The following is a 115343-nucleotide window of genomic DNA, read 5'->3' on the forward strand; positions in this document are numbered from 1 at the left end:
AGAATTTGTTCGAGCTGCTTTCCGAAATCGAAGAGATCGGCAGGGACGACAACCCGTTCATGATCGAGGCTTATCGGGGCTTTAAGGCGCGGCTGGGGCGGCTGGTAGCACAAGCCGAAAAGGTCGTTCAGGCGCCCGGTGATGGAAACATAAATGAGGCGTTAAACAGTTTTTTCCAGTCAGTGGAAGCGGTGGACAAACGATTCATCGGGTCGTGCGCCAAAGCCGTTTCAGAAGGAACGGTCCGGGAGCACGAAGTGACCCGGTTGTTGATGGCCAACCGGTTTTTCACTCAATCCAACCGGATGGTGACGCTGAGCATGCAGGCGCTGACGCGTGGGGTTTCTTTTTCTGAGGACCGTGAGCATTCTCATGACGATGGCAACCTCTGAGTTGTCTCATCGTTTTCAAAAAGGAGAGAAGCGAGTCGGAATAAAATCGGAAGGGCGGTTTTCCGGCCGCCATGAAGCTGTGCAGGACACGAGAGGTGCGCTATCAAAATTTTCCATAGGGCAAAGGGCTTCAGGGGAAGTATTCCCTCTTTTTTGTTGATTTGGCGTAACTTCCGTCTTGATAAACGCGCAAAAATCCATCAATATGTAGAATACGAACGGTGCCGCTGCTAATGGCATGGCAATGATGTAACTTTTTTGAATCAATCAGACCTTGAGGAGATCCGGATGCGCCGATTTGTACCGTTAAATGTCATGGCCTGGTTCGGTTTGTTTCTCCTGATGAGTGGCTCGGACATCGGTTGGGCTTATAATCCTTTTCCGAAATACGAGAGCATTGTCCCCAATGTGGCGTTCTGGAAGAAGGTCTATTCCCGCTATTCCACCTCTCAAGGGATTATTCACGACAATTTAGACTTGAATATCATTTATGAAGTGGTCGAGTTGGCGCCGTTTGATGCGCCCGGCTCGGACGCGATCAACAGCAAACGGAAAAATAAAGCGATCGAGAAGTATTCGGGCTTATTGCGCCGGTTGGCCCGCAATCCAAAAGCAATGGATGCCGAGTCACGGCGCGTGGCCCGGTTATTCGGGGCCAAGGGGAATTCGAAGACTTACAGACGTGCGGCCGAACGCATTCGCTGTCAATTGGGGCTAAAAGATCGCTTTAGGGCCGGGCTGATTCGCTCCGGCGCGTATCTTGAGGAGATTCGCGCAATTCTCAGGGCAGAAGGCCTTCCCGAGGATCTGTGCTATTTGCCCCATGTCGAATCTTCGTTTAACACGAACGCATACAGCAAGTTCGGCGCTGCCGGCATGTGGCAGTTTATGCCCGCTACCGGCAAGCGCTTCATGCGGGTGGATTATGCGGTCGATGAGAGGCTCGATCCTATTTTATCGTCCCGGGCCGCTGCGAAACTGCTCAAAGAAAATTATGCCGCTCTGGGCTGCTGGGCGCTGGCGCTTACGGCTTATAATCACGGCACGGGGGGAATGGTGCGCGCCAAAGCCATTTACGGCAACTATCCGGCCATTCAAAAATATTATCAAAGTAAAAGCTTCAAGTTCGCTTCCCGCAATTTCTATTCGGAATTTCTGGCTGCCCGCGAAATCGCTTCCAATTATCAAACCTATTTCGGAAAGATCGATTTGGATCGGCCGACACCCACGCGCACCTTTACCGTTAAGCAATACGTCGCGCTGGGGGATCTCTGCCGGCACTATGGCATTGAGAGCCGGCGGATTAAAGAAATGAACCCCGCGTTGCGGCCGCCCGTCATTGCGGGCCGAAAATTGATTCCAAAGGGGTATGCCCTTCGGTTGCCGAGTGGCGGGAAGAACGTTAGCCCCTCTCTGTTGGCTGAGATACCCGCCGACCTATATAAATCCGACCAAAAGCACAGCCGCTTTTATACGGTGCGGGCCGGAGATACCGCTTCAAAAATTGCCAGAGCGCACGGAATCAAGCTCGATGAGCTAAGAGCGGCGAATGAGTTGGACCACCGGGCGACGCTTTACCCGAGACAGGCGTTAAGAATTCCCGGTCCGGGGGAAAAAACGGGTCGCCGGTCGAAGAAGACGACCGGCGGGAAAGAGCCTTCTGTGGCAATGGCAACCGTGGCGCAGGCTGAAAAGGCCGATGCGGTGAAACCCGGGAAATCGAAAGAGCAGCTCGCCTATCCGAAACCGATCTTGGCGTCGGTGATTCCCCTTGGCCGAACGCATGTGGTTGAAAAGGACGCCGCTGCGGTTGCTGGTGCTGAATCGGGAAGCGGCGACCGTCCCAATTTGGAAGTGGTTACCGCCGATGTGCGGATTCAAAAAAAGATGCGCGTCGGTGGCCGCCCGGTGGCCCTTATTCACGTCGAAGTCGAGGAAAATCTGGGCCGTTACGCTGAATGGGCGCGGGTAAGCGTTTCTCAGATTCGGAAACTCAACCGGCTGAGCAACAGCGGGGCGCTGCGTCTGGGGCAACCGCTTAAAATCCCTTTGCAGCATACCTCTGTTGCTGCATTTGAAGAACAGCGTTATGAATACCACAAGCGCCTGCAGGAGGATTTCTTTGCCGTTTATCGTATTACCGGGTTGCAACCCTATCAGGTCGGTCCGGGCGAAACGTATTGGAAGCTTTGCTATGAAAAATTTTCAATTCCCTTCTGGCTCCTAAAACATTGCAATCCCGAGGTCGATCTTTCGGCTTTGGGTATTAAACAGAAACTGATCATTCCCAGCATTGATCGAATCAGCGGCGATGAGCCCGGCGTGGAGGGGAATGCCGAGGTGGATTGGCGCTATTTGCCGGAGGCGGCTAACATGATCGCCTGAATCGGCAAAGCCGGAAGCTGGGATGGTTTGCGGCCAACGACCTTCTCCGGTTATTTCTGATAACGGGTTGAAAGGGCATAACCTTGTGCAGAATGCCGCGCTATTGCGCCCGGTCCTCATGATTGGCAGGTGCGGGAAGGATTTTTAAGTCGTCCACATCCGTGGTGCTGCCTTCTATCAACTGAACATCGTTGCGGGTAAGGATTTTGCCGTCCTTGGTGATCACCATGTTGTCATCCAGAACGAGAAACCCCATTGTTTTCATAACCTCTTTTCGATATTGGTATTCCTGCTCCATATGCTTTTTGCTGAGCATGTAATTGGAGACTACCCAAAACAATCCGAAAAGGATGCCGGCGCCAACGAGTACGGCGGCGGCGATCAAAATGTAGGAAATCGCTTTTTCTCCGGCCTTGAAGATAAAAAGAAAGATATCATCTATCTTGTAAAGCAGCATGGCGCCGAGAACCAACACGAAGAGCGTCGGTACGAAAGGAACATGCCCCAGGCTGTGCAGCATGGAGTTGAACTTGAAGACCCGGGATTTTTGAGCGCCTTCCTCGCCTTTGGGACTAATCGAGTCATCGATCGCAGGGTCTCCGCCGAAAATGTATCGGTTAAACGCGATGATAAACAGTCCCAGCAAAAAGGTAATCGCCACCGGGACGATAAACGCGACGTAAAAATAAAATTTCCAGGGGAAGGGACCCTTACCCGGTCCCAGATGACTCATGAAACTGATCAGAAAGATGAATATCTCGACACCAATGATAAAATAGATATAGTTCAGAAAATAACTGCGCAGCTGTTCCGGTGCGAACAAACCGGCGAGCCCCACATATTTTTCTTTTTGCCCTTTCGTCAACATAACGCATATCCTAATATTACTAATTTGATCTTGATTTAAACCCTATATGGCAACCGCAGATGCGATCATCACTCACTTGTTATAAATTTGCGTTAATATCGGAACATTATCCGCTTGTCAAGCTGCGCGCGCGGGATCTATAACCGGGATGCCCTTCTTATCATCGGCGGATCTGTGGTATTATGGTGCAATCATGATGAAATATGTCAAGTAACTTTTATTTGAAGGGGGCGCTGGCTGTCTGGCTCTCCCCCCTGTTGCCGGTGATAAGCTAATCCGGCAAAGCCGGATGCTGAGATGCTGGAATGCTGGGATGCATAAAAGTCATTTTCACCTTCAGCGAACAACCACGCAAAGGCGTGCATGTTTCTGGTAAAGGGTCTAAAATGATAGGGTGAAAACCGAGCTGGAGTTTACAATGACGGAAAAAATGAAAATAAGTCCTGAAAAACCGTTGCCCAACGTCACCAAGATCATACTGGAAAGTATCTCTGACGGCGTTTTTACGGTGGATCATAATTGGCGAATCATGTCGTTTAACCGGGCAGCCGAGGAAATCACCGGTATTTCACGCAAAGAGGCGGTGGGCCGACATTGCTGGGAGGTGTTTCGTTCCAACATGTGTGAAGGCGATTGCGCCTTGAAGCGCACCATGAAGGAGGGGACCGCGTTAACCAACATTTCCACCTATATCGTCAATAGCGATAAAAAGCGAATTCCGATTGCCGTGTCGACTGCGCTGCTTAAGGATGAAAATGGAGATGTTTTGGGCGGCGTGGAAACATTTCGGGATTTGAGTCTGGTGGAGGAGTTGCGCCGGGAACTCGATGCCCGGTTTGAAATCGGGAATATGACCAGTCGAAGTGCCACCATGCAAAAACTGTTTCATATTTTGCCCCAAGTGGCGGACAGCGACAGCTCGATTCTGATTGAAGGCGAGACGGGCACCGGAAAGGAACTCATGGCAAGGGCCATTCACGATTTGAGCCGGCGCAAGGATAAGCCGTTTGTGGCCGTTAATTGCGGCGCTTTGCCGGATTCGTTACTGGAGTCCGAGCTGTTCGGATATAAGGCCGGTGCGTTCACGCATGCGCTCAAGGACAAGCCCGGCCTTTTTTCACAGGCCGAAGGCGGCACCTTGTTGCTGGACGAAATCGGGGATGTCAGTCCCGCCTTTCAGGTCAGATTGCTGCGGGTTTTGGAAGCAAGGGAATATCAGCCCCTTGGCGCGGTTACGCCCGTGAAGACCAACGTTCGGATTTTGGCGGCCACCAATAAAAACCTTGAAAAAATGGTGGCGGAAGGAACCTTTCGGCAGGATCTTTTTTACCGAATTCATGTGGTGCGGCTGTTGCTGCCGCCTTTGCGCGAGCGCAAGGAGGATATTCCACTTCTGGTGGAACGGTTTATCGCCCGTTTCAATCGGATTCGCGGTCGAACGGTTACCGGCGTGAGCCCGGAGGTGATGGCTATTCTGATGGCGTATCATTATCCCGGCAATATTCGTGAGCTTGAAAATATGATCGAGCATGCCTTTGTTTTATGTCCCGACGGCTTGTTGACCCCGAAACATTTGCCCAGCGGCCTGATGGGCAGCCCTATCGCGCCGCTTGATACCGATAGCCGGGAAGACATATTGAAGACGGCTGAAAAACAGATGATGATGGCGGCACTCGAGCGGAATCATTTTAACCGCCTAGCCGCTGCCCGCGAGCTGGGCATGCACAAAAGCACGTTTTTTAGAAAGGTGAAACGCCTGGGGATTCTTCTGCCCAGGGTAGACGGTCGCACGGAATTGGGATTGAATCCTAAAGAGTAGTCAACCGCCGCAGTGGTATCACTATAATTTTAGGCCCGTTACCAGAAACATGCACGCTTTTGCGTGTATATATGCCGAAGGTGAAAGATGGCTTTTATGCATCCCGGCATCCCAGCATCCGGCTTTGCCGGGTTAGAAAAAGGAATCAAAGAAAGTAGATTGGCTGAAGGTTGAAAAAGAGAATGTCATTGCGGCAAATCGGATCTGAAACCTTCAGCCTTTCCATTTAACAATTGATTCAATCGAAAGCCATGTTGGTTTTCCATACCTCCCATACCTTGCCGACAAGATCCGGTCCGGGTTTCAGCGTGATTTTGCCCGGCCGCCATCCGGATGGCGTGGCTTCTGCTCCCTTACTGTTCCTGACCACCTGAAAGGCCTGAATCTGGCGGAGGGTTTCCAGCATATTTCTGCCCACCGGCGGCGTGAGAACCTCATAGCCCTGTAACACCCCTTCCGGATCGATAATGAACCTGCCGCGATTTTCTACCCCGGCAATTTCATTGAAAACACCGAACACCTTGCCGACGTTTCCACCGGCATCCGAAAGCATGGGAAAGGGAATGCCGCCGGTTACCATTTTGGAAAGCTCATGATCGTCCCACATCTTGTGAACGAAAACCGAATCAATGCTCATGGAAAGAATTTCTGCGCCCAGCTTCTGATATTCAGCGTATTTTTCGGCAACTGCCGAAAGCTCCGTGGCTCAAACAAAGGTAAAATCACCGGGGTAGAAACATAGAACCACCCATTTCCCTAAATATTCGGATAGCTTTACGGATATAAACTTGCCCTGTTGATAGCCTGGTGCTGAGAAATCCGGGGCTTTTTCTCCAACCTGTATCATCGGTGATATCTCCTTTTTGGGTAGGGGTTGATTTTCTTTTTCCGTCTTGACGGTTCCTCCGACCGGCCCGCCTGTGGGGCGGGCGCAGCCGATCTTCATCTCTTCAGGCATTCTAATCTCCTTTCAGTTTCCGGGGATATAACGTTTCCCGCGTTAATGGGTCAGCGGCAGACCAGCGTTGGTCCAGGCCTTGATGCCGCCGGCGACACTGTGAACATGTTGAAATCCATGGTGAGCCAAAAAGCTGGCTGCGATATTGCCCCGGTACCCGACACCGCAGGTGATGATGATTTCTTCTTCCCTTGGAAAATTCGGAATTTCTTTCAGCAAACGGGGCAAGGGAATATGGATGGAATCCTGAATATGACCGGCGGCTCGTTCCGCGTCGGTGCGAACGTCCAGGATGCGCAACGAGTCCTTCCTTTTGATTTTTTCCTGCAAGCGCATGGGCGCGATTTGCCAGAGATGGTCAATGGGCAGACCAGCCTCCTGCCAGGCGGCAATGCCACCATCGAGATATCCCAATATATTGTCATACCCGATGCGGTGCAGTTCCGTGCACATATGGCTATAGGACTGCTCATCGGTAACCACCAGCACCAGATCGGCTTCGGGGTCGATAACCATACCGATCCAGTTGGCGGCTTGGGGTGTGAGGCCGATATTGATGCTGCCGGGAATGTGAACTCCGCCAAATGATGCGGTATCCCGCGTATCCAGCAAAACTGTTTTTTGGGTTAAAAGAGCGGTAACCTGATGGGGTGACAAATCACGTTGGGTGGGGCAACGGTCTAAAAGGGGCGCGCCCTTTTTATTGGTTTCGATAATGTGCGTAAAACTTTTGGGGCGTTCTGGAAATGAAAGGGTGAGGTGCTTTTTAAAATGCTCTTTGGATAAGGTAAATATCGAATTATGTCTCATTTCAAACCCAATTGTCGAGCTGGGTTTGGCGCTCATTCCTTTGCCGCATAAAGACCCCTGGCCGTGGGCGGGGAAAACTTCGGTACTTTCAGGCAGCTTTCCCAGTTTTTGATGGAGCGAGATATAGAGGTTTTCCACCTGCTCATGGATCAATTCCGCTCCGGCCAGATCGGGCCGTCCAATATCCCCCACAAACAGGCAGTCTCCGGTCAACACCAGCCAGGGGTCTTCGCCGCGGCTTTTGTCCGTGATTAAGATTGAAATGCCGTGGGGGGTATGTCCCGGCGTGTTGATGATTTTTAAGGATGCGTTTCCGAATTCAAGAATATCCCCTTCGTCCAAAGGAACAAAATCAAAGCGGACCGGAGAATCCTTCATCATACAAATTTTTGCGCCAGTTCGGGATTTAAGTTCCATGTTGCCGCTGACATGGTCGGCATGAACATGGGTTTCAACAACATGGGTAATTTGCATTCCGTTTTTTCTGGCATCATTGAGATACGTTTGCACATCCCGTTTTGGGTCGACAACGCAAGCCTTTTGGGCCATCGGGCAGCCGATGAGATAGGAAAGGCACCCCATCCCCTCAACAACATATTGTTTAAAAAACATGGCAATACTCCTTGATAAGGTTGATAACGTGCTTTTTGACGAAGAAGTTCTTATTCAATGCTTTTTCTAGGTGAAAGGGTCAATGGTCACCATTTGAAGTTGAAGCATTGCGATATATCGGTGATATGCCAGCGGGTCTTTTCTTCTTTAAAAATATTTGAATCGAAGGCTGGTTGTCAATCATTACGTTGCGCTGGGAAATGTTGTAATCGTATTGATGCAGAATGAGCTTGAGGTCAGAAAGAACGTTTTGGCTATTCGTTAGGATTTCAATCACACTGCCCACCTTCATTTTTTGGAAGAGGCAGCTGATTTCCAATAAGGAAAAAGGAAGAATCGTGTCACGTATGTCTAATGAGAATCGCTGCATGCTTGGAACCTAACGCGGCAAAGCCGGATGCTGGGATGCCGGAATGCTGGAATGCATAAAAGCCATCTGTCACCTTCGGCGAATATACACGTAAACGCGGGCATGTTTCTGATATAGGGTCTAAATTATGACGGTCGAACTTCTGTTGTTATCGATATGTCTAATGCAAGTTGGGTACCAAGGTGTTTTGAAGCATGCGCTCAAAGTGCCCGGTCGGTTTTCCATCGCTTTTTTGATGCAGCTTTGGGAAGGAGTGGTTGGCGGTTGTTATTTGCGTGTTCATATGTTAACTAATGAAACATTTATTGTGTTAAAAAATTAAACAAGGTGAACAAATGAACGCCCATGATTTGAACCAATATTGGAAAACCGTCGTAAACACCATTCAGGACGGCGTGATGATCGTTAACCCGGACGGAACCATTATCAGCATCAACAAGGGGTTTGAGAATATATCGGGCTATACCCACGATGAGATTGTGGGGCAATCTTGTGCGATGTTGCAATGCAGCGCCTGTGAAATTGCACGTCAGGGAGAGAGTTGTCACTGGTGTGTTATGTTCAGGAAAGGTGAATTAAGAAAACAGAAATGTCTGCTAACGAGAAAGGATGGTCGAAACGTTCATATTCTGAAGAATGCTTCCGTTCTAAAAGACAGTCAGGGTAATATCATCGGTGCAGTGGAGACGATCACCGATATAACGGATTTGATGGATAAGGAAATGCAAATTGAAACCATTCGGCGGGAGCTGGAGGCGGAGGATCGGTTTCACGGCATGATCGGCAGCACCCTTTCGATGAAACAGGTGTTTGAATTAATAGAAAATGCTTCCCAGTCCGATGCCCCGGTCATTCTTTATGGAGAAAGCGGCACCGGGAAAGAGCTGATGGCCAGAGCGATTCATGAAGCCGGATGTCGAAGCAACGGCCCGTATATCAAAGTCAACTGCGCGGCCTTGAACGAATCCCTTCTTGAGAGTGAGTTGTTCGGGCATGTAAAAGGCGCTTATACCGGCGCGCATCGTAGCCGGGAAGGCCGCTTTGAGGCGGCCAGCGGAGGGGACATTTTTCTCGATGAAATTGGAGACTTGCCATTGTCCATACAGGTCAAGCTGTTGCGGGTTCTGGAAGAAAACGTCATTGAACGCGTTGGTGACCATTCACCGATAAATGTCGATGTGCGCATTATTTCAGCCACCAACCGGGATTTGCCGCAGTTGATCGCCAGGGGTGATTTCCGGGAGGATCTTTATTATCGAATCAACGTCATTCCCATTCATGTGCCCCCTCTTCGGGAGCGAATGGAGGATATTCCGCTGTTGGCCAGGCTTTTTTTCTCCCGCATTCAGCTTAAAAGCGGCAAGACGATTCACGGGATAAGTGATAAGGCATTGGAGGCTTTGATGAAATATGAATGGCCGGGAAATATTCGGGAACTCAAAAGCGCATTTGAATTTGCCTTTGTCTCTTGTCAGGAAAAAATCATAGAACCACATCATTTGCCGCCTAATATTTTTTACGGGTCACTTACGCAAAAGAAGGATATTCAGAAGAAAGAGACGGGCGACTTGTTAACATTAAATGATATTAAAAAACAACGTCTCACCGAGGCCCTTCGCATCGCCGACGGGAATCAATCCGAAACGGCCCGCCTGCTGGGGATTTCGCGGACCAGTGTGTGGAACCAAATGAAGCGGTTTGGCATCCGCGAGCAGAACACCAGCAGCTAAGCATGGCATGCTTATTGCTTGTTAAAAAGCGTGAGTATGCTTGGCGACTACCTCCAGTAATCAGCAAACTTACTCCATCCCTGAATTCAGCCCGGAAGATGATTCTTCCGGGCTGAATTTTTTTGCAATCGAGAACAGATATTGCGCTGTCCGCAGTCAAACGGGAAACCTGATATGGGAAAACGAAGGGTTCCCTTTTATTGCCGCCATGCGTTCAAAGTCTTTCGGCCGCCGGTAACGGCCGGATCACCCGCATAGCCAAGTGCCTTAAAGTCGATAACGCCGTCTTTCCGGTGACAGTCGGTGCAGGAGAGCGCGTTTTCCTTGGGGGCGATTTCATGATTCAAGCGCCAATACATGTCCGTTTTGACGAAAGCCAGCTTTCCGCTGTATTTCAGGCCGGCTGCTTTCATGCCGTCCTCGGTCGCCTTGTTCCAGTCAAAATGATCCCAATAGCCTTTAAAGAGCTTTGGCACAACCAGATACCCGTATTCGGCATCCGCCGGCTGTACCCCGTGGTGCCGTTTGTACGGGGTGATTTTTGCCTTCGGGTCGTTGATATTTCCGAGCGGCGGGTTGAGGCATGTCGAACCGCTCCTGTTGACCGGATCACCCAGCAGATATCGGCGATGCATGCCGTTATACCAGGCGTAGTCCGGTTTGATGTTTTTTCGGGTGATCATTTCCCCCTTTATTTTGTTATAGGAGACGATGGTGCCGTCGGCTTGAATTTCTTCAGTATTACTTCGTGTGGTATCCCCGGCTTTTGACCAGTCCCAGAAGATCATTGTGGGTTTCGCCTTTGAAACCACCGGAATATGGCAGGTCTGGCAGGCGATGGCGTCCCCGTGATCGTTAAGCGTCTTTAAGACGGGATTGTCATTGTCGTGGGGCCTGGCGGGGTGACAATCTTCACAGCGGACCCGGCCTTCGCTGACGGCGCAGGTGGTGCTGGCGCCGGCGATTTTATGCTCGGTCGTCTTGTGACATTCCTGGCAGGAAAAATCCTTGCCGCCCATATGGACATCGTGGGACCGGTCGGGAGATATCATCGTGGAATCGAGGTCGCCATGTTTGACGCCGTCACAGCCGCCACCACAGAAATGACAGGCTCCGCAGGTTGCGCGCGAGGGTTTACCGACGGTTTGCGCAATGTTTACCAGATTCAGCCCCGGTTTTTCCTTGCCGCAGGCAGTGGGTATCTTTTCATAGGTTCGCGTGGTGTCGTGACAGATCAGACAATCGATTCTGAATGCATTCGTAAAATCAAAGGTGGCGTCTTCCCATCCATAACCCGCATGGCAGCTGGTGCACCTGCACCAGTTTGATGTATTCGCCATTCAATAATTATTGATCAGATTGATTTTGCCCAAGCCCGTTTCTTTTTCATGCCCTGCAACATACGGCGTGGGGCCTTTCCACTGCCAGTGAGCGCTGGCCAGCATTTCTTTTCCCTGCTCCTCGTGGCATTCAAGACACGCAGCGGTAACGCTCGGGCCATCCGGAAAGGGGCCGGTGAGCGCTTCCAGATGATCAGGAATTTTTGGATTGGCTTTGGAAAGGGCTGTGTGCGGAAGGCAAAACAGACAACTGATTGCCACCGCCACCATAAAAACAGTTTGCTTCATCATGTTCCTCCCTGTAGGTTGAGAATCAGGTTGCAATAAAGATCTTTCTGTGATCATTTAAGCAATAAACGTGCCGTGGAATGCTGATAGCCTTCCGGCGCTTCAATAACCGCTTCCACATAAGCTTGTGCGGCATGCAAGATGGATAACAAATTGTTTGGGTATCCATAATGCGACACAAGGTTTCACGTCTGGCGCAAAATAGCGACTCAATATCTTCCTCGTTGCGTCTGTACAATCCGGCCTTTTTAATAATAACATTTCGAAATAATTAAATAAGATTATCGATATGCCCTCATATTTTTATAATGGCATATTCATTGCTTAGGTATTTGTTCCGGAGGGATGGCCGGAATGAAAGTTGCGTTGACAGTTTGGGGAGATCGGATTTCACCGCTGTTTGATGCCGCCCGCGAACTCCTGATCGTAGAGATTCAGGACGCCGTCGTGGTCAGTCGTCGGCATGAACCGATCGTTCTCAATGGCCCGTTGCGTTTGGCTGAACGATTGGCTCAGCAGCAAATCGACGTTTTGATTTGCGGCGCCATTTCGGAGCTGCCGGCGCGTTTGATTGAGGCTGCCGGCGTCAAACTCGTTCCATTTATTGCCGGAGCGGCCAACGATGTGCTTCATTCCTTTGCGAAGGGGGGAGAGATTGTTTCCGCTTTTTCAATGCCGGGGTGTGGTTGCAAGAAAAAGGCTGCTTGCAGAAATCGCCAAAACAGGTCAATATCCCCAAAAATGCCGGTACTTAGCAGAAAGTAGGAGGAATGAATGACTGATTTACTTATTGTTACTAGCACCCCCGACGCCTTTTCAGAATTTACGCAGGCGCTCTCCTCGCGCAGCGATATTCGTCTGGTGCAAGCGGATTCGGGTGCGCACGCGTTAGGGATGATTCCCGAAAAGCGATTTGATCTGGTGGTGATCGATGAAACACTTGGCGATATGACGGGGTTGGCTTTTACGGAAAAACTGGTGAAGCGCAACCCCATGCTCAACCTGGCCCTTGTCAGTGCATTGCCGGAAAAGAAATTTCATGAGGCCAGCGAAGGCTTGGGCGTACTCGCGCAACTTACCCCCCGGCCGAACGGGTCCGAAGCGGATCGGCTGATGGAACAGTTGGACATGATCACCAAGCAACTGGTGAGATAACAATGGAATAATAGTCAACGAACCGGCTTGCGCCTGAGGTCGGTGGGAAATATACAGGGGATTTATGATTATCAGCATTGCGAGTGGAAAAGGCGGCACCGGTAAAACCACTGTCGCCGTCAGTATGGCGCTGGCGCTTGACGCCCCCGTGCGGATTTTGGATTGTGACGTGGAAGAGCCAAATGTCCATCTGTTTTTGCATCCCGAGATTCTGGAAGAAACCACGGTGGCGGTACCCATACCGGAAATCGATGACAAGGCCTGCACGCGGTGCGGCAAATGCGCGGAAATTTGCCGCTTTAACGCCATTGCGGTGATGGGTAAGGTGATTTTGACCTTTCCGGAGCTGTGCCACGGGTGCGGCGGTTGTATGGAGATTTGCCCGGAAAACGCCGTCTCCGAAGGGGCCAGACCCGTTGGTGTGATTCAATCCGGTCATAGCAACGGCATCGAATTTGTTCATGGAAAATTGCGGATCGGTGAGGCCATGTCGCCACCGTTGATCCGGGCCGTTCGGGAGCGGGTGCGGCTCGATATGCCCAATATTATCGATGCGCCGCCCGGTACATCCTGTCCGGTAATCGCCGCGGTGAAGGGGACGGACTTTGTGTTGATGGTTACCGAACCGACGCCATTCGGTCTTCACGATCTGAAATTGGCGGTGGAGGCCGTTAAGTTGTTGGGGCTGCGCCATGGTCTGGTGATCAACCGATCCGATATGGGGGATTCGCAGGTGCATACCTATGCGAAGGAAGAAAATATACCGATTTTGATGGAAATCCCTTTTGATCGGCGAATTGCGGTCGCCTACTCGAAAGGGTTACCGATAGTGGAGGCCCTCCCGGAGTGGAAGGATAAATTTTCAGCATTATTCAAACAGATTGAATCCATCATTCAGGGGAAGGGGGGGGTCTGATGAAAGAACTCGTTGTCATCAGCGGAAAAGGCGGAACCGGAAAAACCAGCCTGACCGCGGCGTTTGCCGCGTTGGCGGATAACGCGGTGCTTTGTGACGCGGATGTGGATGCGGCGGATCTTCACCTGCTGGCCTCACCACGGATACTTGAAAGAAATGACTTTCAAAGCGGCGGGGTGGCAGAGATCACCCCTTCCCTTTGTTCGCAATGCGGCCTTTGCCGCGAAAAATGCCGATTTGATGCGATTCTGGAGACATTTGAAGTCGATGAGATCAGCTGCGAAGGATGCGGGGTGTGTGTGTGGCTTTGCCCGGAAAGCGCGATCGAATTCAAGGAGAAGGTTTGTGGGGAATGGTTTCTTTCGGACACGCGCTTCGGCCCGATGGTGCATGCACGGCTTGGTATTGCCGAGGAAAATTCCGGAAAACTGGTGTCGCTTGTTCGAAAAGAAGCCAAGCAGCTTGCCGAAAAGCAGGATCGGAACCTGATCATTACCGATGGTCCGCCCGGCGTCGGTTGCCCGGTGATTGCGTCCATTGGCGGTGCAACGGCTGTCTTGATTGTTACGGAGCCAACTGTTTCCGGACTGCATGATATGGAGCGGGTGGCTCAGTTGGCGGCGCATTTTAAAGTGCCGGCCCTTTTGTGCGTCAATAAATATGATCTGAATCCGGAGAAGACGCTGGCGATTGAGACCCTGGCGGCTGAGATGGGTATCAAGGTCCTTGAGGCCATTCCGTTTGACCCGGTTATGATTCGCGCCATGGTTCAGGAGCAAACGGTTCTTGAGTACGATGCCGCATCCGAGATCAGCCATGTCATTCGCCGAATATGGGAAGCGATCGGGGTTCACATGGCCGGGATTTTGCGATAACAATTTATCAAACACATGCAGCAAAAAAGAATATATCTAACAATGATAATAATAAATTAGCTATTCAGCACGGCCAATGGCGAGCGGCTGACGGCTACAAGCGACCGGTGAAACCGGCTAAAGGAGAAAAACAAAATGCAAAAAGGAAGAATTGCGGTGCCATCGTTAAACGAAGGCGGGTTGGATGGGCAGCGCGCGGGCCATTTCGGTCACTGTGACGTGTTCACTTTGATCGATGTGGAAAATGGACAGATCAAAGAGGTGACCACCTTGCAGAATCAGGCGCATGTGCAGGGCGGTTGCATGGTTCCGGTGAACTTGCTGGCATCCAACCAGGTAACGGCATTGGTTGTCGGTGGGATCGGGTTGCGGCCGTTGATGGGGTTTCAGCAGGTGGGCATCGATGTCTATCATGACGCGGAGCGTCCGTTGATTCGCCCCGTCGTGGAGGATCTCATTTCGGGTAAACTTCCGTTAATCGCGGAAGATCAAGTCTGCGGCGGCGGGCGAGCTGCCGGCTGATAACGGTTTGAAGGAGAAATTCATGAAAATTGCAGTCACCTCATCAGGCACCGATCTGAATGCCGCGGTGGATCCCCGGTTTGGAAGGGCAGCGTATATTCTGATTGTGGATGCGGATACCCTGGCGTATGAAGTTCTTGATAATAAAGACAATATAAATGCCTTTAAGGGCGCGGGCATTCAGGCGGCCAGCATGGTTTGCGAAAAGGGCGCCACGGTTTTGTTAACCGGTTATTGTGGCCCCAATGCGTTTAAAGCATTGTCGGCTGCTGAGATAAAGGTTGTACAAAATGCAACCGGCACGGTAAAAGAGGCGCTTTCCCAGTTTAAAGCGGGAAAGTTGACAGTTGCCGATGCGCCCAATGCGGAAGGCTACGAGATGTAATGATCCGGCCCATTTAAAATCTGCCGGAAGCCGGGCGGCCAGTCTGCTTGGCGGCAAACACCCCTTTCCAATGATAGATGCTTTTTCGTGCCTGTTTTGGATAAGGGGGTTTGACTGATGGCTGACAGCTTGGCGCTTTTGGCGAAACCGGAAAAAGAAGGTGTTTTATGCCGTTATACGAGTATTTGTGCATGGAATGCGGAAAATCTTTTGAATTACTGGTGCTGGGAAACTCGGAAACACCGCGGTGCAAGGATTGCGGTAGTGATCGACTGCAAAAGCTGCTTTCCGCGCATTCTGGCGCCTCAGGACCCGTGAGCGGCGGTCGGTTGCCGGGCGCCGGTGATACCACCTGTTGCGGCGCTTCGCCGGACCATGCGGGTTGCGCCGGCCCCGGCAGTTGCTGTGGCCGCGGATAACCGATTCATTAATATTGAAATCTGAAAGTCTGAGCTGGAATAAGCATGAACCAAATTTTTGATGTACATGGCCCGAATGAGGGATTGCACTGTGATGAGGATGAGGGGCGGGGCGCTTCAAAAGCCGGTTATTCGGATGTGGCGATAAAGTATTATACGGACAAACCGTATTGGGGCGTGTTGCCCGATGCGGACTTGACGGCGGAATTGACCGGCACCTGCGGCGACAGCATGACCGTTTATCTCAAATTGGCGAATGGGGTTATCACCGATGTGAGATTTCTTGTGCTCGGTTGTGCCGGTGCGATCAGTGCGGCCATGGCCCTGGGCGATATTGTCAGGGGAAAGACCCTGAAACAGGCCCGCTTGATTAACGATGGGGATGTGTTCAAGGTGCTCCAGGAGATCCCCGTTCAAAAGCATCATTGCATTCAATTGGCGGTGAAAACCTTGCATGGCGCGCTGGACAGTGCTTTGAAAACCTGAAGGCCGGTCAGTCCATTTGAAGCGCTTCGATGTTTGCAAAATGGTCAAGAACTTGCGGGTTGCTCAAGGCGGCCTTGTTTTTAACCGGTTGCCCCAGGACGACCTGGCGGACTGCCAGTTCAACCTTTTTCATATTCAGCGTATAAGGAATATCCGGTACCTGAATGATTTTGGATGGCACATGACGCGGAGACACATTATCTCGAATGGTGGCGATGATTTTCTTTTTTAAGGCATCGTCCAGCACGGCATCCGTCGTCAGTTTGACAAAAAGCACCACGCGGACATCGTCTTTCCAGGGTTGTCCGATAACGACGCTGTCTGCGATTTCATCAAGCTGTTCCACCTGCCGGTATATGTCCGCTGTGCCGATTCGAACGCCGCCCGGGTTGAGGGTGGCGTCCGAGCGGCCGTAAATGGTCACCCCCCCGTGGTCATTGATTTCAATATAATCCCCGTGCCGCCAGATACCGGGATAAACATCGAAATACGCGCGATGGTATTTTTCGCCGTCCGGATCATCCCAGAAATAAATCGGCATGGAGGGAAAGGGGGCTGAACAGACCAATTCCCCCTGCCGGTTGGTGACGGGGGTGCCGTCCTCATCAAAGGCTTCTACTTTCATGGCAAGCCCCCGGCATTGCAATTCTCCGGCATAGACCGGTCCCATGGGATTTCCCAAGGCAAAGCAACCGTTTAAATCCGTCCCGCCCGAAATGGAGGCCAGTTGCAAATCCTGCTTGATGTGTTCATAGACAAATTCAAATCCATCCATGGAAAGCGGAGAGCCCGTCGAAAGAATCGCCCGAAGGGGTGAAAGATCATAGGTCTTTCCCGGTAAAACCCCCGTTTTTTTCAGCGCTGAAAGATAACCGGCACTGGTGCCGAATACGGTCACCTTCTCCGTCTGCGCCATTTCCCATAACGCGCCCGAATGGGGGTGAAACGGATTTCCGTCAAAAAGCACGAGCGTCGCGCCCACGGAAAGGGCGCTGGTAAGCCAATTCCACATCATCCAGCCGCAGGTTGTGAAATAGAAAATCGTGTCCCGGCGTTTCAGATCCGTGTGAAGCATCAATTCTTTCATGTGATGAATCAGAATGCCGCCCGCGCATTGAACCATGCATTTGGGTAGCCCCGTCGTTCCGGAGGAATACATGATATAAAGGGGGTGATCGAAGGGAAGCTGGGCAAATGGGATTGCAAGCTCGCTTTGATCGGAAAGAAAGTCGCGATAATGAACCGCATGGGGCACTCGACGGATATCGGCGGACGCTTCCGTGTAGGGTACCACCACCACCTTTTCGATGGAGGGAAGCGCCTTAAGAATGTCGGCAATGCGGCCGAGTGAGTCGATTTTTTTGCCCTTAAAGGAATATCCGTTGGCCGTGAAGAGAATTTTCGGCCGAATCTGACCGAACCGGTCCAGCACGCCTTTAATGCCGAAGTCCGGTGAGCAAGATGACCAAACGGCGCCCATGCTCGTGGCCGCCAGCATGGCAATGATGGCCTGGGGCATGTTCGGCAGGAATCCCACCACCCGATCTCCGGCGACGACGCCGCAGTCCTTCATGGCCTTTGCCAGGCGCGCCACCTCATCATACAAGGCCGCATAGCTCATTCGTGTCGCGGGTTGGTCCTCACCCTTAAAAATAAGGGCGGTTTGATCATCCCGATACCGCAGCAGGTTTTCCGCAAAATTCAACCGGGCTCCCGAAAACCATTTGGCTCCCGGCATTTTCTTGACATCATCGATCACCTGCGTGTAGGGGGTGGAGAAATTGATGGGCGCAAACTCCCAAAAAGTTGCCCAGAAATCGGATATATTCCGTATGGACCAGTCGTAAAGGCCGCTATAATCGGTAAAATGCCGACCGTATTTTTCATTAACGAGGGTCATGAAACGAAACATATTGGTTTGTTTAATTTGATCGGCCGATGGTTGCCATAACAGGGTGTCCATGATCTTTCTCCCTTTTTGATTTTTTCCGTTTGATCTGATGTCCGGGGAAACCCTCATTGTTTATAGCCGATGGTGCGCAGCAGTTGTTTGCGTTTGCCGATATCTTCATCGGTTTCAATACCGGCGGCGGAAAATCCGTCAATGACGCCCATAATGCCGCGCCCCTGTGCGGTTTGCGCAATGATAACTTCCAGCGGGTTTGCCGTGGCGCAGAAGATACGGCACACTTCGGGAACGGCTTTCACGGCGTTGAGCACGTTAATGGGGAAAATATCTTTCATGAACACGATAAAACTGTGACCGGCCGACAGGCTGAACGCATTTTCCCGCGCCAGCGCCACCAGTTCGTCATCGGTTCCCGCGTATCTTACAAGTCGCGCGTCGGAGGCTTCACAAAAGGCGATGCCGAATTTGACACCGGGCACCGCATTGACCATGGCTTCATAAATATCTTCCACTGTCTTGATAAAATGTGATTGACCTAAAATCAGGTTCAATCCTTTCGGGTTGTTGATTGTTACGGTTTTAAGTTCCATGGTGTTTGTCTCCTTTATCCGTTATCCGTTGGCCGCAGGCCATCCCCTGCCGCCCATCTTCAACGCTTATCTTATGCCATATGCCCTTCTTTGGGGACGATACAGATAAAACGAAAGACCCCCTCGCCGATATTCTTGTACTGGTGCAGGCTATCCGCCGGCACATAGGCATAGGCGCCCGCTTCCACCGGCGTGTCCGTACCGTCCATGTGCAGCACCCCTTTGCCTTCTATCACATAATTGATATGCGGCCAGGCATGAACGTGCTTGGGGGTATACCCGTCTTTTCCCAATTCAAGGACGCGCATGACATAATCCCCCCAGCCTTCCTTGGGTCCGATCAGCACTTTCATGACGGCATTTTTTACTTCCGGGTTGTTCATGATGATGGGGATCACCTCTTTTTCTGTTCCGATAACCATTTAATTTCTCCTTATTTATTGGAAACGGTCGATTTTGACCGGCTAGGCGTGATGAACCTCGATGTCATTCATCGCCTGATCCATGTAGACGCCGATGTCCTCTTCGCTGCCCATTTGCAGAACGGTTGAGAGCACGACCTGCGCATTTGAATAATCCATCTCGCGAATCAGCTTCTTGATCATCGGGATGGCCGAAGGGCTCATGCTCAGCCGATTGGCCCCCATTGCGGCAAAGAGAAACGCGCATTTCGGATTGGCGGCCGCTTCCCCGCAAATGCTGATTTCCTTGCCGGCATCCGTGCATGCCTGAATGACCGTGTTGATTAAGGAAAGCACCGCCGGATGAAGTGGATTATAAAGATGAGCGACCTTGGGGTTGTTGCGGTCGACCGCGAGTGTGTACTGAATGAGGTCATTGGTTCCGATGCTGGCAAAATCGAACCGGGTCAGAAGATGCTTGATAATGACCGCGGCGGCCGGCACTTCAATCATGGTGCCGATGGGAATGCGCGGGTCAAAAGGGACATTCATCGCCGCCAGTGTGTTTTTTTCCGCTTCCACGATTTGCAGAATTTGGTCCGCCTCTTTAAGGGAACAAACCATTGGAAAAAGCAGTTTAACGGGGCCGTGGGCGGAGGTGCGCAAAATGGCGCGTATCTGGGGCCTGAATATTTCTTCCATCTCTAGGCACACGCGGATTGAGCGCCATCCGAGATAGGGGTTTTGCTCTTTCGGATAGTCGAGATAAGAAAGAAATTTATCGCCCCCCACATCCAGGGTGCGAATGGTCAGGGATTTTCCGTTTACCTGAGTCAATACCCGTGCATAGAGTTCGGCCTGCTCCATTTCTGTCGGAAAGCTTTTGCGGGCTAGAAAGGGAAATTCCGTTCGATACAGACCGATATGATCCCCTCCGTATTTTTTAACCAGTTCCGTATCCGAGAGCAACCCGATATTGACGTCCAGAGGAACCGTTCTGCCGTCGCGGGTGATGGCCGGAAGTTCGCGTAGCGAGTCCAGTTGGCGGTTATCCTGCTCTTTTTCCGCTTTGAGACGCTGATATTCTTTTACGATTTCTTCCGTGGGTTCCTTGAACAGCAGACCGGAAGTGCCGTCGAGAATCAGAAAGTCATTTTCCTTGATGGTTTCAAGAATCTCTGAAAGGCCGATGACCATGGGGATTTCAAATGATTTTGAGAGAATGGCGGCATGCGAGGTTCGCCCGCCCCTGGATAGAGCAATGCCCTTTAATTTGGGTTGCAATAACGTGATCAGATCCACCGCCGAAATATCGGAGGCAACCAGAATGGTGTCTTCCGAGAGGGCGCCGATACGGAGAGTTTCAGCGCCAATCAGGTTTCGAAGCACCCGCTTGCCGATGTCCTCGATATCCGCGCTTCTTTCTTTAAGATAAGGGTCCTCGATGCTCATAAATTGAGCCATTAACTTTTCAACTACCTGTTTTAACGCATATTCGGCGCAAGAACCGGTTTCAATTTCGTGGGCGATCCTTTTCTTGAAGCTCGGGTCGTTGATCACCATTAAGTGGCTTTCGAAAATAGCGGTTTCTTCCGGTGGCAGTTGGTCCAGTTGCGCGATTAAGGTTTTCATCTCCTCCAGGGTTCGGCTAAGCGCGATCTCCAATCGCTTCTTCTCCGACTTGATGCCGCCGCCCCGCGTGCAGGCGACTTGATCAAACCCGATCCCCTCCGGCAGATAGTGAGCATGGCCCTCGGCAAAGCCGGCGCAGACCGGAATACCGCGAAGGATTGTTTTTTTGGCACGGGAAACGGGGGGCAGCGGGTCGGCGACTTTCAGCTTGTTCTCCAAATTTTCGCGTTGCGTGCGCTCCTTGGCAAGATTTTCCAAAAGACCGGTGTAGGCGACCGTGGCGGCGATTTGACTGGCGATGGACGTGAAAAGGGGAATATCGGTTTCGGATATGGCGGTTTCATTGAGCGACTGAAAAACAATCACCCCCAGGGATTGTTGATGATATACCAGCGGGAGTCCAAAAAAAATCTTATATACTTCCTCCCCGCTGTTTTCAAAAAATTTAAACCGAGGATGTGTCTGGGGGTTCACAACCAGCACCGGTTCCTGATGCTCCACCACCAGGCCGGTCAACCCTTCTTGGGGACTCATTCGAATGGTTTCCACGGCAGCGGCGTTCAGCCCGTAGGTGGCCCTTAACACCAGATGCTTCCGATGTTCATCAAACAGATAAACGGAACAGACATCGATTCCGAGCCGGCCGGCAACCAGCATGACGATGGTTTCTAGTGTTTTTTGGGGGCTTTTGGAATCCGTCATCAACCGGCAGATGTCTGCAAAGAGGTTCAATTTTTTCGGCATTAAAAAAGCTCCTGCCCGGGGGGTTAAACCACTTGTGACGCTGCGGGTGCTCATCCGCAAGATCGTTATATCAAGTCTTTACTCTAGTGTTGTTCACGTATTTTTACAAGGGGTAAGCCGAATATTTCTGTAAAGAAAAGGCCCATGAAAGCGTTTGCCCGGGCGGTTTGTTACGATAACCCGATGAGAATCAGGGTGGCTTGGCCTCGCTTTGAGTCGAATTCGTTGATAACACACATAATTTCTTGACAACAAGCGGGTATTGGCATAACGTCCCGAAGAAAATAGCCCCTTTTATGAACTTTTTCCCAATAATAAGGAGTAGTTCGGATATGACCCTGACAAAAGCCAACATCATTGATGTGATTCCGGAAGAGCTGGGAATGACGAGGAAAAAGAGTTCGGAAGCGGTTGAAACGCTTCTTGAGATCATCAAACGGACATTGGGCCGGGGAGAGGATGTGCTGATCAGTGGTTTCGGTAAATTTTGTGTCAATCAGAAAAAGTCGCGCAGGGGACGAAATCCGGCTACTGGGGACGAAATGATGCTGGCGCCGCGAAAAGTGGTTACCTTTAAATGCTCCGGAAAACTGCGGGAAAAGCTGAATGGGAACGATTAACCTTCCGGATACCTGGGACGAATCAACCTTCCAATTCTTCAATACGTTGTTTGACGTTGCGTCAGGCAACGTCTCATCTAAAGTCTCCATGTTCGAAATCGGTGAGCGAATCGGTTTGGATCGAAACGTTGCGACGCGCGCGGCGGAGAACATCATGGCCGAAGGGTGGGCGGAAGTGCGAACCCTTGCCGGCGACATCGGGTTGACGCAGAGTGGTATTGATGCGTTTCGGGCCATGGGGGCCGACGAAAAGGCGGGTGCCGCGGTTGTTTCAGGGCTTGGGTCCGGTGCGCTCCTTGAAGCCGATGCCCGCTTGAGCGTCGAGTTTGTCGTCGCCGGTATCAAGCAACAGATGGAAAAGGGCGGGTTTGGCTTTGATGCCTTATCTGAGCTGATCGCGGATATCAGGACCATTGAGGCGCAACTATCGTCTCCGAGGCCGAAAACGGCCATTCTCCGGGCCTCTTTTAAGTCGATCCTCGGACTGCTTTCTTCCACCGGAAGGGCGGAAACGATAGATGCGGTGAAGCGCTTGCTGGCTTGAGTGCGAATGGCCTGCTATAAGGAGCAGGCCGCGCTGGCAGGTGTAAAAACCGTCCACAGTCCCACGATAATGAAAAATACGCCTGCGCCGATTTTAATCATCTGTGGCGATACATAACGGGCGACAATGTCTCCTAGAAGCACGGCCAGCAAAGAGGTTACCACCAGCGCCGTTGCCGATCCCAAAAAAACGGATACTTTTGAATCACAATGGGCGGAGAGGCAAAATGCGGCCAACTGTGTTTTATCCCCCAATTCGGCCAGAAAGACGAGGCCGAAGGTCGTGAGCATCAGTTTAAAATCCATGGTATCACTCCTGTTTTTGCTGGGCGGCTTGGCAGCTGAACGGCGGTTGCTGCAATCGTTTTGCTGCCCAGCCGCCCAGCCGCCAAGCTGCCCAGCCGTATTATCTTTTTATTAAATTCAGCGCATTTTGGACAACATGGTCCACGGTAAAGCCGAATTTCGCAAGAACGGTGCTGCCCGGTGCCGATGCGCCGAAGCCGTTCATGGTCACCATTCCGCCATGAGTACCGATGTAACGTTCCCAGCCCATGGGAGAGCCGGCTTCCACCACCAGCCGGGGCTTTCCGTCAGATGGAAACACGCTGCCCTTATAGTCTTCCGGCATTTTTTCAAATAATTCCCAACTGGGCATGTTCACCACGCGCGCGGGGATGTTTCGATCGGCCAGCACCTTTTGAGCACCTAATGCCAAATGAACTTCCGCGCCGGTGCCGATGAGAATCATATCGGGAGTCCCCTGGCAATCGGATAAAATATAAGCGCCGTTGCCCAGGCAGTTTTTACCGCAGGCCATCGCCGGGAGCACCGGCAATTTCTGGCGGCTCAGAATCAGCGCCACCGGGCCGTCCTTATGTTGAATTGCTTGCCGCCAGGCGGCCGCAGTTTCATTGGCGTCCGCGGGCCGAATTACGGTGAGTCCCGGAATGCATCGCAGAGAGGCCAGATGTTCCACCGGCTGGTGCGTCGGTCCGTCTTCGCCGACGGCAATGGAATCATGCGTGAAGATATAGAGCGTCGGCAGTTTCATTAATGCCGCCATGCGAATGGCCGGCCGCATATAATCGGCAAAAACGAGGAAGGTTGCGCCATAGGGCCGAATGCCCTTGTGAAGGGCCATGCCGGAAAGAATGGCGCCCATGGCATGCTCCCGAACCCCGAAGCGAATATTGCGGCCGTCATAGCGGCCTTTTTGAAAATCATGAGAGGCTGCGATTTCCGTTTTGTTGGACGGGGCCAGATCCGCGGAGCCGCCCATCAGCGTCGCCACCTTGCCCGCGACCGCGTTCAGCACCTTTCCCGATGCGCCGCGCGTGGCGACCGGGTCTCCCGAAAAAACGGGAATATCGGCATCCCATTCAGCCGGCAGAACGCCGCTCATGCTGTTGGTCAATTCAGCGGCCTGCGCCGGATACTCTTTTTTAAATGAAGCAAGCTTTTCCATCCAGGCCGCTTCCGCCGCTTGTCCGGCTTCAATCGCTTTTTGAAATACCCCGATCGCCATGTCCGGAACGCAGAAAGACTCATTTTCAGGGCATCCCAGATTTTTTTTGGTCAGGCAAATCTCTTCAGCACCCAGCGGGGCGCCGTGCGCATCGGCCGTATCCTGCTTGTTGGGGCTGCCGAATGCGATGTGGGTGTGCGCCACAATGAGGGAGGGTCGGTCCCCATCGGCACGCGCCGCTTGAATCGCGGCCGAAATTGCGGCCACATCATTTCCATCCGCCACGTCGATGACCTGCCACTGATAGGCGCTAAACCGCGCGCCCACATTTTCGGTAAACGCGATATCCGTGCTGCCTTCAATGGAAATTTCATTGTCATCATAAATACAGATCAGTTTTCCCAGCCCCAGGTGTCCTGCCAGGGAAGCGGCTTCCGCGGACACCCCTTCCATCAGATCGCCGTCGCCGCACATGACATAGGTAAAATGATCCACGATGTCATAACCGGGCCGGTTGAACCGTGCGGCCAGATGGCGTTCGGCCATGGCCATGCCCACGGCGTTGGCAAAGCCCTGTCCCAGAGGACCCGTCGTGGTTTCAACGCCCGGTGTATGCCCGTATTCCGGATGTCCGGGGGTTTTACTGCCCCACTGGCGGAAATTTTTAATGTCATCGAGGCTCAGGTCATATCCGGTCAGATGCAGCAGGCTGTACAGCAGCATGGACGCATGCCCGCCGGACAAGACAAACCGGTCCCGATCCTGCCATTGGGGATTTTTCGGGTTATGTTTCAAGAACCGGGTCCACAGGGTGTACGCAGCAGCCGCCATCCCCATGGGAGCGCCCGGGTGGCCGGAATTGGCCGCCTGAACCGCATCCATGGATAGGGTCCGGATGGTGTTGATACATATATCGTCCAAACTGCACTGCGAACCTTGCGTCATGATTTGTCTCTCCTTTGTTGGGAATTGAATTCGGGTTTTCAGGTCGGGTTGATACACTTGTTTAAATCGATTTGCAAGTCTGTAAGGATTGTAAGCAGGGTCCCGTCAAAGTTAATCCGGAACGCCGATGAGGCGTAGGCCGCCTTGGCCAAGTCTTGCGCAAGTAGCAGGGCGGGCGCAATGTAGCGGACACCCGCCATACGCAGCAACGAGATGGCTATATTGCGCAAACTGGCCATAATTGGTTTCGGTGTGGTGTTTGCCGTTGACCAATTTTGTGATGTCGCGTTGGATGCAAAAACATTGTGCGACATGCGGGAAAGCAAGATAATTATTAAGTTCAGTGCTGGTCCAAACATGGCGCAGTTCCAAGCGGCCATGGGCTTTATCGGTGGTGGTGTGTGCAGGGGGGAAAAGCGCTGAGATTCAGCGTCGCGATGTCATTGCGCAGAGTGGGTTGATTCTCTTTGACAATAAACAGGTAACCGGCCTGCTTTTTTTCTACGATATAACGGGCCGTATCGTGCTGAGTGTGCAGCGCATCGGCGGTTACGACCGCACCTTGCAGGGGCAGAGGCGCAAGAAGTTCGGGCAATTTGGGGGATTTCGTTGGTTTTTTCTTTGACAGCCATTTGGCCGATTACCAGGGCCTCTTGGTGCAAAATGGCGCTGAGCAGGTGGACAGGTCGCTGGCCCGCATCATGGGCTCCGCGCAGTGTTTTGCCATCAGCGGCCACCGCACGTCCGGCCAAAGGGCAGTGTTGCACTATCCAATTGCCGATTTGGGAGTCCCACAGATCAGCATTCAGAGACTGTAAAACGCGCCGGATGGTGGGTTCCGAGGGTGGTTTGGGCCGTTTGGAGCCAAGCTTACGCAGCGCCTCACGGCTCAACGTTTCGGCCCATTCAGCGATGGCGGTAAAACTGCGTGCTCCGGACAGCGAGGCGCAGATGGCAATTGCCACGACAGTGACTACCGGATGGCGCACTCCGCGTGGCTTTCGGGGGTCGGCCACAGTTTTTAGCAGATCCATCAGTCCACCATGACCTTGCAGGGGCAGTTGATTGATGTCGATCATCGCGGTGCACTCCTTTCCAGGTGCGCCAACAGAAGTCAAAAACGGGGCGCGTAAATGCCGGGAGGCATCGGCCACCAAAGGGCGCACCAATAAAAGCTTTGGTTGGCCGTTATGCCAGTAGCCCTTGTTGCTTTTGGAATAGCCTTGCGTTGAACCGAGCACTTGCCAACCGGCGGCCCGGTAGCACGTACCGGCAAAGCGGGCACTATCGACAAAGGTTTCTGCCAGCAAAAGGGGATGCCCATGGTAAAGCTGCCAGTCTTGGCTCAGGCGCTTGAGGTTCAATGCCAATAGGTGTGAGGCCAAATTGGGGATGCGCCAATCGGGCAGGATCAAAAAACGAACATTGTTGGCAATCAAATGCAACCGTTTGAACTGCAACGCCCGGTCCCATCCAATCCATTGATCCCGGGCAGCACACTTAAGTGCCGCAGAGCCCCAGCCAAGAAGGGCTACCCATTGGGTTTCATTAGTGGTGGCAACATAGCAAAGGGATTTTCCTACGATCCGCTCAAAGCCGAGATAGTGGTACTGGCGCATCAAGGTACGCCAACGATCCATCTCGTCGCGTCGGACGGGACGTAAAACAAAGCGGGGTGGGCTGGTTGAAGGCGAAATTTTTAAGTTGCTCATAAAGGCAACTTAACAAATTCGAACTCAAAAAGTCAGCGCTATTTCGTGGCCTTCTGATTTCTTACACTTGCGCGACTTTGACGGAGTCCTGCATCCCGCAAGGACGATAGCGTGGCGATACCAATACTCGCTGCCTGTGAACTGCTTCAACCCGGATTCGGCGAGTGTTTTTGTTGGCAAAGTTTGCCATTCATGTTATATTGGGAACAAAATCAGCCAATAAGGAGGTTTCACCATGGCAACGCTGAACGTCTCGATGCCCGACGAACTTCGGGCCTTTGTCGAAGCCCGCGTCAACACAGGGGAGTATCAAAGCGCCAGCGATTATTTGCGCGACCTCATAAGACATGACTGTGAAGAAATAGACCGGCTCTTGATGGAAGGGATTGAAAGTGGCAAATCCTCGCCCCTTGACCTGTCGTCTTTGCAAAAAAAGGCGCGGGCCTTACTCAAAAAAGAACAGGGTTAACAAATGCCCAAAATCCTGATAACGCCCGCAGCGGAAAACGATTTGATTAACATATGGGTCTATATTGCGCGGGACAACCCTGAGGCAGCGGATCGGACTTAACAAGCTGCTGAAAAAACCTTTGAAGCCATCGCCTCCATGCCAAGTATCGGCACAGCGTATTGGACAACGAAAACTAAATTAAAAGACCTGCGGTTCTTTCCCGTTAAACAGTTTCATAACTACGTCATTTATTACCGAGAAACACCGGAAGGCATTGAAATTGTCCGCGTCTTACATGCTCGCATGGAAAAAAACAGACGGCTGGAAAACAAAAACTGACTTCAACGCCACAACTTTTCAAACCGTGCCGGATTAGTGGCCGCATATCTAACAGTGTGCTGGATGTTCCGGTGTCCAAGGTAGTCCTGAATAAGCCGCGTGTCTGCCCCATGGTCGGCCAAGGCAAAGCCGCAAGCATGGCGGAGCATGTGGTGGGGATGAGCGGGCCGGGCAAGCCTCGCTTTTGTGATAACTCAATCAGATCATAGCAGCACCTGAACCTGTGAGGAGAATACTATATTGACGTTTGATACAGTTTTGACGCCGGCGCAGAAACCTTGAAATGCACGGGCAAGCGTCAGAACAAACCTACAAGGCTCTGAGATACTCGGGTCGCAACTGAATTTTTCCGGCCAGCGCGGCATCGATCAGTTGCAGCGTTTCCGGCTTGTCCTTGGGCAGTCTGGCCTTGATGGGCAGGTAGTTAGAGGCATGGTTGGCATGAAATTGCCCCCGGGTCATATTCGTATGGGCGATCATGGTGCGAAGCTCCCGAAGCATCTCGTCTGGCTCGATCAGGGGGAATCGGCCTTCTTCGTGATCCCGGTAAAGCGCTGTGCCCGGAATCAGCATGAGGCTCAGCGCGCCCACATACTCAGGATCTATAGCGGACAGCGCCCGCCCGGTTTCAACCGCATGAATTTCAGAGCGTTCGCGGCCGGCAACGCCCAACAATACGGTGACGGATAATTTAATGCCTGCGGCCCGAACTTTTTGTCCCATGGCAATGGCGGTATCAACGGTGACGCCTTTGCGGACAGTTTTCATCGTGACCTCATCGCCGGTTTCAAGTCCCATGTACGCGATACGCAGTCCGTGCGCCTTAAGTTCGGATAGCTCAGACGGTGTTTTCATCTTGATGCTCTTGGGGTTGGCGTATACGCCCACGCGGGTGACCCAGGGAAGACGGGTTTCTATTCTTTTTAGAATGGCAAGAAGGCGTTGTTGCGGAAGAATCAGCGCGTCGCCGTCACAGATAAAGACGCGGCGCTGGCGGTGGCAATATTGGGCGGCAAATTCAATATCCGAAAAAATAATCTCATCCGGTTTGATGCGAAACCGCTCTCCAGTGAAAGCGCCGCAAAAGGTGCATTTATTGTGAGAGCATCCCACAGTGGCTTGCAGCAAAATGCTATGGGCCTCACTGGGCGGCCGGATCATGTTCCCTTCGTAGTGCATGCTAAAAACGGCTCCTTGGGTGGTGACAAGATGTTTCTATGCAGGAAAGTAACCCAAAAACCGCTGTTTCGCAACACCGATTCAACACCGCTGATAGCGTTCGAGACGGAATGATCATCAGGATGGCGGCCGAATTGAAGAGAACCTTAAGCAGCGGCGGTTTTTCTTTCCTGATAAAAATCGGTGATTTTGCGGACATAGTGTTTTGTTTCAGCCGGCAGCCTGTCCCCGCGGCTTTCCAGGTTGCCCATTCCCCAGTTGTACGCCGCGAGCGCCAATGACATATCCCCTTGGTAGCGATCCATCAGGCGCTTTAAATAGCGTGTGCCCCCCATGATGTTCTCAACCGGATCAAAGGGGTCTGCCACGCCGAGCTCATTTGCCGTCTGCGGCATCAGCTGCATAAGTCCCATGGCGCCTTTCGGCGACAGGGCGTTGGGATCAAAACCGCTTTCCGCGTGAATCACGCCCGTGATCAAATCGGGGTCCATATTATAAGCGGCGGCTGCCCGGTCGATGATACCGGATAGATCATGAGGGGCGGGCGTATGGTTTTCTGACGGCTCCTGTCGAATCGTTGACGGCGATATCGGCCCGGTCATGGTTTGGGGGAACATATCGTAAGGGTTGCTCATCATGGGAGATGAATCCGAATTGTCCGATTCATCCTCGGCAAATGCTCTGAGCAAGCTGTCAGTCAGTTGCAGCTTGATCCTTTGGGAAAGCGCGAATAATTCAGGCCCGCTGAGCCGGGATGGGGTGGTATGTTGGTTGATGGTCCGCAGGGTTTGGCTATTGAGCCTTTCTTCCAGAAGCTGATGAAACGGCCCGGGGCTGCCGGCAGCACTGGAAGGAGAAGAAAGGGTCGCTGCGCTGTTTCGCTCATACCCGGTTGCCGGGAAAACGGATTTATTGGTATACAATCCGGGTTGACCGCCAATGATGCCGTATAAATCAATGCCCATGGTAACCGCCCTTTGCTCTTTTACATCGGTGCTTTTTTCCCGACTGTTTATACTCGTCAGTAACGATTCAGCTTTTAAACAAAGCAAGAAGCGCGCCAACTGCGACAGGTTGTCGGCCATTGTCTGTTTTTGCAGTTAAGGCCTTAGGCCCTTTACCAGAAACATGCACGCTTTTGCGTGTATATTTGCCGAAGCTGAAAGATGGCTTCTATGCATCCCAGCATCCCAGCATCCGGCTTTGCCGGATTGAGTTTTATTATGTTGCACGGGATTGACAAGGGGGTCCGGATATGATCATTCATCCGCGGGTTTGGCATGTTGCCGGCCTGTATGCCTTTTATGATGATCGAAAATCTGCGTTTGGCCGGTTTGATTTCAGGGTGTGGGAGGATGTGAGGGTGAGTCTTATCAGAGGGGAAAGCATGCGATGGCGGGGGATCGCGAGCGTGGTGGTATCCGCGCTGTTACTCTGTTCGGGATGTTCGGGAAAAAGCGCCAGAACAGACGCGTCGGGCAGTGGTGAGGCGGAATGGATTCCAGCGGTATGGCGGGAATATGAATCCAACGGGCCTACCGGCGATCGGTTGCCCGATTTTTCCCGCGCCGGATATGCAGAGGGAGACACCCCCATTCCGAATGTTCAGGCACCCGTGTTTGACGTCACGGTCCATCCATTCGGCGCGGTGCCGAATGACGATAGAGATGATACGGCAGCGATTCAGGCCGCCATTGATGCGGCGGGATCAGCTGGCGGCGGGGTTGTATTCTTGCCGGCGGGTCGATATGCCGTTCATCAAAGCGCGGACATGCCGTTTCTGAGAATTATGCGTGACCATGTGATTCTTCGCGGGGCGGGCAGCGGGGAGTCCGGAACCATTCTCCGGCTCGGCGCGCCCGGGCCGCAGAAATCCGTGCGCCGGCTGGGCACCGTGCCGGCCATTGAAGAGGCGCGCTGCTATACGATTGTGGCGGTGATGGGCACGGAGGAAAAGCGCGAATTGGCCACTTACACCGATAGCGCCTTAAGAGGGCAAACCGTGGTGCATGTTTCGAATAGCTCACGACTGGCTAAGGGGCAACTTGTTCGGGTGGAATTCCATGATCCCATGATCGACAGCCTGCACCCTGATCCGGAAAAAGTGGATATCGCGGCCCAATTGACGCATCCGTTCAACCTCCTGAATCATCAGACGGACAATTTCGGCGCCATGGCCCGCACCCTTTCCAAAATCGTAAAGATTGAAGAAATTCTCGATAATCAAAGGATTCGCTTTACCACACCCGCACGATTTAACGAACACTTACGCTACCATCCGCGTATTTTCTCTTTCGACGGGGTGAGGGGGGTCGGTATCGAGCACCTGCGTCTGGAAAGTGATTGGCCCGGAGAATACCGTCATCATAAAGCGCTTTTGGATGAGAGGGGAGCGGTGGTGAGAACCGCCAAAGAACAGGATTATCTCTGGGGCGGGTTGTGGTTCAGTTATGCCTATGACGGATGGGTTCAGGATGTTGTTGTTAAGGATTTGACACAAGGGATTATTTTTAGTCATTGCGCGGATTTTACGGTCCGGGAGGTACAGTTTCAGGGGGTTAGCGGGCACGCCGGCATCACGATCGGCCAGAGCCACGGTGTTTTGGTGGAGCGGGTGGATTTTTTTTCAAGGCTGGTTCATCCGGTCACTTTGAAAATGTGGGCTTCCGGCAATGTGATCACTGATAGCGAGGTGCACTACGAAGGATGGGATAAGGTCAACGGCATGGACGCCGTCATTGATTTTCATGGCCTTTTCCCCTACGAGAACTTGTTCGATAATTTGAGGGGCTTTTACGTTTGCCCCGGCGGTGACCTGAGCGTGCTGCCGCATGCCGGCGTTCGAAATGTTTTTTGGAACATACGGGCACCCCGGCGCATGGAATGCTATGTATGCGACAAGCCGAACGAGTTTGCCCGCAGCTATGATTATAAAAGTACCTCTTCGGAAACACCCGGGACCATGCATGAACATTTTCCACAAGCCTTTTTCATCGGATTGTACCGAAATGGGGATCAGCCTGTCGAGGTGGGCGGCAGCGCCCGGGACCGGCACAATGCCTGGATGACATGCGAGGGGTTGAACCGGCCCGGTTTGAGCGTTCCGTCGCTTTATAAGGCACAGCTTACCCGCCGGACCGGTGGGGACGGGCACTAACTATGGGTTTATTTTCAGTGTAAAATATGACAATAGACCACAGGCAATCGGAGATAAAAGAAATCGCCGGCCGAAAAACCATTGCGGCATGCCTCAAAATGGCGGCTTATGGCAGTTATGGGTCGGGTCGGCGCCCAAATTTAAAGCAAGACAGACATAAGATTCATGGCGTACAGAATTGCAATCAACGGATATGGCAGAATCGGCCGGTCCATTCTTCGGGCACTTGATGAATCCCGCCACTGCGGGGAAATTGAGATTGTTGCCATCAATGAACTTTCCGACATCACAACCATCGCTCACCTGACCAAATATGATACAACCCATGGCCGGTTTTCGGGACAGGTTGAAATTCTCGAGAATGCGTTATGCGTGAACCATCATTCCATTCGGGTATTTCATGAACGGGATATCGACCGGCTGCCGTGGCGGGCACTGAACATTGATGTCGTGCTGGAGTGCACCGGTTCTTTTGTGAAAAGAAAGCAGGCGGAAGCGCACCTTGAAAGCGGCGCCAAAAAGGTGATTTTTTCCCAGCCGGCGGAAGAGGATGTGGATGCCACCATTGTTTACGGCGTCAACGAAGATATCCTTACAAGCCGGCATACCATTATATCCAACGCGTCCTGCACCACGAACTGCAGCATACCGGTGCTCAAGGTGCTTCAGGACGCACTTGGCATAGAGTTCGGTATTATCACCACCATTCATTCTATCATGAATGACCAGCCCGTGATCGATGCCTATCATCATCAGGACTTAAGGCGCACCCGATGCGCTGGCCAGTCTATTATTCCCGTGAATACGGAACTTGCCAAGGGAATCGAGCGAATCCTTCCCGAGCTGGCCGGACGGTTTCAGGCGGTATCCATGCGGGTGCCGACCATCAATGTGTCCGCCCTGGATATTACGGTGGTGGTTTCAGCTCCCACCCGGGTTTCGCAGGTGAACGGAATTTTAAAAGAAGCCGGCACGGGCAGGCTTTCCGGAATTCTTGGCTATACCGAAGAGCCCCTTGCTTCATGTGATTTCAACCATGATTCAAGATCCGCGGTGGTGGATGGCGGACAAACGCGGGTCAGTGGCGGTACCCTGGTTAAACTCCTGGCATGGTTTGACAATGAATGGTCCTATGCCCACCGAATGCTGGATACCACGATCGCGTTGATGAACACGGCCGGCTGATGAAGGGAAAAGCTTTGTATTTGTGAGGAACTTTGGGGTAGAAAGGAGGGCAAGGCTCGCGCAAACGATTAGCCGATGAACATCGTTTTGAAGAAGGTCTATTTAGCCGAAGCCGAAGGGTTTATAAAACGGTTATGACACATTCAAATGAGGAGAGGTTATGAAATTCGAGGCCATTAAAAAAGAGACGGTTGTACTGAACCCCCAGGAGGATAGGGCTGTTCGGCGGATACCCAGCGAGATTCGTATCGACCCCCTGACGGGCCGGACCGCAAGGATCTGCCATTTTATGAAGCTGCAATGGGAAAAGCCGGATTTCGAGGCGCTTGTTGCGGGAACAGAAGCCTGGTGCCCGTTTTGCCCGGACAAGGTGCTGAAGGTGACGCCTTTTTTCCCAGAAGCGCTTATTCCGGAAGGCCGCATGCAAAAAGACGATATGGTGATTTTCCCGAATATCGCCCCCTATGACAGCCTGGGCGCGGTGGCCACTTTCGGTGCCCGCCATTATATTCCCATGACGGCCTTTGAGCCCGAACTGATGGCGGGCGCGTTCGGCTTCGCCCTGGACTTTTTCAGGCGCATCGAAGCCACCGGCCATCCGGAAGCCGTGTATCACATCATTAACTGGAATTACATGCCACCGTCCGGCAGCTCGATTATCCATCCCCACTTGCAGATATTTTCAACCCAGTCGGCGCCCTATCTGATGCGTCAGGAGCTGGAAGCCTCCGAACGCTATTTACGTCAGCACGGTTCCAATTTTTGGGAGGATCTGATAGCGGCCGAGAAGAGATCGGGTGAACGCTATCTGGGCCAAATCGGACGCAGCCACTGGATGAGTACCTTTGCCCCGATGGGCGTTGCCGGCGATGTGCTGGCGGTTGTGGAAGAGGCTCGGTGCACACTGGATCTTAAGGAACGGGATCTTCTGGACATTGCCACCGGCCTTGGGAAAGTGATTGCCGAATACGATAAAATGGGGGTTTACAGCTTCAATATGAACTTTTTCACCGGTGCGAAGGCCGATGATCATTATCGATTCCACCTACTGTTTTCCCCCCGCACTTTTTTCAATCAGAAGCTCGGCACGCCGGATGTCGGGGCCATTCGCAACCTGTACAATGAAACGGTGTGCATGGCCTATCCGGAGGAGATCAACGCGTTGTTAAAGAAAGGCTTTCAGGTCTGATCGAACGGGGACGCCGCGGTGTAACGGTTTATGGATAACCTGACATGAAGAAGGGGACAAGATGCCACAAAAATCCGCAACCGTCGCGGGTGAGGAAAAAACAGAGAGCCCGGGGGAAAAAAATCGCCGAAAATCGCCACTCGTCATACCCTTGTTAAGACCTTTATTTCTTGGAATGTTAATGGAATTCGCGCGATCGAGCAGAAGGGATTCGTTGATATTGTCAAAACACTATCCCCGGACATTTTCGCGGTTCAGGAGACCCGGGTTCAACCGGATCAGTTGTCAGAAGCGCTCTTGAATATCGACGGCTATCATTCCTATTGGCACAGTGCCGTTCGTAAGGGATATTCCGGTGTGGCCGTTTATACGAAGTCTACACCGCTCAAAGTGATTTACGGGCTATATGGCGAGGGTGCTGATGACGAAGGCAGGGTTATCACCTTGGAATATGATGATTTTTATTTCATCAATGCCTATTTTCCCAATGCCCAGCACGGCCTGACGAGAATCGATTACAAAATAGCGTTTAATTCGGCATTGCATCGGTTTGCCGCTGAGCGCGCAAAAGAAAAATCCACAGTGATCTGCGGCGATTTCAATGTCGCTCACAAGGCCATTGATCTGACCAATCCCAAGGAAAACGAAAAAAATCCGGGGTATTCCCCGCAAGAGCGTGCCTGGATGGATGACTTTATCGGCGCCGGTTTCATCGATAGCTTTCGTAAATTCAACTCGGAACCCGACAACTATACCTGGTGGAGCTACCGGTTTAATGCGCGTGCCAAGAATATCGGGTGGCGTATTGACTATTTTTGCGTGGACCCGAACAGCGATGAGCGTGTTGTGGGGGCTTCGATTCTAAAGGATATTATGGGGTCGGACCACTGCCCGGTGCAACTCGATTTCAAGTGATGCCGGTTGGCCGGCCCGATCCCGGGTAACATAAACGAGAGAAGGCCGTTCACCGATCGGCCGACCGAAAGCAAAGCGTTGCCTTGAAAAAAATTAATTATAACAATTATAAGGTGTTGATCGTCGGAAACGACGGTGATGTGCTGGAAGACATTCGGAAAAAGCTGGGCCATGCCGGCTATGAGGGGGTGGTTTGCGCCGGCGTGGAAAAGGCGATCAGCGCGCTTGAGTTCGGCACCTTTGACCTGGTGATATCGGAGCTGGACATGCCGGTCATCAGCGGCATCGACCTGCTGCGCTACGTCAAGGAAAACTTCCAGGACATGGAAATGATGCTCACGGGGTTTTCGAGTGTCGAGGCGGCGGTTCAAGCCATCAAAGACGGCGCCGAAGACTATCTGGTCAAACCGTTTACTGAAACGGAGCTGTTGTCCTCGGTGCAGCGAATGCGCGAAAAGCTTGATCGCCGCCGCAAATCACAACGAGAACCCGCTGTTGAAACCACCCATGGCATTATCGGCGAGAGTGAGGGCATTCAAAACGTATTCCGGCTGATTGAAAAAGCGGCGAAAACGACGGTCAACGTGATGATATCCGGGGAAAGCGGTACCGGAAAAGAGCTGGTCGCTCACGCGATTCATTATAACAGCGACAGATCCCGGGCGCCGTTTGTTTCGGTGAACTGTACGGCCATTCCCGATACGCTGCTGGAGAGTGAATTGTTCGGCCATGTCAAAGGCGCTTTTACGGGTGCCAAGGAAACCAGAGCCGGATTTTTTCAGATAGCCGACAGCGGCACCATCTTTTTGGATGAAATCGGGGATGCGAGCCTGAGCATGCAGGGGAAACTGTTGCGGGTGCTTCAGTTCAAGGAGATCCGGCTGGTTGGCGATAGTCATGTTCGAAAGGTGGACACCCGCATTATTGCGGCCTCACACAAAGACTTAAAGACCATGGTTGAAAAGGGGCTTTTCAGGGAAGATCTGTATTATCGGTTGAACGTGATCGACATTCCGGTGCCAGCGCTCAGAGAACGGGGAGATGACATATTGCTTCTGGTCAACCACCTGGTGAATAAATTTGCCAGGGAGATGAATCGGCCGCCGCATGTATTTTCGGATCAAGCTCTGCAACTATTAAAAACCTACGATTGGCCGGGCAATGTTCGGGAGCTTGAAAACCTGATTCAGCGGCTGGTGGTGATTGTTGATGGCCGTGAACTGACCGTGGCCGATTTGCCGCCGAACATGCGCCACAGTTTCCGAACCGGGTATAGAAGCGCCGATCATCGAACCCTTGCAGAGGTGGAGGCTGATCACATCTTAAGCGTTTTAACCTCCGTGAACGGGAACAAAACCAAGGCAGCCGGGATTTTGGGAATCGATCGAAAAACGTTGAGAAGCAAATGCCAAAACCTTCGGTTGCTTCCAGCTGTCGAAACGGGGCAAAATTACCCTACGGGGTAAAATTACCCGGTCTAAAACGCCTCGCCATTCATCGCGTTATGAGTGTTCTCGCCAAGATCGACCCATGCGCCTAATTGCATATCATTTATTGCCCTTCATTCACATAACCAACAGAATTTAAATGATATCAATAGAAGATGGGTGGCCATCAGGCAACGCGGCGGAACCAGATTTCCCGCCCTGTTTCCCTGATGGAGCCCCCATCTGCCGGTTGCTGAGGCATACCGGTCGCGTGCGTCGATTTCTTTGGCAACCCGCGTTTCTGTCCGTTTTATTCAAATTTTTAAATAATTTTTACAATATGTTAACTGTTACAACAAAAAATAACAGGGCGTATTTAGCCGATATGGCCCGGTATTTGCTTCTGTATAAAGCACGACAGCACAAACAGGCCATGCCGGTTTCAATGCAGTTTGACGATAGGGTAAGGATGCTCGTTTATGAAGACAGTAAATGCCGACAACCAACCTCATTATGCGCCGGTATCCAGGAAAATTCTGTATACGTTTTTGATTGTCTCTTTTCTTCCGCTGCTGTTTCTGACCGGCAGCGTGCTTTACCAGTCTCATGTCTTTTATCATGAAAAAGTCAGGAATCAGTTGGAAAACCTGGCCAAGATTCACACGCTGAATATCGATACCTTTTTAAGAGAGCGACTGAGTAATATTCGCTTCTTTACGGTCAACCGGAGCTTCGAGGAGTTGAGCGATGAGGTGTATTTACAGTTGATGCTTCAACGACTGCAGGATGAGTATGGTCCCGTTTTTTCGGATCTGGGCGTTGTAGATGAAAACGGCATTCAAATCGCCTATGCCGGTCCATTTCGGCTGGACAGGGCCGATTATTCAGAGGCTCAATGGTTTAAAAACGCGATCTCCAGTCCATCCTATGTCAGCGATGTGTTTTTGGGCTTGCGGGGGTTACCCCATTTCATCGTGACCGTGAGAAAGGAGCGGCGGGGAAAGCCTTGGATTTTGCGGAGCACCATTGATTTCAGATCATTTAATACGGTGGTGGAAAACCTTCGCATCGGCAAGACGGGGTTTGCGTTTATCCTGAACAAGGAGGGCGAGTTTCAGACCGAAACACTGGCGGATGTGAAGGTCGGAAAGGCTTCCTACATGGCCTTGCTCGAGGGAGACGGGCATACGGTCAAAGACCGGATTCACTTTTATGAGCGATCGGATTTGACCGGGACTAAAACCATCTATGTTACGGCGCCGCTTAAAAACGGGGATTGGTTTTTGATCCTGCAACAACTTTCCGGCGATGCCTTCAGTGATTTGAGGAAAGCGCAGCTTTTCGCCTTTCTGAATCTGATTCTCGGCAGCTTTGCCATTATTGCATCCGGCATCGTCTTATCCCGGGTCGTCAGGCGACGCCTGATTCGGGAAGATAAGGAAAAGGAACTGATGAATCAGCAGATCGTCGAGAGCGGAAAGCTGGCCTCTCTGGGCGAACTGGCGGCCGGTATCGCTCATGAGATCAATAACCCCGTGGCGATTATGGTGGAAGAAGCCGGCTGGATCGGCGATCTTCTGGCGGAAGAGACCTTTCAGGAGAGCGAGAACCTTGACGAATTCAAGCGGGCCTTGAAACAGATCAACACGCAAGGCATTCGGTGCCGTGATATTACGCAAAAACTTCTGAGCTTTGCCAGAAAAAGCGAAAATCGAACGGCCGTTGTGCAGATCAATAGCCTGATCGACGAAGTGGTTGGTATTTCGAGTCAGCATGCCAAATACAATAACGTCGTCATTGAAACGCAATATACCGACGGGTTGCCGCTGATCGATGTATCCCAAACCGAAATTCAGCAAGTGATGCTCAACCTGATTAATAATGCCTTGGACGCCATGGAAAAGTCGGGCGGTCGTATCCAAATCGGCACACGGTTGGAAGATGGTCATGTGGTGATCGAGGTGGCAGATAACGGCCCCGGCATTCCGGAAACCAATCTTGCCAGAATCTTTGACCCATTTTTTACCACCAAAGCGGTGGGAAGAGGCACCGGGTTGGGGCTTTCCATCTGTTACGGCATTGTCAATCGAATGGGTGGCCAGATAAAAGTGAAAAGCGCCGTGGGTGACGGCACCAGCTTTTATATCTATTTGCCATGCGGCGACACCAAAAAAGAACTATATGCGGATGATAGTCAAACCCAACCCCCCTCAACAAAGGAGTAAAACATGTCAAAAGCCAATATTTTGTTAATAGACGACGAAACGGCTTTTCTGGATGCCATGAAACGGCGGCTCGGCAAAAGGGATTTCAGTGTTGAAACAGCCACCGGCGGCATGCAGGGGCTGGAAATTTTGGAAGCGTCGTCCAACAGCATCGAAGTGGTGGTGCTGGATGTCAAGATGCCCGGAATGGACGGCATTGAAACCCTGGGTGAAATCAAGCGGAAATTCCCCCTGGTAGAAGTAATTATGCTGACGGGCCACGCTACGGTGAGCTCCGCCATAGAGGGGATGAAACGAGGCGCCTTTGATTACCTGATGAAACCGGCGGACATTGACAGTTTCACGGAAAAGATCGTTGAAGCCGCTGAAAAAAGACGCCAGCAGGAGCAAAAAATTATCGAAGCGCGCATGAAAGCGATTACGACACGTCATGCGTAGGTCCTATATCGGAAACATGCACGAAAAAGCGTGGATCATTGGAGAAGGTCGTTGGCGGCCAAGCAGTTCAGCCGCCCAGCTTCCGGCTTTGCCGGATTAGGAGTATCGCATGAGCGCAGGCAACAATAATCAGAGTCGTCCTGTCAAAATTCTTCTGGTGGATGATGAGGAAGGGTTCGTGCAAGTGCTTGCCAAGCGCCTGCGCAAAAGACAATTTGATGTGATGACGGCCGGCAACGGGCCCGAGGCGATTAAAATTCTTCGGCAGCAGGATGTGGATATCGCGGTGGTGGATTTCAAGATGGAAGGCCTCGACGGCATTGAAGTGCTTAAGGTTTTTAAAATGATGGTTCCGGAGTTGCCCGTGATGATTCTGACCGGCCACGGATGCCAGGCCGCCGCAGCGGACGGGCAGCGTTACGGCGCCGCGGATTATCTGTCAAAGCCGTATAATTTTGAGGATCTGGTCGGCAAAATTCAATCCATCATTGGAAGGCGGAAGCAATGAAGACAGAAGGGTTTAATGTTTTGCTGGTCGACGATGAACCGGATTTTCTTTATCCGCTGGTGAAACGCCTGGTCAAACGCCAGTTGAATGTCGAGACCGCCGGTTCCGGCCGGGAGGCGATTCAACTGATTGCCGAAAAACCGTTTGATGTGGTGGTTGTGGATGTCAAAATGCCGGGAATGAGCGGTCTTGAGGTGTTGCGCACCATCAAAGCTGCGAAGGCCCTGACCGAAGTCATTATTCTCAGCGGCCATGCCAGCATGGATGCCGCCATTGAAGGCATGGAACAGGGAGCTTTTGACTACCTGATGAAGCCGGTGGATTTTGATGAACTTTTTTTCAAACTTCAGGACGCTTATAAAAAAAAAATGATTCAGGAACAGAAGATTTTGCAGATGAAGGAACGAAGGGACCAGGGATAGGCCGCCCTTCATGGAATATGAACCATTAATGATTGCAAAGGAGTATCAGAACAATGAATTTCTTTAAAGAGTGGGGCCGATTCATGATGATGGGTGCTAGAGCCCATGCCAAATGGGAGTTGGATGTATCGAACACGATTTTGCATGATAAACGCCGCTTGGTGATTCTCGGGTTGTTGACGCTTCCGATCCTTTTGGGCGGTATTGCCTTTGCCGACCAGATCACTGCCGGCCTGCCGGATTTTATCGGGGGCAAAACAGCTTACAGCCCGGCCTTTTATACCAATACGATTTTCTTTGTCTCCATCCTGGTCGGCGTTTGTGCGGGACTCATTACCGGGTGTATCGGTGCGGGCGGCGGCTTTATTATTGCCCCGGCGTTGATGAGCGCGGGCGTCAAGGGTATTCTGGCCGTCGGCACCGATTTGTTCCATATCTTCGCCAAGGCCATCATGGGCAGCGTGTTGCACCGGAAGCTCGGGAACATCTCCGTTGCACTGGCCTTTGTCTTCCTGATCGGCTCGGGCATCGGCGCGACCCTGGGCGGTGTGATCAACCGGGTGATCTATGAGTTCAACCCCATGATGAGCGATGCCTTCATTACAACGATTTATGCGTTGATGCTGGGGTTTTTAGGTTTTTACGCCCTGATTGATTTTTTGAAGGTTCGGAAACAGGGCATCGTGGACGCCGGTCAAGGCAAAAAGAGCGAAGGCGCCGAGCTGGGCAACCTGCCCAAAAAGCTTCAGGCCATCAACATTCCGCCGATGATTAAATTCGATTATGATCTTTCACCGCACGGACGTCAGATTTCCTGGGTGTTTTTGGTTCTCTCCGGTGTGCTGGTCGGTCTTGCGGCCGGTATCATGGGGGTTGGCGGCGGGTTTTTAACCTTTCCGATCTTTGTGTACGTGCTGGGCGTTTCGTCCATGACCACAGTGGGAACGGATATCTTTCAGATCGTTTTCACGGCCGGTTATGCCGGAATCGCACAGTACGCGGTCTACGGCTTCATTTTTTACACCCTTGCCATCGGCATGCTGCTCGGCTCCCTGGTCGGTATTCAGGTCGGTTCCATGGCGACCAAGGTGGTTTCCGGTGTTACGATTCGGGGGTTCTATGCGATGGCGGTGCTTTCCGGTTTTATGAACCGGTTTTTCGCGCTTCCGACCAAACTGGCGGACTTAGAATATCTTCCGCTATCTCAAGAGGTTTGTAAGATCTTGGAACGAATCGGATTTTACGCCTTTTTTATTGTCATCATTTTGTTCGCCGTATGGGTCTTTGGCGTCTTTTTCAAAAATATTAATGTATTGAAAGGAGAGGGGGCGCACTCATGATTGCACATAAGCAGAAATTTTTCACGGGGGTTGTGATGCTGATCGGGTTCGCGGTTGTGCTGGGTCTTTTGTTTGCATCCATCTATCCTGGTCCGAACAACACCAAGCAAAACGGGTTGAATTATCTGGACTCCTTATATAACTCCATATCCAAGGATTCGGCCAATTATATTCCCATGGTTCGGGAAAAAGCCGCCGAGTATGCCGCCACACCGGTAACCGCCACGCTGACAATGACCAATGAGAAGAGTGCATCGGAAACGGCCCTGCTGTTTGAAAAGGCCGGCGTCGAAGTCAAGACAACCGGAAACGAGGTTGCCGTGAACGGCACCATGGGGCAGATTCTGGATAATTGCCTTGCAGACGCGCAAAGCATGTATAACAATGACGGCAAGACCATCCGCGCCAAATACGGCATGGATGAGCGGGTGGTGGTGTACGGCTGGTATAAGGCGCTGAAAGTTCTGGCCAAGGACTTGAATCATCAGAAGAAATTCAAGGATGCCAAGATGGTGGATCTGACCATCAAAAAGGCGGTCGAACTGGCCTACAACTATTATCATATCGAACCGGTTAAAATCTCCAACTGTGTGGGCTTGGTGACGTTTTCACTGGTTTTTTATGTTATTTACACCCTTTGGTTCGGATTTAGCGTGTTGTTTATGTTTGAAGGCTGGGGCTTAAAACTGGAGCATTGATCCGATGAGGTCAACCTGTTGAGCAAAAGGCTGAAGGGTGGGCGTGATTCCCTTCAGCCTTTTTTGCCTCGATACTGAACTATGTACATTGAATCACAAATGTCTTGATGGGGCTATGAACCGATTTCGAGCCTATTTGTCCCGTTTGTTTCACTCCGGCCCGTCGCCCCAAGATGAGCAGGCGGCGGAGGCGCTTCGTATCGCGTTTAAGGATCGCTATCATCATTTCAAGCTTCTGCTTAATGCCAACAACGATGCGTTGCAGAAGATGGCCGACATCGAACAGGCGCTTCACCGGCAGCAAAATTTCGGCATGGCTTTTGTTCGAGATCGCTGCACGAGCGTGTCGGTGAACGTGTTGCGCATGATTCAGAGCCTTGATCGTTTGGCGTCCGCCAAATATCCGGCCCTTCTTTCCCGATTTAAAGAAATCAATGAAAAGATCGCTTGCATTCTGGCGGTCAAAAAAATACCCACGGAACCGATGCTCGTGGTGCCGGTCAGTGCGATGGATAGACATTCGGTCGATTTGGTTGGCAACAAGATGGCGATGCTCGGAGAGATAAAAAACAAGCTTCGGCTCAATGTGCCGGACAGCTTTGCCATCACGACCTATGCGTATGAGTACTTTATTCGGGCAACCGGCCTTCGGGACGAAATCAACCGGTTGGTGCAATCTGCGAATGTGGAAGATGTGGAAGGGCTGTACACCTTGAGTGTTCGCATTCGGCAATTGATTCGTCAAGCCGAACTGCCTTCGGATTTTCTGAAAGCAATTCAAGAGGCATGGGAAGTATTTTCCGCAGGCGGCCGAAAAGATAAGGCGGTTGCAGTCAGAAGCAGTGCGCTGGGTGAAGATTCCGAGGGAAGTTCCTATGCCGGCCAGTATCATTCCGCGCTGAATGTCGGCGGCGAAGATATTCCGGAGACCTATAAGGAGGTTGTCGCCAGCAAGTACAACCTTCATGCCATTATTTACCGGTTACACAAAGGGGTCAGGGATGAAGACGTTCCCATGGCCGTGGGATGTATGGAAATGATCGATGCGGTGGCCGGCGGTGTTCTGTATAGCCAAAACCCCGTGGGAGGCGCCCATGGGGATGCGGTCGTGATCAATTCCGTTTGGGGATTGCCCAAGACGGTGGTGGATGGCACCGCCCCCAGCGATTCGTTTATCGTTTCCAGAACCTCGCCCCATGCCATTTTACAGCGGGAAATAGGGTCCAAGGACATTAAATACGTCTGTTGCGATACCGATTCCGGGCTTTGCCGGGAAATGGTGTCGGCATCGGCGGCAACCAGCCCGTCTCTTGACGATACGCAGGTGGTAGCCCTGGCTAGAATGGCCCTGATGCTCGAATCCTATCACAACCATCCCCAGGATATCGAATGGGCGATTGACGCCAGGGGGGAGATCTTTGTGCTGCAATGCCGTCCGCTTCAGCAGATGAAGCGGACGGAACAAAAGCCTTTTGTACAGACGGTGCCGGCGGATGTGTATCCGATTCTGGCCGAGGGCGGCGTGACGGTTAGCCCCGGCGCAGCTTGTGGTACGGTGTTCCCGGTTGAAAAACAGGCCGATGCCTTAAGCTTTCCGAAAGGGGCGGTTCTTGTTGCGCGACAAGCGCTGCCTGCATGGGCCTCGTTGTTGAATCGGGCCGCCGCGGTGGTAACGGCCCAGGGCGGCGTGGCCGGCCATTTGGCCAGCGTTGCCCGGGAATTTGGAATCCCGGCCCTTTTTGCGCTTGAAGATGTCATGAGCCGGTTGCACCCGGGGGATCAGGTGACGGTGGATGCGGACAACCAAAAAATCTACCGGGGATGTGTTCAGTCGCTCTTAACGGAGGACAAAACGGCAGCCCCCGATATTACCGGAAGTCCGGTCTATAATATTCTCAAAAAGGCTTCCGAATGGATTGTGCCGCTGAACCTGCTGGATCCGGACGCCAGGGAATTTGCGGCCGAAAACTGCCAAACCTTTCATGATATTACCCGCTTTATTCATGAAAAATCTGTGATGGAGATGTTCAGCTTCGGGAAAAACCACAGCTTTCCGGAAAGATCCGGCAAGCAACTCTATTATCGCGTTCCCATGCAATGGTGGGTGTTGAATTTGGATGACGGCTTTACCACGGAAGTGACCGGAAAATACGTGAAGCTTGAGAACATCGCTTCTGTGCCGATGCTTGCCTTCTGGGACGGGTTTGCCGCGGTTCCCTGGGACGGCCCGCCCGCTATCGATGGAAAGGGCCTGATGGCGGTCATGTTTCAATCCACGACCAACCCGTCTCTCGTGACCGGCGTTCGAACGAAGTACGCCGAGCAGAACTTCTTTATGATCTCAAAGAATTTTTGCAGCCTCAATTCCAGGCTAGGGTATCATTTTTCCACGCTTGAGACCCTTGTCAGCGACCGAAAAAGAGAAAACTACATCAGTTTTCAGTTCAAAGGGGGCGCCGCTGATTTTCACCGAAGAATCTGCCGCACGGTTTTTATCGGCGAAATATTGGAAAAATACGGGTTTTGGGTGAAAATCCGTGAAGATCATCTAAGCGCCCGCATTCAGGAAGAGTCGCAGGCGTACATAAAGGCTCGACTTGCTATTTTAGGATATTTAACCCTTCATACTCGGCAACTTGATATGATCATGGGCAACGGGGGCCAGGTCGCTTATTATCAGTCCAAGCTACAGCGGGACATTGAGTCCCATATCTTAACGGCATTTTGACCACCCTGAAGGGGTGTGCGATTTGCCTTCGATTTACTGTCTTTCGACGTGACGTCTTTCAGCGCCTGTTTTTTTCCGCGCTCATAGCGGCTATTTCGGGTCTTATTTAAGCCATGGTTGAAAAACGCCTTGACGGCTTGTAAATCGCTATGTTACAAGGCTTCCCACGCTTTGGCCGGCGTAGCTCAGGTGGTAGAGCAGCTGATTCGTAATCAGCAGGTAGGCGGTTCAAATCCGCCCGCCGGCTCCATAAGAACCGAAGGGCTATGGGGTTTCCCATAGCCCTTTTTTTGATATTATTCTCAATTCAATTTTAAATATTATTCATTATAGGGCGATTTTGCTTTTTCTTTATAGCGGTCTGGGAAGTTTATTTCATATTATTGTTACATTTATTACATGTTTTCACGAGATGTTTAGGTCAATATGTGCACATCATACTGATAAAATTATAATTTTATTTTAGAGTTTGTTGGTACATTTTTTGCTTTTTCCACAACCAAGCAGGATGCAATACATAGTTTAATCGAATCTAATTTCGCTTTTTACGGGTAAATCAGCCTTAGAAGAGAAAAGGAGGGGTATTATGTGCTGTGAGGCGTATCTTAGAAAAGCCAACAAACTGGGTGTTGTCCTTGTTCTTCTCCTATCCTTGTGGTTGCCTTATGATGTAAGTGCCGCTCTTATTGAGAAAGATTTTCTTGTAAATAATGATAAGCTTCTGACGTTAGACCAGGGAACTAATCTTGAATGGCTTGATCTCACCCAGACTGCCGGATTATCCTATAGCAGTGTCCAAGGACTCTTGGTTCCCGGGGCTGCTTTGCATGGGTTTCGCTATGCATCGCTTGCCGAAGTTGAAACCCTCTTTTTTCACTCGGGTATAAATAGCCCATATCCTAATACAACAGACGTTGATGGAATACTTAACTTACTCAGCCTTATGGGATCTCCATTGACCCAATATCAAGACTTGGGCGGTTTCCCGCCTACGGCTACAATACAAACTAATATAGCCGATGTTCTTACAGGTGATTGGCATTGGTTTATTATACCAGACCCGATTTACAATCCAACAGGCGTTGGAGGTTATAAAGCAAGTTATCTTTTCTCTTCTACTTTATATAATAATAATACGGGCGACTCAGCTTCCAGTGCTGAAGCAAATCCATGGGAAAATGTTTTTTTTCCCGGTGATCAAGGTGATTCCTATGCGAGTTGGCTGGTACGGGCATCCGAAGATGGACAAGGCTCGAACGGACCCGTTGTTCCAGAGCCTTCTACCCTGCTTCTTTTTTGGTTCGGTTCAGTCGGCATTATTGGTGCCAGCATAAAGAGAATAAAAAAATAATTCGACAAACTATTCGGGTACAATAAGGCAGGGTCGTTAAAAACCCTGCCTTTTTTTATTTGTGCGCCAGGCATGGCGCGTAGCGCCTTGGTTGGCGCAGCAGGGAGAGACGGATTCCGCATCACCGCGTTCTGCCGGACAACTATATTACCGGCAACCTTGTGGATTTCGGTCGAGGAATAGGCTATCTTCACTGATTTCTGACCGGCGAAGAGCTGACACCACCAGAAGTGACTGCCCGGCTTACCACCCCCTGCATCGGAAACCCTGGCATGGGTGGCAATGTTCTATGGCAGGGCTTGTCGGGATTACGAACTTGAGGTATTGGCCTATGGCAGGTTTTATATTGTCTGCGGGGTGCGGCATTTTATAGGAGACAAATTTTACAAAAGGGATAAAAAGCAATGACACAGGACAAAAAGAGGACGCTGATCAGCAAGGTTGTCGTGGTCGGGCTCGTTGCGCTTGGCATTGCCGCCTTCCGATATTTTGACATCGGGCAATACCTTTCCCTCGACTACATTAAGATGTCGCAGGAAAAATTTCACACGCTCTACCTGTCGCATCGGTTTATGGTCATTGCCGCTTACATGGGAATCTACATCGCGGTCGCCGCCCTGTCGCTGCCCGGCGCCGTGGTGCTTACGCTGGCAGGCGGCGGGCTGTTCGGTCTAATTGTCGGAACTGTGGTCGTCTCCTTTGCCAGCACCATCGGGGCCACCCTGGCCTGTTTTGTCTCCCGCTTTCTCTTGCGGGAATGGATTCAGAACAAATTCAGCGATAAACTTACGACCATTAATGACGGCATCGAAAAGGAAGGAGCATTTTATCTTTTTTCCCTTCGTCTGGTGCCGATTTTTCCGTTTTTTGTCATCAACCTGCTCATGGGGCTTACCCGCATGCGGCTGTTCACCTTTTTCTGGGTGTCGCAGCTCGGCATGCTTGCCGGGACCGTTGTTTATGTGAATGCCGGCAAAGAACTGGCCAAGATTGAGTCCTTGTCCGGCATCCTGTCACCAGGGGTTCTGATTTCATTCGTGGTGCTCGGTCTTTTTCCGATCACCATGAAAAAGCTGCTGGCCTTTTATAACCGGAAATTCAGGCCGGAGGTGGCGAGTATCCGCGACAAATAGCATAAATAAATCCCGTGGTGGACAGGAATATGCCCAATCCGGCAAAGCCGGATGCTGGGATGCTGGGATGCTGGGATGCTGGGATGCGTAAAAGCCATTTTTCACCTTAGGCGAATATACACGCAAAAGCGTGCATGTTTCTGGTAGTGGGTCTGACAGGCTCAACATATCCACGACTTGAAGCGGAACATCGACGATTGGAAGGAAGATAACCATGACACAAAAACCGAATATCGATCAGTTATGTATCGCTACAATTCGGACTCCGGCAATGGGTGCAGTCCAGGCGGTCAACTTGGGTTATCCCGGCACCCCCATGAAAACAGTTGTACACGCGATTTTTCTCACTGGCATGGCGGCGTTTCTTTTGGCCGCGGTGTTGGCTATTTCGACGAATGTTGTATCGGCGCAGGTGTTTGACCAGACGTATGATCGCTATGATAAGGTCTTGAAGGCATATGTCACGGATGGCCGCGTGAACTATAGCGGCCTTAAAAATGCCCCCAAGGTACTGGACCCTTATCTGGAAAGCGCCGCCGGGGTTCCGGAAGAAGAATTCAACTCATGGACGGAATCTCAGCGACTGGCGTTCTTGATCAACCTCTACAACGCGGCCACCCTGAAGCTGATTATTGACCACTATCCGGTCAAGAGCATCAAGGATATCGGCAGCTTCTTGAAGGGACCCTGGGATCAGCCGGTTGTAAGACTGTTCGGCAGGACCCTCACCTTGAATCATCTGGAACACGACATTCTGCGCAAGCTGTATAGCGAGCCCCGTATCCACATGGTTCTGGTCTGTGCCGCCAAGGGATGCCCCCCCCTTCGCAGCGAGGCTTACCTTGCCGACAAACTGGATGCACAGCTTGACGACCAATCCTGGCGGTATCTGGTTAGCCCGGCCGGTCTTCGCATTGACCGCGAAAAAAAGGTTGTCTATTTCTCATCCATCTTTAAGTGGTACGGAGAAGACTTTATCGCCAGGTACGCACCGGCCACCGGATTTACCGGACTCGACAAAACCGAGCGTGCCGTTGCAAACTTTTACAGCCAATACCTTGCCGCCGCTGATAGTCACTTTCTCTCGGTGGGCGGGTATTCGGTCAAGTACCTGAATTATGACTGGTCATTGAATGAGTAGATGGGCTATGGGTGATGGGCTATGGGTTTCCAGCGTTCCTCTATCGCCTATTGCCTATAGCCTATTTCCCCCGGCGCAGCCGGTTAAGGAGGATGCCAATGTTAAAAGATGAAAGTGATCAACCTATATTAACCCCGTGGGACAAGCATAACCAACAGCTGGCATCGCATGTTCATCCGGCTGATTGGCAGAACCCCACCCCCGCGTCCCGCTACAACTTGGTTGTCATCGGTGCTGGAACGGCAGGACTTGTCTGTGCGGCCGGGGCTGCCGGCATGGGGGCAAAGGTTGCCCTGGTTGAACGTCACCTGATGGGCGGTGATTGCCTGAATGTCGGCTGCGTGCCGTCCAAGGCCATAATCAGTGCGGCCCGCGTAGCCGCCGCTGTGCGGGATGCCGCGGCGTTCGGCGTGCAGGTTCCAGGCGGCGTGAAGGTTGATTTCAGCCAGGTCATGGAACGTATGCGTCGCCTGAGAACGTCCATCGCCCCCAACGATTCCGTCCAGCGCTTCAGCGACATGGGGATCGATGTGTTTATAGGAAACGGGCGGTTTGTCGATGCCGAAACCATAGATGTCCATGGCCGTCAGCTGAAGTTTAAAAAAGCGGTTATTGCCACCGGCGCACGGGCAGCGGCGCCCCCCATTGAGGGGTTGGATGAGGTAGCGTATCTGACCAATGAAACCGTTTTTTCCCTGACTGAACTGCCTAAAAAGATGGCCATCATCGGCGCTGGGCCTATCGGCTGTGAAATGGCCCAGGCTTTTGCACGATTCGGTTCGGAAGTGTTTCTAATCGAAACCATGCACGGCATTTTGCCCAGGGAAGACAAGGACGCATCCGGCATCGTCTTGGAATCCATGCGCAAGGATGGTGTCAAGCTGCTTTGCTGTGGCAAAGGGTTGAAACTGGCCAGGGTCGATGGGGGCAAAATCCGTCTGACTGTGGATTCCCACGGAAAGATCTATGATGAAGTCGTAGATCAACTCCTGGTTGCTGTGGGACGCGCACCCAACGTAGAGAACATGGGGCTGGAAGACGCTCGCGTGACGTTCACAAAAAAAGGCGTACAGGTCAATGATCGGCTTCAAACGAGCAACCCCGACATTTATGCGGCCGGGGACATTTGTTCGCCCTATCAATTCACCCATGCGGCCGATTTCATGGCGCGCATTGTCATTCGCAATGCCCTGTTCCTTGGCCGCGCCAAGGTTAGTGCGCTGACCATTCCGTGGTGCACTTACACGGAGCCGGAAATTGCGCATGTCGGTCTGTACGAGAAAGAGGCCCGGGAACAAGGGATCGCTGTCGAAACCTTCACAAGGCAATTACAGGAAGTCGATCGATCGATTCTTGAAGGTCATACCAACGGACTGGTCCGCGTGCACATCCGCAAAGGCACGGATAAAATCATTGGCGCCACCATCGTGGCATTTGACGCGGGCGATATGATTTCTGAATTGACGCTTGCCATGAGCCATGGGTTAGGGCTCAAACACCTTTCGGCTATCATTCACCCTTACCCGACCCGGGCGGAAGCGATCCGGCAGGTGGCCGACGCTTACAATCGCACTCGGCTGACACCACGGGTCGCAGCGCTGTTGAAATGGTGGCTGAAATGAAGAGTGCTACACGCCAATCTTCAGAATTTTGGCTGCGTTTTCGCCCAAGATTTTCTTTTTGGCGTCCGCTCCTATCGGAAGATTTTCGATGGCCTGCGCATTATCGATCAGGCTGGACACGCCGGGCCAGTCCGAACCATAGACGACCCTATCGGAAAGGCGTTCAAACCCGGGGAAATACTCGAGCAATTTTTTCGGCGGAAGGCCCGATATTTCCATATGAATGTTGGGATGCAGCCGGGTAACGGCAAGGGCCTTTTCATACCAGATCGGCCGGCCGCAGTGGCATTGAAGAAGGACGAGGTCCGGAAAATCGACGGCCACATCATCAAGGAAGAGCGGATCCCCGTACTTGAGTTTTGCCCCGGCAAAGGTCGATGAACCGGTATGAAATGAGATGGGAAGCCCCAGCTCCTGAGCCTTTGCATAGAGCGGATAGACAATCGCGTCATTGGGATAAAAATACTGATAGGTGGGATACATTTTAATTCCCCGGAACCCGTATTTTTCAGTAAGCCGCTGAAGTTCCCCAGCCATATTCGAACAGGTATAAGGGTTTAAATTGGCAAAGGGAATCAGCCGGTCACTGGCCGAGCAGAACTTGGCCGTGGCTTCGTTGGTGGCGATGCCGGTAACGGCCGGAGAGATATCCGCCAGAATGACGGCATAATCAATTTGCGCTTCATCCATTAATGCAAGGAATTTTTCCGGGGAAGCATAGGTTTTAATCATCCATTCCAGCCGGTTGCCCCAGGACAGGCGTAAAAAATCCGCCAGGGATTGAGTCATGGGCTGGTAGTCGGTCAGATGAATGTGAAAGTCTATTTTCATACGGTACTCCTTTTAAAACGGCTTGGTTCTTATTCGGCCGGATGATACGCCGTGTTGTTATCGCCCGGTTTTCCGGCGGATGATATTGGCCGCGAAAGACCCCGACATGGCGCTGCCGACAATGCCGTGAGAGGGTCTGGTATAATGCCCCACCCACAACAGATTGCTTAGACGGGTCCGGTTGGGGGGGCGCTGCGGGCCGACCTGGCCGCATGCCGCATCCAGGCCGTACATCGCCCCGTTTTCGTTTCCGGTTCGGGTCATCAGGGTCAACGGAGTGGCGGTTTCCACAAAAAGGGCCGCGGACTCGATATCTATTCCCGTGTGTTTTCGAATCATCGAAAAGACATGGCGTCTCAAGCCGGTAATGGCTTCAGGCCCGGCGTATTGATTGATGAAGTTGCGGTATCCCGGTGCGTGGACCAAAATCTTAAGGCTGTGCGCGCCTTTGGTGCCAAGGGAGTCATCCAGAACCGTCGGTGTGGTAATGACCAGGTGCAGTCCCTTGGTCATATCCCCTGCCTGAAGGGCGGTGTACATGGCTTCACAATTCCAGGTGGTGTGAATGGAGATGAAATAGGGCCAGTCGTCCGGCAGGGCTTTTTTGGGCAGCCCGACATAAAACAGAACCGCCGACAGGGAGGGTTTATAGCGATCGAATCGATACATGCCGCGATACGGGCGATATTTGCCCTGAAAGAGATGATCCGCGTGAAAGGGGTTGGTGTTGGAAATCACCCATCTGGAAGAAATAACGCCGCCGTCCGAGAGCTTCAGCCCGGTTATTTTGTTGCGCCGGGTGATAAATTTTTTAACCGGGCAATTGCATACGATTTGTCCGCCGTTTTGTTTGATAACACCTGCCAGGGCGGTGCTGAGCGCCTGCATGCCGCCTTTGGGATAAAAAACGCCGCTGCCGAGCACCTTTGCCCATAATACCGCCACAAAGGCGTAAGACAAGAGACTGGGCGGAAGGGTGGTGGGCAGTGTGGACAAGGCGAGGTGAATGCGGGCGTCCTCCCCGAAAAACTTGGTCAGAATGTGCTGATGGGATTTTCGAGCATACCGCATCAACGTCGGAAAATAGAACGGGAAAAAAAAGCGTTTCCAGACACCGGCCGTTTCAAATGCCAGAAATTCCGCTCCCATTTTCCGGGTTTGCCTGGCATAAGCTTCCATAGCGGTTATTTTTTCCGGAAACTCTCTGCGCAGCACATCAATGTAGGCCTCGGGGGTGCTGTAATTGAACCGGACATTCATATCCGGAAAGATATTCCAGACCGAGCCGATGGGCAAAAATGAAAGCGTCTCTTCAAGTCCCAGTTCACTTAACAGAGAATGAAATTCCCCGCCCGGCAGGCAAGCGGCAACAAAGGCGCCCGTGGCATCGAAATAGACGCCGTGTTGCCGAAATCCGGTGACATAGCCGCCGACCTTGTCTTCCTTTTCCAGCAACAACACCTTCAATCCGCGACGCACCAGAAGGCCGGCCGAGACCAATCCGCCGATGCCGCCGCCGACGACAATCACATCCGGATTTTCCATCAGCTCAACGGTCAGGTTGTCGTTTTCCAATGTGGTTTTCAAAGTTTCTTTCTCTCCTCCGGCTCGGTCATGCGGCCCAGCAGTCCGGTGCGGTAAAGGATTTTCTGGCTTTTCGAATGGCCGGCACATGCCCGAAACAAAGCGGCATGAAAATGATGTTGCTGCGCCGTTTCAGAGAACGCGGCCGGAAAAGGCGCCAAAGGGTCGAACCGATGGAATAAAACCCCTCGTTGACCTGCCAGAAGCCTTTTTGAAGCCGGGCCGGACTCATGCCCTTGGGTCGATATACCACCGTGGCCATATCGTAAAGCCGCCAGTCCTCGCTTAAAATTCGGCCCTCTGCTTTTAACCGTTGATAAATGCGGGTGCCGGGAAAGGGCGTCAATACCGGCAAAAAGGCGCCGTCCAAGGCGGTCTTGTCGGCAAATTTGAGAAACTCATCGAATACGGCCGGCGTGTCATGGTCGTATCCGAAGACAAAAGAACCATGAACGCCGATACCATGATCGTGAATGCGATGAATGCACTCTTCATAGAATTCGACCCGGTTCTGGCGTTTTCCCATGACCGCGAGATTGTCCTTGTTCAGACTTTCAAACCCGATAAAAATGCCGTGGCATCCCGCTTCGGCAAATTTTTGCAGCATGGTTTCGTCCCTGGCGATGGTGATCGGCGCCTGGCAGACCCAGCGGCGGCGGTAGGCTTTAAACCGATTCAGGAGCGCTTCGGTATGATCCGGTCTGGCGATGAAATTGTCGTCCGCGAAAAAGATATATCCCGGGGTGTTTTGAAGGCTTTCGACCTCTTTGAGAACCCCCTCGATGGGGCGCGTCCGGTAGGTTCCGCCGAAAAAGGCGGTTACCGAACAAAACTCGCATCGGTAGGGGCATCCCCTTGTGGTTTGAATCATGTTTTCAAAAAAATACCCTTTTTTCGGGTAAATCGTTCGGTTGGCCGGTGCGATTTTGCTCAGAAGCGTATAGGCGGTTTGGCGGTAAAAAGGCTGTAACCTGCCTTTTTCCGCATCCTGAAGGATTTTCCCCCATAAATGATCCGCCTCGCCGATGACCACGGCATCGGCGTGAAGGGCCGCCTCCTCGGGCATATTGGATGCGTGAATGCCGCCGATGACCACTGAAACGCCCATTTGGCGAAACCGGTCCGCAATCTCGTACCCCCTGGGTGCCAGCGGTGTCATGAGGGTGATGGCCACCAGATCCGGCTTGATGGAAAAATCAATCTCACCGACGCTCTCATCGACAAAGCGGATGCGATGGGGCGATGCGGTCAGGCCGGCCAATGTCGCCAGGGAAAGCGGCGGAAATTTAAAAAAGAGAACATCCCAAAAACTCTTTTTCGGCCAGCCGGGAACGACGAACAAAATATGCATAAGCCATGCACCTGTTTTATGTTGCGATTTCCCCGGTGGTGAGAATCTCGATCGCCCGGTCGAATTTTCGAATCATCTCGGTTCGCCATGCCTCATCCACGGTAATGGCCTTCTCGGCCATGCGATGGCAATAACCGCAGGTTCTGCAATCGGTTCGATTGCAGTCGACGTTCTCGTAATGGGCGAGAAACCCGTCCAATTTTTGGCTGTCAATATGCAGTTTATCCGTAAACGGCTCGCGCAGCACGTCCAGAAGAATCTTCATTTTATCGGTGGCGATCAGATCGGGCCGCTCCATCGTTTCTATGTTCGGTACCCGGTAAACCCCTGCTTTCGGCAGGGACAATAGCTCGGCGAAGTTTGCCGGTGAGTGGCGCTCCTCGTAGGCCCTTAGAATTTCCGCCAGGCTTCGGGTTTCCCGAAACCGTTCAATCAGTTTCAGGCAATCGATGCCGATGCCCGCATAATAGTCCACGTCTTCGGGCCGAATCCATCGGGAGCGGATCATTTCCTCCGGGTGCTTGAGCTTTTCCCGCTGGCAGGAGAGGCGGCAGTAATCCGGTGCAAACCCGCCGCAGGCATGTGCCGCCTGCGAGCCGTGGGAGACCATGTTGCGATGATGCAGATCCAACGGGCAGTGAAACAGGCAGGTATGGTTGGCGATCAACTCCAGTTCACAGGAAACACTTTCCCGAATACGCCTTAACAGCTTGAAATCCCGCGCTGTCGGTTCCGGTAAAATGAGCTTGTCCGCTCCGGCATTCGCCCAGAAGCGGGCTGCCGAAACCGTTTGAATGCGGGCAAAGGAGGAGATGCTCACCTTCATTTCCGGAAAATGCGTTTTTACCAGCGCGAGCATAAAGGGCAGGCTCACCGTGATCATATCCGCGCCGGTGCTTGCGATCCATTCCAGGTGTGAGAGAATTTTTCGATACCCGGCTCGGGTAAATTCGGCATTGTCAAAGCAGGTGGCGTTGGCAAGGTAGGTGAAGCCGATGCCGCGCTGTTTGGAAAGCGCAATAAATTCGGTGGCCTGTGATTTATCGATTTTCGGCAGAAACACGGACATGCGCCCGCCGCCGAGCGGATCATTCCAGATCTGGCCGTACTGACTGGTGACCGGCGAGCCTTCCAAATAATCCAGCAGGCCGGGATCCCAGTTGGTGGCGATGGAAAACTGCATGAGCCCTTTGTCATCCTTCTGCAAACACATCCCCGTTCACGATGGATGTAATAAACGATTCAAATGCGCCGCGGCGACGTTCCGCCTGTTCCTTATCAAATGTGATGGCTTTTTCAACCGCGGCCCGGCAATGGTGGCAAGTGTCGCAATCCCGGTTTCGGCAGGAGCCGCCTTTACGAAAATACTCGATAAACCCGTCGAGCTTTTTGTTGTCGATATAAATAAAATCCCGCAAGGCAAAATCCATCAGGCCGCCGACCTGGGAGATCAGCGGCACATGGACGTGTTCGGGTTTGTTAAAATAAGATACATCCGGCTTCAGATAGATGTCCGGGTTGGTAAGCGTCAGAATGTCGATCAGATTGCCGTCAAAGCTTCGGTTTTGATAAGCCTGAACGGTTTCCAGCAATACCCCCGTTTTTTTAAATCGTTCCACGACCTTGAATTTATGATAGCCGATTTCTTCATAGGCCCATAGATCTTCCGGCCGGATCCACCGGGCGCGAATGATTTCAATGGGGTTTGTGAACTTTTTTAACGTGCAGTTGAAATAGGGGTACTGAAGATAGCAGTAAGTGTCCTTGCTATGCGTCTGAGAGGCGTGCCCGTCATGGGCCACATGCTCCGGCTGGTGCGGACAATCATGCAGACAGCAGGGATTTGCGATCAGCTCCGTCTCGCAGGAAACCGCCTTTCGAATGGCGGCCAGGGTTTCAAATTCCCGGTTGATGTTTTCATCGATGATGATCTCATCCACCCCGAGGTCTTCATACTGCCGGGCCCGGCGCACCGAGTTGATGCGGCACACGCTGGACGCCTTTATTTTCATACCGGGAAGGACTTCCTGAACCAGGCGGATCATGTACGGAAAGCCGACCGTGACGACATCGACGCCGATATTCCCGATCCATTCGAGAAGAGAAACGATGTTCCGGTAGCCCTCCCTGGAGTAGTGAATGTTTCCGAGACACATGGTATTGATCAGATAGTTGAACCGAAGCCCGTTGTCGTGTGCGCAGCGGACATGGTCTTCGGCTTCCCTTAGGCTGATTTGAGGAAGCAGAAAAGAGGGGCGAACGCCGCCGATGGCATCTTCGGCCAGTTTGCCGTATACCTCTTCCGTGCAGGTTTCGGCAAGCCCGGCCAACAGCGCATGATCCCAGTTGGTTGAAACACTGAAGTGCATTTTATTACATCGCTCCTTTTTTTTCGATATCACACCAGCGCAACAGGGCCGACAGCGGGGAGATACCGTCATGACGCCACATCATGGACGGCACGGCCATCTTGCCCGGCGCGGTAATGCGGGTTAAGCCGCATTGGCCCAGCTGCTCGATAAAATCGGCCTCTCTGTCATCCCCGATGGCCACGGCCGCATTTTGCAGAAACGGGCCGAGGGGTTTTAAGGTGGGCAGAATCTGGTGGATATCATGGACGCTGATAATGCGAATAAAGCGGTTTAAAGGCGATGGTTTAAATAAAAAGGGATCCTTTTCACACACCACGGTCCAGTCCGTTCCGCCCGGGGAGGTGAAGAGGGCCACGGCTTCTCCTTTCAACTCCCGCATTTCATATTGGCCCCGAAGCTGATTGATGGCCGCGGCTTCCCCGGTGGAGAGCGCGCCGCGGGGCATTTTTTGATTCATGTCGGCCAGGGCTTCGGCCAGAACCTTTGAAAATTCAATGGCGGACACCTCGCCGCCTTCCTCGATATAATAACAATGAGGAGCCAGGCACGCTTGCTGGTCGAACATGGCAACATCATAAGCAACCGCTGCTGCCAGATCCGTTACGGTGGCGCGGGTCATCTTTTTCTTGCCGATAACACCCAGTCCCATTTTATGGCCGTGGACCAGCACCGGAATTCTGCGGGGCACCCGTTCCAGAAGTGCGTTGCAGGCTTTAAGCCCCCCAAAGAGAATCAGGGCATCGGCCTGATGAAAGGCCGCATTTTCAATGCCTTCATCCCCCCCCTGCCAATACAGGACCGCCATGGATTTTGCCATTTTGGGGTCAATGTCTTCAATGGTCTTCAGGTACAGCGGTGCAAAGGTCGGCTCTCCGGAGGCCATCTTTCCCAGGCAGGCCGATTTGATCAGGGCTGCGCGCATGAACAGCAAATGCGGCAGGGCCGGAATGTTTTCCGAGAAAAACGAAACGATCAATTCGGGCCCGTACGCCCGGCGATGGCCGTTTAATTCTGTTGAATACTGAAATCCGTCCAGGGACAAGGGGTCGATGATCTCCGAGCGAAGCGCTTTCCACATATCCTCGGCCTGCGAACTTTCCATCTCGATGTCGATACTCTCGGCAACGGTTTCCATTGAAAACCCGGTGACGACCGGAATGGTCTTCAGCGCCATGCGCCTGGGGCCGTAATCCGGCGTCATCCATCGCCTGGAGGCCTCATCGAGCACCTCGATGATATGGGCCACGGCAACCCGCTTCAGGTATGACTCCCTGTTTTTTTTCAGATAATCGGCAAGGTCCGCGATGATGCCCCGGCTCAGCTCCGGTACCGTTAACCGCAATTCAATGCCGTTTCGCGCAACGGTGGCTACGGTATAGCGAATCGTCCGGTCATCGAACCCGGGGGGGAAATAATATCCATCTGCCTCAAGTACCGTCATGCGAATTCCCTGATGCGCAATTTATCTATGGCCGTTTTGTGATGAACCGGCGCTTGTGTGAAAAACCTTTTCGCCACGAACCGCTTGTTCCCCTTTTACCGGGTTCAAGTTGAAAGTGCAATGGGTTCGGATTGTCCCGAAGGGGATCAGGCCGCGGTTGCCGTATGGAAAATGATGCACGCTCTTTCGTACATGTTATGATAAAGGGTCAGAGCGTGTCGGCGGGGTTACCCGTCTTGAATTAACCCATTTTTTTGGTATGATTCACAAAAAATCAAACGGCCTTAGCAGAGGTATGGAAACAACCATAAAAAGGGGGAGCCGCCATTGGGTGGAACAAGGGAGAGGGTATCCATGAATATCAGAGAACTCATCGAGAGAAATGCGGAGAGGAATCCGAACAAGATATTTCTCTATTTTGAAGAACAAGAAGTAAGTTATGAAGCATTCAATCATAAGATCAACCGGGCCGCGAATGTCTTTTTGGAGTTGGGAATCAAGAAGGGGGATCGTGTTTGTTTGTTTCTTCCCAATTGCCCGGAATATCTTTATGGCTGGTTCGGCCTGTCAAAAATAGGCGCGGTTCTGGTTCCCATTAATACGAATTATAGAACGGAAGAGACAAAATATATTATCAACCATTCCGAGGCCACCACCATTTTGGTTCATTCTTCGTTGGCCGCAGTCGTTGACAATATCAAATTAGAGACCTCCGGGTTAAAGAATTTTCTGATGATGGGAGGGGCCGTCAAGAACAGTGGCTATATCTCTTTTGAAGGCGCCATGGAAAGCGCTTCGACAAAGCTTAAGCCGATTGATATCCGTGAAGATGATATTTGTGAGATCATGTACACCTCCGGCACGACAGGCCCGTCCAAAGGTGCTGTCATGACGCATAAATATTTAATGTTAGGTGGCTATGGATTCAGATACCCGATGGATGTCACACCGGAGGACAGGCTGTTTACGTGCTTACCTCTTTTTCATGGGAATGCGCAGGCGTACAGCACACTCGGTGCCCTTACCGCCGAAGCCAGTTTGATATTGGTCGACAGATTCAGCGCAAGTAAGTTCTGGAATCAAATACGGCATTATCAGGCAACCGTATTTAATTATATCGGCGCCATGGTGAGCATTCTCAGCAAGCAGCCGGAATCGGACAAGGATAGAGATCATCCTGTCAGAGCGGCATACGGAAGTCCCGCCCTTGACAAACCATTCCAGGATTATTTGGAACAACGATATGGGCTTACATTTGTTACCGGATATGGATTGACGGAGTGTGCCCTTTGTTTGATTCAGCCGCTTCATGGCCTTCGTAAAGAAAAAAGCATCGGGCTGCCGAAACAAATTCCGGGCGCCGGATTTGTTAACGAGGTCAGAATCGTGGATGAAAACGACAAGCCGGTTCCGGCGGGAACCGTTGGAGAAATAGTGGTAAGGAATCCCGTTGTGATGAAGGGGTACTTCAAAGAGCCTGAACTCACCCGAAAAGCCATCAGGGATGGCTGGCTTCATACGGGAGACCAGGGCTGGATGGATGAGGACGGATATTTCTTTTTTGCGGATCGCAAGCGGGATGTCATTCGTCGAAGGGGGGAAAACGTCTCCTCCATTGAAGTGGAAAATGTGATCAATTCCCACCCGAAGATATTGGAATCGGCTGTGATCGGGGTTCCCGCGGAATTATATGATGATGACGTTAAGGCGTATGTGATTCTCAAACCGAACGAAAATCTGGATCCGATCGAGATCATCCAATGGTGTAAAGAGCGATTGGCCTATTTCAAGGTGCCGCGCTACATTGAGTTCCGTGATGAATTCCCCAAAACGCCTACCCACCGGGTGCAAAAATACAAGATGATCCAAGATGAAAAGGCGCTGAAGCGAGACTGTTTCGATCTGGAGAAGACGGATTTCAAGCTCAGGTAGCCGGTTGCTTGCCAGCGGTGTTCGAATCTTTCCGGGCGGGCGGGGCGGACCCCGGCACACTACTGAAACCTTACGGGCAAGTTGACAGGTGAAATTCTGTCTGCCATGAATGACGCGAGAGAGGGTGGTTCTTAGAATGGTTAAAATATCCTTTTATGGTATGGGAGTAAGGGAAATTGTGGATTGAGAAAGTGGAAATGTTGGCGATGGGAGATGCGCTCGGAAATGGCATGCCGTTTCGATTAAGGCTTCCCTCCGGGCTCGAGATCGTTGGGCTTCCAACAAAGAATTCTTATGGCGGCGATTGGGACTTGGGTCCAACATGGAACTATCTGGTGCTGGCTGACAAGCCGTTTCTCGTTGATACCGGCCGAACCGGAACGGGGAAAATGCTTTTGGACATGATGGAACTTGCTGGATTCCGGCCCAAAGACCTTGACCATATTATACTCAGCCACGGCCATGAGGACCATGACGGCGGCCTTGCCGAAATCATGCATCAAACCGGCGCCCGGGCCATGGCCCATCGTTTTTACAGTAAATTGATCCGGTTTTGTCCCGAAAAGGCACCGTCTGGCGTTAGAGCGGATTTCCCCCCATCCTGCTGGCACTGCTTTATGCCGGAAGAATTTACAACACAAACTTGCGTTGACTATCACCGCGCAAGAAATGAGCTTAAAATCAGTGAAATAGGTGATGGCAGGACCCTTCTTCAAAAAGATGTTGCCTGTCTGTTTCTACCGGGGCACAGCCCGGACGCCTTGACCATCATCGTGGGAAACGAAGCCGTTTTTCTAGGGGATACGGTTTTACCGGAAATTACCCCCTCTCCCACGCGAAGGGCGTTCCTGAACCAGGTGAATGCCGTACTTGATATTGACAGCGGTTCTTCTTTTTCCCCGTATGGCCTTATCACCTATATTCGGTCCCTTAAAAGACTGAAAAGGATAGGGCGGAATTTTCCGGAAATGATTCCTCTTCCGGGGCACCGGCTGTTCAGCCACGGCCGGTGGTGTGATTTTGTTCTTGAGAAAAGGGTGAATGAACTGATTGCGCATCATGTGGATAGATGTGCTGACATTATGAAAATCTTGGCGGACGGCCCCAAGACCGCCAGGCAAATTGCCCTGCGTCACTTTGACCCGAATCTTCTGAAGGGATACGGCATCCACATGGCTGAAAACGAGACGCTTAGCCACTGTGAGCTCCTGGCGGCGTCAGGGGATATTGTTGCTGGCGAATCGGGCTTGTTTGAAGCAACTGGATATCAAGGTTTTGAATCGCTCATAGCCTCGATAGCGCCAAATGAATACGAAAATTGACGGTATTTTTAAAGCAGTTATTAGTCCCTTTTCATGGACGCTTAGAGGTGAGCACGGTTCGCTAATACTTCCCCGCAGTTTTCATTATTGATGGTTCAGTGCTTGACATATCCATTCTAACCGTATATTTTTAAAGCTAATCTTTAAGGGCTGGCTTATTTTTCGCCTTTTTTTTGACTATAAGCGGGGCGATATAGGCGGCCCCGAACGGTCGGATGTGCTAAAGTCAGGCTAAAGACGCCCGGGTAATAATTTTTTAACATTATGAAATATATCTAAAAAGGTTATGATCGACGTCAGTGACGCCCAATTGAAAAAGGAGATTGATGACATCATCGGTCGAATTGATGACATCATGAAAAGAGTTGAAAATCTGGATGTCGTGCCATCGGCGGATTGCTCAAAAACGGACGAGGTTTCAAGCCCGACCCATCCGGTTCATCAGATATAATGATACAGGTTACGAGGTGTTAGCCCAACCGCGTCGGGGCATATACGAGGTGGCGGTCTATTCGATATGGATTTGGTGAGGAATTATTTAGGCTACGAGGAGGCAGTATGGCACTGACCAAAAACGATCTTGTCGCAGCAGTGAACGATCTGGGGTTTACGAAAAAAAAGTCCGTCGACATCATTGAAGGCTTGATTGAAATTATTAAATCCACGCTTGCCAACGGCGAAGACGTGCTGGTATCGGGTTTCGGCAAGTTTTCGGTTAAGGGCAAACGATCCCGAAGAGGCCGGAATCCGGCCACAGGGGATGATCTGATCCTGAGAGAGAGAAACGTCGTTACATTTAAATGCTCTGGCAAGCTTCGGGAAAAAATCAACGACGCATCCTAAAGCCATGCTGCACGGGAACGGCGCGATACCGGGCGCTTGTCGACCCGGCGATTCGATATGGGCCGGGCGGCCTGGGGTTGCCCGGTCACGTTTTTCCGGAATCGGTTGCGCGTCCGATGCCGAAATCGAGTTTTCCGCGAAGTCCCTGGTAGTTTTTGCCAATGAACGATAACAACCGCAGCCTGACTCAGGAAAATTATCTCCTAAGACCCGGATATATCTATATCGCGGATGCTCAGACGGTGTTCTCGACGGTTCTGGGCTCTGCCGTTTCGGTTTGCCTGTTTGACCGGGAAAGGGGGATCTGTTTCCCTACGAGAGCGACCGGGAATAAGCCTTACCCCCCGTTAATTCCGAAGAGATTTTTGCGTTTCGCGATGATTGATTAAAAAATACATGCAGGTCCATTCCAGGGCGATCCCCCCTTGTCTTTTTTTGCTCATGCCCATGCAAGGCATCCGGTGACCTGCCGCGGCGTCTTTTGCCATCACCTTTCAAGAAGATGCTTATATCATGACCGAAAAACGAGTCCGGCTTTTTTCCCTTCTGTTATTAGGCACGGCATTGATCTTCTTTGTGCTGTTAACGGCTTTTTATTCCATTTTACCCGGGGTAGTTGAATCCCGGGTGATAGCGGCAATAGAGGCAAAAGCGGGTCTGGGGCACCTGACCCTTCGGGTGCGAAGCATCGGTTTCACGGGAACGGATATTTCGGATGTGCGGTTGGGCGAGAAAAGCGCCAACGGTCCGGTTATTGATTCCATTCGGTTCGAGTACTCGCCGATCGAGCTGGTGCGGGGCCGAATTGCCCGCATCATTGTCAGCGGGGTTTTCCTTTCATTGGATTATCAGTCGTCTGTTGTTACCGTCGATGGGCTGGACTTGCGTGCATTGGCCGCCAGTTCCCCGGACGCAGCGCCCGCTTATACGGCGTTGCCTTTTTCCATCGGCTCTGTTTCGCTTCGCAATTCCGCCGTCAGCCTCCGGTATCAGGATACGCGCATTTATTGCCCATTTGAAATGACGATTCACCCCGATAACGGCATGACGGGGATTGAGCGGTTTTTAATTCAGCTTTCTCCATGGGCGCAACGTTTGCTCATTGCCGGATCCCTGGACGGGTTGCGGAAAGTGGCGCGCATCACGTTATCGGGCGATGCGCTGCGCTTAGAAAGCCTATCGGCTTTTTCACCTTTTTCCCCGGAATTGAGGTTGCGCGGAGAGGCCGATATCGGGGCACAGGCAACCCTGGCGCTGGCGCCGTTTTCCGTCACTTCCGTTTCAGCGGTTTGCCGATTGCGGCCGGAGAACGTCGGTTATCAGGGCATTTCCATCAAAAGCCCGCCTCATGTGGATAATACGCCCGCTGCGATCCATCTGACGCTCTCATCCGATGATTTGAATGGATGGAAAATCGATCTGTCTCCTTTTACGCTTGATTTTCCGGGCGGCAGTGTGTCGGCGGAGGCGGTTTGCAGTGTTCAACCGGCTGCGTCCGGTATGGCGGTAGAGGCTGAGGTGCGCACAAAGGTTTCCGCTGAAGCGAAGGAATCGAGCAACACGTCTGCGCTCAATACCGTCATTCCCCCGATGCGCTGGGCGCTGTCCGCAACGAGTGCAGGCACCACCGGCTGGCAAGCCCGCTTGAACGGGCGAATCGACACACAAGCCTTTGACCGAACGAAGGTGCTTCAAATAGATCGGACAAGTCTTTGGATAGGGCCTCCCGAAATTACTGCTTCCGCGGAGGCAACGGCGACCGAAGTTTCGGCATCCTATCGGCTGCAGGTGCCAGGCGTTTCGGTTCGGCAGGACAAGACGCAGGTGAGTTTTCCCATGATCAACCTTTCCGGAACCGCAACCCATTCATTTGACGGGGCCGGGCAGGATCAACTGAACTTTTCCATCGAGATTCCGCAAACCCGGCTCTCATCCGGTACCATCTCCGGTCAATTACCCGAAGGGATTCGAGTTTCAGGTGACTGGATCAACCCGTTTCAGAGCGGTGCCGGGCTAACGGGTGTTATCGGTTTTTCAGGTGGAAGTTTGGCGTTTCCTCCCCGGTCGCTGGTTTTCGCCGGGGTTGCGGCGAAAATGCCGTTTCAATGGCCCCTAACGGAAAAGGCAACGAGCGGCAGCTTTTCCATCGCATCCATAAAATGGGATAAACGTGCTCTTGGCGGAGTGAAATTGGCGTTGCGTCAGGAAGCCGACGGTGTCAACTTTAGTGGAAAATACGATAGCCTTTTGATGCCAAAGCTTGCCGTCAATGTTCTCGGCTGTGTTGAGCGCCTGGCCGACGACTGGCGCGCAAGCGTTCAGGCCCGGCTTCCCGATTATCATTGCCCTGAAGAAATGGACTTGGGCCGTATTCATTCGGCTGTTGCCGGAATACTCTTTAGCGGTGAAATCAATCTGTCCGCGGATTTGAATTTTTCCGCCGCAGAGCGGCATGCCGCGCTGTCCATGGGAATGAAAAACGCCGCTGTGCGGGTGCCCGAGATGAAAGCGGCATTGAACGGTATATTTGCCGAACTTGATTTTCCGAATATGTTTACCCTGCGCAGTGCACCGAAACAAGCTTTCCGGGTTGCCCGGATGTCTTACGGTGATATCGAGGCGACCGACTTAACTGCCGATTTTCAAATCGAGTCTCCCACCTCCTTATTTATCGAACAAAGCCGGTTCAAATGGTGCCGCGGGAATATCAGCACACAGTCGTTCAGAATATCACCCGGCGTCAACGATTACCGGCTTACGCTTTATTGCGACCGGTTGAACCTGGCGGACATGCTGCGGCAATTCGGTGCGGCCAAAGCAGACGGGGAGGGCGCCGTAAACGGAAAAATCCCACTGAGTTATTCAGACGGCAAGCTTTCGTTTCAGGACGGATTTCTTTATTCCACCCCCGGCGCCGGCGGCAGCATTCATGTCACCGAAACGCAGATGCTCACCAGCGCCATGAGTCCGGATTCGCCGGAATACATACAAATGGACATCGCCAGGGAAGCACTGAAGAATTTTGAATATTCATGGGTCAAAATGAACCTGGGCACCGAAGGCAAGGATCTGTTGATGCGTTTGACCTTTGACGGGAAGCCGGCCGGCGAGCTGCCCTTTACCTTCAAGCGCGAGACGGGAAGCTTCGTTCGCGTGACGACGGAGGCCAAGGGGTCTGTTTTTCAGGGGATTCGCTTGAATGTTAACTTCAGGCTTCCCCTGGATGATATTTTGAAATATAAAGAGATACTAAACCTGACGAAATAAGGAGCAACCGATGCGAAACCATAAGATCATGCTTTTAATTCCCTTGGCGGTAATGGGCGCGATCATCGGCTGCCGGACGCATCACGCGGTGGAGATCGCGCCGGTGGAGGTCAAGCCGATTCATATTACCATTGATGTCAACGTGCGCGTCGACCGGGCATTGGATAATTTTTTCGGTGAGATCGACGATACGAAAAAAGAGATTCAGCAGTCGGTGGAAGAGAAGAAATAGATTTTTTTTGCCGCTGCTTTTGCGGCACGGGAGGGTATAGAATGAAAAAAAATAGTTATGGTATGACCGCAATCGTTGTCGCGATATTTCTTTTGGCCGGCGGCACCGGATGGGCGCAGGATATCAAGGCAAGAATGAAGGAAAGATTGCCGGAGCTGATCATTTTGAAGGCAAGGGGGGTTGTCGGTGAAAACAATCTGGGGTATCTGCAATTTGTTGGCGCCGGCAAGGAAAAGGAAGCGGTTGTCGCGGCTGAAAATACGGACCGGTTGGCAGTCTACCAGGCTATCGCCAAGCAGCAGGGTACCACCGCTGAGCTGGTGGGAAAACGCAGGGCTTTAAAGTTAGCCGAGATGGCAGCCCCTGGCGACTGGCTGCAAAACGAGGCCGGCCAATGGTATAAAAAATAGCCTACTACCGCAATGATAGCCTTGAAAATGCGCGAATACGTTTAAATCATGATTCGGTCTTTACCGGATCAGGCGCGTAGTCTTTTCGGAACGCGCTTTCCCGCCTGCTTGGCTTAAGTGACGCATTTTCTTGCTTCGGACCCATTCAATGATTATATTTTCCGTCAAATGGATCGTAGGGCATCATTTTTTTGCCCACAATTTTGGCCGGGTGTCGAAGCAGCTTTTTCTGTTACCGCTGTTAAACGGTTTGAAAATATGCTGCTTCGGTTCTTGAGGAGTTATTCATGAAGGCAACCACCATATTTTATCTGGTTTTAGGGACGTTCATCTTTCCAATTTTTGTTCCCGGCCCTCTCTTGCCGTTGCCGTTGGCACAGGCGCAGGGCAGTAACTATTCCGAACCGTCTGAAAAATACAGCCGGGAGGAGTTATCCCAAATGTTGGCGCCTATCGCGCTCTATCCTGACGCGCTGCTGGCGCAGGTTCTGATGGCATCGACCTATCCCGTTGAAGTGGTTGAAGCTGACCGATGGGTCAGAAGGAATTCAGGGCTGAAGGGCGAGGACCTTGATGACGTGCTCTTGGACATGAACTGGGATCCGAGCGTTAAGGCTGTCTGTCATTTCCCGCCGATTTTGGCATTGATGAGTGAGCGAATCTCTGAAACCACAGAGCTTGGCAACGCCTTTCTCGCTCAGGAGGACGAGGTCATGGACGTTGTTCAGGAATTACGGGCAAAGGCCTATGAACAGGGAAACCTCACAACCAACGACAAACAGAAAGTCATTGTTGAAAGAGAAACAATTATCATCAAGCAGGCGGATCCCAGGGTTGTATACGTGTCATACTATGACCCCTTCTATGTTTATGGGCCGTGGTGGTATCCCGCTTATCCGCCTTATTACTGGGGGCCTCCGGGGGTAAGAATTGGCGTTGGGATTTCTTACTGGCCGGGCTTTTATTTCGGGTTTGCTTTTGGCAACTGGAGCTATTTCAACTGGCACCGGCACTATATTCATATCGATGTGCGCCATCGGCCGAGATTTGTTAGGCATGACCGGTGGGTAGCTCATCCCCCCGGCCGCTGGCATCACGCCCCTGCGCACCGCCGGGGAGTTGCCTATCGCGATCAGCATACAGCCACAAAATACGGCCAACACCCCCCGCGATCAAGGGACTTTCAACGTGACACCCGTGGGTATTCCGAACACCGTGCTCCTGATCGCAATCGGCGTGTCGGTGACGGGGCTTGGGGGGATCACCATGATCGGCGCAGGGAGGATGCGGTAAGAACTGAACGTAATCGGCGGGCGCCTTCACCTGCCACCCCGGACAACCCGGAGCGTGAACGAACCGATCGAGTTCGTCAGGAACGGGAACGCGTTGAGCGCGGAAAGAGAGAAGGTTTGCAACAGGTGGATCCCAAAAATCAGGAGAGGCAACGGATCGAGCGGACCCGGCAGGCGCCTTTACCTGCCACCCCGGATAATCCGGTGCGTGAACGAACCGATCGAGTTCGTCAGGAACGGGAACGCGTTGAGCGCGGAAAGAGAGAAGGTTCGCAACGGATCGATTCCGAAAACCAGGAAAGGCAACGGATCGAGCGGACCCGGCAGGTCCCTGCACCGGTTGCCCCGGATAACCCGGTGCGTGAACGAACCGATCAAGTTCGTCAGGAACGGAAACGCGTTGAAAGTGAACAGCAATTGAAGAGCCGCGACAATGCGGTGAACCAGGCTGGTGGGGCCGTATTGAAACGTCAACCAGGCGCGCACGGCCGGAGTAATCAGCAAGGCACGGGCGGTCATTCCCGCGGCCGGGAGCGATCAGATGGTAACAGCAGGGGGGGCCGAGGTGACCAGAGCCGCAATAAGTAGTGTCCGGCCATGATCATGGTTTCGGCCACGCCAGGTTATTTTTTCCCGACCGGCAGGAACTCGCTGTCGCTCAAACAGTCTGCCGCTCTTCCAAAAACACCCTGGCGCGGCCTTCCTGCCGTGGGAAATTGGCCGAAACGATGATCAAGCCATACTGTCCTATTGTAAAGGCTGTTGGAATACTTTATATATGGCCCTTTCGTTGCGGAGCCGCTTCGATTTATAATCGTTGGCAATAATATTATAGGCTAAGCAGCAAAGGGCCGGCACGCTGGTCAACCCTTTTTGAATGGGTGCTAACGAATGCATGCCTGAAATCATTTTAACCGGTTTGCATTCGATATGTTATTTAATTCGCTTCAATTTCCTTTTTTCTTTATTCTCCTTGTCAGTCTCTATTTTACGATTCCCTACCGGTTCAGATGGATGTTGCTGCTCGGCGCCAGTTACTTCTTTTATATGTGCTGGAAGGTCGATTATATCCTTCTGATTACCAGTTCCACCCTCATCGCCTACTGGGCCGGGTTACGAATGGCCGCGGCGTCCGACCCGAAAAGAAAGAGAAACTATTTCATTCTGAGCCTAGTGTTTAACCTTGGCGCGCTCTTTTTTTTCAAATATTTCAATTTTTTCAGCAGATCCGTGACCCTCGGCTTGAATGCCTTGAATATCGATTTTTCTGCGCCGGTATTCAATGTGCTGTTGCCGGTGGGAATTTCCTTTTATACATTCCAGATACTCAGTTACACCTTCGATGTCTACAGCGGACGAACGCCTGCTGAAAGGCATTTGGGGTATTTTGCGCTTTACGTGTCTTTCTGGCCGCAACTGGGGGCGGGGCCCATTGAGCGAAGCCATCGCATGTTACCCCAATTCAAGGGGAAACGGGATTTTGATTATCATCGGGTGACCGACGGCCTTCGTCTTATGCTGTGGGGGTTGTTTCAAAAAGTGGTGATTGCCGACCATCTGGCGATTTATGTCAACCGGGTGTTTAATCACGTGGATACGTTTCAGGGGGCACCGCTCATTATCGCCTCGTTTTTTTTCACCTTTCAGATTTACTGCGATTTTTCCGGTTATTCCGATATGGCGGTCGGCGCAGCGCGTGTTTTCGGCTATGAGCTGATTTATAACTTTCACCGGCCGTATTTCGCCAAGTCTTTGGGTGAATTCTGGCAGCGCTGGCATATCTCGTTATCCACCTGGTTCAGGGACTACGTGTATATTCCCATGGGGGGAAACCGGGTTGTGAAATGGCGGCACTATGTTAATCTGTTTATCACCTTTTGGGTGAGCGGGTTATGGCACGGCGCCAATTGGACCTTTGTTGTCTGGGGAGCGCTGCACGGGTTGCTTCTGGTTGTGGAAGTCGCAACCCAGCCCTTCCGGCAACGGGTCATCCATCGATGGTTTTCGAATGCGTCTTCGTTTTTCTGCCGCAGTGTTCTCGTCGGCGTTACCTTTATTCAGGTTTCTTTTGCCTGGATCTTTTTCCGGGCCAATACGGTGGGTGAGGCCTTCACCGTCATAAAAAAGATATGGGCCATCGATTCCTTTGCGGCGGGATTCAAAGTGGTCGGTCCCTATTCATTTTTATTTAGTATTTTGTTGATTCTGATATTGGTGTGGGTGCATTTGAAAGAGCGAAAGGATCGGATTAATCACTATATCGGAAGGTTGTCGGTAGCGGCGCGTTGGTCCGTTTACACGCTGGTGCTTTGGGCGGTCATTATTTCAGGGGTTTTCGGGGTAAGACAAGAATTCATTTACTTTCAATTTTGATTATGCAGATTAAGAAATTCATCATCAACGCATTGATATTTTTCCTGTTGAACGCTTGCATTATGGGGGGTCTTCTCTCTTTTTTTTCGGGGCGTCAGCGGCATATTCGCCTTAAAAACTGGGAAACGGAGTCGAATCTGCTGGTGATGGGCGAAAATGAGCATTACGATGTCGCTATTCTTGGTACATCCAGAGGGCGTATTTTTTCACGGGATGCCAATCATCAGCTTATGGAAGGCATTCTGGGGAAAAAAGTGATCAACCTCTCAAAAGGCGGCGGGGGCGGCCTTATGCCGGCAGAGCTGCACTTGTCGAACTTTTATGATCGGGGAAATACCGTCGAGCACATTATCTATCTGATCGATCCCTGGGTGTTTTTTTGCGCCATCAACAATGAGAACAATAATTTTTTTTTAAGGGATGAGCCTTTTGAGCTCTCTATCCTGTGGAAGCTGATCGCACGGAGGTACCCCCCGGATCGCATTTTCTCCTACCTTCAAATGATCGCAAAGGATGATTGGGAAAACTTTACCCGATACAGCGCACCCGGCTTGTCCGAATTAACCCTGACAGCCATCAATCCCCGCAAACAGGAAGAGGCCCGAAAGCATTATCTGAGCCTGTATGAAGCGGATCGCTTCGAGAGGTACAGCCGGTATTTGCATGTGATCAATGCTCTGGCCAAAGCGAACAACAGCCGCATCACCTATATCATGTTGCCGATTTTAATGGATGACTTTCCCGGCGCCAAAGAGGTGGATGAGAAATTAAAGGCTGTATCCCGGGAGGATCGGGTGGCTTATTATAATTTCGTGGCATCGGTTCGGGATATTCGCTATTTCTATGATCATATGCACTTTAACAAGATCGGGATCGCTCATTTCACACAGGCCTACTTAAAGCCCATTCTCGAGGAAAAGCTTCCTTTAAGCCGCCACCTCACATCCAGTTCTTCAGCAATCGGTGGGGCCGGTAGCGGGCATGAAATCTTTGCCGTCATGCGCTGATAAACCTTCTGTTTTTTCGACGGAAATGAATTGTTAAGGCATTAAAATAATGAGGCGGTGGGATCTTTCCCCCCGCCCATTTTATGCAATTACCCCCGGTGCCATCCATTTGGCTGATTCAGCACCCCTGTTGAAACCTTGAGCGAATCAGCAGCAAGGGACGATCAATACAGTTCAGCACACCGGCAGTCGAACTGCCATAAAATGTCCGTTGCATTCCCCCCATTCCATGACTGGCCATGGCTATCAGGTCCACGGCTTCCTTTGCGGCGCAGTCCATGATGCCGGCGACGACTGATCCGTGAACGATTTGCATGCGCGCGGCAATGCCTTTTTCCCGCCATCTGTCAATAATGGATTGAAGATAAGCTTCTTTGGCGTTTACCTGTTGACGGCGTTTTTCGATGAAGTCCTTAACGTCGGCCACTTCATCTCGTTCAAGCATCAGATCAGCGGTGTCATCGACATATAGCAGAACGACATCGACTTTTGAACCTTGAGCCAGCTTTTCGACATGTGGCAGAATGGCTTCTGCATGTGCTGATCCGTCTAAGGGGACAAGAATTTTTTCGTACATGATCGACCTCCTTTGGAATTACTTTTTCTGGAATTAAACATTGGCTTCCCTTAGCCAGGTATCATCTGTTCAAAACCGGCAAAGCCGGAAGCTGGGCGTCTGGGCTGTCTACATAGTTTTGCGCGCTATAATAAACACGTTGATAAGCATAGAACACGCCAATTCGGCATATATTTCAAATTATAAGGAAATTATTTTTTTCGCAATGTTTTTTATCTAACTTATTGTCAGTATTATTTACATGGTGGAAAGGAATAAAAGGTTACTTATCGTCGGAGGATGAAAGATTGCTTCCGGTTAAGCAAAGGCGATGCGCTTGTCGGGGGGAACCCGGTTCGTCACCGAAGGGACAGCAGGGATTGGGAATATTGAGGGGGTATGACTTTGACAAAAAAGGGTCAAGCCATTCTGCTTAATCTATTGTTATTCTATATTGTTGCTATGGCGCGCCCGGCAGGATTCGAACCTGCGATCTCCAGCTCCGGAGGCTGACGCCCTATCCCCTGGGCTACGGGCGCGAATTTTGAAGGCAAAATAGAGGATTCGGCCGAATAAGTCAAGCGGGAAACGTGATGGCTTGGCTATTCGGTGGATTTAATACCAACGTGCCGGCTTCTATGGCTCCCTTTACTTCGCCTACCAGATATAATGATCCGGCAATACAGATGACCTCATCCTTTTTAGCGGTTTGAACGGCATGGGCGACCGCATCGGGAACGCTCGGGATGACCTCGGGAGAGGGGATAAATTCTTTGGCCACGGTCAGAAAAGTTTCCGGCGGGAGCGCCCGATCGATCTTGGGTTGGGTGAAAACGGCCTTTTTACACAAGGGTAATAATTGCCGAAGCATGGGGGTATATGCCTTATCGTCCAGTATGCCGGTTACCAGCGTGATGTTTCGATCGGCGTAATGAGCAGCCAGATATTGCGATAGAATGCGAACCGCTGATAGGTTGTGGGCGCCGTCCAATATCACCAGGGGTGATTCCGATATGATTTCCAGCCGGCCGGGCCAATGGGTGTTCAGGAGTCCGGCTTGAAGATGATCAAACAGCAGTTTCAGCCCAAGTCGGTTTAATACTTCACAAGCGGCCAGAACCAACGCCGCGTTTTTAGCCTGGTGTTCCCCTTTCAGCCCGGTGCGCAATTTGGCCCATTGTTGGTCCAAACCGTAATAAGTAAAAGTGCCGTCGGGGTGTCTTCGAATTCGAAATGCGTTGCCGAACCGGTAAAGGGGGGCGGATTTTTTTTGTGCGATGCGCGTGAGCACTTCAATGACGGGTTTTTGCCCGGCTCCGGTTATGACGGGTACGCCTTCTTTGATGATGCCGCCTTTCTCGGCGGCAATTGCCGCAAGGGTGTTTCCCAGATAGGATTGATGCTCCAGTGAAATGTTGGTGATGATGGACAGATTTGGGCGCAGAACATTGGTGGCATCCAGCCTGCCGCCCATGCCGGTTTCAATAATAGCCCAGTCGACCTGTTGGCGGCTGAATTCATACAACGCCATGGCGGTGGTAAATTCAAAAAACGTCGGCTCCCGGTTTCCCTGATGGGCTTTTTCAACGGCCAGATAGGAGGCAACAACGCTTTCATTTGAGATGGGTTGGCCATTAGTTTGAATGCGCTCGTTAAAGTGAACCAGATGGGGAGAGGTGTAGAGGCCGACCCGGTAACCGGCGGTTTGCAGAATGGTGGCAAGGGTCGATGCGACGGAGCCTTTGCCGTTGGTGCCCGCGATATGAATGCAGCGAAACTGTTGCTGCGGACTGCCCAGGCCGGTTAACATGCCGGAAATGATATCGAGCCCGAGTTTAATACCAAAGCGCCTGAGACCGAACATTTTCTTCAGGCAATCCGCGTATTCGTTATCGAATGCCATAGGATTTCAACATGCCTTATCATAAAAAAACCCGGCAGATCTTATTCATTCTGCCGGGCTTGTCGGAGATTTTCAGCTCAGGATTATCGACGATATTTTCGGGCAGTGGCGATACGCTGCCTTCTCAAAGCTTCGCGTTGTTTGCGACGTCTGTATTCGCTCGGCTTTTCATAGCTTTTTTTCAGTTTCAAGCGTTTGAAAAGCCCGTCGTTCTGAATCTTCTTTTTCAGAATGCGCATGGCTTTTTCAAGGTCGTTATCTAACACCCTGACTTCAATTTGCTTCAAATTCCTCGCCCCCTTTTTTCCATCGAAATATGTATTTAATAAGATTTTCGATGTTTATTTTTTTTATGCCCAGCGTAACGGGGGTAAATATAATATTTTGAAGGGATTTGCAAGGGAAAATTTTATATCAGGCGGCGGATGATTTTGAAAAAAATAGTTAACCATTCAGATATACAGAATTCAGGAGTCGGAATTTAGAATGGCTTTTGAATAAGCCGCGATCAGCGGCAGGGAGGCCGCGCCAGGGTGTTTTTGGAAGAGCGGCAGGCTGTTTGAGCGACAGCGAGTTCCTGCCGGTCTGGAAAAAATACCCTGGCGGGGCCGAAGCCATGATCATGGCGTGACGTTGAGACGGTGTTGTCTTACTTCAGGTTGTCCAATGCCTTGAAGATCTGGCTTGTGATTTCATCCATTTTGCCCACGCCGTTGACGCGCACATATCGGGGAGCCGCCGCTTCCTTGCTGGCTTCCCAATTTTTATAATAGCCGATCAGTGGCTCGGTCTGGCTATGGTAGACATCCAGGCGTTTTTTAACGGTCTCTTCTTTGTCGTCATCCCGTTGAACCAGGGGCTCGCCGGTCACATCGTCCTTGCCTTCCACCTTGGGCGGATTGTAGAGAATATGATAGGTGCGTCCGCTGGCCAAATGGGCGCGCCGTCCGCTCATTCGTTTAATGATCTCTTCATCCGGCACATCAATATCCACCACCGCATCAATGGGCACGCCGGCTGCTTTCATGGCGTCCGCCTGGGGAATGGTTCTGGGGAAGCCGTCGAACAGAAATCCGTTGGCGCAATCGGCCTCTTTAATTCGTTCTTTGACAAGACCGATGATCACCTCATCAGATACCAGCGCACCGGCATCCATCAATACTTTCGCCTTTTTGCCCAGCTCCGTGCCGGCTTTGACTGCTGCGCGCAGCATGTCGCCGGTGGAAATCTGGGGAATGTTGTATTTTTCTTTGATCAGGTTCGCTTGGGTCCCCTTGCCGGCACCGGGGCCTCCTAACAGAATAAGACGCATATGACCTCCTTCTTTTTTTAAATTCAACAACCTAATTAATGAATCGTGTTGACGGTTAAGTATCCCGATCTCTAATCAATGCTGAATGTCGGGTCGTGAAAACAGTTATGTGCGCATGTTACGCCAAAGCCGAATTATTACCGAATCCCCGCAGGTTATGTCAAGACAATAATCCCCGGGGGGATATAAACATAACTTATTGAATTAAAAAATATTATATTTTGTTTGAGGTTGACTGGGCCGACAAATAGTCCCTGACCAATGAAATAGCCGCATTCCGGGTCGTACAGGTGCCGGAGAGCCGTGCTGTTTCCACCCGGGCAAGGATGTGTTTAAACAGAGCCGAGGGGGGCAGGCCGAATTCCGCAATAAGATCCTTGCCTGTAAGCAGGGGTGGGGAGGAGCTTTTTATTTTAAATTCAGTAAAAAACCGGTTTAAAAGCATGCACAAAAATGCCGTGAAGGGGGCCAGCGTGCTATGGCTTGCGGCGCCTTTCCCGAAAAGATCCGCAGCCACATGCCATAAAAGATAGGGGGTGTCATCTCCGCAGGTCATAAAAAAACAGGTAATCGCCTTGTCCGTGAGGGTTTGTTTCTGAAAGGCCTGATACAGGTGCAACGGCCGGACGTGGCGGGCGATGATGGCGGTGATGAAGTTTTGTGCGGTATTGGCGCAACGCAGCCTTTTGCAGATGCATTGTGCCGCTTTTGCGCCGGCGGTCTCATGGCCGTAAAAGTGAATATCACCGAGGGCATCAACCGACCGGCAGGCGGGTTTGCCGATATCATGAAGCAATAAGGCGAACTTGAGCCAAATGATTCGCATCGGATCGGGTGGCTCCGGAAGCGCCGGCAGGGTTGGAGTGTCCTCGGTTAGCAACGATTCAAGGTGCGCAAGGGCCGCCAGTGTGTGGTCAAGAACATCATGGCTGTGATGACGGTTTTGCGTGCAACCGTCCAGGGGCGACAGTTCGGGAAAAACAGCAAATAGAAGTCCGCTTTCCCGCATCTGTTGAATAATCGGGTGCGCGTGCGTCGCGGACAGAATTTTAAAGATCTCTTCGCGGACCCTTTCACTCGCAGACCGGGTGATCAGGTGAGAAGATTCGGTCAGCAGCGTTCGGGTGGCCGGTACTATTGAAAAACCGAAACTCGCCGCCATTCGGTAGGCGCGCAGCAATCGAATGGGATCATCCTGAAATGCAGTGCGTGAGGCCACTCGAATCTGTTTTTTTTTGATATCCAGCCGGCCGCCCAGCGGGTCGATCAGCCTGCCAAAAGCAAGGTCGAACGCCATGGCGTTCATGGTGAAATCACGGCATTCTAAATCCGCTTCAATGGTGTTGCCGCGAGGCGGGGTGACATCAACGACATGCGCGCCGGAAACCACGCGATAGGTGGTTTTGCCGGGTTTGCCCATGGTTACGAGGCGGCCCTTTGTTTTGCCGGCGAGTTGCCGGGCAAATTCCTCTGGATTTTCGAAAACCGTAATGTCATAATCCGTAGGCTGACGGCCCAGAAAAAGATCCCGGGCCGATCCGCCGACTATATAAGCCGAAGTGCCGGTTAATCCGGTACGGATGGTAAGAGGAAGCAACTTATCATTCAATTTTGTCATGGCGGCGCTCAACCGTTATGAAATGGACGGATGATCATTATGTCATTGGAAGTCAGATCAACCATACCTGATTTAAGTGAAAAAACAAAGCCCGTCACCATTGCCGTTACCGGCAATGCAGGGTCCGGAAAAACGGTGGTTTGCGGCCGGTTTAAGGCATTGGGGGTTCCGGTGATTTTTTCGGATGCGCTGGCCCGGGAAGTGGTCATGCCTGGCTCGGCGGTGCTATCGCGTATATCCGAGCGGTTCGGCGATGAGCTGCTGACGCCGGACGGCTCCCTGGACCGGTCGGCTATGCGGCGGTTGATGCTTCAGGACGACCAGGCGCGCCGGGATCTGGAGGCGCTGCTGCATCCCGAAATCATTTCTCTGATGCGCGCGCGCATTCGGCAGGCTGGAAAAGAAGGGGCTCGCGTGGTGATGGTTGAAGTGCCGCTTTTGTTTGAAGGCAACGCAGCGTCTTTTTTTGACCGGGTGCTGTTGGTGACTGCCGACAATGCGCGCCAAGTGACCCGGTTGGTGGCGCGAGATCGGGTTTCGGACGCGGACGCCCATGCCTTGCTGGGCGCGCAAATGCCGGATGATCAGAAACGTGAACGATCTGATTTCATAATTAATAACAATGGTTCTATTGAGGAGTTGATAAAAACTGTTGACCGATTGTACCAAATGATTTATCAAAAAAATTAAGTGAGCGACAAAAGCGCTTGACATGATATTAACCATGGGATAATGCCTGTCCGTTAAAGGCTCCCGCCTGTTGGAGAGAAATTCCAAACTCTTCATTCTAAGATCACTGAGCACTCTATTGAGCACTCAAATCTCTCCAGAACAACCAACTATGTTCCAATCCTTTTGTTATTAGTATTGGGGCGCGCCTGGAAAATCTGGCTAAAGGGCTGGGGATTGCAGCCGTTTGTTAGCATTTTTTTCATTGAGGATAAATCGCGTGTTTGAAGGTATCATAGGATTCACGAATCCGCCTGTTCGGTAAATCAGTGCCCTGTAAAAAAACCGCATGAAACTATCAAATCAACTTTAATTCATACCAAAAAATAACAGGAAGCGGGGAAAGGGAGTAATGAACATAGTCGAGCTTAAAGACAAAAAAATAAGCGAATTGACCCAAATGGCCAAAAAGTTCAAAATTGAAGGCGCCGCCGGGATGAGAAAGCAGGAACTGATTTTTGCGCTGCTTCAGGCCCAGATCGAAAAAAACGGGCTGATTTTTGGCGAAGGAACACTTGAAATTTTGCCGGATGGCTTTGGGTTTCTCCGTGCGCCGGACTATAATTATCTGCCCGGCCCGGACGATATTTATGTCTCCCCCTCACAAATACGCCGGTTCAACCTAAGAACCGGGGACACCGTTTCCGGTCAGATCAGGCAACCCAAGGAGTCCGAACGCTATTTTGCCCTGCTGAAGGTTGAAGCGGTCAATTATGAAGATCCGGAAGTGGCCCGTGAAAAAATTTTGTTCGACAACCTGACGCCCCTGTATCCGTCCCGCAAGATGACACTGGAGACCAAGTCCGACAACTATTCCACCCGGATTATGGATCTGGTGACGCCCATCGGTTTCGGTCAGCGTGGTCTGATCGTATCTCCGCCGCGGACGGGTAAAACCATGCTGCTTCAGGCCATTGCCAATAGTGTTGTCGCCAACCACAAGGACGTCGTCTTATTTGTGCTGTTGATAGATGAACGGCCCGAGGAGGTAACGGACATGGAGCGCTCCGTGCGCGGCGAAGTGATTAGTTCAACCTTCGACGAGCCGGCCGAACGGCACGTACAGGTGGCTGAAATGGTGATTGAAAAGGCAAAGCGACTCGTAGAGCACAAAAAGGACGTGGTCATTTTGCTGGACAGCATCACGCGGCTTGCCCGGGCTTATAACTCGGTTATGCCGCCCAGCGGCAAAATTTTATCCGGTGGTGTGGATTCCAATGCGCTTCAGCGGCCCAAACGGTTTTTCGGCGCGGCCCGAAACATTGAAGAGGGTGGCAGCCTTACCATTATCGCAACCGCCCTGATTGATACGGGAAGCCGCATGGACGAGGTGATATTCGAGGAGTTCAAAGGCACCGGCAACATGGAAATTCAGTTGGATCGCCGACTGGCGGATAAACGCATATTCCCGGCGATTGACATTAAAAAGTCCGGCACGCGAAAAGAGGAACTCCTGTTGAATGCGGAGGTTCTGAATCGTGTCTGGATTCTCAGAAAACTGCTTTCATCCCTGAACCCGATGGACAGCCTCGAATTTTTACTTGAAAAAATGAATGGAACCGGGGATAATAGCGAATTTCTGAATTCAATGAATACATAAATCACATTTAGGGGGGTTACACAGCGATGAAAAAGGACATTCATCCCAAATACGAAAAAACAACGATTCGGTGTGCCTGCGGCGCTAAAATAGAGGCCGGGTCCACCAAAAAAGACATAGAAACTGAAATTTGTTCTCAGTGCCATCCCTTTTTTACCGGAAAGCAGAAACTGATTGATTCGGCTGGCCGGATTGAGCGGTTCAGGAAAAAATACGAGAAATTTCAGAACAATAATTAAGTCCGACGATTTTCCCGAAGGTAAAAGAGGTCCCTGTCGACCTCCTTTACCTTTTTTTTCCGGCAACAAAGATCCACATTTGATTCTGGATAAATTACCCGGAACGGCCCACTCTGCAGACGCCGTTCCATGTCGAGAATCCGGCAAGAGCAATTCGTATGTTTGATAAACTGACAGGCGCTGCGGAACGTTTCGAGGAACTTGAAAAGTTGCTTGCCGATCCGAAGGTATTCCAGGAACGTGCGGCTTACCAGGCCTATACTCGCGAACACGCGGAGTTGAGCAAGGTGGTGGTCGTATACCGTAAGTTCAAGCAAACACTGGCTGATCTTGAACAAAGCCGGGAGCTTCTGAAAGATTCGGATTTGGAAATCAAGGAATTGGCCCGCGATGAGGTGGTTCGTCTCAGCACCTTAAAAGAAGAGCTGGAGATTGAGTTAAAACAATTGCTCGTGCCGAAAGATCCACTGGACGATAAGAATGTGTTGCTCGAAATCAGGGCCGGTACCGGCGGAGAGGAAGCAGGACTTTTTGCGGGGAATCTATTCAATATGTATTCCCGGTACGCTGAAAAACGGCGGTGGAAAATTGAGATTATAACCCACCATACTTCCGGCATCGGCGCTTTAAAGGAAGTGATTGCCCTGATTCAGGGGCAGGGGGCCTACAGCCGGTTAAAATATGAAAGCGGTACCCATCGGGTGCAGCGGGTTCCGGCCACTGAGGCGCAGGGACGGATTCATACGTCGGCCGTGACTGTAGCCGTGTTGCCGGAGGCAGAAGAGGTCGAAATTCAAATTGATCCCGGTGAAGTCAAAGTGGATGTGTACCGGTCCACCGGGCCGGGCGGACAATCGGTGAATACGACGGATTCCGCTGTGCGACTGACGCATCTTCCCACCGGGCTCGTGGTCACGTGCCAGGATGAGAAGAGTCAGCATAAAAACAAGGCCAAGGCCATGAAAGTGTTGCGAGCACGGCTGTTGGACAAAAAAACGCGGGAACAAAACGAGAAACGTTCCGAAGAGCGGAAAAGTCAGATCGGCAGCGGTGATCGGAGTGAACGGATTCGAACCTATAACTTTCCTCAGGGCCGGATGACCGATCATCGTATCGGGCTGACGCTGTATCGTCTGGAGAGCATTCTTCAGGGGGAAATTGATGAGATCATTGACGCGTTGACCACCCATTATCAAGCCCAGGCCCTTAAGCATGAAGAATTTATCAGTGCCCAATCCGGAGAAAAGCGGCCCGACATGGACTATTCTTGACCTGTTAAATTGGACATCGTCCTATTTCACCGCTCACAAGATAGAGCAGCCGAGGGCAACCGCGGAAGTGCTGCTGGCCCATACCCTGGGCTTTCAAAGAATCGATCTGTATTTGCGATATGACCAGCCACTTCACCGGGATGAGCTGAGCCGTTTCAAATCCTTTGTCAAACGGCGCGTCAGTGCCGAGCCGGTGGCGTATATTACCGGTGAAAAAGAGTTCTGGTCCCTGACCCTGTCGGTGAATTCGAATGTTTTGATTCCCAGACCCGAATCCGAAAACCTCGTGGAAGCGGCGCTGAAGCGGCTGCCGGAAAAAACGCGGAAAGGCGCTTGTCGGATTCTGGATTTGGGTACCGGCTCGGGCGCGATTGCCATCGCTCTGGCATTCGAGCGCCCCCAAACCCTGTGTTTTGCCGTGGATCGATCCCCGGCGGCGGTTCAACTGGCGCGGAAAAATGCCGATCGTCACGGATTGGCGTCGCGGGTTCACTTTTTTGCCGGTGACTGGTTCTCATCCATCCGATCCGGCGCTGTATTTGACATCATCGTATCCAATCCGCCGTATATCAAAACACAGGAGATTGAAGGACTGCAACCTGAAATTGTCCGGTACGAACCCCATGGCGCACTTGATGGCGGCCCTCTTGGCCTGGACGCCCTGTCCTGCATCATTCGCCGGGCGCCTCCCTTTTTGGCCCCCAACGGCGCCCTCATTCTTGAAATTGGATATGATCAAAAAGCCCCGCTTATCGAGATGGTTTCGCATTCAAAGGGATATGAAGCCCCTCTTTTTTTCAAAGACTATGCCGGCCATGACCGGATTCTGCTACTAACTCGATTAGTCGATTAAGCCTATCGTGCCGTGTCAACGATGGTGATCGTGCCCTAAAACCGCCAAATAAAACTATTGCGCAAGATGGATTAGTTTGTTACAAAACCCTGATTTTAAAAACCACACACGCCTTTGGATCTGTTTCCCGGTGCTTTTAAGAAAAAGTCGGAAATGGGGATGAAAAAGGCGGTGGCATAAACCAACCATGAAAGGAAAAAGAAAACCATGGCGTATGTTACAATGAAAGAACTCTTGGAAGCCGGTGTACATTTCGGGCATCAGACCAAACGATGGAATCCAAAAATGAAGCCGTATATTTTTGGAGAGCGAAACGGTATTTATATTATCGATTTGCAGAAAACGGTTCGTATGTTCAGAACTGCGTATGATTTTATGATAGACACCGTGGCCAAGGGCAAATCGGTGCTTTTTGTCGGCACCAAGAAGCAGGCGCGTGAAGCCGTCTATGAGGAAGCCAACCGCTGCGAAATGTATTATGTGCATAATCGGTGGCTGGGCGGTATGCTGACGAATTTTCAAACCATAAAACAGAGTATCGAGCGGCTCAATTATTTGAACCGAATCGAAACCGACGGCTCTATTAATCTCTATACTAAAAAAGAGCGATTGAAACTTGCCAAGGAACGGACCAAACTCGACAGCACGTTGGGCGGCATTCAGAGCATGAACAGCATGCCGGGCGCGATGTTTGTGGTCGATCCCAAAAACGAGACCATTGCCATTCGGGAGGCCAGACGGCTGCATATTCCGATTGTCGGTATCGTGGATACGAACTGTGATCCGGAAGAGGTGGACTACGTGATTCCTGGCAATGATGACGCCATTCGATCGATTCGACTGATTACATCTAAAATGGCGGAAGCTTGCAACGAAGGTGCCAGGCGATTATCTGAAAAAAAGCAGGCGCAGTCCGATAAAAAATATGAGGAGAAAGATGAATTGGGTGCAGTTGCCGCCGAGTTGAAGCCCGGCGAAAGAAAAGTGATTTCCGACGGCACCAAGGGGCCGGTGGTCGAGATTATCAAACGGGCTTCGGGTGCTGAATCCCAGGCTGCACTGGAAGAGGCAGCCGAATCAAGTGAGACGATAGGGAGGGAATAATGGCAGCAATAACCGCGGAAATGGTAAAACAACTACGGGAAAGAACCGGCGCCGGAATGATGGATTGTAAAAAAGCGCTGAGCGAATGTGATGGGGATATGTCCAATGCGGTTGATTTCTTGCGAAAAAAAGGAATTTCCACCGCACAGAAACGCGCTGGCCGGGCGATGAGTGAAGGCACGATTCAATCCTATATTCATATGGGGGGTAAAATCGGTGTCATGGTTGAAGTGAATTGCGAGAGCGATTTTGTGGCTAAAAATGATGATTTTATTGAATTTTCAAAAAATATTGCCATGCATATCGCTGCCACGAATCCGGTCTCAATCTCCCCTGACCAGGTACCCGAGGAAATGATTCGACGAGAAATGGATATTTATCGAGCGCAAGTGGCAGAAATGGGTAAGCCTGCCAACATGATAGATAAAATCGCCGAGGGGAAACTGAATAAATTTTATAAGGAAAACTGCCTGTTGCAGCAGGCCTATGTTCGGAATCCCGACATAACGATTGCAGACCTGTTAAACGAGATGATCGGCAAAATAGGCGAAAACATCACCATTAAACGGTTTTGCCGTTACCAGTTGGGAGAGTCCTGATTATATGCCGATGCCCCGTTTTAAGAGAATACTGCTCAAACTCAGTGGCGAAGCGCTCATGGGCGACCAGGGCTTTGGTATCAGCCCGGACATGATTAAATTTGTTGCGGATGAAATTAAATCCGTTCACGATTTGGGCGTACAAGTGGCTGTCGTTGTCGGCGGTGGCAACATTTTCAGGGGCATCGCCGCCAGCTCTTTTGGTATGGATCGGTCGTCGGCGGATCATATGGGCATGCTGGCGACCGTTATCAACAGTTTGGCGCTTCAGGATGCGCTTGAGAAAAATGGCCTGTTGACTAGGGTTCAAAGTGCCATTTCGATGCATGAAGTGGCGGAACCCTATATTCTCAGGCGTGCCATTCGCCATCTTGAAAAGGGACGAGTGGTGATTTTTGCCGCGGGCACCGGAAACCCCTATTTTACGACGGACACCGCCGCTGTGTTGCGGGCCCAGGAGATCCACGCCGAGATATTGCTAAAGGCGACCAAAGTGGACGGCATTTATGACTCTGATCCGGAAATTAATCCGAATGCCAAGCGTCTTGACAAGATTACCTATAGGGAGGCGTTGGAAAAGCAACTTCGCGTTATGGACTTGACCGCCATTTCCCTTGCGATGGATAATCAACTGCCGTTGTCGGTATTCCTGTTAAAGGCGCCGGGAAATATCCTGGGTGTCGTCTGCGGCGAGTCCATCGGGACCCGTATCAATCATTAAAAATACGGGGGGAATCAATTTCTACCGGCTTCGGAATCCATACAAGTGAAGAAAGAAGGCGATAAAAGGGGACCTGTCATGATTGAAGAGACCTATGAAGAAACCAATGAGCGGATGGGCAAATCCATCACAGCCCTGAAAACTGAACTCAAACGGATCAGAACCGGTCGCGCTTCGGTGTCCCTGCTGGATGGTATTCGGGTGGATTATTACGGCACCCCAACCGCTTTAAATCAGATGGCGTCTCTTTCTGTGCCGGAAAGCCGTTTGATTTTGATCCAGCCTTGGGATGTTTCCGCTATTAAAGAGATTGAAAAAGCCATATTGAAATCGGATCTGGGCGTGACACCGTCCAGCGATGGAAAACTGATTCGAATTTCCATTCCACCGTTGACGCAGGATCGGCGCAAGCAGCTCGTGCGATCGCTTCAGAAAACTTGCGAAGAGTATAAGGTGGCGGTTCGAAATGTTCGTCGGGATTCAAATGAACTGATCAAAGGGTTTAAAAAGGACGGCGATATTTCGGAGGATGAGGCGTTTAAGGCGCAGGATGAGATTCAGAAAATTACCGATGGCAATATTAAGGTGATTGACGAGATATTTAAGGAAAAAGAGAAGGAAATCCTTGAGTTCTAACTCACCCGGTAAAAAGGGGTCGGTCCTTGACCCCCAAAAGCTCCCGAAGCATGTGGCGATTATCATGGATGGCAACGGGCGCTGGGCAAAGAAGCGATTGCTCAACCGGGTCAAAGGGCATGAACGTGGCACCGAGGTCGTTCGGGATATAGTCAGAGCTTGCCGGGATCTCGGCATTCCCGTGCTGACGCTCTACGCGTTTTCCACTGAAAACTGGAATCGCCCCGTGATGGAAGTGCAGGCGTTGATGTCGCTTCTGGAACGATTCTTGAGTTCTGAAGAAAAAGAGATGGTGGAAAACGATATTCGCTTTGATACCATCGGCGAGATCCATCGCTTGCCCGATCGAATTAAAAGTAAGATTCAATCGGTTAAGGCCTCAACACACCACAATGGCGCCTTGCGGCTAAATTTGGCGCTCAGTTACGGCAGTCGGGCGGAAATTGTTAAAATGGTCAGAACCCTTGCGGGAAAAGTTGCCAGCGGCGAGATGGCGATAGAGGATATAGATGAGGCTGCCGTTTCAGCACATTTGTATACCGGAAGCTTGCCTGATCCGGATTTGCTGATTCGGACTAGTGGCGAGATGCGCATCAGCAATTTTCTCCTCTGGCAGATTGCCTATTCGGAAATATATATCACCAACACGTTATGGCCTGATTTCGGTCGGGAAGAATTTATGGAAATTCTGGATGCCTATCAGCGCCGCGAGCGCAGATTCGGCGCTGTATTCGCCGAATAGATAACGCAATGAGGTGGGAACGGGCCGGTTCGCTCGTATGCAGCGCCTCACTGTCATGGCGGGAGAGCTGAAAGGAGTCGAAACCAGCCCAGATGCATCTCAAACGGTGGTTAACCAGCTTAGTGGCCCTTCCCCTGCTGGTGTTGCTGATTTTTAAAGGGGGAGTGGCATCTTTCTCAATTTTTATGGGCATCATCATGGTGCTCGCTGTTTGGGAATATACTCGGATTATTTCCGGTGAGGCCGATGCTGCCCATCTTAACCCTCTATCCTTCGTGAATATTCTTTCCGGAATGGCGCTCATTTGGGCGGCATCCACCCGGCACCCCGCGCTTTTCCCGTTGATTCTATCGTTCAGCCTGATTTTGACCGGTTTTATAAGCCTGAGACGCTTTCAATACGATGCCGACATTTCCCGAAAAGCGGCGTTTGTGGCCCTGGGAGGGATTTATATTCCCCTGGCGATGGCCTATGCCGTTATGATTCGACAAGAACCCTCGGGTGGGCAATGGGTTTTTTTTATCGCCTGCGTGATATTTGCCGGGGACACGGGCGCCTATTATGCGGGGACGTATTTTGGAACGCATAAGCTTTGCCCTTCGGTAAGCCCCGGGAAAACCATTGAAGGGGCAATTGGCGGCCTTGCCGCCAATATCGGCATCGGTGTGGTATATAAGCTTCTTTTTTTACCGGCCGTATCCATGACAGAAAGCCTTATTTTCTGCCTGGCTATCGGAAGTGCGGGACAGATCGGGGATTTATTTGAATCTGTACTGAAAAGATCCGCTGGGGTAAAGGATTCCGGGAACATTTTGCCGGGGCATGGCGGTATTCTGGATCGGATCGATGCCATTTTATTTGCATTGCCGGTGGCGTATTTCCTTAAAGTGTTTTATCTCACCCCTTAAGATCAGGTGATTCATTGATTAAATATCTTTCTATTCTCGGCTCCACGGGTTCCATTGGCCGCAATACGCTTTATGTGGCCGCAATGTTTCCGGATCGGTTTAAGATCCAGGCCCTTGCCGCCGGGAAAAATGTGAAGCTGCTTTCCGAACAAATTCAACAATTCAAACCCGAGTTGGCGGTGGTGTATGATGAGGATACAGCCCAAAGGCTTCGCGCGTTGTTGCCGGCAAATGATTCGACATCTATTCTTGCGGGGGTAAAAGGCTATGAAGAAGCGGCGTCTTTATCCGGCGTGAATCAGGTGGTGATTGCGCTGGTCGGGGCGGCGGGCCTGCTGCCGACACTGGCGGCTATCGGTGCGGGAAAGGACATCGCCCTGGCAAACAAGGAAACCCTGGTGATGGCCGGGGAAATCGTGATGGCGCGGGCTGCTGCTGCGGGTATTCGACTGTTGCCCATCGACAGTGAGCATAGCGCCATTTTTCAATGCCTCAACGGGCATCGGCATCAAGATATCGAAAAAATTCATCTTACCGCATCAGGTGGCCCCTTTTTAAACCGGGCCGATCTGGAACATATTCGGCCCGAGGAGGCGTTAAACCATCCGACCTGGCATATGGGTCCTAAGATCAGCATTGATTCTGCGACCCTCATGAACAAGGGGTTGGAAGTCATTGAGGCCAGTTGGTTGTTTAATTTGCCTGCCCGGCGGATTGAGGTGGTGGTACACCCGCAAAGTGTGGTGCACTCCATGGTTTCATTTCAGGACGGCACGGTGCTGGCCCAGCTGGGATTACCGGATATGAAATCGGCCATTTCATACGCCCTGACCTATCCGGAACGCTTGCCCTTGAATCTGCCGTTGCCCGATTTTCCGGGTATCGGGGCGCTGACTTTTCAGCAGCCCGATATTATTAAATTTCCATGTCTGAGGCTGGCGTTTGAGGCGGTAGAGGCCGGAGGGACATGCCCCGCGGTTCTCAACGCCGCCAACGAGATCGCCGTGGAAGCTTTTTTGGGGAATAAGATTGAATTTGCGCGGATTCCGGTTATCATTGAAAAGACCATGGATCGGCATTCCGTAGTGAATCAGCCGTCCCTTTCGGAAATACTGGAGGCGGACCAATGGGCCAGGGATTATGCCGGCTCGCTGGTTTAAAAGCTGCCCTTCAGCGAATTCGTGCGCGTAAACGGAATCAGTTAACCATCATTTTACGGGAAACCAACATACCATGGGTACAAATATTTTTGCATTTGTAATTGTTTTGGGCATTCTTATTTTCTTCCACGAATTGGGGCATTTTATCGTTGCCCGGTTTTTCGGGGTGGGGGTGGAAAAGTTTTCATTGGGATTTGGCCCCCGGTTATTCGGGAAAACGGTTGGAGAAACCGATTATCGGATATCGGCCATTCCCTTGGGCGGGTATGTGAAAATGACCGGCGAAGATCCCGGCGCCGACATCGATCCGGCGGATATTCCCCGCTCCTTTACGCATAAGCATGTGTTTAAACGCATGTTGATTGTGGCCGCGGGCCCTCTTTTCAATATCCTTCTGGCCCTGCTCATCATCATGATGATTTATATGATATCGGGCGTTTATATTCTCAAACCGACCGTGGGAAGCGTCGGTAAAAACACCCCGGCGGAAAGGCAGGGGTTAAAATCCGGCGACCAGATCATAGCCATTGACCAGGTTCGCTTGGAGAATTGGGAAGAGATGGCCCGAATGATAACGGACAGTAAGGGAAAAGCGCTTGTCTTTTCGGTTTTGCGAGAAGGGCAGCTTCTGACCCTTCATATCACGGCCGAGCTGCAAACCGCCAAGAACCTGTTCGGAGAGGATGTGGACCGGTATTTGATCGGCATTGGCCCTTCGGGCGATTCTTTTCATAAAACAATCGGTTTAGTGGGAGCTGTGACGGAAAGCGTCAAGCAAACCTATCAGATCACGGAGCTTACCGTTATCAGTATTGTCAAGATGATTCAGGGGTCGCTTTCCAGGGAAACCCTGGGCGGCCCGATCATGATTGCGCAAATGGCTGGCGAGCAGGTCAAGGAGGGGGCTGCGAATTTTTTCTTTTTTATTGCCCTGCTGAGCATCAATCTGGGAATCATCAATTTTCTTCCGATTCCGGTGTTGGATGGCGGCCACCTGCTCTTTTTCTCCATCGAGGCGATCCTGGGCAGACCGGTCAATACGCGGATGCGGGAGATCGCTCAACAAATCGGCATTTTTTTGCTGCTGCTGTTGATGATATATGTTTTCTATAATGACATAACCCGGTTGATATTCAGCTAAGCGCGATCCAACCCATCTATCTTCCGCCAAGGGTGATTTTATGGCAAATCGACTAGAAATTTCGATCAAACCGGATCTTTTTGATGCGGAAGGCGAAGGCGTCCGGCAAAAGGCCCAAAACTATTTCGGCATCCGGTTATCCGGTGTCCGCACGATTCAGGTACTGACCATTGACGCTGCGCTTTCGCCGGATGAGCTGGAAAAAATCCGGTGCGATATTTTCACGAACCCGGTTACTCAGATATCTTCCTATGAGCCTCTGCCCGCGGCATTTGATTGGACGATCTGGGTCGGGTTTCGTCCCGGTGTGCGAGATAACCCCGGAAGCACGGCCATGGAGGCCATGGCGGATGTGCTGGGAAGGGCTTTGAGCCCTTCGGAGGTTGTCTACACATCCAAGCGCTACTGTGTGCAAGGAGAAAACCTGACCGCTCAGATGATGAGTAAAATTGCGAACGAGCTTCTTGCCAACGATATTATTCAGCAGTGGAAGGTATTTTCAAAAAAAGACTGGAACCGGAAGGTGGGGATCGGCTTGATTTTACCCAAGGTTCGGCTCAATCACACCCCGACCGTGACCCCCATATCAATTGCCAGTGATGCGGCATTGGCTGCGGTGAGCGATGCCCGCAATCTGGCGCTCAATCCCAACGATATTCCCACCATTCGCACCTATTTTCTAGATCCTTCCGTGCAGGCCGAACGAAAACGGGTGGGATTGACGGATCCGACGGATGTGGAGCTGGAGTATATCTCACAAGGTCGCAGCGATCATTGCAACCACAATACCTTTCAGGGGCTCTTTCGTTATCGGGATTCGGATACCGGGGAAATCCGTATAGAGAATAATTTGTTTAAAACCTATATTCAAACCCCCACGCTGGCATTAAAGGAGAAAAAGCCATGGGTGATTTCCGTGCTGTGGGACAATGCGGGGGTGGGGCGTTTTGATGACCGGCATTATTATGTCATCACAGGGGAGACACATAATTCGCCCTCCAATATGGAAGCATACGGCGGGGCCATTACTGGTATCGTCGGGGTTTACCGTGATCCGCTGGGGACCGGAAAAGGGTCCAAACTGATTATGGGCAGTTATGGCTATTGCGTGGGCCACCGGGATTACGCCGGCGATTTAAAACCGCGGCTTCATCCCCGGCGCTTGTTGGATGGCGTGATAGAAGGGGTACGGGACGGCGGCAACAAGAGCGGCATTCCCACCACTTTTGGTCAGGTGCTGTTTCATTCCGGGTATATGGGAAAATGCCTGGTCTTTGTGACCGCCCTGGGCATCATGCCTGCCACGGTCCAAGGCAAGCCCTCGGAATTAAAGCACACCTCTTCAGGGGATCTGTTGATCATGTGCGGCGGCCGCGTGGGCAAGGACGGCATTCACGGCGTCACCGCTTCCTCGGAGGTTTTTTCCGAGCACACGCCGGCAGGCCATGTACAGATCGGGGACCCTTACACGCAAAAGAAGATGCACGATTTTCTTCTGGAGGCAAGAGATGAGGGTCTCATTGAATATATCACGGATAACGGCGGCGGCGGGCTTTCCTCCTCGGTGGGAGAATCAGCCCGCATATCAGGCGGTTGCGTTGTCGAGTTGGAAAAAGTGCCCCTGAAATATGAGGGGCTTGATCAATGGGAAATTTGGGTGTCCGAGTCGCAGGAACGAATGACCGTGGCGGTTCGACCCGAAAACCTGGACCGGTTTATGGGATTGTCCCGATTGCACGCTGTGGAAAGTACGGTCATCGGCCGCTACACGGATTCGGGCAAGTTGCATATCACCTATAACGGTGAGACCTGTGCCTATGTCCATATGGATCTTTTGACCGCCGGGTTTCCCCAATGGGAATTCGAGGCTGAGTGGCGGTCTGCCGAACAGCGCGGGCTGGTGGAACCGGTTCTGCGGCCGCCGGAAGATTATAACCGGTTATTAACCGATCTGTTGTCCCGGCCCAACATCTGTGATCATCAATGGATTTCGCGTCAATACGATCATGAAGTTCAGGGCGGCAGCGTCATCAAACAGCTTGTGGGCGCCATGCGCGATGTGCCGAGCGACGCCACGGTCAGCCGACCCGTGCTGGGGGTCGAAAAAGGATTGGCCTTCGCTCAGGCGCTGTTGCCCGCCTATTCCGCAATCGATGCCTATCATATGACCGCCTGCACCATTGATGAAGCGGTCAGGCGGTTGATATCGGTCGGCGGTGACCCGGACCATATCGGCGGGGTGGATAATTTCTGCTGGCCGAACATTCAGTACGATCCCGTGGCCAATCCGGACGGCAAATTCAAGGCCGCTCAATTGGTGCGTTCGTGCCGGGCGTTGCGGGATCTTTGTCTGGGCTATGAAATTCCGCTTCTTTCCGGAAAAGACAGCATGTATGTGGATGGCTATCTGGCAGGCAGATATGGTGAGCGCCATAAGGTATCGGCCTTGGAAACATTGCAGTTTTCGGCCACATCGGTCATCGATGATTTGGCGTACTGCGTTTCCATGGACGCCAAGCTCAGCGGGGATTTGGTCTATGTGCTGGGAGAGACCCGAAACGAGCTGGGCGCCTCGGAATATTACGAGCATTTGGGCTACACCGGCACGCAGGTGCCGCAGGTTTTCCTGGAAAAAAACAAAGTATTGTACCGGGCGTTATCCCGTGCGGTTCGACATGGCTGGATCGCTTCTGCACACGGCATCTATCGGGGCGGACTGGGTGTCCACCTGGCGTTGGTCGCCATGGCCGGCAACCTGGGAATGCAAATTGACCTTACCAAGGTGCCGGCAGCCGGTGTTTTCCGTGACGATGCGCTATTGTTTTCCGAATCGGCCGGGCGTTTCATCGTGACGATTAATCCGGCATATCGGGAGCTTTTCGACAAGAGCTTTGCAGGCCTCACATGCGCCTGTATTGGCCGGGTGACGGAAGAAGGCGGCCAATTGGTTATTTGCAAGGGGAGCACCGATTCATCCGCTGCTTTGATTTCCATATCAATCGATGCGTTAAAAACCGCCTGGAAAAAGCCTTTTGGAGATTTGATATGAAAGCAGTGAAGGTACTGATACTCACGGGCTATGGCCTCAACTGTGATGCGGAAACCGCGTACTCATTTGAAAAAGCGGGCGCGTCAACGCAGCGGGTGCACATCAACCGGCTGATAGCCGGGGAAGTTGGTCTGAATGATTTTCAAATCCTTGTCTTCGGCGGCGGATTTAGCTGGGGGGATGATCATGGGGCCGGTGTGGTCCAGGCGGTGCGTATGCGAACCCATATGGGGGATCAACTGGTTTCATTTATTGAAAAGGGAAACCTCGTCATCGGTATCTGTAACGGTTTTCAAACGCTTGTGAATCTGGGCCTTCTCCCCGGACTGGATGGGGATTACACGGCCCGAAAAGTGGCGCTGATCCATAACGATTGCGGCAATTTTCGGGACGACTGGGTGACGCTGAGAATCAACTCGAAGTCCCCTTGTGTATTTACGCGGGAAATGGCGTTGTTGGATGTGCCCGTGCGGCACGGTGAAGGAAAGTTTTATGCGGAGATGGCGGTCTTGAGCCGCCTGAAGGAAAATAACCAGATCGTGGTGCAATACGCGCTGCCCGACGGCGCGCTAGCAGCGGGGCGTTTTCCCTATAATCCCAACGGCGCCGTAATGGACATCGCCGGAATCTGTGATCCCACGGGGCGCGTCTTCGGACTGATGCCGCACCCGGAAGCATTCAACCATCCCACCAATCATCCGGATTGGTTGCGATATCGCGAAAAGGCCACGCGCGGCCTGAAGCCGCCCACTGCCGGTTTTACTCCGGGCATTCAATTGCTGAAAAACGCGGTGGATTATTTTAAGTGAGTGATGCTCAGTGTGTTCAACACTCGGTCCATTTTTCTGCCCCCTCTGACCGCATGGACAGAACCGCAGTGCCAGGTTCCATGTTCGTGTAAACATGATTTTTCAATTGCTTATGAGGTGCCATATCCGGTAATCTGTTTCACAGCGTGGGCCCATGAGGCGATTCGCCGGATGGTATTCAGTGTAATATTTTCCTCGGTCATGAGGTTACCGTCTATTCTAATGGAATTTCACAGCCGGAGATTGCCCGGCGAAGTTCAGTTTTATTTTTGAAAGGAGCAGCTTGAATATGTCGGATGAAATCAGAGTCCTTGTTATCGGCGGTGTTGCGTGTGGCCCGAAAACAGCGGCCCGGTTAAAGCGCCTTATGCCGCAGGCCCGGATAACGGTGATAGAGCGGGGAGATATTATATCCTACGGTGCTTGCGCGCTTCCCTTTTATGTTGAAGGGGTGTTCTCAAACATAGACGAGTTGTATAAAACCCCGGTGGGAGTTGCGCGGAATCCCGCATTCTTTGCTGCGGTCAAAGGTGTTCAGGTTCTGATTCGCACGGAGGTTTTGAGCATCAGCCGCAGAGAAAAAACCGTGCGGATAAAGTCATTAGATACGAAAATCGAGGAGAATCTTGCTTATGATAAATTGGTGCTTGCCACGGGCGGCTCGCCCGTAAGGCCGCCGATTTCCGGAATGGACTTAAAAAACGTCTGGTTCATGACCCACCCGATGGATGCCGAGTCGCTGAGCCGGGAGATCAAAGAACAATCGATAAAAAAAGTGGTTATGGTAGGTGCCGGGTTTATCGGTATGGAAATGGCGGAAGCGATGATTCGCAGAGGGCTGGATGTGACCATGGTGGAGATGATGGATCAGGTCATGCCGGGTGTTCTGGATGCGGATATCGCCGCTTTGGCGGCAAAGCCCCTGGTTCAAAACGGTGTGAATCTCATTTTGGGCGAAAAGGTTATTGCGATCGAGGGGGACGCGAAAGCATCGGTTGTTCGAACGGACCGGCGGGAGATTGCCACGGACGCCGTGATTGTTGCCGTGGGAACGCGCCCCAACACCCAATTGGCGGCGGCGTCCGGTTTAGTGTGTGATCGAGGTGTTGTGGTGAACGAATATGGTCAGACCAGCGACCCGGACATATACGCCGGTGGGGACTGTGCCGAGAACCGATATGTCCGTCCGATAATGGGGCGAAACGTCTATGTGCCGCTGGGTTCCACAGCCAATAAAAACGGGCGTGTTATTGCCAACCATATCGCAGGAATGGCTATTCCCTTCAGCGGCATCAGTTGCACTTCCATCGTGAGGGTGTTTGATCACACGGTGGGCCGCACCGGTCTGACCGAGAAACAGGCGCGCGCGCTGGGCTTGGTCATAGAAACGACCACTTGGACCGGGCCGGATATGCCGCATTTCATGAGCGAAGCCAGACCCCTTATTATCAAGATGATCGCCGACCGAAGGGATCGGAAACTTCTGGGGATACAGGTTGCGGGCATGGGCAACGGTGCGAAGCGACTGGATGTCGCTGCAGCGGTCATCTTGCTGGGTGGCTCGGTGGATCAAGTGGCAGACATTGATTACGGGTATGCGCCGCCGTTTTCACCGCCCCTGGATCCGCTGGCGGTTTGCGCGCACCTGATGCAGAATAAACTTGACGGGATAGCGAACGGCATTTCGTCAGCAGCGGCCCAATCAAAGATCGAAAAGGGAGAGGTCGTGCTCCTGGATGTCAGAACACCGGCTGAGGTCGCCGAAATAAACCTGCCATACGATTCCGTCCATATTCCCCTGGGTATGTTAAGGACTCGCGCGGGCGAGCTTCCGCAAGATCGGGAAATTTTGGCGTTCTGTAAAGTCAGTATGCGCGGATATGAAGCCCAACGGATTCTCAATGCCGCAGGATTTGATAAGGTCTCCTTTATTGAAGGCGGTATTGTCGGATGGCCGTATGCGTTGAAATGAACCCGATCCGCTATGAGCGATGGGCTTTTAGAGCGTCGCTCATAGCGCAGATCATCTCTCGACAATAAACCAGGGGTTGAGCAGATTTTCTTTGTTATAAACCAGCGGCGTGCCTGTATCGTGACGCACGACTCGCGCGCCGGCACACGCGGCGATGGCTTGGCCGGCGGCTGTGTCCCACTCCATGGTGGGTCCTAGCCGGGGGTAAATGGCGGCCCTGCCTTCGGCGATCCGGCAGAATTTCAGACTGCTGCCGGCCGGAATAAAGGTCACCTGATCGTATTCCCGGCGTTTTTTATCGACAAAGGCCTCAAGTTCAGGTGTGCTGTGGGAGCGGCTGCCGACAATGGTATAAGGCGCGGTTGTGGATTGGGGCAAGGGCAACCGCGCGCTAGCGGCCAGGACATCCATGAGCCTGATGCCGTTGTGACCCATGTCTGCGAATGCAATTCGCTCCGTCATGACGGGATCTTCAAGCATAAACGCCCCGATATCTGTTTCCGCAAAATAGGTGATTCCCAGCACCGGTACGCAAATGATGCCCATAACTGGAACCTGATTTTCAATCAAGGCGATGTTGACCGTAAACTCGTCATTTTTTTTGACGAATTCCTTGGTGCCGTCCAACGGGTCAATCAACCAGAATTTTTCCCAGGTCTTTCTCTCCTCAAACGGAATATTCCGGCCCTCTTCGCTTAAGATCGGAATCCTCAACGGGGAAAGCAGGTCGGTGATGATCTCGTGGGATCGCTGATCCGCGAGTGTCAGTGGCGAATCATCGGATTTATGGGCGACCGAAAAATCCGTCCGGTACACCTCGAGTGTCGCCTTTCCGGCCCGAATGGCGGCAATAAGTGCTCGCAGTAGAAGATGTTCCATATTGTTGTCCTATCAGCTATGAGCTATGAGCTATCAGCTATGAGCTATCAGCTATGAGCTATCAGCTATGAGCTATCAGCTCCCCTCAAATATACCCCTTCTGCCCCATCACCAGCAGCACCTCCTGCGCCGCCTCATCCGGTGTCAGATGGGTCGTATCAATAACAACCTCCGGGGATTCCGGTGCTTCATAGGGGTCGTCCACGCCCGTAAAGCCTTTGATCAAGCCGGCGCGGGCCTTGGCATACATGCCTTTTCGATCCCTTGTTTCACATTCTGCGATCGGGGTTGCGACATGAACCTCAATAAAGCCCCCATAGGCTTCGATAGTTTTTCTGATTTCGTTTCGTGTTGTTGCATAGGGTGCGATCGGGGCGCAAATCGCAATGCCCCGATTTTTTGTGATTTCGCTGGCGACAAATCCGATCCGCCGGACATTGATGTCACGGTGTTCCTTGGAGAAGCTGAGCTCCCTGGAAAGGTTTCTTCGAACGATATCACCATCCAGGAGGGTGACCGGGCGGTCGCCGATCTCCAGAAATCTGGAAAAAAGGACTTTGGCGATGGTGGATTTTCCGGCACCGGACAAGCCTGTCAGAAAAATGGTGACCCCCTGCTTTCGGGGAGGGGGGTAGGCGTTCAGCAATTCGTTGATGACTTCCGGAAAGGTGGCCCATTCCGGCACATGTCGGCCGCTGCGAATGCGGTCTCGAATCTGAGAGCCGTTTAATGAAATGGTCTGGGTTCCCGGTGATATTCGGTCCACTTGTCGGTATTCATCCTCAAAAGGCAAGTAGACCATTTCGTCAAAGGCGATGATGGTGATCCCGATTTCTTCGCTGTGTTGATCCGCCATTTTCGGGGCGGCATCTAAGGGGTAAAAAGATCTTCCTTCCTTGTCGGTCCCGGGTCCGGCATGATCCCTTCCGACAATGAAGTGGGTGCATCCGTAATTTTTTGCGATGATGGCATGCAACAACGCGGTTTTTGGCCCGGCCATTCGGGTGGCCAGCGGCAGCAAATTCAGCAGATGGGAATTCGGCGGATAATGCCGGCCCACTTCCCGGTAGCAGCGCACGCGCGTGAAGTGGTCAAAATCACCCGGTTTGCTCACGCCCGCAATGGGCAATAACAGCAGGTTGGCCTTGGCTTTTCGCATCGCTTCAAGGGTCATCTCGAATTGAGGCCGGTGAATCGGGTTTCGTGTGGTAAACCCCACCACCCGGTTCCATTCAAGTTTTTGATACATTTGACGGATTTCCCCCGGGGTTTGGCGAAGTTGCTTAAAGTCCGCATGAAGCGGCAGGCTGATCACTTCAACGGCGCCGCCGACATAATAATCGCCCGTCCGGTTCAACAAATAATGAACACCGGGGTGAGACGGATCCTGCGTGCCGAAAACCTGAACAGCCTCCTTCGGGTGATCCACCGGCCAGATGTCCTCAATGTGCATGATCGCCAGCAGAAAGCCCTCCATATCCCTCAAGGCCAGGGATTGGCCCACCTCAAGCCGCTTGGCGGTGATTTGGGAGATATCCAGGCAAATGGGGATGGGCCACAGGGTGTTATCCTGAAGCCGCATGCGGTCCAAAACCGACTCGTAATCCGCGCTCGTCATAAATCCTTTGAGCGGTGAAAAGGCGCCGGTGGCCAACAACTCAAGGTCACATAATTGTCGTTCATTCAAGCTGATCTCAGGCAGATTGAGAGAAATTTCTTTTAGCAAGGTTTGACGGGTTTCGTCCACAATGAGATTGACGAGTGACTTGCCGTATGGCACCATCGGTTCCGGCCCTTTCATGATGAATGTTCCAATGCTTGTGGTTGCGGCGGAAGACAATGCCGCCGAAACGGGTCTGTCCGCGCAGTTGCCGTGGAGTATAATAACAGGTTGGCGGGCGTGTCAAGGCTCTTGATGATCCAACTCCTTGAAAATACTTGACACAAGGAGAAATTAACCATAGAGAACGAATCGTTTTGAGTCCGGCTATTGTTAATGGGGGTGTTTTTACCGCTAATCGCCCCTCTGCAAGGATCGAACCGAATCGGGGCACAAATCGGGGAAACTTAGGTTATGGAAATAGGGCTTAAAGGCGTTGTCGTCATCGTTGGCGGGTACGGTTCCGGAAAGACCGAGGTGGCGATTAATCTGGCCGTGAATCAAAAGCGCAGGGGGGCAAAGGTTCGGGTGGCGGATCTTGATCTTGTCAATTTCTATTTTCGAACCCGGGAGGCGAAACACTATCTTGCCGACTTGGGGATTGATCTGGTGCTGCCACCTAAGCAATACATGAACGCCGATTTGCCGATCCTGGCGCCCGAAGTGGCGGGCATGATTCGACACCCTGCCGAACTGACGCTGCTGGATGTCGGCGGGGACGATGCCGGCGCCACCGTGCTGGCATCCCTTGCCGATGCGTTCAGCGGCAGGCCGTATCGCATGCTTCAGGTGGTGAATCCTTTTCGGCCGAATACGGCGACAATGGCCGGGTGCCTGAAAATACAAAAAGAAATTGAGGCAGCGTCCGGCATGACGATAGATGGTATTATCGGCAACGCCAATCTGATTGATGAGACCACCCATGAGGTGGTTCAGCAGGGCTATGTGTTTGTCTCGGCGTTATCCGATCATACCGGGTTGCCCCTTGAATTTATCACCGCATCAACGGATCTTTTGCCTCAGTTGGACACGGCGAGTTTTGGGTGTCCCATTCTGGCGATTGACAGGCGGCTTTCCATGCCGTGGACAAAAAAACAGATGGATTAATAACGTGTTAATTGAGGATGGGACTTCGAATGAACAAAAATGAGGAACAGGGCGCATCCCGGTTTTTGAATCTCAGAGTGCCTTCGCACATAGCGGCTATCAAACCTTATGAGCCGGGAAAGCCGCTCGATGAGTTGGAGCGGGAATATGGCATCAGTGACTCGGTGAAGCTGGCCTCCAATGAAAATCCCTTGGGGCCCTCTCCCCTGGCAGTCAACGCCATGGAAAAAGCCATGGGAAACCTCCATCGTTATCCGGATGGCGCAGCCTATCTTTTAAACGAGAAACTGGCCGGGCATTTAGACGTGCCGCGCAACGCCATTGTTCTGGGTAACGGTTCCGATGAAATTATCGGCATGTTGACGCGCGCACTGCTTCAGTCTGGAGATGAGGCCGTGCTTCCGAAACCGTCTTTTCTAATGTACGACATCATGATCCGTTGCGCGGACGCGAAACCCATCTACGTACCGCTCAATGGCCTGGCGATTGATCTGGACCGGATGGCCGAAGCGATCACGTCTAAAACGCGACTGATTTTTGTGAACAATCCCAATAACCCCACCGGAACCATCGTGACCCAAAATGAGTTTGAAGCCTTTCTGAAAAAAGTGCCGGAAGGCGTGGTGGTTGTCATGGACGAGGCGTATATCGAATTTGCTCGGGATGAGCGATGTGCCAGTGGCCTTGATTACCTGGACGGACCTGTTCCCGTCGTAACGCTGCGGACATTTTCAAAGGCTTATGGCCTTGCCGGTCTCAGGGTTGGCTATGGTGTCATGCCGGTTCCGCTTCAGGATCTTCTTAACCGGGTTAGACAGCCCTTCAACGTTAGTTCGCTTGCGCAAATTGCCGCAGTTCACGCCTTGGACGACACGGCGTTTTTGGAAAAAACACTTCAAGTGGTTCATGAGGGGCTTGATTATTTGTACCAGGAGATCGACAAAATGGGGTTGCGATACTTCCCCACGCAAGCGAATTTCTTCCTGATCGATGTCGGTCAGGATGCGGCTGTGGTGTTTGAAAAGATGCTTCGGCAAGGCGTAATCGTCCGTTCAATGGTATCGTACGGGTTTCCGCAGTATATTCGAATCAATGCGGGGCTGCCCGTTGAAAACCGGCGATTTATTCAGGCGTTGAAAGCCGTTCTGTAACGGTCTCTTCTTTGTCTGAAGAGAGGCGAAAGAGGCGTATGATGAAATCCGTGGTCGTGACGATTGACGGGCCGGCCGGCGCAGGCAAAACGACTGTCAGCCGGCAATTGGCCGAAGCGCTCCAATACCGATATGTGGATACCGGTTCGCTCTATCGTGCCGTGGCATTCTCGGCGCTTGAGGCCGGTATTTCGCCGACAGATGATGAAGGGCTTAAAGGCCTCTGCCAAAACCTTAACTTGAATTATACCATTGCAAATGGCGGCAGCCGATTGATTTTAAACGGCACTGATATCACGGATAAAATAAGAACCCCTGAAATTTCAATGGCGGCCTCGGCGGTATCCGCAAGGCCGGTTGTACGGGAATTTTTGTTGGATATTCAAAAACGAATGGGTCGGGACAAAGCCGCCGTATTTGAAGGGCGGGACATGGGAACCGTTGTTTTCCCGAATGCCGAAGTCAAATTTTTTCTGGATGCGTCCCCCAAAATTCGGGCCTTGCGACGATATCGGGAACTGGAAGGCAAGGGGGAACAGTCCTTGCAGGATGTTGAAAGAGAAATGGCCCGCCGGGATGAAAACGACAGCACGCGTGCGCTGGCACCGTTGAAACCGGCTGAAGATGCGATATATGTCGATTCCAGTGACATTCCGGTCGCCCAAGTCGTCGCAACAATGAAACGAATCGTGGAAACCCGCATTAACACTTCGACTGAATAGATTTCAGCGTCTATGGAAAAAACCGTTGTGTTTTGATGCAACTGTTGTTATGTTGCCCGGATTATATGGCGAATAGATAGCCGCCATAAATAATAGGCAAGGGGGATTTTTTTTCATGTCAGAAGAAACTAAGAACGAGCAAAACGAAGCAATGGATCCGGAAGTCACATCAACGCCTCAGGACGCACCTGGCGTTTCGGCAATAGCCGCCGAAGCCCAAACGGAAGATTCTTTGGACGATGATCTGTCCGAAGAGGACGAGATGGACCGAGAAGGTATGGAAAACCTGATCGATCTGTACGAGGAGAGTTTTAAACGATTTGCCGAGGGAGAAGTCGTTAAAGGCAAAATCATCTCCGTAGACAAGGATTTCGTGCTGGTCGATATCGGATACAAGTCCGAGGGACAGATTCGAATCGGCGAGTTTATCGATGAAGACGGCAACATTGTCGCCAAGGTCGGCGATGCAGTGGAGGTCATGGTGGAATGGTGGGACGATGAAGAGGAAGTGGTCGTCCTGTCCAAAGAAAAAGCTGTTAAGGTCAAAGTCTGGGAAGAGATTAAGAAAGCCCATGATGATGACGGCATCGTGGAAGGTACCATCGTCAGCCGCGTCAAGGGCGGTTTTTCAGTGGATATCGGCGTTCAGGCGTTTCTGCCGGGTTCTCAGGCCGATCTGCGACCCATTCGCAACCTTGATGAGATGGTCGGTCAGACCCTTAAGTTCAAAATTCTCAAATATAACCGAAAAAGAAGCAATATCGTCTTATCGCGACGGGCCATTTTGGAGCAGGAGCGTGAGACGGCTCGTTCAGCGACCTTATCTTCTATTACCGAAGGAAAGGTTGTGGACGGCATTGTTAAAAATATAACCGAGTACGGTGTGTTTGTCGATCTGGGCGGCGTGGATGGCCTGCTGCATATTACCGACATTTCATGGGGCCGCGTCAAACACCCCTCTGAAATGTTTACGGTGGGCGACAAGATACAGGTAAAGGTCTTGACCCTGGATCTGGAGCGCGAGCGGGTGTCATTGGGGATGAAACAATTGACGCCGGATCCATGGACAACAGCGGCCGGCAAATACCCGGTCGGTGCCAAAATCACGGGCAAGGTGGTGAGCCTGACCGATTATGGTGCCTTTGTGGAGCTTGAAGAAGGAATAGAGGGCCTCATTCATATTTCCGAAATGTCCTGGACGCGCAAAATCCGACATCCTTCCAAGGTGGTCAGCGTTGGCGACGAAGTCGAGGCGGTTGTGCTTGATTTGAAACCGGAAAACAGGCGCATTTCTCTTGGGATGAAACAAACCGTTCCCAATCCCTGGGATGTCATCAGCGAGAAGTATCCGCTGGGCACCATTCTTGAAGGAAAAATTAAAAATATCACCGATTTCGGTCTTTTTATCGGTATTGATGAGGGCATTGACGGGTTGGTGCATATTTCCGATATCTCCTGGACCAAGCGAATTAAACATCCTTCCGAGGTTTATAAAAAGGGGGATACGGTTCGGGCCAAGGTGCTGGACATTGATAAGGAGAACGAACGCTTCTCTCTCGGTATCAAACAGTTGGCCGATGATCCGTGGAAAACAGTGGCCGAGCGCTATAAGGTCGGTAAAGAGATTACGGGAACGGTAACCAACGTTACGGATTTCGGTGTGTTTATCGAGCTGGAAGAGGGGATCGAAGGGCTGGTGCATGTTTCCGAGATCAGCAAGGAGAAAGTCAAGTCTCCGGCCGAACAGTTCAAGGTTAGTGATGTGATTACCGCAAGGGTAATGAACATCAACAGTGAAGAGCGCCGGATCGGTCTGTCCATTAAGGCCATGGAAATGGCGGATGATCAGAGTATTCTGAGTGACTATGTCAGCAACATGAGACCCGCCACATCCTCGTTCGGTGAATTGCTCCGCGAAAACCTTCAAGAAAAATTAGGTGAAAAGCAGTCTTAAAGAAACGAACACCGGCCGGTTATATTATTAACCGGCCGGTATTATTTCCCGTCCGTCACCGAACAGCTCTTTTATCAATATAACTGCAAGCGTACAAAGTTACACCAAACTGAATCTATTTTGTTGCATCTCTTCGTGCCCTTGTGGTGAAAATAATATTTTTTATTTACTTATCAATTAGTAGCGTCGGCAAAGGGACATTCGAATGTTTTCCAGAAGACACCCCTATTTATTTTTTCTGCTAATGATCAGCACTATTTCTGGCGTGAGTATGGTTCTGATTTTCTTTTTTATCTTTATCGGCGTCGGCGGCGTCGGCATTACCAACCTTTCTACCATAAGGGGTGAGAAAGTCGGTGTTGTTGAGATCACCGGCGCCATTATCGACTCAAAGGAAACGCTTCGCCAAATCAAGCAATTTCGTGAAGATGATACGATCAAAGCGATTGTGATCAGAATCAATTCCCCCGGAGGGGGTGTCGGCCCTTCTCAGGAAATTTTCAGAGAGATTCGGAAAACGATTCCCCTAAAGAAGATAATCGCTTCCATGGGATCCGTGGCGGCTTCGGGCGGATATTATATTGCTGCAGGTACAAACGGTATCATGGCAAACCCCGGAACGATTACGGGCAGTATTGGTGTGATCATCGGGTATACCAATTTTGAAACCCTGTTTCAGAAAATTGGCCTTTCGCCGGTGGTGATCAAAAGCGGCGAGTTTAAAGACATCGCATCACCGGTGCGCCCAATGACGGAAAAAGAGAAAGAATTGCTTCAGGAGTTTGTCAATAAAACAAGATACCAGTTTGTTCGGGATGTATCCGAAGGCAGGGGACGGCCCACGGCTGAGATCGAGCCTTTGGCGGATGGCCGAATTTTTTCGGGCGAGGAAGCAAAAGCCAACGGCCTGGTGGATCAGATGGGGAATCTGGAAGATGCCATTGAGTGGGCCGGCCGGTTGGGGGGCATCACCGGCAGGGTCGTTCCGGTTTATGCGCAGCGTGAGCAGTTATCTCTTATCCAATATCTCACCGATTCCATGGTGCATCGGTTGACGCGTCAATTGACAAATCCTTCCATGGAAGCGGCCTATCTCTATCGTCCCGGATCATAGCCAGCGTAGACTTTTTATTGGCAACAAGCGCGAAAAAGCGTGCCTTACCGGAAAAGTTCGTTGGCTGCCCAGCAGTCCAGCCGCCAAGCAGCCCAGCTTCCGGCTTCGCCGGATTAAGAGAACATGCTGATATCGCCGGCGCCTTCGCGGAGAATTTCCGGTTCATCATCTATCAGGGAAATTACGCTGGACTGAACGCCCGGCACGGGGCCGCCGTCGATGACGGCGTCTATGCGGTGACCGAGGTGTTCGTTGATCAGCCATGGTTCATTTAGCAGGTCGCCGTTGGGAAGCGTGACGCTGGTGGAAATGATCGGGTTGCCGAGCGCTCGGGTGAGTGCCTGGCAAATAGCGTGATTGGGCACACGGATCCCCGCGGTTTTTCGCTTGGTCAGCATCATTTTCGGCACCAGTTTGGAGCCTTCGAGAATAAAGGTATAGGGACCGGGCAACAATCGCCGCATGGTCTTGTAAGCATAATTGGTTACTTTGGCATACAGGCTGATATGGGTCAGGTCCGAGCAGATGAAACTGAACGGTTTTTTCTTGTCGCGTTGTTTTAAGGCATAAATCGTTTCGATCGCTTTTTTGTTTAAAATATCACAGCCGATGCCATAATGGGTATCGGTTGGATAGGCAATAATCCCCCCCTCTTTCATCAAGGTGATAACTTGATGAATGAGACGCTGTTGGGGATTTTGCGGATTAATATTGATCAGCATGGGTACCTGTGAAAAACAGTTATTCTTTAAACCGGCCAACCCGGAATGAGAATGGAGAAAAGGAAATTCGTTTGTATTAGGGTACGCCTTGGTTGTCAAGAAAGTTGAGGCGAAATAAAAGATTGCGAAAGGCGGTTTCATTTGTTATTGGGGCTGCAACCCGACTGACTGAAGACGATGTGGGCTTTGATTTCAAGGCGGGTTGACTCTTTTTTAAATAATAGTGGCGCATTCAGGCTGTAACAAACTGATTGACGCGGCTTGGCGAGACGGCGTTTCTTCGCTCATGACGCTCGGATTGTATTGGATACGCAGGATGGGCGCAAAAGCATTGGGAGCACGAATATGAAAATACCACCGGAAGAGGGATATGCGTTTGATGATGTTCTTTTAATTCCTAGCTATTCCGACGTCTTACCCAAGGATGTGCATACGAGCACCCGCTTGACCCGGAATATCAGCCTCAATATTCCCATCGTCAGTGCCGCCATGGATACGGTCACCGAAGCGGCGACCTCCATCAGCATGGCTCGAGCGGGGGGCATGGGGTTTATTCACCGGAACATGGATGCCGCTCATCAGGCGATCGAGGTGGGAAAGGTCAAAAAATCGGAGTCCGGCATGATCGTGGATCCTGTTACCATTCATCCGGATCAAAAAATTCACGAAGTGCTCAAATTGATGCAGGAATATCATATTTCCGGCGTGCCGGTCACCCAGGCGGATCAGCTTGTGGGGATTGTGACCAACCGGGATTTAAGATTTGAAACCGATCTGGAGAAAAAGGTATCCGATGTGATGACCAAGGACAACCTGATCACCGTTACCGAAGGCATCTCCATGGAAGAGTCCAAAAGACTTCTGCACAAACACCGGATAGAAAAGCTGCTGGTTGTGGATAAAAACGGGCGTTTGACGGGCCTGATCACGATCAAGGATATTGAAAAGATTATCAAATACCCGCATGCGTGTAAAGACGGCATGGGGCGGTTGCGGGTGGGGGCGGCGGTCGGCGTCGGATCGGACATGATGGAACGGGCGGATGCGCTGGTGAAAGCGGGTGCGGATGTTATTCTCATTGATACCTCCCATGGACATTCCAAAAATGTCATTGACGCGGTCATTCAGTTGAAGGGGACATTTGCCAATATCGACCTGATTGCCGGTAATGTTGCTACCGGAAAGGGCGCGGAGGATTTGATTGCAGCCGGGGTGGATGGCGTGAAAATCGGTATCGGTCCTGGATCGATTTGCACGACCCGCATTGTCGCCGGTGTCGGTGTGCCGCAGATTACCGCTATTATGAACTGCAAATCGATTTCCGGGAAAACCGGCGTCCCTTTGATCGCCGATGGCGGCATTCGGTTTTCGGGTGATATCGCAAAGGCCATCGGCGCTGGCGCACATGTGGTTATGGTCGGCGGCATTTTGGCTGGAACCGATGAGAGCCCCGGAGAAAAGGTTTTTCTGCAAGGTAGAAGTTATAAGGTCTACAGAGGCATGGGATCGCTTGAAGCCATGAAAATGGGCAGCAAGGACAGATACTATCAGGGAGACGATGAAGATATCGACAAGCTCGTCCCCGAGGGCATTGTCGGCCGGGTTCCTTATGCGGGGTCTCTTTCCGCCAACCTGTTTCAGTTGGTGGGTGGCCTCAAGGCGGGTATGGGATACCTCGGGTGCCGGACCATTGAAGAGCTGCGCGAGAAAGCCAGATTTATGAAAATAAGCGCCGCCGGCATGCGTGAAAGTCATGTTCACGATGTCATCATTACCAAGGAAGCACCGAACTACCGCCTCGATTAATGGAACTGATCGGCAGCCTCGCCGCTTGACGGCGGGGCTGCTATCTGCTCCTTCAACTTTTCACCGACCCATAGTTGTGATCCGATATGAACGAAGCACATTCCGATTTCGTCCATCTGCACATTCACACGCAATACAGCCTGTTAGACGGTGCGATTCGAATCGATGCCATGCTTAAGCGAGCAGCCGAGTTTAAGATGAACGCGGTTGCCATTACCGATCACGGCACCATGTTTGGTACGCTGGAGTTTTACGAAAAAGCGCTGAAAGCCGGCATGAAGCCGATTATCGGGTGCGAATGTTATCTCGCCCCGCGAAGGCTGACCGATAAAACACCCGTGGATCATAAAGGGGTTACCCACCTGGTGCTGTTGGCTGAAAATCAGGAAGGATATCGAAACCTTTGCAAACTTGCCAGCATCGCGCAATTGGAGGGCTTTTATTACAGGCCCCGCATCGATCGGGAAGTACTTCAGGCGCACAGAAAGGGGCTGATCGCGCTTTCCGCCTGTCTTCATGGGGAAATTCCCTTATTGATCAAAGCGGGGAAAATGGCGGAAGCCCAAAAAACGGCCCAATGGTATCAATCCCTCTTCGGTGAAAATAATTTTTTCCTGGAAGCCCAGCACAACGGTATTCCCGAGCAGCAGATCGTGAACCAGGGCTTGCTGGAACTGAGCAATCAACTCTCGATTCCCATGGTGGCGACCAATGACTGCCATTATCTTGATCAATCGGACGTGCATGCCCATGAAGTGTTGCTGTGCGTACAAACCGGAAAAACCGTCAAGGACAAGGATCGCTTCAAGTTCGCGACGGATCAGCTTTATTTTAAATCCGGCGAGGAGATGAAGGCCACGCTGGGTCACTTTCCCAATGCCATCGCCAACACACGGGCCATTGCAGACAGGTGTCATGTCGAGTTTGATTTCAACACCTATCACTTCCCGAAGTTTGAAACCCAATCGGGCAAAAGCGCGGACGATCTTTTCGATGAGACCGTGGAAGCGGGTTTTGAAAAAGTCATGTCCCTGATTCGCCGAAAGACCCCGACCGTGGATGAACCGGTCTATCGGAAGCGGCTTGATTATGAAAAAGAGATCATTAAGCGCATGGGGTTTTCCGGATATTTTCTGATTGTGGCGGACTTTATTCGATACGGGCGGGAAAACGACGTGCCCGTGGGGCCGGGGCGCGGTTCCGCCGCCGGCAGCCTAGTCGCTTACGCCATGCGAATTACCGATCTGGACCCCATTGAGCATGGCCTGATCTTTGAGCGGTTTCTGAATCCGGCCCGAATCAGCATGCCGGATATCGATGTTGATTTTTGCATCAATGGCCGGGAGAAGGTCTTTAAGTATGTGGTGGATCGTTACGGCGGCGGCGAGTATGTCGCCCAGATCATCACGTTTGGAAAGATGAAAACCAGATTGGTTATTCGGGATGTGGGCCGCGCGCTTGATATTCCGCTCAAGGATGTGGATGCCATTGCCAAGATGGTGCCCGAAACGTTGAACATCAGCCTTGAAAAAGCCCTTGAGCAAGAGCCGAGAATACTTCAATTGGCCGAGGAACGGCCGGATATCAAGGAGCTGATTCAAATTTGCCGGGTGCTCGAAGGCCTGCAGCGGCATGCGTCCACCCATGCCGCCGGTGTGGTGATCGGCGATAAACAATTGGTGGAGTATTTGCCCCTTTATAGAGGCAAAAAGGGGGGAGTGGTCACCCAGTTCGACATGAAGCGGGTGGAGCAGATCGGACTGGTTAAATTCGACTTTCTCGGCTTGAGAAACCTCACGGTGATTGATCGAGCCCTCAAACTGATTGCCGAGCAGGGGGCGCCGCCGCCCGATTTGTCCGATCTGAATCTTTCCGATGAGGCGACCTACCGGTTGTTGAGTTCGGGAGACACGACCGGTGTGTTTCAGCTGGAAAGCAGCGGCATGAAAGATTTGCTGACCCGCCTTCGTCCGGCCTGCTTTGCCGATGTGGTCGCGCTGGTGGCCCTGTATCGTCCCGGTCCTCTGGAAAGCGGGATGGTGGATGATTTTGTGGAACGAAAACATGGCCGCAAGGCCGTCGAGTATCTTGTGCCGCAACTGGCCCCCATTCTCAATGAGACCTATGGCGTGATCGTCTACCAGGAGCAGGTCATGAAGATCGCAAGCGATCTGGCCAATTACTCCATGGCCGAAGCGGACGGGCTGAGAAAGGCCATGGGAAAGAAGATCACGGAGATTATGGCGCAGCATCGGGAGCGGTTTCTAACGGGTGCGGCTGAAAACAATATTCCCAAAGATAAGGCGGGGCAACTTTTTGATCTGATGGAAAAATTCGGTGGCTATGGGTTCAATAAATCCCATAGCGCCGCCTACGCGTTGATCGCTTATCAAACGGCATTTTTAAAAGCCCATTATCCGGTGGAGCTCATGGCCGCGTTGCTAACCAGTGAAATGCAGAACTCCGATGCGGTTGTAAAATTCATCACCGAGTGCCGAAAGCATGATATTCCCATTTTACCCCCCGACATCAACGAGAGCGGCATCGAGTTTACCGTGAGGAATAACCGCATTCGCTTTGGCCTCGTGGCGGTTAAAAACGTGGGGGAAGGGGCCATTGAATCGATTATTGATGCTCGAAATAGCGGCCCGGACGGCAAGCCCCGCCCGTTTACTTCCCTGTTCGAATTCTGTGAGCGGGTGGATCTGAGAAAAGTCAATAAGCGGGTGCTTGAAAGTCTTATTAAATGCGGGGCCTTTGACTCTCTGGGCGCCAAGCGAAGCCAAATGACGGCTGTCTTGGAAGATGCGCTGGATTATGCCCAACGGGTCCAAAAGGAGCGATCGAATCCCCAGATGGGGCTGTTCGATATGGGCCCCAAGGCCGCCGTCTCAATCAACCTGCCGCCCATGCCGGATTTAACCGAGTGGGGGGATCGCACCCGCCTGGCTAATGAAAAGGAAGTCATTGGATTTTATGTTTCCGGACATCCGTTGAACCGGCATGAAGCGGTTTTGGAGAAATTTGCCAATGCCAACGCCCTGTCCATAGAGGATCTACCGGACGGTGCGCCGGTGAGAATCGGCGGGCTGATCAGCAGTGTTAAAGTCATCAAAACCAAAAAAGGGGAGTCGATGGCCTTTGTCGCGTTGGAGGATATGCAGGGAACCGTTGAGGTCGTCGTTTTCTCTTCCCTTTATTCACAAGTGTCGGATTTGCTGATTGCTGACGGCGCCGTGATGGTTCAGGGGCAACTTCAGAAAGATGAAAATACACATAAAATAATAGGGGAAACCATCATCCCCATGGACAAGGCCGAGGAAACCTGGTCCGCGACCGTTCATATTCGGTTGGAAAATACCCGGACGGACCGAGCGCAACTTCTCAGATTGCGTGAACTTCTGGCCGGTCATTCCGGGACATGCGCGGCCTTTGTTCACTTGATAGATTCCAATCGAATGGAAACCGTGCTCGAATTGCCGGAAACGGTTCGCCTTAAGGCGGGAGAGGAATTAAAGCGCAATGTCAATGCCTTGTTCGGCTACGAGGTGTTCAGCACCGTCTGTGTCCCGGCAAAAACGATCAACGGCAATGGAAATGGAAACGGCCGAAAATACGGCCGTCGAAAATAGGGGGGAGCGTACCCTTGAGCCGAAGTGATCTTGAATTCGTGCACGCAAACGTACACGTGCGCGTGCACGTGCACGGTAGTGGTCTAAAGAAAATAAGCCGGTTATGGCGGTGACATCGTCATGAACAAGACATTAATTTGTTTCAATGCTGTCGAAAATAAGTTGATTGCTGAAGAGCCGTGCACGTGCACGCGCACGTGTACGTTTACGTGCACGGTTAACGACGCACATGCACGCGCATGTGCACGTTTATGTGCACGGTTAACGACGTCGGTGTCCCTTTGAGGGGAGCCAGTAGACTTTATTGCGGAAAAAGGGATCGCGAAGAATGCCTGAAGAAGAACTTCCCGTATATGCGGTATTGCTGGCCGGTGGTTCCGGTACGCGGCTGTGGCCGGTTTCTCGGGAGCTGTACCCCAAACAACTGGTCAAGCTGATTGGCAAGGATTCGCTGGTTCAAAATACCATCAAACGACTCGGGCACATGGTCAATATCGAGCATGTTCGCATCGTATGCGGCCAGGAACATTATTATGAAATCGGCCGGCACATGGCGGATGTCGGCATTGATCCAAAAGGAAAAATTATTCGCGAACCCTGCGGCCGCAATACCGGTCCGGCTGTGTTGCTGGGCGTGATGCATGTTCTGAAACAAGCGCCCGATGCCGTTATCTGCGTATTTCCGGCGGACCATGTCATTCGGGATTCTCAGGCGTTTCAGGAGAAGCTTTCCGCTGCGGTTCGGCTGGCGCAATCCGGCCATGTGGTTACCTTCGGCATTCGGGCGGATTTTCCCGAAACCGGCTACGGGTATATCGAGGGCGAAGGGCCAGTGGAAGAAGGGGCCTTGTCTATCAAGCGCTTTGTTGAAAAACCCGATCTGGAGACGGCGCGCCGGTACATTGATGCCGGAAATTATTTCTGGAACAGCGGCATGTTCGCTTTTCGGGCCTCGGTGATCGCGGGGGAATTTAAGCAATACGAACCGGCGCTTTATGAAAAGATGCGCGAGATCACTTCCGTGGAAGACCCGGTGCCTACCGGCGATTATGAACAACTTTCCGATATTTCGATTGATGTTGCCATCATGGAGCGAACCGACAAAGGGGTCGTGTTGCCGTCGGATTTCGGGTGGAGCGATATCGGCTCATGGAAGTCGCTTTATGATTTTTTACCCAAGGACGGCCAAGGCAATATTCTGGACGGCGATGTCATTGCCGAAAAAACGAAAAACTGTTTTGTGATGGGGGCGCATCGGCTGGTGGCCACCCATTCGATTGAAAATCTGGTGGTTGTGGATACGCCTGATTCCGTGTTCATCTCCAACTTAGAAAACAGTCGCGACGTGAAATCGATTGTTTCCAGGCTAAAGGAGGCGGGCCGGGGAGAGTATCATCACCACCGGACGGTTTATTATCCCTGGGGAACGGTGACCCTTCTGGGAAAAGGGGACGGTTACCGGGTAGAACGAATAAGCCTCTATCCGGGCCATGCATTTCCGATGACCGGTGGCGCGGGTGGGACAAGCCAATTAACGGTCACGCAGGGGACGGCGCGGTTGACAATCGGAGATAAAAAGCAGGAAATCAGCCGGGGGCAGAGTGTCGGGATCAGCCAGTTTGAAAATACAACCATTGAAAATATAGGGAAAATGCAACTGCATGGGATTCATGTTCGAGTCGATCGATTCCATGACAACTCGCTGGGGGAATTCCCGAAGGAGATGCGATAACAATGAAAGTACCCTTGCTTGACCTTAAAGGTCAATATCAAACGATTAAAGCGGAGGTGTTGGCCAAGATAGAAGAGATTTGCGAAAGCCAACATTTTATTTTGGGGCCGGAGGTAGATCATCTGGAAAAAGCCGTGGCCGCCTATTGCCACGCGAAATTTGCCGTCGGGGTGTCATCGGGCACCGATGCGTTATTGATCGCCCTGATGGATGCGGGCATCGGCCCCGGCGACAGGGTTCTTACCAGCCCCTATACGTTTTTTGCGACAGCCGGTGCGATTGCCCGTTTGGGAGCGCGCCCCGTGTTTGCCGATATTGATCCGGCTACTTATAATCTGTCTCCGGTGTGCGTGCGCCAGGTCCTGGAAACTATGTCATCTTCGGATCGGCAAACCGTCAAGGCGATTATTCCGGTCCATCTTTACGGACAATGCGCCGACATGGACGGCATCTTGTCGCTGGCGCAAGCGTACGGGCTGACCGTCATAGAAGATGCCGCGCAAGCCATCGGTGCTCAGTTCAAAGGCCGTTCGGCCGGATCCATTGGCGATTACGGCTGCTTTTCCTTTTTTCCTTCCAAGAACCTGGGGGCGTTCGGGGACGGCGGCCTGGTCACCACCAATGCCCCTGAATCGTATGAAAAATTAAAGATTCTGCGGGTCCATGGGGGAAATCCCAAATATTACCATCGCGTGATCGGCGGGAATTTCAGGCTCGATGCCTTGCAGGCCGCCGTCGTAGCAATCAAGCTGAAATATCTGGATGCCTGGACCCAAAAGCGACAGGAAAATGCGCAAACCTACCGTACGCTTTTTCAGGCGGCCGGGCTGGACGGCCTTGTCACGCTACCCGAGGCGCGCGAGTCTCGCCACATCTATAACCAATTTGTGATTCGGGTTCCCGGAAAAAGAGACGCCTTGCGGGATTTTCTGACGAATGCCAGCATCGGGGTTGAAATTTATTACCCGGTGCCCCTGCATCTTCAGGATTGCTTTGCTTATCTGGCATACCGGCGGGGCGCGTTTCCCGTGGCCGAAACGGCGGCGGACGAAACCCTTGCCCTGCCCATCTATCCGGAATTGACGTCATCGCAGCTGGAAATGGTGGTGGATGGCATAAAGGCCTTTTTTGGTTAGCGCCATCGGTATTAAATTGATGGCGGCGTGACGGGGGTTTTTAGATTCGTGCACGCGCACGCGCACGTTTACGTGCACGTACCACCCTGTCGGGAAGCAGCCGGGGAATCAATGATAACCGTCGGTCCGGCGGCTTGGGCCGCCTCCTGTTCCAATAGATGCGGCACTTCGGTGTAGCGGGGAGAAAAATGGAATAGGGTGCATCTTCGCACACCGGCTTCCCGGGCGATATGGCCTGCCTGGCGAGCCGTCAAGTGATGGGTGTTTTCCGCAAGATGCCGGTCGCTATCCAGAAAAGGCGCTTCAATGAACAGATGATCTACGCCGTGAACCAATTGGATCATTTTCTCCATATTGGATTGATGGCCTGCCGCGTCGGAAATATACCCGATGGATTGACCGGGCGTGATCAGCGCTACTTGGTCTGCCAGTGTGCCTATTTCAAAATTTCGGGTTTCCGACAAATTCTCTCCGCAAGGGATTTCAATAATGGAGTCGCGGGGAGCGCCTTCGTAAAGGGTTTCCTTCAATCGGCGAATCCATGGTCCCACCGGTAAATTCAGGCGGTTCAGCGCGGATTTGAGAATATTGATGTGAAATCGTTCTGAAAGACGAAAGCCCAGGGAATCGATTTTGTGATCCAGAACCACCGTAGAGACTGTGAGGGGGGGCTCAGACAGAAGAACGCCTGAAAAAACTTTTTTTTCGGGTGGCCCGTCCGGCCTGAATTGATCCGGGCAATGGAAGCGCCGCGTCAGAATGTGATCGGCATGTACTTCCGAGACGTGCAATGTGAATCGGTAGTGATATTGGTCCACCAGATTCCATGTATAACCGGCGAGCTTGCCTTCGATATTATGTATAAATCCCCTTGGCCCGAAGAGATGAAGATCTTTTTCCCGTCCGAGAAACAACCGCAGCAGATGGTCGAAACCGATAAAGTGATCCATGTGCGTATGGGAAACAAACGCATGGGTGACCTTTAAAATATCTTTGGGGCTTAACGCGTGAAGATCTCCGAGATCGAAAAGAAAGGCGCGTTTATAGAGGAAAAGAGAAACAAAAACACCGGGGTCTTCAAACGGACCGTTGACTAGCCGGGGGTGGTATGAAGGGCGCATCAGGTGGTGATAAATTTATTGACCTGTTTGTTGATGCAATAATAAATATCTTCATCCGAACCGAAAACGTCCACCACATCTTTATGCTTGACCACCTGTTCGATCACAAAGGCGGTAAGGTATAAAGCGACCACATTGGGGGCAGTGACTATATTTCGCACGGGCGCCACTTGATAATCGATTTCAAAATCATCCGCGTGGCTCAGTTTTCCAATGCTTTTGACGAGTTGCTCTTCCAGGGAGTTTTTGTTGGTGGTTTCCACCAATTTTTCCTCCACCAGTTTCATGGCGATGGCATTGGCAAGGGCATCAAGGCAGTCACGGGTGGCGTTTATTTGGCGACGGCGTTCATATTCCTTGGATGATTCGATTTTTGACAAAATAGATGATTCGCGGGTGCTGGGCCGGAATACTTTCGCCATGTCGTAATACCCTTTCTGTCTGTGCATGGTTCAAGCTGGTGATTGATACCAAGAACGAATAAAATATGCTTTGACAACCCGGAATCCTAATCTGGAAGACAATGAAAAGCAAGGGGAAAAAACATCATTGGCAGATTTAAAAAAAATTACGGTTTTTTTCCCCTTCTTTCCGCTGTATAGTTCGTTGCATGCCGGTATTTTTACTTTCAAACACAATTGCCTTTCCACCACCGCACCTGGCGGATAAAAGCGGCCTATTGGCCGTGGGGGGAGATTTAAGTCGCGAGCGGCTGATCAAAGCCTATCGGAGCGGTATTTTCCCCTGGTATTCAGGGGGAGAGCCTATACTATGGTGGTCCCCAGATCCGCGGCTGGTGCTGTTTCCCCATGCGTTGCACGTATCGAAAAGGCTTGAGCGCATACTTCGAAAAGGGGAATTTCAAATTTCCTTTGATCGGGCATTCCCTGAAGTTATTCGCGCATGCGCCGAGTCGAGAGCGCAGAAAAACGAAGGGACCTGGTTGGTACCGGAGATGATAGAGGCTTACGAAACCCTGCATGAATTCGGACAGGCGCATTCGGTGGAGGCTTGGCGGAATGGGCAACTGGTCGGCGGACTCTACGGCGTCTCACTGGGAAGGTGTTTTTTTGGTGAATCCATGTTTACTAAAGTCGCCAATGCTTCCAAGGCGGCATTTGTCACGTTGGTTCGGCAGTTAACCGCACTTAACTTTGACATGATCGATTGTCAGGTAACCACCGCGCACCTGGTGAATTTCGGTGCGACGGAAATTTCACGAAAAAAATTTCTTATCCTGCTTGATGCGTCCTTAAAAAAACCGACGATTCCGGGACGGTGGTCGGGTCTGTGACAAGCGTTTCCCCTGTTACCGGGTGTTATAGTTGATTAATGGCCGAAGCCATGTAGCCCGCACCGAAGCCGTTGTCGATATTGACGACCGCGACATTGGAACTGCAACTATTGAGCATGGCGAAAAGTGCGGTAAGGCCGCCGAAGCTGACGCCGTATCCGATGCTGGTCGGAACGGCAATGACCGGCGCCCGCACCATACCGGCGACCACACTGGGCAGTGCGCCCTCCATGCCGGCCACCACGATAATCACCGAAGCCTTTTCGATATTTTCTTTATAGCGAAACAACCGGTGAATACCAGCGACGCCGACGTCAAAAACGGCCTCCACCCGGTTGCCCATGGCTTCTGCGGTGAGAAGGGCTTCTTTTCCCACGGGGATGTCCGACGTGCCGGCGGAAATGACCATAATCGTGCCTTTTCCTCGAATCGGAATCTCGTCATTTTTAAAAACAATCATTCTGGCGTCTGCATGATACGCCGCCTTTTCAAATCGTTTCAGAATCTGCTCCGCTTTATCCGAATCCACCCGAGTGACCAGAATGATTTTTTCCTGAATACTCATTTTTTCCAGAATGCCGATAATCTGCTCTGCTGACTTGCCCTCGCCGTAAATGACTTCAGGAAAGCCCTTGCGCAACGAGCGATGATGGTCTATATGAGCATATTCAATGTCTTCCACGGCCAAATGGTGCAAGGCACGGGCCGCGTCGGTTACCTCTGTTTTCCCTGATGCGACCGCCCGTAACAGTTCATGTAATGTCGTGTGATCCATAATTTACTTTCCGAATAGGCTAAACCCAACAAACCCAATGATCCCAATGAACCCAATGACCCCCAACAAAATTGTCGTTATCATACCATCTCGATACGGTTCGTCAAGATTTGAAGGCAAACCCCTGGCGCTTATCGCCGGGCGTCCTATGATTCAGTGGGTGTATGAAAGAGCCGGGCGAGCGCGAAACATCACCGATATTGTGGTGGCGACGGACGATCAGCGAATTTATGATGCCGTCACCGGCTTTGGCGGCAGGGCCGTCATGACTTCCCCAATCAACCGGAGCGGCACGGACCGGGTTGCGGAAGCTGCCGGCATTCTGGGGCTGGCGCCGGAGGATTTGGTAATAAACATTCAGGGGGATCAACCGCTCATCGATCCCGAATGCCTGGATGATCTGGTGATGCCCTTTATCTCCGATGCGCCTGTCGATATGAGCACCCTGGCCTATAAGATTATCAATAAAAGGGAAATCACCGACCCCAAGGATGTCAAGGTGACTTTCAACGTCAAAGGGGACGCCCTTTATTTTTCAAGATCTCCCATTCCATTTGCAAGGGATGCGGGCACCCGGTTTGATACCTATAAACATCTTGGTGTTTATGCCTATACGCGGCGCTTTCTGGAGATATTTAGAAATCTTCCGGAAGGCACGCTGGAGCGCATCGAAAAATTGGAACAACTGCGTGCCCTGGAGCATGGATACTCTATTCGCGTCGTGGTGACCCCTTATGATTCCCCGGAAGTGGATTTGCCGGAGGATATTCAGCGGATTGAGGCGGGGCTGAGGGCAATGGGGTAGTATTCTTACCGAAAGCGCCTCATTGTTAACGGATATCCAGTTCAATCACTTCCCCCGGCTTGGGCAGGGTCGGTTCCTTTGTCGGCAGTGGGGAGGCTGTCTGATCTTGGGGGCTTACCGATTTCGGCGTGGCGGGCACCCTGTTTGCGGCTTGTTTTTTCTGAAGTTGTTCTAGTGCCGAGAGCCTTTCCTTTAGGGCCTGAACCTGCATG

General features: G+C 51.7%; 102 protein-coding genes and 2 tRNA genes (2 of these 104 cut by a window edge). 70 read left to right on the forward strand and 34 right to left on the reverse strand.

What is annotated here, in order from left to right; genetic code table 11:
* Together RBT11_12860 and RBT11_12865 are read left to right on the forward strand one after the other, a co-directional pair.
* On the forward strand, positions 1-392 hold the end of the coding sequence (locus RBT11_12860; protein MDX9787667.1) for a Na/Pi symporter. Its footprint begins 1279 nt before the window's first position; 392 of the gene's 1671 nt are visible here — the last part of the coding sequence; its start codon lies off the left edge, out of view; it ends in the stop codon at positions 390-392.
* Between the two features lie 288 nt (positions 393-680).
* Positions 681-2777 (forward strand): LysM peptidoglycan-binding domain-containing protein, encoded by a 2097-nt coding sequence (locus tag RBT11_12865; protein MDX9787668.1) that lies wholly within the window; start codon positions 681-683, stop codon positions 2775-2777.
* Between the two features lie 100 nt (positions 2778-2877).
* Here the strand turns inward: RBT11_12865 and RBT11_12870 are convergent, their stop codons facing one another.
* Entirely contained in the window at positions 2878-3645 is a 768-nt protein-coding gene (locus RBT11_12870) for a hypothetical protein (protein MDX9787669.1), read from the reverse strand.
* A gap of 418 nt (positions 3646-4063) precedes the next feature.
* Here RBT11_12870 and RBT11_12875 point away from each other — a divergent pair, with 418 nt between their 5' ends.
* Positions 4064-5464, forward strand: a complete 1401-nt coding sequence (locus RBT11_12875; protein ID MDX9787670.1) for a sigma 54-interacting transcriptional regulator — start codon at positions 4064-4066, stop codon at positions 5462-5464.
* Between the two features lie 238 nt (positions 5465-5702).
* Here the strand turns inward: RBT11_12875 and prxU are convergent, their stop codons facing one another.
* Together prxU and RBT11_12885 are read right to left on the reverse strand one after the other, a co-directional pair.
* On the reverse strand, positions 5703-6422 hold the full coding sequence (prxU, locus tag RBT11_12880) for a thioredoxin-dependent peroxiredoxin (protein ID MDX9787671.1): 720 nt from the start codon (positions 6420-6422) through the stop codon (positions 5703-5705).
* 42 nt (positions 6423-6464) lie between these two features.
* Positions 6465-7844 carry an MBL fold metallo-hydrolase gene (locus tag RBT11_12885; protein ID MDX9787672.1) on the reverse strand — a complete coding sequence of 460 codons (1380 nt, stop codon included), beginning with the start codon at positions 7842-7844 and terminating at the stop codon, positions 6465-6467.
* A gap of 705 nt (positions 7845-8549) precedes the next feature.
* Here RBT11_12885 and RBT11_12890 point away from each other — a divergent pair.
* Positions 8550-9944: a sigma 54-interacting transcriptional regulator gene (locus RBT11_12890; protein MDX9787673.1), complete on the forward strand. Its 1395-nt coding sequence runs from the start codon at positions 8550-8552 to the stop codon at positions 9942-9944.
* 197 nt (positions 9945-10141) lie between these two features.
* On the opposite strand, the gene RBT11_12895 is transcribed toward RBT11_12890, so the two are convergent.
* Together RBT11_12895 and RBT11_12900 are read right to left on the reverse strand one after the other, a co-directional pair.
* A complete protein-coding gene (locus tag RBT11_12895) occupies positions 10142-11284 on the reverse strand; it encodes a tetrathionate reductase family octaheme c-type cytochrome (GenBank protein ID MDX9787674.1) in 1143 nt (380 codons plus the stop codon).
* Positions 11285-11575: a hypothetical protein gene (locus RBT11_12900; GenBank protein ID MDX9787675.1), complete on the reverse strand. Its 291-nt coding sequence runs from the start codon at positions 11573-11575 to the stop codon at positions 11285-11287.
* Between the two features lie 351 nt (positions 11576-11926).
* Here RBT11_12900 and RBT11_12905 point away from each other — a divergent pair, with 351 nt between their 5' ends.
* From RBT11_12905 to RBT11_12940, 8 genes are all read left to right on the forward strand, one after another.
* Positions 11927-12337, forward strand: coding sequence for a NifB/NifX family molybdenum-iron cluster-binding protein (locus RBT11_12905; protein ID MDX9787676.1), 411 nt, complete (start codon positions 11927-11929; stop codon positions 12335-12337).
* Between the two features lie 9 nt (positions 12338-12346).
* Positions 12347-12727: a response regulator gene (locus tag RBT11_12910; protein MDX9787677.1), complete on the forward strand. Its 381-nt coding sequence runs from the start codon at positions 12347-12349 to the stop codon at positions 12725-12727.
* Between the two features lie 64 nt (positions 12728-12791).
* A complete protein-coding gene (locus RBT11_12915; protein MDX9787678.1) occupies positions 12792-13643 on the forward strand; it encodes an ATP-binding protein in 852 nt (283 codons plus the stop codon).
* Positions 13643-14518 carry a 4Fe-4S binding protein gene (locus RBT11_12920; GenBank protein ID MDX9787679.1) on the forward strand — a complete coding sequence of 292 codons (876 nt, stop codon included), beginning with the start codon at positions 13643-13645 and terminating at the stop codon, positions 14516-14518. The genes RBT11_12915 and RBT11_12920 overlap by 1 nt, the downstream gene beginning before the upstream one ends.
* Before the next feature lie 135 nt (positions 14519-14653).
* The gene (locus RBT11_12925; protein ID MDX9787680.1) at positions 14654-15040 is read left to right on the forward strand and encodes a NifB/NifX family molybdenum-iron cluster-binding protein; all 387 of its coding nucleotides are present in this window, start codon (positions 14654-14656) and stop codon (positions 15038-15040) included.
* 22 nt (positions 15041-15062) lie between these two features.
* Positions 15063-15425: a NifB/NifX family molybdenum-iron cluster-binding protein gene (locus RBT11_12930; protein MDX9787681.1), complete on the forward strand. Its 363-nt coding sequence runs from the start codon at positions 15063-15065 to the stop codon at positions 15423-15425.
* A 167-nt stretch (positions 15426-15592) separates the two neighbouring features.
* The gene (locus tag RBT11_12935; protein ID MDX9787682.1) at positions 15593-15844 is read left to right on the forward strand and encodes a zinc ribbon domain-containing protein; all 252 of its coding nucleotides are present in this window, start codon (positions 15593-15595) and stop codon (positions 15842-15844) included.
* A 45-nt stretch (positions 15845-15889) separates the two neighbouring features.
* A complete protein-coding gene (locus RBT11_12940; protein ID MDX9787683.1) occupies positions 15890-16330 on the forward strand; it encodes an iron-sulfur cluster assembly scaffold protein in 441 nt (146 codons plus the stop codon).
* Positions 16331-16337: 7 nt separating this feature from the next.
* Here RBT11_12940 and RBT11_12945 read toward each other — a convergent pair whose 3' ends face one another.
* The 4 genes from RBT11_12945 to ptsP all read right to left on the reverse strand — a co-directional run bounded on the left by RBT11_12945 (position 16338) and on the right by ptsP (position 21606).
* Positions 16338-18293, reverse strand: a complete 1956-nt coding sequence (locus RBT11_12945) for an acetoacetate--CoA ligase (protein ID MDX9787684.1) — start codon at positions 18291-18293, stop codon at positions 16338-16340.
* Between the two features lie 53 nt (positions 18294-18346).
* The gene (locus RBT11_12950; protein MDX9787685.1) at positions 18347-18829 is read right to left on the reverse strand and encodes an adenosine-specific kinase; all 483 of its coding nucleotides are present in this window, start codon (positions 18827-18829) and stop codon (positions 18347-18349) included.
* A gap of 71 nt (positions 18830-18900) precedes the next feature.
* A complete protein-coding gene (locus RBT11_12955; GenBank protein ID MDX9787686.1) occupies positions 18901-19251 on the reverse strand; it encodes a cupin domain-containing protein in 351 nt (116 codons plus the stop codon).
* A gap of 42 nt (positions 19252-19293) precedes the next feature.
* A complete protein-coding gene (gene ptsP / locus RBT11_12960) occupies positions 19294-21606 on the reverse strand; it encodes a phosphoenolpyruvate--protein phosphotransferase (GenBank protein ID MDX9787687.1) in 2313 nt (770 codons plus the stop codon).
* Positions 21607-21938: 332 nt separating this feature from the next.
* On the opposite strand from ptsP, the gene RBT11_12965 reads away from it, so the two are divergent.
* Together RBT11_12965 and RBT11_12970 are read left to right on the forward strand one after the other, a co-directional pair.
* Positions 21939-22226 carry an integration host factor subunit alpha gene (locus RBT11_12965; protein MDX9787688.1) on the forward strand — a complete coding sequence of 96 codons (288 nt, stop codon included), beginning with the start codon at positions 21939-21941 and terminating at the stop codon, positions 22224-22226.
* Positions 22213-22770, forward strand: coding sequence for a hypothetical protein (locus tag RBT11_12970; GenBank protein MDX9787689.1), 558 nt, complete (start codon positions 22213-22215; stop codon positions 22768-22770). The genes RBT11_12965 and RBT11_12970 overlap by 14 nt, the downstream gene beginning before the upstream one ends.
* Positions 22771-22784: 14 nt before the next feature.
* Here the strand turns inward: RBT11_12970 and RBT11_12975 are convergent, their stop codons facing one another.
* The 3 genes from RBT11_12975 to RBT11_12985 all read right to left on the reverse strand — a co-directional run bounded on the left by RBT11_12975 (position 22785) and on the right by RBT11_12985 (position 25421).
* A complete protein-coding gene (locus RBT11_12975) occupies positions 22785-23075 on the reverse strand; it encodes a TMEM165/GDT1 family protein (protein MDX9787690.1) in 291 nt (96 codons plus the stop codon).
* Between the two features lie 100 nt (positions 23076-23175).
* The gene (gene tkt, locus RBT11_12980) at positions 23176-25182 is read right to left on the reverse strand and encodes a transketolase (protein MDX9787691.1); all 2007 of its coding nucleotides are present in this window, start codon (positions 25180-25182) and stop codon (positions 23176-23178) included.
* Between the two features lie 38 nt (positions 25183-25220).
* A complete protein-coding gene (locus RBT11_12985; GenBank protein ID MDX9787692.1) occupies positions 25221-25421 on the reverse strand; it encodes a hypothetical protein in 201 nt (66 codons plus the stop codon).
* Here RBT11_12985 and RBT11_12990 point away from each other — a divergent pair.
* On the forward strand, positions 25405-25605 hold the full coding sequence (locus tag RBT11_12990; protein MDX9787693.1) for a hypothetical protein: 201 nt from the start codon (positions 25405-25407) through the stop codon (positions 25603-25605). The genes RBT11_12985 and RBT11_12990 overlap by 17 nt on opposite strands.
* A 17-nt stretch (positions 25606-25622) precedes the next feature.
* Here the strand turns inward: RBT11_12990 and RBT11_12995 are convergent, their stop codons facing one another.
* A complete protein-coding gene (locus RBT11_12995) occupies positions 25623-26894 on the reverse strand; it encodes an ISAs1 family transposase (protein MDX9787694.1) in 1272 nt (423 codons plus the stop codon).
* Positions 26895-27129: 235 nt separating this feature from the next.
* On the opposite strand from RBT11_12995, the gene RBT11_13000 reads away from it, so the two are divergent.
* Positions 27130-27363: a type II toxin-antitoxin system ParD family antitoxin gene (locus RBT11_13000; protein MDX9787695.1), complete on the forward strand. Its 234-nt coding sequence runs from the start codon at positions 27130-27132 to the stop codon at positions 27361-27363.
* Positions 27364-27993: 630 nt separating this feature from the next.
* Here RBT11_13000 and RBT11_13005 read toward each other — a convergent pair.
* Together RBT11_13005 and RBT11_13010 are read right to left on the reverse strand one after the other, a co-directional pair.
* Positions 27994-28863: a radical SAM protein gene (locus tag RBT11_13005; GenBank protein ID MDX9787696.1), complete on the reverse strand. Its 870-nt coding sequence runs from the start codon at positions 28861-28863 to the stop codon at positions 27994-27996.
* A 146-nt stretch (positions 28864-29009) separates the two neighbouring features.
* Positions 29010-29828: a lytic transglycosylase domain-containing protein gene (locus tag RBT11_13010; GenBank protein ID MDX9787697.1), complete on the reverse strand. Its 819-nt coding sequence runs from the start codon at positions 29826-29828 to the stop codon at positions 29010-29012.
* A gap of 290 nt (positions 29829-30118) precedes the next feature.
* Here RBT11_13010 and RBT11_13015 point away from each other — a divergent pair, with 290 nt between their 5' ends.
* The 17 genes from RBT11_13015 (at position 30119) to RBT11_13095 (ending at position 50342) form a co-directional block, all read left to right on the forward strand.
* Entirely contained in the window at positions 30119-32020 is a 1902-nt protein-coding gene (locus RBT11_13015) for a glycosyl hydrolase family 28-related protein (protein ID MDX9787698.1), read from the forward strand.
* 165 nt (positions 32021-32185) lie between these two features.
* Positions 32186-33205, forward strand: coding sequence for a type I glyceraldehyde-3-phosphate dehydrogenase (gene gap / locus RBT11_13020; GenBank protein ID MDX9787699.1), 1020 nt, complete (start codon positions 32186-32188; stop codon positions 33203-33205).
* Positions 33206-33365: 160 nt separating this feature from the next.
* On the forward strand, positions 33366-34394 hold the full coding sequence (locus tag RBT11_13025) for a hypothetical protein (protein ID MDX9787700.1): 1029 nt from the start codon (positions 33366-33368) through the stop codon (positions 34392-34394).
* A 165-nt stretch (positions 34395-34559) separates the two neighbouring features.
* Positions 34560-35309: an exodeoxyribonuclease III gene (locus tag RBT11_13030; GenBank protein ID MDX9787701.1), complete on the forward strand. Its 750-nt coding sequence runs from the start codon at positions 34560-34562 to the stop codon at positions 35307-35309.
* A gap of 83 nt (positions 35310-35392) precedes the next feature.
* Entirely contained in the window at positions 35393-36775 is a 1383-nt protein-coding gene (locus RBT11_13035) for a sigma-54 dependent transcriptional regulator (protein ID MDX9787702.1), read from the forward strand.
* Positions 36776-37215: 440 nt separating this feature from the next.
* Complete coding sequence (locus RBT11_13040; protein MDX9787703.1) at positions 37216-38961, forward strand: ATP-binding protein; 1746 nt, start codon at positions 37216-37218, stop codon at positions 38959-38961.
* Between the two features lie 3 nt (positions 38962-38964).
* Positions 38965-39399, forward strand: a complete 435-nt coding sequence (locus tag RBT11_13045) for a response regulator (protein ID MDX9787704.1) — start codon at positions 38965-38967, stop codon at positions 39397-39399.
* A gap of 109 nt (positions 39400-39508) precedes the next feature.
* Positions 39509-39907, forward strand: coding sequence for a response regulator (locus RBT11_13050; GenBank protein MDX9787705.1), 399 nt, complete (start codon positions 39509-39511; stop codon positions 39905-39907).
* A complete protein-coding gene (locus RBT11_13055; GenBank protein ID MDX9787706.1) occupies positions 39904-40329 on the forward strand; it encodes a response regulator in 426 nt (141 codons plus the stop codon). The genes RBT11_13050 and RBT11_13055 overlap by 4 nt, the downstream gene beginning before the upstream one ends.
* 53 nt (positions 40330-40382) lie before the next feature.
* Positions 40383-41669: a sulfite exporter TauE/SafE family protein gene (locus RBT11_13060; protein ID MDX9787707.1), complete on the forward strand. Its 1287-nt coding sequence runs from the start codon at positions 40383-40385 to the stop codon at positions 41667-41669.
* Entirely contained in the window at positions 41666-42367 is a 702-nt protein-coding gene (locus RBT11_13065) for a hypothetical protein (protein ID MDX9787708.1), read from the forward strand. Before RBT11_13060 ends, RBT11_13065 begins: the two co-directional genes overlap by 4 nt.
* Before the next feature lie 115 nt (positions 42368-42482).
* Positions 42483-45095: a PEP/pyruvate-binding domain-containing protein gene (locus tag RBT11_13070; GenBank protein MDX9787709.1), complete on the forward strand. Its 2613-nt coding sequence runs from the start codon at positions 42483-42485 to the stop codon at positions 45093-45095.
* A 174-nt stretch (positions 45096-45269) separates the two neighbouring features.
* Positions 45270-45345 (forward strand) — tRNA-Thr (locus RBT11_13075).
* A 336-nt stretch (positions 45346-45681) separates the two neighbouring features.
* Entirely contained in the window at positions 45682-46446 is a 765-nt protein-coding gene (locus RBT11_13080) for a PEP-CTERM sorting domain-containing protein (protein ID MDX9787710.1), read from the forward strand.
* 404 nt (positions 46447-46850) lie between these two features.
* Positions 46851-47579: a TVP38/TMEM64 family protein gene (locus RBT11_13085; GenBank protein MDX9787711.1), complete on the forward strand. Its 729-nt coding sequence runs from the start codon at positions 46851-46853 to the stop codon at positions 47577-47579.
* Positions 47580-47793: 214 nt separating this feature from the next.
* Complete coding sequence (locus RBT11_13090; protein MDX9787712.1) at positions 47794-48720, forward strand: DUF547 domain-containing protein; 927 nt, start codon at positions 47794-47796, stop codon at positions 48718-48720.
* Positions 48721-48818: 98 nt separating this feature from the next.
* The gene (locus tag RBT11_13095) at positions 48819-50342 is read left to right on the forward strand and encodes a mercuric reductase (GenBank protein ID MDX9787713.1); all 1524 of its coding nucleotides are present in this window, start codon (positions 48819-48821) and stop codon (positions 50340-50342) included.
* A gap of 6 nt (positions 50343-50348) precedes the next feature.
* Here RBT11_13095 and RBT11_13100 read toward each other — a convergent pair whose 3' ends face one another.
* Genes RBT11_13100 through RBT11_13125 form a run of 6 tightly spaced genes read right to left on the reverse strand, consistent with a single transcriptional unit; the run spans position 50349 to position 57921 of the window.
* Complete coding sequence (locus tag RBT11_13100) at positions 50349-51173, reverse strand: amidohydrolase family protein (GenBank protein MDX9787714.1); 825 nt, start codon at positions 51171-51173, stop codon at positions 50349-50351.
* Between the two features lie 57 nt (positions 51174-51230).
* Positions 51231-52760, reverse strand: a complete 1530-nt coding sequence (locus RBT11_13105) for an NAD(P)/FAD-dependent oxidoreductase (protein ID MDX9787715.1) — start codon at positions 52758-52760, stop codon at positions 51231-51233.
* Positions 52761-52785: 25 nt separating this feature from the next.
* Positions 52786-54108 carry a radical SAM protein gene (locus tag RBT11_13110; GenBank protein ID MDX9787716.1) on the reverse strand — a complete coding sequence of 441 codons (1323 nt, stop codon included), beginning with the start codon at positions 54106-54108 and terminating at the stop codon, positions 52786-52788.
* Positions 54109-54124: 16 nt separating this feature from the next.
* A complete protein-coding gene (locus tag RBT11_13115; GenBank protein MDX9787717.1) occupies positions 54125-55315 on the reverse strand; it encodes a U32 family peptidase in 1191 nt (396 codons plus the stop codon).
* Positions 55302-56477 (reverse strand): U32 family peptidase, encoded by a 1176-nt coding sequence (locus RBT11_13120; GenBank protein MDX9787718.1) that lies wholly within the window; start codon positions 56475-56477, stop codon positions 55302-55304. The genes RBT11_13115 and RBT11_13120 overlap by 14 nt, the downstream gene beginning before the upstream one ends.
* A 4-nt stretch (positions 56478-56481) precedes the next feature.
* The gene (locus RBT11_13125) at positions 56482-57921 is read right to left on the reverse strand and encodes an acyl-CoA reductase (protein ID MDX9787719.1); all 1440 of its coding nucleotides are present in this window, start codon (positions 57919-57921) and stop codon (positions 56482-56484) included.
* A 354-nt stretch (positions 57922-58275) separates the two neighbouring features.
* On the opposite strand from RBT11_13125, the gene RBT11_13130 reads away from it, so the two are divergent.
* The 10 genes from RBT11_13130 (at position 58276) to RBT11_13175 (ending at position 70599) form a co-directional block, all read left to right on the forward strand.
* Complete coding sequence (locus RBT11_13130; protein MDX9787720.1) at positions 58276-59853, forward strand: ATP-dependent acyl-CoA ligase; 1578 nt, start codon at positions 58276-58278, stop codon at positions 59851-59853.
* 176 nt (positions 59854-60029) lie between these two features.
* Positions 60030-61175: an MBL fold metallo-hydrolase gene (locus RBT11_13135; GenBank protein MDX9787721.1), complete on the forward strand. Its 1146-nt coding sequence runs from the start codon at positions 60030-60032 to the stop codon at positions 61173-61175.
* A 286-nt stretch (positions 61176-61461) separates the two neighbouring features.
* Positions 61462-61626 (forward strand): hypothetical protein, encoded by a 165-nt coding sequence (locus RBT11_13140; protein ID MDX9787722.1) that lies wholly within the window; start codon positions 61462-61464, stop codon positions 61624-61626.
* A gap of 107 nt (positions 61627-61733) precedes the next feature.
* Positions 61734-62018 (forward strand): integration host factor subunit alpha, encoded by a 285-nt coding sequence (locus RBT11_13145; GenBank protein MDX9787723.1) that lies wholly within the window; start codon positions 61734-61736, stop codon positions 62016-62018.
* A 513-nt stretch (positions 62019-62531) separates the two neighbouring features.
* Complete coding sequence (locus RBT11_13150; protein MDX9787724.1) at positions 62532-65285, forward strand: YdbH domain-containing protein; 2754 nt, start codon at positions 62532-62534, stop codon at positions 65283-65285.
* A 10-nt stretch (positions 65286-65295) separates the two neighbouring features.
* Positions 65296-65517 carry a YnbE family lipoprotein gene (locus tag RBT11_13155; protein MDX9787725.1) on the forward strand — a complete coding sequence of 74 codons (222 nt, stop codon included), beginning with the start codon at positions 65296-65298 and terminating at the stop codon, positions 65515-65517.
* Between the two features lie 41 nt (positions 65518-65558).
* Positions 65559-65927 carry a YdbL family protein gene (locus RBT11_13160; protein MDX9787726.1) on the forward strand — a complete coding sequence of 123 codons (369 nt, stop codon included), beginning with the start codon at positions 65559-65561 and terminating at the stop codon, positions 65925-65927.
* A gap of 287 nt (positions 65928-66214) precedes the next feature.
* The gene (locus RBT11_13165) at positions 66215-67807 is read left to right on the forward strand and encodes a DUF3300 domain-containing protein (GenBank protein ID MDX9787727.1); all 1593 of its coding nucleotides are present in this window, start codon (positions 66215-66217) and stop codon (positions 67805-67807) included.
* Between the two features lie 342 nt (positions 67808-68149).
* A complete protein-coding gene (locus RBT11_13170; GenBank protein ID MDX9787728.1) occupies positions 68150-69592 on the forward strand; it encodes an MBOAT family O-acyltransferase in 1443 nt (480 codons plus the stop codon).
* A 2-nt stretch (positions 69593-69594) separates the two neighbouring features.
* Positions 69595-70599 (forward strand): hypothetical protein, encoded by a 1005-nt coding sequence (locus RBT11_13175; protein MDX9787729.1) that lies wholly within the window; start codon positions 69595-69597, stop codon positions 70597-70599.
* Positions 70600-70717: 118 nt separating this feature from the next.
* Here RBT11_13175 and RBT11_13180 read toward each other — a convergent pair whose 3' ends face one another.
* The 6 genes from RBT11_13180 to RBT11_13205 all read right to left on the reverse strand — a co-directional run bounded on the left by RBT11_13180 (position 70718) and on the right by RBT11_13205 (position 75988).
* Positions 70718-71176, reverse strand: coding sequence for a universal stress protein (locus RBT11_13180; protein MDX9787730.1), 459 nt, complete (start codon positions 71174-71176; stop codon positions 70718-70720).
* Between the two features lie 442 nt (positions 71177-71618).
* Positions 71619-71694: transfer RNA gene (locus RBT11_13185), tRNA-Arg, on the reverse strand.
* A gap of 38 nt (positions 71695-71732) precedes the next feature.
* The gene (locus RBT11_13190) at positions 71733-73058 is read right to left on the reverse strand and encodes a folylpolyglutamate synthase/dihydrofolate synthase family protein (GenBank protein ID MDX9787731.1); all 1326 of its coding nucleotides are present in this window, start codon (positions 73056-73058) and stop codon (positions 71733-71735) included.
* Between the two features lie 83 nt (positions 73059-73141).
* Entirely contained in the window at positions 73142-73345 is a 204-nt protein-coding gene (gene rpsU, locus RBT11_13195; GenBank protein ID MDX9787732.1) for a 30S ribosomal protein S21, read from the reverse strand.
* Between the two features lie 362 nt (positions 73346-73707).
* Positions 73708-74370, reverse strand: coding sequence for an adenylate kinase (adk, locus tag RBT11_13200; GenBank protein MDX9787733.1), 663 nt, complete (start codon positions 74368-74370; stop codon positions 73708-73710).
* A 214-nt stretch (positions 74371-74584) separates the two neighbouring features.
* On the reverse strand, positions 74585-75988 hold the full coding sequence (locus tag RBT11_13205) for an HD domain-containing protein (protein MDX9787734.1): 1404 nt from the start codon (positions 75986-75988) through the stop codon (positions 74585-74587).
* Between the two features lie 39 nt (positions 75989-76027).
* Between RBT11_13205 and coaE the strand changes: the two genes are divergently transcribed.
* From coaE to RBT11_13285, 16 genes are all read left to right on the forward strand, one after another.
* Complete coding sequence (coaE, locus tag RBT11_13210; protein ID MDX9787735.1) at positions 76028-76678, forward strand: dephospho-CoA kinase; 651 nt, start codon at positions 76028-76030, stop codon at positions 76676-76678.
* 391 nt (positions 76679-77069) lie between these two features.
* Entirely contained in the window at positions 77070-78317 is a 1248-nt protein-coding gene (gene rho, locus RBT11_13215; protein MDX9787736.1) for a transcription termination factor Rho, read from the forward strand.
* 26 nt (positions 78318-78343) lie between these two features.
* On the forward strand, positions 78344-78556 hold the full coding sequence (rpmE, locus tag RBT11_13220; protein ID MDX9787737.1) for a 50S ribosomal protein L31: 213 nt from the start codon (positions 78344-78346) through the stop codon (positions 78554-78556).
* 158 nt (positions 78557-78714) lie between these two features.
* Positions 78715-79827 (forward strand): peptide chain release factor 1, encoded by a 1113-nt coding sequence (prfA, locus tag RBT11_13225; GenBank protein MDX9787738.1) that lies wholly within the window; start codon positions 78715-78717, stop codon positions 79825-79827.
* On the forward strand, positions 79769-80680 hold the full coding sequence (gene prmC / locus RBT11_13230; GenBank protein ID MDX9787739.1) for a peptide chain release factor N(5)-glutamine methyltransferase: 912 nt from the start codon (positions 79769-79771) through the stop codon (positions 80678-80680). The genes prfA and prmC overlap by 59 nt, the downstream gene beginning before the upstream one ends.
* A gap of 207 nt (positions 80681-80887) precedes the next feature.
* Entirely contained in the window at positions 80888-81784 is an 897-nt protein-coding gene (gene rpsB, locus RBT11_13235; protein MDX9787740.1) for a 30S ribosomal protein S2, read from the forward strand.
* Positions 81784-82383, forward strand: coding sequence for a translation elongation factor Ts (gene tsf / locus RBT11_13240; GenBank protein MDX9787741.1), 600 nt, complete (start codon positions 81784-81786; stop codon positions 82381-82383). Before rpsB ends, tsf begins: the two co-directional genes overlap by 1 nt.
* A 4-nt stretch (positions 82384-82387) precedes the next feature.
* Complete coding sequence (gene pyrH, locus RBT11_13245) at positions 82388-83104, forward strand: UMP kinase (GenBank protein ID MDX9787742.1); 717 nt, start codon at positions 82388-82390, stop codon at positions 83102-83104.
* 78 nt (positions 83105-83182) lie between these two features.
* On the forward strand, positions 83183-83740 hold the full coding sequence (gene frr / locus RBT11_13250) for a ribosome recycling factor (protein MDX9787743.1): 558 nt from the start codon (positions 83183-83185) through the stop codon (positions 83738-83740).
* Complete coding sequence (locus tag RBT11_13255; GenBank protein MDX9787744.1) at positions 83730-84482, forward strand: isoprenyl transferase; 753 nt, start codon at positions 83730-83732, stop codon at positions 84480-84482. Before frr ends, RBT11_13255 begins: the two co-directional genes overlap by 11 nt.
* 92 nt (positions 84483-84574) lie before the next feature.
* A complete protein-coding gene (locus RBT11_13260) occupies positions 84575-85390 on the forward strand; it encodes a phosphatidate cytidylyltransferase (protein MDX9787745.1) in 816 nt (271 codons plus the stop codon).
* Positions 85391-85404: 14 nt separating this feature from the next.
* On the forward strand, positions 85405-86550 hold the full coding sequence (locus RBT11_13265) for a 1-deoxy-D-xylulose-5-phosphate reductoisomerase (GenBank protein ID MDX9787746.1): 1146 nt from the start codon (positions 85405-85407) through the stop codon (positions 86548-86550).
* A gap of 73 nt (positions 86551-86623) precedes the next feature.
* Positions 86624-87691 carry an RIP metalloprotease RseP gene (gene rseP / locus RBT11_13270; GenBank protein MDX9787747.1) on the forward strand — a complete coding sequence of 356 codons (1068 nt, stop codon included), beginning with the start codon at positions 86624-86626 and terminating at the stop codon, positions 87689-87691.
* Positions 87692-87731: 40 nt separating this feature from the next.
* The gene (locus RBT11_13275) at positions 87732-90740 is read left to right on the forward strand and encodes an AIR synthase-related protein (protein MDX9787748.1); all 3009 of its coding nucleotides are present in this window, start codon (positions 87732-87734) and stop codon (positions 90738-90740) included.
* Complete coding sequence (locus tag RBT11_13280; GenBank protein MDX9787749.1) at positions 90737-91549, forward strand: phosphoribosylformylglycinamidine synthase subunit PurQ; 813 nt, start codon at positions 90737-90739, stop codon at positions 91547-91549. The genes RBT11_13275 and RBT11_13280 overlap by 4 nt, the downstream gene beginning before the upstream one ends.
* Before the next feature lie 289 nt (positions 91550-91838).
* Positions 91839-93521 carry an FAD-dependent oxidoreductase gene (locus tag RBT11_13285; protein MDX9787750.1) on the forward strand — a complete coding sequence of 561 codons (1683 nt, stop codon included), beginning with the start codon at positions 91839-91841 and terminating at the stop codon, positions 93519-93521.
* 51 nt (positions 93522-93572) lie between these two features.
* On the opposite strand, the gene RBT11_13290 is transcribed toward RBT11_13285, so the two are convergent.
* Positions 93573-94400 (reverse strand): 3'(2'),5'-bisphosphate nucleotidase CysQ, encoded by an 828-nt coding sequence (locus tag RBT11_13290; protein MDX9787751.1) that lies wholly within the window; start codon positions 94398-94400, stop codon positions 93573-93575.
* An 85-nt stretch (positions 94401-94485) separates the two neighbouring features.
* Entirely contained in the window at positions 94486-96201 is a 1716-nt protein-coding gene (locus tag RBT11_13295) for a bifunctional sulfate adenylyltransferase/adenylylsulfate kinase (GenBank protein ID MDX9787752.1), read from the reverse strand.
* Positions 96202-96474: 273 nt separating this feature from the next.
* Between RBT11_13295 and RBT11_13300 the strand changes: the two genes are divergently transcribed.
* The 5 genes from RBT11_13300 to sppA all read left to right on the forward strand — a co-directional run bounded on the left by RBT11_13300 (position 96475) and on the right by sppA (position 102108).
* Complete coding sequence (locus tag RBT11_13300; GenBank protein ID MDX9787753.1) at positions 96475-97167, forward strand: cobalamin biosynthesis protein CbiA; 693 nt, start codon at positions 96475-96477, stop codon at positions 97165-97167.
* A gap of 29 nt (positions 97168-97196) precedes the next feature.
* Positions 97197-98318, forward strand: a complete 1122-nt coding sequence (hisC, locus tag RBT11_13305) for a histidinol-phosphate transaminase (GenBank protein ID MDX9787754.1) — start codon at positions 97197-97199, stop codon at positions 98316-98318.
* 38 nt (positions 98319-98356) lie between these two features.
* Positions 98357-99040, forward strand: a complete 684-nt coding sequence (cmk, locus tag RBT11_13310) for a (d)CMP kinase (protein ID MDX9787755.1) — start codon at positions 98357-98359, stop codon at positions 99038-99040.
* Between the two features lie 115 nt (positions 99041-99155).
* Positions 99156-100994 (forward strand): 30S ribosomal protein S1, encoded by a 1839-nt coding sequence (locus tag RBT11_13315; protein MDX9787756.1) that lies wholly within the window; start codon positions 99156-99158, stop codon positions 100992-100994.
* 205 nt (positions 100995-101199) lie between these two features.
* Entirely contained in the window at positions 101200-102108 is a 909-nt protein-coding gene (gene sppA / locus RBT11_13320) for a signal peptide peptidase SppA (GenBank protein ID MDX9787757.1), read from the forward strand.
* A gap of 113 nt (positions 102109-102221) precedes the next feature.
* Here sppA and RBT11_13325 read toward each other — a convergent pair whose 3' ends face one another.
* Positions 102222-102830 carry an L-threonylcarbamoyladenylate synthase gene (locus RBT11_13325; protein MDX9787758.1) on the reverse strand — a complete coding sequence of 203 codons (609 nt, stop codon included), beginning with the start codon at positions 102828-102830 and terminating at the stop codon, positions 102222-102224.
* A 345-nt stretch (positions 102831-103175) separates the two neighbouring features.
* Between RBT11_13325 and guaB the strand changes: the two genes are divergently transcribed.
* The 4 genes from guaB to RBT11_13345 all read left to right on the forward strand — a co-directional run bounded on the left by guaB (position 103176) and on the right by RBT11_13345 (position 111136).
* Positions 103176-104636 carry an IMP dehydrogenase gene (gene guaB, locus RBT11_13330; GenBank protein MDX9787759.1) on the forward strand — a complete coding sequence of 487 codons (1461 nt, stop codon included), beginning with the start codon at positions 103176-103178 and terminating at the stop codon, positions 104634-104636.
* Between the two features lie 86 nt (positions 104637-104722).
* Positions 104723-108268: a DNA polymerase III subunit alpha gene (dnaE, locus tag RBT11_13335; protein ID MDX9787760.1), complete on the forward strand. Its 3546-nt coding sequence runs from the start codon at positions 104723-104725 to the stop codon at positions 108266-108268.
* 328 nt (positions 108269-108596) lie between these two features.
* Complete coding sequence (locus RBT11_13340) at positions 108597-110000, forward strand: mannose-1-phosphate guanylyltransferase/mannose-6-phosphate isomerase (protein ID MDX9787761.1); 1404 nt, start codon at positions 108597-108599, stop codon at positions 109998-110000.
* A gap of 2 nt (positions 110001-110002) precedes the next feature.
* Positions 110003-111136, forward strand: coding sequence for a DegT/DnrJ/EryC1/StrS family aminotransferase (locus RBT11_13345; protein MDX9787762.1), 1134 nt, complete (start codon positions 110003-110005; stop codon positions 111134-111136).
* 68 nt (positions 111137-111204) lie between these two features.
* Here RBT11_13345 and RBT11_13350 read toward each other — a convergent pair whose 3' ends face one another.
* Positions 111205-112257 carry a ribonuclease Z gene (locus RBT11_13350; protein ID MDX9787763.1) on the reverse strand — a complete coding sequence of 351 codons (1053 nt, stop codon included), beginning with the start codon at positions 112255-112257 and terminating at the stop codon, positions 111205-111207.
* Positions 112257-112679 carry a hypothetical protein gene (locus RBT11_13355; protein ID MDX9787764.1) on the reverse strand — a complete coding sequence of 141 codons (423 nt, stop codon included), beginning with the start codon at positions 112677-112679 and terminating at the stop codon, positions 112257-112259. The genes RBT11_13350 and RBT11_13355 overlap by 1 nt, the downstream gene beginning before the upstream one ends.
* Before the next feature lie 188 nt (positions 112680-112867).
* On the opposite strand from RBT11_13355, the gene aat reads away from it, so the two are divergent.
* Positions 112868-113551, forward strand: a complete 684-nt coding sequence (gene aat, locus RBT11_13360; protein ID MDX9787765.1) for a leucyl/phenylalanyl-tRNA--protein transferase — start codon at positions 112868-112870, stop codon at positions 113549-113551.
* A gap of 25 nt (positions 113552-113576) precedes the next feature.
* Here the strand turns inward: aat and larB are convergent, their stop codons facing one another.
* Positions 113577-114326, reverse strand: a complete 750-nt coding sequence (gene larB, locus RBT11_13365; protein ID MDX9787766.1) for a nickel pincer cofactor biosynthesis protein LarB — start codon at positions 114324-114326, stop codon at positions 113577-113579.
* Positions 114327-114381: 55 nt separating this feature from the next.
* On the opposite strand from larB, the gene kdsB reads away from it, so the two are divergent.
* Positions 114382-115131, forward strand: coding sequence for a 3-deoxy-manno-octulosonate cytidylyltransferase (kdsB, locus tag RBT11_13370; protein MDX9787767.1), 750 nt, complete (start codon positions 114382-114384; stop codon positions 115129-115131).
* 25 nt (positions 115132-115156) lie between these two features.
* Here the strand turns inward: kdsB and RBT11_13375 are convergent, their stop codons facing one another.
* Positions 115157-115343, reverse strand: partial view of a hypothetical protein gene (locus tag RBT11_13375; GenBank protein ID MDX9787768.1) — the final stretch only. It continues 749 nt past the right edge of the window; the window shows 187 of its 936 coding nt (coding positions 750-936); the start codon falls outside the window, past its right edge; it ends in the stop codon at positions 115157-115159.

It is taken from the genome of Desulfobacterales bacterium (assembly GCA_034003325.1).
GTDB lineage: Bacteria > Desulfobacterota > Desulfobacteria > Desulfobacterales > JAFDDL01 > JAVEYW01.

Excerpts from the sequence above, each read along its gene's own strand:
- RBT11_13130 (MDX9787720.1), top strand. The coding sequence starts at position 58,276 with ATGAATATCAGAGAACTCATCGAGAGAAATGCGGAGAGGAATCCGAAC.
- RBT11_13140 (MDX9787722.1), top strand. The coding sequence starts at position 61,462 with ATGATCGACGTCAGTGACGCCCAATTGAAAAAGGAGATTGATGACATC.
- RBT11_13170 (MDX9787728.1), top strand. The coding sequence starts at position 68,150 with ATGTTATTTAATTCGCTTCAATTTCCTTTTTTCTTTATTCTCCTTGTC.
- RBT11_12875 (MDX9787670.1), top strand. The coding sequence starts at position 4,064 with ATGACGGAAAAAATGAAAATAAGTCCTGAAAAACCGTTGCCCAACGTC.
- kdsB (MDX9787767.1), top strand. The coding sequence starts at position 114,382 with ATGACCCCCAACAAAATTGTCGTTATCATACCATCTCGATACGGTTCG.
- pyrH (MDX9787742.1), top strand. The coding sequence starts at position 82,388 with ATGCCGATGCCCCGTTTTAAGAGAATACTGCTCAAACTCAGTGGCGAA.
- RBT11_13205 (MDX9787734.1), bottom strand. The coding sequence starts at position 75,988 with ATGACAAAATTGAATGATAAGTTGCTTCCTCTTACCATCCGTACCGGA.
- adk (MDX9787733.1), bottom strand. The coding sequence starts at position 74,370 with ATGCGTCTTATTCTGTTAGGAGGCCCCGGTGCCGGCAAGGGGACCCAA.
- RBT11_12900 (MDX9787675.1), bottom strand. The coding sequence starts at position 11,575 with ATGATGAAGCAAACTGTTTTTATGGTGGCGGTGGCAATCAGTTGTCTG.
- RBT11_13355 (MDX9787764.1), bottom strand. The coding sequence starts at position 112,679 with ATGGCGAAAGTATTCCGGCCCAGCACCCGCGAATCATCTATTTTGTCA.
- rho (MDX9787736.1), top strand. The coding sequence starts at position 77,070 with ATGAACATAGTCGAGCTTAAAGACAAAAAAATAAGCGAATTGACCCAA.
- RBT11_13125 (MDX9787719.1), bottom strand. The coding sequence starts at position 57,921 with ATGACGGTACTTGAGGCAGATGGATATTATTTCCCCCCCGGGTTCGAT.
- RBT11_13055 (MDX9787706.1), top strand. The coding sequence starts at position 39,904 with ATGAAGACAGAAGGGTTTAATGTTTTGCTGGTCGACGATGAACCGGAT.
- RBT11_13010 (MDX9787697.1), bottom strand. The coding sequence starts at position 29,828 with ATGGGCATTGATTTATACGGCATCATTGGCGGTCAACCCGGATTGTAT.
- sppA (MDX9787757.1), top strand. The coding sequence starts at position 101,200 with ATGTTTTCCAGAAGACACCCCTATTTATTTTTTCTGCTAATGATCAGC.
- RBT11_13110 (MDX9787716.1), bottom strand. The coding sequence starts at position 54,108 with ATGCATATTTTGTTCGTCGTTCCCGGCTGGCCGAAAAAGAGTTTTTGG.
- RBT11_13040 (MDX9787703.1), top strand. The coding sequence starts at position 37,216 with ATGAAGACAGTAAATGCCGACAACCAACCTCATTATGCGCCGGTATCC.
- RBT11_13285 (MDX9787750.1), top strand. The coding sequence starts at position 91,839 with ATGTCGGATGAAATCAGAGTCCTTGTTATCGGCGGTGTTGCGTGTGGC.
- rpsB (MDX9787740.1), top strand. The coding sequence starts at position 80,888 with ATGGCGTATGTTACAATGAAAGAACTCTTGGAAGCCGGTGTACATTTC.
- RBT11_13155 (MDX9787725.1), top strand. The coding sequence starts at position 65,296 with ATGCGAAACCATAAGATCATGCTTTTAATTCCCTTGGCGGTAATGGGC.
- dnaE (MDX9787760.1), top strand. The coding sequence starts at position 104,723 with ATGAACGAAGCACATTCCGATTTCGTCCATCTGCACATTCACACGCAA.
- RBT11_13060 (MDX9787707.1), top strand. The coding sequence starts at position 40,383 with ATGAATTTCTTTAAAGAGTGGGGCCGATTCATGATGATGGGTGCTAGA.
- RBT11_13160 (MDX9787726.1), top strand. The coding sequence starts at position 65,559 with ATGAAAAAAAATAGTTATGGTATGACCGCAATCGTTGTCGCGATATTT.
- RBT11_12885 (MDX9787672.1), bottom strand. The coding sequence starts at position 7,844 with ATGTTTTTTAAACAATATGTTGTTGAGGGGATGGGGTGCCTTTCCTAT.
- tkt (MDX9787691.1), bottom strand. The coding sequence starts at position 25,182 with ATGACGCAAGGTTCGCAGTGCAGTTTGGACGATATATGTATCAACACC.
- RBT11_13000 (MDX9787695.1), top strand. The coding sequence starts at position 27,130 with ATGGCAACGCTGAACGTCTCGATGCCCGACGAACTTCGGGCCTTTGTC.
- cmk (MDX9787755.1), top strand. The coding sequence starts at position 98,357 with ATGATGAAATCCGTGGTCGTGACGATTGACGGGCCGGCCGGCGCAGGC.
- RBT11_13145 (MDX9787723.1), top strand. The coding sequence starts at position 61,734 with ATGGCACTGACCAAAAACGATCTTGTCGCAGCAGTGAACGATCTGGGG.
- RBT11_13070 (MDX9787709.1), top strand. The coding sequence starts at position 42,483 with ATGAACCGATTTCGAGCCTATTTGTCCCGTTTGTTTCACTCCGGCCCG.
- RBT11_13340 (MDX9787761.1), top strand. The coding sequence starts at position 108,597 with ATGCCTGAAGAAGAACTTCCCGTATATGCGGTATTGCTGGCCGGTGGT.
- RBT11_12975 (MDX9787690.1), bottom strand. The coding sequence starts at position 23,075 with ATGGATTTTAAACTGATGCTCACGACCTTCGGCCTCGTCTTTCTGGCC.
- RBT11_13015 (MDX9787698.1), top strand. The coding sequence starts at position 30,119 with ATGATCATTCATCCGCGGGTTTGGCATGTTGCCGGCCTGTATGCCTTT.
- RBT11_13090 (MDX9787712.1), top strand. The coding sequence starts at position 47,794 with ATGACACAAAAACCGAATATCGATCAGTTATGTATCGCTACAATTCGG.
- RBT11_12955 (MDX9787686.1), bottom strand. The coding sequence starts at position 19,251 with ATGGTTATCGGAACAGAAAAAGAGGTGATCCCCATCATCATGAACAAC.
- RBT11_13065 (MDX9787708.1), top strand. The coding sequence starts at position 41,666 with ATGATTGCACATAAGCAGAAATTTTTCACGGGGGTTGTGATGCTGATC.
- RBT11_12915 (MDX9787678.1), top strand. The coding sequence starts at position 12,792 with ATGATTATCAGCATTGCGAGTGGAAAAGGCGGCACCGGTAAAACCACT.
- RBT11_12870 (MDX9787669.1), bottom strand. The coding sequence starts at position 3,645 with ATGTTGACGAAAGGGCAAAAAGAAAAATATGTGGGGCTCGCCGGTTTG.
- RBT11_13085 (MDX9787711.1), top strand. The coding sequence starts at position 46,851 with ATGACACAGGACAAAAAGAGGACGCTGATCAGCAAGGTTGTCGTGGTC.
- RBT11_12940 (MDX9787683.1), top strand. The coding sequence starts at position 15,890 with ATGAACCAAATTTTTGATGTACATGGCCCGAATGAGGGATTGCACTGT.
- RBT11_12945 (MDX9787684.1), bottom strand. The coding sequence starts at position 18,293 with ATGGACACCCTGTTATGGCAACCATCGGCCGATCAAATTAAACAAACC.
- tsf (MDX9787741.1), top strand. The coding sequence starts at position 81,784 with ATGGCAGCAATAACCGCGGAAATGGTAAAACAACTACGGGAAAGAACC.
- RBT11_12995 (MDX9787694.1), bottom strand. The coding sequence starts at position 26,894 with ATGAGCAACTTAAAAATTTCGCCTTCAACCAGCCCACCCCGCTTTGTT.
- RBT11_13190 (MDX9787731.1), bottom strand. The coding sequence starts at position 73,058 with ATGGCATTCGATAACGAATACGCGGATTGCCTGAAGAAAATGTTCGGT.
- RBT11_12890 (MDX9787673.1), top strand. The coding sequence starts at position 8,550 with ATGAACGCCCATGATTTGAACCAATATTGGAAAACCGTCGTAAACACC.
- RBT11_13295 (MDX9787752.1), bottom strand. The coding sequence starts at position 96,201 with ATGAAAGGGCCGGAACCGATGGTGCCATACGGCAAGTCACTCGTCAAT.
- RBT11_13150 (MDX9787724.1), top strand. The coding sequence starts at position 62,532 with ATGACCGAAAAACGAGTCCGGCTTTTTTCCCTTCTGTTATTAGGCACG.
- prmC (MDX9787739.1), top strand. The coding sequence starts at position 79,769 with ATGAAGAATTTATCAGTGCCCAATCCGGAGAAAAGCGGCCCGACATGG.
- RBT11_12950 (MDX9787685.1), bottom strand. The coding sequence starts at position 18,829 with ATGGAACTTAAAACCGTAACAATCAACAACCCGAAAGGATTGAACCTG.
- RBT11_12970 (MDX9787689.1), top strand. The coding sequence starts at position 22,213 with ATGGGAACGATTAACCTTCCGGATACCTGGGACGAATCAACCTTCCAA.
- RBT11_13300 (MDX9787753.1), top strand. The coding sequence starts at position 96,475 with ATGGAAATAGGGCTTAAAGGCGTTGTCGTCATCGTTGGCGGGTACGGT.
- rpmE (MDX9787737.1), top strand. The coding sequence starts at position 78,344 with ATGAAAAAGGACATTCATCCCAAATACGAAAAAACAACGATTCGGTGT.
- gap (MDX9787699.1), top strand. The coding sequence starts at position 32,186 with ATGGCGTACAGAATTGCAATCAACGGATATGGCAGAATCGGCCGGTCC.
- coaE (MDX9787735.1), top strand. The coding sequence starts at position 76,028 with ATGTCATTGGAAGTCAGATCAACCATACCTGATTTAAGTGAAAAAACA.
- rseP (MDX9787747.1), top strand. The coding sequence starts at position 86,624 with ATGGGTACAAATATTTTTGCATTTGTAATTGTTTTGGGCATTCTTATT.
- RBT11_12910 (MDX9787677.1), top strand. The coding sequence starts at position 12,347 with ATGACTGATTTACTTATTGTTACTAGCACCCCCGACGCCTTTTCAGAA.
- RBT11_12985 (MDX9787692.1), bottom strand. The coding sequence starts at position 25,421 with ATGGCCAGTTTGCGCAATATAGCCATCTCGTTGCTGCGTATGGCGGGT.
- RBT11_13350 (MDX9787763.1), bottom strand. The coding sequence starts at position 112,257 with ATGCGCCCTTCATACCACCCCCGGCTAGTCAACGGTCCGTTTGAAGAC.
- RBT11_13080 (MDX9787710.1), top strand. The coding sequence starts at position 45,682 with ATGTGCTGTGAGGCGTATCTTAGAAAAGCCAACAAACTGGGTGTTGTC.
- RBT11_13315 (MDX9787756.1), top strand. The coding sequence starts at position 99,156 with ATGTCAGAAGAAACTAAGAACGAGCAAAACGAAGCAATGGATCCGGAA.
- RBT11_13025 (MDX9787700.1), top strand. The coding sequence starts at position 33,366 with ATGAAATTCGAGGCCATTAAAAAAGAGACGGTTGTACTGAACCCCCAG.
- RBT11_13100 (MDX9787714.1), bottom strand. The coding sequence starts at position 51,173 with ATGAAAATAGACTTTCACATTCATCTGACCGACTACCAGCCCATGACT.
- larB (MDX9787766.1), bottom strand. The coding sequence starts at position 114,326 with ATGGATCACACGACATTACATGAACTGTTACGGGCGGTCGCATCAGGG.
- RBT11_13045 (MDX9787704.1), top strand. The coding sequence starts at position 38,965 with ATGTCAAAAGCCAATATTTTGTTAATAGACGACGAAACGGCTTTTCTG.
- RBT11_13260 (MDX9787745.1), top strand. The coding sequence starts at position 84,575 with ATGCATCTCAAACGGTGGTTAACCAGCTTAGTGGCCCTTCCCCTGCTG.
- ptsP (MDX9787687.1), bottom strand. The coding sequence starts at position 21,606 with ATGCCGAAAAAATTGAACCTCTTTGCAGACATCTGCCGGTTGATGACG.
- RBT11_13180 (MDX9787730.1), bottom strand. The coding sequence starts at position 71,176 with ATGTACGAAAAAATTCTTGTCCCCTTAGACGGATCAGCACATGCAGAA.
- RBT11_13345 (MDX9787762.1), top strand. The coding sequence starts at position 110,003 with ATGAAAGTACCCTTGCTTGACCTTAAAGGTCAATATCAAACGATTAAA.
- RBT11_12930 (MDX9787681.1), top strand. The coding sequence starts at position 15,063 with ATGAAAATTGCAGTCACCTCATCAGGCACCGATCTGAATGCCGCGGTG.
- RBT11_13120 (MDX9787718.1), bottom strand. The coding sequence starts at position 56,477 with ATGCACTTCAGTGTTTCAACCAACTGGGATCATGCGCTGTTGGCCGGG.
- RBT11_12865 (MDX9787668.1), top strand. The coding sequence starts at position 681 with ATGCGCCGATTTGTACCGTTAAATGTCATGGCCTGGTTCGGTTTGTTT.
- RBT11_12965 (MDX9787688.1), top strand. The coding sequence starts at position 21,939 with ATGACCCTGACAAAAGCCAACATCATTGATGTGATTCCGGAAGAGCTG.
- RBT11_13005 (MDX9787696.1), bottom strand. The coding sequence starts at position 28,863 with ATGCACTACGAAGGGAACATGATCCGGCCGCCCAGTGAGGCCCATAGC.
- RBT11_13290 (MDX9787751.1), bottom strand. The coding sequence starts at position 94,400 with ATGGAACATCTTCTACTGCGAGCACTTATTGCCGCCATTCGGGCCGGA.
- RBT11_12925 (MDX9787680.1), top strand. The coding sequence starts at position 14,654 with ATGCAAAAAGGAAGAATTGCGGTGCCATCGTTAAACGAAGGCGGGTTG.
- RBT11_13095 (MDX9787713.1), top strand. The coding sequence starts at position 48,819 with ATGTTAAAAGATGAAAGTGATCAACCTATATTAACCCCGTGGGACAAG.
- RBT11_12895 (MDX9787674.1), bottom strand. The coding sequence starts at position 11,284 with ATGGCGAATACATCAAACTGGTGCAGGTGCACCAGCTGCCATGCGGGT.
- RBT11_13275 (MDX9787748.1), top strand. The coding sequence starts at position 87,732 with ATGGCAAATCGACTAGAAATTTCGATCAAACCGGATCTTTTTGATGCG.
- RBT11_12905 (MDX9787676.1), top strand. The coding sequence starts at position 11,927 with ATGAAAGTTGCGTTGACAGTTTGGGGAGATCGGATTTCACCGCTGTTT.
- prfA (MDX9787738.1), top strand. The coding sequence starts at position 78,715 with ATGTTTGATAAACTGACAGGCGCTGCGGAACGTTTCGAGGAACTTGAA.
- aat (MDX9787765.1), top strand. The coding sequence starts at position 112,868 with ATGCCGGTATTTTTACTTTCAAACACAATTGCCTTTCCACCACCGCAC.
- RBT11_13050 (MDX9787705.1), top strand. The coding sequence starts at position 39,509 with ATGAGCGCAGGCAACAATAATCAGAGTCGTCCTGTCAAAATTCTTCTG.
- hisC (MDX9787754.1), top strand. The coding sequence starts at position 97,197 with ATGAACAAAAATGAGGAACAGGGCGCATCCCGGTTTTTGAATCTCAGA.
- RBT11_13325 (MDX9787758.1), bottom strand. The coding sequence starts at position 102,830 with ATGCTGATCAATATTAATCCGCAAAATCCCCAACAGCGTCTCATTCAT.
- RBT11_13280 (MDX9787749.1), top strand. The coding sequence starts at position 90,737 with ATGAAAGCAGTGAAGGTACTGATACTCACGGGCTATGGCCTCAACTGT.
- RBT11_12935 (MDX9787682.1), top strand. The coding sequence starts at position 15,593 with ATGCCGTTATACGAGTATTTGTGCATGGAATGCGGAAAATCTTTTGAA.
- frr (MDX9787743.1), top strand. The coding sequence starts at position 83,183 with ATGATTGAAGAGACCTATGAAGAAACCAATGAGCGGATGGGCAAATCC.
- RBT11_12920 (MDX9787679.1), top strand. The coding sequence starts at position 13,643 with ATGAAAGAACTCGTTGTCATCAGCGGAAAAGGCGGAACCGGAAAAACC.
- RBT11_13175 (MDX9787729.1), top strand. The coding sequence starts at position 69,595 with ATGCAGATTAAGAAATTCATCATCAACGCATTGATATTTTTCCTGTTG.
- guaB (MDX9787759.1), top strand. The coding sequence starts at position 103,176 with ATGAAAATACCACCGGAAGAGGGATATGCGTTTGATGATGTTCTTTTA.
- RBT11_13165 (MDX9787727.1), top strand. The coding sequence starts at position 66,215 with ATGAAGGCAACCACCATATTTTATCTGGTTTTAGGGACGTTCATCTTT.